Origin of the sequence: Pantoea sp. AG1095 (assembly GCF_003208415.1) — a bacterium.
Lineage (GTDB): Bacteria > Pseudomonadota > Gammaproteobacteria > Enterobacterales > Enterobacteriaceae > Pantoea > Pantoea leporis.
The window spans coordinates 1-115343 of record NZ_QKMJ01000011.1 but is presented as its reverse complement, the minus strand read 5'-3'; the positions used below and the strand labels follow the sequence as shown (position 1 = coordinate 115343).

Annotated in this window: 100 protein-coding genes, 3 tRNA genes and 2 pseudogenes (1 of these 105 running past the window's edge); 51 read left to right on the top strand and 54 right to left on the bottom strand. The window is 55.0% G+C overall.

All coding sequences use genetic code 11. The features are described 5' to 3' along the window. Positions 1-1748: the 5' portion of a sulfite reductase subunit alpha gene (locus tag DEU53_RS19285; protein WP_101762289.1), read on the bottom strand. The gene continues 7 nt to the left of window position 1, outside the view; 1748 of the gene's 1755 nt are visible here — the first part of the coding sequence; the start codon lies at positions 1746-1748; the stop codon falls past the left edge of the window. A gap of 129 nt (positions 1749-1877) precedes the next feature. Beyond that, positions 1878-7409, bottom strand: coding sequence for a glutamate synthase-related protein (locus tag DEU53_RS19280; RefSeq protein WP_110868086.1), 5532 nt, complete (start codon positions 7407-7409; stop codon positions 1878-1880). A gap of 902 nt (positions 7410-8311) precedes the next feature. Here DEU53_RS19280 and arcB point away from each other — a divergent pair. Next, positions 8312-10666 carry an aerobic respiration two-component sensor histidine kinase ArcB gene (gene arcB, locus DEU53_RS19275; RefSeq protein WP_110868085.1) on the top strand — a complete coding sequence of 785 codons (2355 nt, stop codon included), beginning with the start codon at positions 8312-8314 and terminating at the stop codon, positions 10664-10666. A gap of 876 nt (positions 10667-11542) precedes the next feature. Next, positions 11543-12265 carry a monofunctional biosynthetic peptidoglycan transglycosylase gene (mtgA, locus tag DEU53_RS19270; protein ID WP_110868084.1) on the top strand — a complete coding sequence of 241 codons (723 nt, stop codon included), beginning with the start codon at positions 11543-11545 and terminating at the stop codon, positions 12263-12265. 5 nt (positions 12266-12270) lie between these two features. Here mtgA and npr read toward each other — a convergent pair whose 3' ends face one another. The 11 genes from npr to DEU53_RS19215 form a co-directional block, all read right to left on the bottom strand. After that, a complete protein-coding gene (gene npr, locus DEU53_RS19265) occupies positions 12271-12543 on the bottom strand; it encodes a PTS phosphocarrier protein NPr (protein WP_008104379.1) in 273 nt (90 codons plus the stop codon). Continuing rightward, the gene (gene rapZ, locus DEU53_RS19260; RefSeq protein WP_101762285.1) at positions 12540-13394 is read right to left on the bottom strand and encodes an RNase adapter RapZ; all 855 of its coding nucleotides are present in this window, start codon (positions 13392-13394) and stop codon (positions 12540-12542) included. Before rapZ ends, npr begins: the two co-directional genes overlap by 4 nt. A gap of 52 nt (positions 13395-13446) precedes the next feature. Further along, on the bottom strand, positions 13447-13929 hold the full coding sequence (gene ptsN, locus DEU53_RS19255) for a PTS IIA-like nitrogen regulatory protein PtsN (RefSeq protein WP_176970221.1): 483 nt from the start codon (positions 13927-13929) through the stop codon (positions 13447-13449). A 160-nt stretch (positions 13930-14089) separates the two neighbouring features. Then, positions 14090-14377 (bottom strand): ribosome hibernation promoting factor, encoded by a 288-nt coding sequence (gene hpf / locus DEU53_RS19250; protein ID WP_101762283.1) that lies wholly within the window; start codon positions 14375-14377, stop codon positions 14090-14092. Between the two features lie 21 nt (positions 14378-14398). Then, positions 14399-15838: an RNA polymerase factor sigma-54 gene (gene rpoN / locus DEU53_RS19245; RefSeq protein ID WP_101762282.1), complete on the bottom strand. Its 1440-nt coding sequence runs from the start codon at positions 15836-15838 to the stop codon at positions 14399-14401. Positions 15839-15886: 48 nt separating this feature from the next. After that, positions 15887-16612: an LPS export ABC transporter ATP-binding protein gene (gene lptB / locus DEU53_RS19240; protein ID WP_008104371.1), complete on the bottom strand. Its 726-nt coding sequence runs from the start codon at positions 16610-16612 to the stop codon at positions 15887-15889. A 5-nt stretch (positions 16613-16617) separates the two neighbouring features. Next, positions 16618-17172 (bottom strand): lipopolysaccharide ABC transporter substrate-binding protein LptA, encoded by a 555-nt coding sequence (gene lptA, locus DEU53_RS19235; RefSeq protein ID WP_036648348.1) that lies wholly within the window; start codon positions 17170-17172, stop codon positions 16618-16620. Further along, on the bottom strand, positions 17147-17719 hold the full coding sequence (gene lptC, locus DEU53_RS19230) for an LPS export ABC transporter periplasmic protein LptC (RefSeq protein ID WP_101762281.1): 573 nt from the start codon (positions 17717-17719) through the stop codon (positions 17147-17149). Before lptC ends, lptA begins: the two co-directional genes overlap by 26 nt. After that, positions 17716-18282 (bottom strand): 3-deoxy-manno-octulosonate-8-phosphatase KdsC, encoded by a 567-nt coding sequence (gene kdsC, locus DEU53_RS19225; RefSeq protein ID WP_110868083.1) that lies wholly within the window; start codon positions 18280-18282, stop codon positions 17716-17718. Before kdsC ends, lptC begins: the two co-directional genes overlap by 4 nt. Before the next feature lie 13 nt (positions 18283-18295). Continuing rightward, on the bottom strand, positions 18296-19276 hold the full coding sequence (gene kdsD, locus DEU53_RS19220; protein WP_110868082.1) for an arabinose-5-phosphate isomerase KdsD: 981 nt from the start codon (positions 19274-19276) through the stop codon (positions 18296-18298). Positions 19277-19289: 13 nt separating this feature from the next. Continuing rightward, positions 19290-20273: a calcium/sodium antiporter gene (locus DEU53_RS19215; RefSeq protein ID WP_101762278.1), complete on the bottom strand. Its 984-nt coding sequence runs from the start codon at positions 20271-20273 to the stop codon at positions 19290-19292. Between the two features lie 227 nt (positions 20274-20500). On the opposite strand from DEU53_RS19215, the gene mlaF reads away from it, so the two are divergent. From mlaF to murA, 7 genes are all read left to right on the top strand, one after another. Continuing rightward, positions 20501-21316 carry a phospholipid ABC transporter ATP-binding protein MlaF gene (gene mlaF, locus DEU53_RS19210; RefSeq protein ID WP_008104360.1) on the top strand — a complete coding sequence of 272 codons (816 nt, stop codon included), beginning with the start codon at positions 20501-20503 and terminating at the stop codon, positions 21314-21316. Positions 21317-21320: 4 nt separating this feature from the next. After that, positions 21321-22103: a lipid asymmetry maintenance ABC transporter permease subunit MlaE gene (gene mlaE, locus DEU53_RS19205; RefSeq protein ID WP_007886633.1), complete on the top strand. Its 783-nt coding sequence runs from the start codon at positions 21321-21323 to the stop codon at positions 22101-22103. Between the two features lie 4 nt (positions 22104-22107). After that, positions 22108-22644, top strand: a complete 537-nt coding sequence (gene mlaD, locus DEU53_RS19200; protein WP_110868081.1) for an outer membrane lipid asymmetry maintenance protein MlaD — start codon at positions 22108-22110, stop codon at positions 22642-22644. A gap of 18 nt (positions 22645-22662) precedes the next feature. Continuing rightward, the gene (gene mlaC, locus DEU53_RS19195) at positions 22663-23298 is read left to right on the top strand and encodes a phospholipid-binding protein MlaC (RefSeq protein WP_101762276.1); all 636 of its coding nucleotides are present in this window, start codon (positions 22663-22665) and stop codon (positions 23296-23298) included. Beyond that, a complete protein-coding gene (mlaB, locus tag DEU53_RS19190) occupies positions 23298-23603 on the top strand; it encodes a lipid asymmetry maintenance protein MlaB (RefSeq protein ID WP_008104353.1) in 306 nt (101 codons plus the stop codon). The genes mlaC and mlaB overlap by 1 nt, the downstream gene beginning before the upstream one ends. Before the next feature lie 114 nt (positions 23604-23717). Continuing rightward, positions 23718-23975 carry a BolA family iron metabolism protein IbaG gene (gene ibaG, locus DEU53_RS19185; protein WP_008104351.1) on the top strand — a complete coding sequence of 86 codons (258 nt, stop codon included), beginning with the start codon at positions 23718-23720 and terminating at the stop codon, positions 23973-23975. A gap of 46 nt (positions 23976-24021) precedes the next feature. After that, a complete protein-coding gene (gene murA, locus DEU53_RS19180; RefSeq protein WP_110868080.1) occupies positions 24022-25281 on the top strand; it encodes a UDP-N-acetylglucosamine 1-carboxyvinyltransferase in 1260 nt (419 codons plus the stop codon). Positions 25282-25349: 68 nt separating this feature from the next. On the opposite strand, the gene DEU53_RS19175 is transcribed toward murA, so the two are convergent. Together DEU53_RS19175 and ispB are read right to left on the bottom strand one after the other, a co-directional pair. After that, positions 25350-25631 carry a helix-turn-helix domain-containing protein gene (locus tag DEU53_RS19175; protein ID WP_101762273.1) on the bottom strand — a complete coding sequence of 94 codons (282 nt, stop codon included), beginning with the start codon at positions 25629-25631 and terminating at the stop codon, positions 25350-25352. A gap of 236 nt (positions 25632-25867) precedes the next feature. Continuing rightward, positions 25868-26839: an octaprenyl diphosphate synthase gene (gene ispB / locus DEU53_RS19170; protein ID WP_101762272.1), complete on the bottom strand. Its 972-nt coding sequence runs from the start codon at positions 26837-26839 to the stop codon at positions 25868-25870. Positions 26840-27091: 252 nt separating this feature from the next. On the opposite strand from ispB, the gene rplU reads away from it, so the two are divergent. The 3 genes from rplU (at position 27092) to cgtA (ending at position 29101) form a co-directional block, all read left to right on the top strand. Beyond that, positions 27092-27403, top strand: coding sequence for a 50S ribosomal protein L21 (rplU, locus tag DEU53_RS19165; protein WP_007886644.1), 312 nt, complete (start codon positions 27092-27094; stop codon positions 27401-27403). 15 nt (positions 27404-27418) lie between these two features. Then, the gene (gene rpmA / locus DEU53_RS19160) at positions 27419-27676 is read left to right on the top strand and encodes a 50S ribosomal protein L27 (RefSeq protein ID WP_007886647.1); all 258 of its coding nucleotides are present in this window, start codon (positions 27419-27421) and stop codon (positions 27674-27676) included. A gap of 249 nt (positions 27677-27925) precedes the next feature. Further along, on the top strand, positions 27926-29101 hold the full coding sequence (gene cgtA, locus DEU53_RS19155; RefSeq protein WP_101762271.1) for an Obg family GTPase CgtA: 1176 nt from the start codon (positions 27926-27928) through the stop codon (positions 29099-29101). A 40-nt stretch (positions 29102-29141) separates the two neighbouring features. Here the strand turns inward: cgtA and DEU53_RS19150 are convergent, their stop codons facing one another. The 5 genes from DEU53_RS19150 to DEU53_RS19130 are packed head-to-tail and all read right to left on the bottom strand — an operon-like array spanning position 29142 to position 33998. Beyond that, on the bottom strand, positions 29142-29558 hold the full coding sequence (locus DEU53_RS19150) for a hotdog fold thioesterase (RefSeq protein ID WP_110868079.1): 417 nt from the start codon (positions 29556-29558) through the stop codon (positions 29142-29144). Between the two features lie 3 nt (positions 29559-29561). Beyond that, on the bottom strand, positions 29562-30320 hold the full coding sequence (gene dhbA / locus DEU53_RS19145; protein WP_101762269.1) for a 2,3-dihydro-2,3-dihydroxybenzoate dehydrogenase: 759 nt from the start codon (positions 30318-30320) through the stop codon (positions 29562-29564). Beyond that, positions 30317-31171 (bottom strand): isochorismatase, encoded by an 855-nt coding sequence (locus DEU53_RS19140; RefSeq protein ID WP_110868078.1) that lies wholly within the window; start codon positions 31169-31171, stop codon positions 30317-30319. Before DEU53_RS19140 ends, dhbA begins: the two co-directional genes overlap by 4 nt. 18 nt (positions 31172-31189) lie before the next feature. Further along, positions 31190-32806 carry a (2,3-dihydroxybenzoyl)adenylate synthase gene (locus tag DEU53_RS19135; protein ID WP_110868077.1) on the bottom strand — a complete coding sequence of 539 codons (1617 nt, stop codon included), beginning with the start codon at positions 32804-32806 and terminating at the stop codon, positions 31190-31192. Between the two features lie 10 nt (positions 32807-32816). After that, positions 32817-33998 carry an isochorismate synthase gene (locus tag DEU53_RS19130; RefSeq protein ID WP_110868076.1) on the bottom strand — a complete coding sequence of 394 codons (1182 nt, stop codon included), beginning with the start codon at positions 33996-33998 and terminating at the stop codon, positions 32817-32819. Between the two features lie 176 nt (positions 33999-34174). Here DEU53_RS19130 and fepB point away from each other — a divergent pair, with 176 nt between their 5' ends. After that, the gene (gene fepB, locus DEU53_RS19125; RefSeq protein ID WP_110868075.1) at positions 34175-35140 is read left to right on the top strand and encodes a Fe2+-enterobactin ABC transporter substrate-binding protein; all 966 of its coding nucleotides are present in this window, start codon (positions 34175-34177) and stop codon (positions 35138-35140) included. On the opposite strand, the gene entS is transcribed toward fepB, so the two are convergent. Further along, complete coding sequence (entS, locus tag DEU53_RS19120) at positions 35135-36385, bottom strand: enterobactin transporter EntS (RefSeq protein ID WP_110868074.1); 1251 nt, start codon at positions 36383-36385, stop codon at positions 35135-35137. The genes fepB and entS overlap by 6 nt on opposite strands. A 141-nt stretch (positions 36386-36526) precedes the next feature. On the opposite strand from entS, the gene fepD reads away from it, so the two are divergent. Genes fepD through DEU53_RS19105 form a run of 3 tightly spaced genes read left to right on the top strand, consistent with a single transcriptional unit; the run spans position 36527 to position 39290 of the window. Then, on the top strand, positions 36527-37516 hold the full coding sequence (gene fepD, locus DEU53_RS19115) for a Fe(3+)-siderophore ABC transporter permease (protein ID WP_101762264.1): 990 nt from the start codon (positions 36527-36529) through the stop codon (positions 37514-37516). Continuing rightward, positions 37513-38496 (top strand): iron-enterobactin ABC transporter permease, encoded by a 984-nt coding sequence (fepG, locus tag DEU53_RS19110; protein WP_101762263.1) that lies wholly within the window; start codon positions 37513-37515, stop codon positions 38494-38496. Before fepD ends, fepG begins: the two co-directional genes overlap by 4 nt. Next, on the top strand, positions 38493-39290 hold the full coding sequence (locus DEU53_RS19105; RefSeq protein WP_110868073.1) for an ATP-binding cassette domain-containing protein: 798 nt from the start codon (positions 38493-38495) through the stop codon (positions 39288-39290). Before fepG ends, DEU53_RS19105 begins: the two co-directional genes overlap by 4 nt. Before the next feature lie 202 nt (positions 39291-39492). On the opposite strand, the gene DEU53_RS19100 is transcribed toward DEU53_RS19105, so the two are convergent. After that, the gene (locus DEU53_RS19100; RefSeq protein WP_110868072.1) at positions 39493-43404 is read right to left on the bottom strand and encodes an enterobactin synthase subunit F; all 3912 of its coding nucleotides are present in this window, start codon (positions 43402-43404) and stop codon (positions 39493-39495) included. Further along, positions 43389-44618 (bottom strand): enterochelin esterase, encoded by a 1230-nt coding sequence (gene fes, locus DEU53_RS19095; RefSeq protein ID WP_110868071.1) that lies wholly within the window; start codon positions 44616-44618, stop codon positions 43389-43391. Before fes ends, DEU53_RS19100 begins: the two co-directional genes overlap by 16 nt. A 259-nt stretch (positions 44619-44877) precedes the next feature. Between fes and DEU53_RS19090 the strand changes: the two genes are divergently transcribed. Further along, complete coding sequence (locus tag DEU53_RS19090) at positions 44878-47148, top strand: TonB-dependent siderophore receptor (RefSeq protein ID WP_110868070.1); 2271 nt, start codon at positions 44878-44880, stop codon at positions 47146-47148. A gap of 6 nt (positions 47149-47154) precedes the next feature. Here the strand turns inward: DEU53_RS19090 and pmrB are convergent, their stop codons facing one another. From pmrB to dacB, 3 genes are read right to left on the bottom strand one after another with little or no spacing between them, the layout of a single operon-like run. Then, positions 47155-48216: a two-component system sensor histidine kinase PmrB gene (pmrB, locus tag DEU53_RS19085; protein ID WP_101762258.1), complete on the bottom strand. Its 1062-nt coding sequence runs from the start codon at positions 48214-48216 to the stop codon at positions 47155-47157. Further along, the gene (gene pmrA / locus DEU53_RS19080; RefSeq protein ID WP_101762257.1) at positions 48213-48875 is read right to left on the bottom strand and encodes a two-component system response regulator PmrA; all 663 of its coding nucleotides are present in this window, start codon (positions 48873-48875) and stop codon (positions 48213-48215) included. The genes pmrB and pmrA overlap by 4 nt, the downstream gene beginning before the upstream one ends. Beyond that, the gene (dacB, locus tag DEU53_RS19075; RefSeq protein WP_110868069.1) at positions 48875-50308 is read right to left on the bottom strand and encodes a serine-type D-Ala-D-Ala carboxypeptidase; all 1434 of its coding nucleotides are present in this window, start codon (positions 50306-50308) and stop codon (positions 48875-48877) included. The genes pmrA and dacB overlap by 1 nt, the downstream gene beginning before the upstream one ends. A gap of 246 nt (positions 50309-50554) precedes the next feature. Between dacB and greA the strand changes: the two genes are divergently transcribed. Continuing rightward, complete coding sequence (greA, locus tag DEU53_RS19070) at positions 50555-51031, top strand: transcription elongation factor GreA (RefSeq protein WP_110868068.1); 477 nt, start codon at positions 50555-50557, stop codon at positions 51029-51031. Positions 51032-51157: 126 nt separating this feature from the next. Here greA and yhbY read toward each other — a convergent pair whose 3' ends face one another. After that, positions 51158-51451: a ribosome assembly RNA-binding protein YhbY gene (gene yhbY / locus DEU53_RS19065; protein WP_007886683.1), complete on the bottom strand. Its 294-nt coding sequence runs from the start codon at positions 51449-51451 to the stop codon at positions 51158-51160. Between the two features lie 125 nt (positions 51452-51576). On the opposite strand from yhbY, the gene rlmE reads away from it, so the two are divergent. From rlmE to DEU53_RS18980, 17 genes are all read left to right on the top strand, one after another. Continuing rightward, complete coding sequence (rlmE, locus tag DEU53_RS19060; RefSeq protein WP_007886684.1) at positions 51577-52206, top strand: 23S rRNA (uridine(2552)-2'-O)-methyltransferase RlmE; 630 nt, start codon at positions 51577-51579, stop codon at positions 52204-52206. A 175-nt stretch (positions 52207-52381) separates the two neighbouring features. Further along, positions 52382-54289: an ATP-dependent zinc metalloprotease FtsH gene (gene ftsH, locus DEU53_RS19055; RefSeq protein ID WP_036620266.1), complete on the top strand. Its 1908-nt coding sequence runs from the start codon at positions 52382-52384 to the stop codon at positions 54287-54289. A gap of 130 nt (positions 54290-54419) precedes the next feature. After that, positions 54420-55253, top strand: a complete 834-nt coding sequence (gene folP, locus DEU53_RS19050) for a dihydropteroate synthase (protein ID WP_110868067.1) — start codon at positions 54420-54422, stop codon at positions 55251-55253. 3 nt (positions 55254-55256) lie between these two features. Beyond that, the gene (gene glmM, locus DEU53_RS19045; RefSeq protein WP_101762253.1) at positions 55257-56591 is read left to right on the top strand and encodes a phosphoglucosamine mutase; all 1335 of its coding nucleotides are present in this window, start codon (positions 55257-55259) and stop codon (positions 56589-56591) included. A gap of 216 nt (positions 56592-56807) precedes the next feature. Then, positions 56808-57143, top strand: coding sequence for a preprotein translocase subunit SecG (secG, locus tag DEU53_RS19040; RefSeq protein WP_007886689.1), 336 nt, complete (start codon positions 56808-56810; stop codon positions 57141-57143). 49 nt (positions 57144-57192) lie between these two features. Then, positions 57193-57279 (top strand) — tRNA-Leu (locus DEU53_RS19035). 59 nt (positions 57280-57338) lie between these two features. Next, positions 57339-57415 (top strand) — tRNA-Met (locus tag DEU53_RS19030). A gap of 212 nt (positions 57416-57627) precedes the next feature. Continuing rightward, entirely contained in the window at positions 57628-58080 is a 453-nt protein-coding gene (gene rimP, locus DEU53_RS19025) for a ribosome maturation factor RimP (protein ID WP_137386838.1), read from the top strand. Positions 58081-58104: 24 nt separating this feature from the next. Further along, positions 58105-59592 (top strand): transcription termination factor NusA, encoded by a 1488-nt coding sequence (gene nusA, locus DEU53_RS19020; RefSeq protein ID WP_101762251.1) that lies wholly within the window; start codon positions 58105-58107, stop codon positions 59590-59592. A 17-nt stretch (positions 59593-59609) separates the two neighbouring features. Beyond that, positions 59610-62300 (top strand): translation initiation factor IF-2, encoded by a 2691-nt coding sequence (gene infB / locus DEU53_RS19015; RefSeq protein WP_064737725.1) that lies wholly within the window; start codon positions 59610-59612, stop codon positions 62298-62300. Between the two features lie 65 nt (positions 62301-62365). Then, positions 62366-62773 (top strand): 30S ribosome-binding factor RbfA, encoded by a 408-nt coding sequence (gene rbfA / locus DEU53_RS19010; RefSeq protein ID WP_101762250.1) that lies wholly within the window; start codon positions 62366-62368, stop codon positions 62771-62773. Next, a complete protein-coding gene (gene truB / locus DEU53_RS19005) occupies positions 62773-63717 on the top strand; it encodes a tRNA pseudouridine(55) synthase TruB (protein ID WP_110868066.1) in 945 nt (314 codons plus the stop codon). The genes rbfA and truB overlap by 1 nt, the downstream gene beginning before the upstream one ends. Before the next feature lie 133 nt (positions 63718-63850). Next, positions 63851-64120 (top strand): 30S ribosomal protein S15, encoded by a 270-nt coding sequence (gene rpsO, locus DEU53_RS19000; protein WP_036620269.1) that lies wholly within the window; start codon positions 63851-63853, stop codon positions 64118-64120. 309 nt (positions 64121-64429) lie between these two features. Beyond that, entirely contained in the window at positions 64430-66568 is a 2139-nt protein-coding gene (pnp, locus tag DEU53_RS18995; protein WP_101762248.1) for a polyribonucleotide nucleotidyltransferase, read from the top strand. Positions 66569-66697: 129 nt separating this feature from the next. After that, positions 66698-67582, top strand: a complete 885-nt coding sequence (gene nlpI / locus DEU53_RS18990; protein WP_008104288.1) for a lipoprotein NlpI — start codon at positions 66698-66700, stop codon at positions 67580-67582. Positions 67583-67686: 104 nt separating this feature from the next. Continuing rightward, positions 67687-67743, top strand: coding sequence for a protein YrbN (gene yrbN / locus DEU53_RS23335; RefSeq protein ID WP_098053093.1), 57 nt, complete (start codon positions 67687-67689; stop codon positions 67741-67743). Between the two features lie 16 nt (positions 67744-67759). Continuing rightward, on the top strand, positions 67760-69670 hold the full coding sequence (locus tag DEU53_RS18980) for a DEAD/DEAH family ATP-dependent RNA helicase (protein WP_110868065.1): 1911 nt from the start codon (positions 67760-67762) through the stop codon (positions 69668-69670). Between the two features lie 68 nt (positions 69671-69738). Here DEU53_RS18980 and DEU53_RS18975 read toward each other — a convergent pair whose 3' ends face one another. After that, positions 69739-70485: an SDR family NAD(P)-dependent oxidoreductase gene (locus DEU53_RS18975; protein ID WP_110868064.1), complete on the bottom strand. Its 747-nt coding sequence runs from the start codon at positions 70483-70485 to the stop codon at positions 69739-69741. 183 nt (positions 70486-70668) lie between these two features. Between DEU53_RS18975 and DEU53_RS18970 the strand changes: the two genes are divergently transcribed. Continuing rightward, entirely contained in the window at positions 70669-71586 is a 918-nt protein-coding gene (locus tag DEU53_RS18970; RefSeq protein ID WP_110868063.1) for an AraC family transcriptional regulator, read from the top strand. Positions 71587-71589: 3 nt separating this feature from the next. Here the strand turns inward: DEU53_RS18970 and DEU53_RS18965 are convergent, their stop codons facing one another. The 3 genes from DEU53_RS18965 to DEU53_RS18955 form a co-directional block, all read right to left on the bottom strand. Beyond that, the gene (locus DEU53_RS18965; RefSeq protein ID WP_110868062.1) at positions 71590-72600 is read right to left on the bottom strand and encodes a luciferase-like monooxygenase; all 1011 of its coding nucleotides are present in this window, start codon (positions 72598-72600) and stop codon (positions 71590-71592) included. 117 nt (positions 72601-72717) lie between these two features. Next, on the bottom strand, positions 72718-73602 hold the full coding sequence (locus tag DEU53_RS18960; RefSeq protein ID WP_101762243.1) for a U32 family peptidase: 885 nt from the start codon (positions 73600-73602) through the stop codon (positions 72718-72720). Between the two features lie 9 nt (positions 73603-73611). Beyond that, positions 73612-74607, bottom strand: a complete 996-nt coding sequence (locus DEU53_RS18955) for a peptidase U32 family protein (protein WP_110868061.1) — start codon at positions 74605-74607, stop codon at positions 73612-73614. 203 nt (positions 74608-74810) lie between these two features. Here DEU53_RS18955 and DEU53_RS18950 point away from each other — a divergent pair, with 203 nt between their 5' ends. Together DEU53_RS18950 and DEU53_RS18945 are read left to right on the top strand one after the other, a co-directional pair. Next, the gene (locus tag DEU53_RS18950) at positions 74811-75335 is read left to right on the top strand and encodes an SCP2 domain-containing protein (protein WP_036648365.1); all 525 of its coding nucleotides are present in this window, start codon (positions 74811-74813) and stop codon (positions 75333-75335) included. After that, complete coding sequence (locus tag DEU53_RS18945) at positions 75329-75835, top strand: GNAT family N-acetyltransferase (protein ID WP_110868060.1); 507 nt, start codon at positions 75329-75331, stop codon at positions 75833-75835. Before DEU53_RS18950 ends, DEU53_RS18945 begins: the two co-directional genes overlap by 7 nt. Here DEU53_RS18945 and DEU53_RS18940 read toward each other — a convergent pair. Continuing rightward, positions 75819-76106 carry a GIY-YIG nuclease family protein gene (locus tag DEU53_RS18940; protein WP_101762240.1) on the bottom strand — a complete coding sequence of 96 codons (288 nt, stop codon included), beginning with the start codon at positions 76104-76106 and terminating at the stop codon, positions 75819-75821. The two genes, DEU53_RS18945 and DEU53_RS18940, sit on opposite strands and share 17 nt — an antisense overlap. 80 nt (positions 76107-76186) lie before the next feature. On the opposite strand from DEU53_RS18940, the gene DEU53_RS18935 reads away from it, so the two are divergent. Then, complete coding sequence (locus DEU53_RS18935) at positions 76187-76612, top strand: YhbP family protein (RefSeq protein ID WP_110868059.1); 426 nt, start codon at positions 76187-76189, stop codon at positions 76610-76612. Between the two features lie 38 nt (positions 76613-76650). On the opposite strand, the gene DEU53_RS18930 is transcribed toward DEU53_RS18935, so the two are convergent. Then, positions 76651-77172: a type 1 glutamine amidotransferase domain-containing protein gene (locus DEU53_RS18930; RefSeq protein WP_101762238.1), complete on the bottom strand. Its 522-nt coding sequence runs from the start codon at positions 77170-77172 to the stop codon at positions 76651-76653. 239 nt (positions 77173-77411) lie between these two features. Between DEU53_RS18930 and DEU53_RS18925 the strand changes: the two genes are divergently transcribed. After that, positions 77412-78446, top strand: coding sequence for a permease (locus DEU53_RS18925; protein ID WP_110868058.1), 1035 nt, complete (start codon positions 77412-77414; stop codon positions 78444-78446). Here DEU53_RS18925 and nrdG read toward each other — a convergent pair. Beyond that, positions 78339-78905, bottom strand: coding sequence for an anaerobic ribonucleoside-triphosphate reductase-activating protein (gene nrdG / locus DEU53_RS18920; protein ID WP_110868057.1), 567 nt, complete (start codon positions 78903-78905; stop codon positions 78339-78341). The genes DEU53_RS18925 and nrdG overlap by 108 nt on opposite strands. Beyond that, positions 78902-81040, bottom strand: coding sequence for an anaerobic ribonucleoside-triphosphate reductase (nrdD, locus tag DEU53_RS18915; protein WP_110868056.1), 2139 nt, complete (start codon positions 81038-81040; stop codon positions 78902-78904). The genes nrdG and nrdD overlap by 4 nt, the downstream gene beginning before the upstream one ends. A 268-nt stretch (positions 81041-81308) precedes the next feature. Between nrdD and DEU53_RS18910 the strand changes: the two genes are divergently transcribed. Beyond that, entirely contained in the window at positions 81309-83693 is a 2385-nt protein-coding gene (locus DEU53_RS18910) for a beta-N-acetylhexosaminidase (RefSeq protein WP_110868055.1), read from the top strand. A gap of 156 nt (positions 83694-83849) precedes the next feature. On the opposite strand, the gene ridA is transcribed toward DEU53_RS18910, so the two are convergent. The 4 genes from ridA to argF all read right to left on the bottom strand — a co-directional run bounded on the left by ridA (position 83850) and on the right by argF (position 86977). Beyond that, positions 83850-84236, bottom strand: a complete 387-nt coding sequence (ridA, locus tag DEU53_RS18900) for a 2-iminobutanoate/2-iminopropanoate deaminase (protein WP_061718232.1) — start codon at positions 84234-84236, stop codon at positions 83850-83852. A 78-nt stretch (positions 84237-84314) separates the two neighbouring features. After that, a complete protein-coding gene (gene pyrI, locus DEU53_RS18895; RefSeq protein WP_007886734.1) occupies positions 84315-84779 on the bottom strand; it encodes an aspartate carbamoyltransferase regulatory subunit in 465 nt (154 codons plus the stop codon). Between the two features lie 10 nt (positions 84780-84789). Then, positions 84790-85725: an aspartate carbamoyltransferase gene (pyrB, locus tag DEU53_RS18890; protein ID WP_101762233.1), complete on the bottom strand. Its 936-nt coding sequence runs from the start codon at positions 85723-85725 to the stop codon at positions 84790-84792. A 244-nt stretch (positions 85726-85969) separates the two neighbouring features. Continuing rightward, a complete protein-coding gene (gene argF / locus DEU53_RS18885) occupies positions 85970-86977 on the bottom strand; it encodes an ornithine carbamoyltransferase (protein ID WP_110868054.1) in 1008 nt (335 codons plus the stop codon). A 161-nt stretch (positions 86978-87138) separates the two neighbouring features. Here argF and rraB point away from each other — a divergent pair, with 161 nt between their 5' ends. Next, positions 87139-87561 (top strand): ribonuclease E inhibitor RraB, encoded by a 423-nt coding sequence (gene rraB / locus DEU53_RS18880; RefSeq protein WP_008104254.1) that lies wholly within the window; start codon positions 87139-87141, stop codon positions 87559-87561. Between the two features lie 60 nt (positions 87562-87621). Continuing rightward, positions 87622-88383, top strand: coding sequence for a tRNA-(ms[2]io[6]A)-hydroxylase (locus DEU53_RS18875; protein ID WP_101762230.1), 762 nt, complete (start codon positions 87622-87624; stop codon positions 88381-88383). 163 nt (positions 88384-88546) lie between these two features. Here DEU53_RS18875 and DEU53_RS18870 read toward each other — a convergent pair whose 3' ends face one another. From DEU53_RS18870 to pepA, 4 genes are all read right to left on the bottom strand, one after another. Continuing rightward, complete coding sequence (locus DEU53_RS18870) at positions 88547-89050, bottom strand: GNAT family N-acetyltransferase (protein WP_110868053.1); 504 nt, start codon at positions 89048-89050, stop codon at positions 88547-88549. A gap of 66 nt (positions 89051-89116) precedes the next feature. Further along, the gene (locus DEU53_RS18865) at positions 89117-91972 is read right to left on the bottom strand and encodes a valine--tRNA ligase (RefSeq protein WP_101762228.1); all 2856 of its coding nucleotides are present in this window, start codon (positions 91970-91972) and stop codon (positions 89117-89119) included. A 2-nt stretch (positions 91973-91974) separates the two neighbouring features. Then, positions 91975-92436, bottom strand: coding sequence for a DNA polymerase III subunit chi (locus DEU53_RS18860; RefSeq protein ID WP_110868052.1), 462 nt, complete (start codon positions 92434-92436; stop codon positions 91975-91977). Positions 92437-92608: 172 nt separating this feature from the next. After that, positions 92609-94120 (bottom strand): leucyl aminopeptidase, encoded by a 1512-nt coding sequence (gene pepA / locus DEU53_RS18850; RefSeq protein WP_101762227.1) that lies wholly within the window; start codon positions 94118-94120, stop codon positions 92609-92611. Positions 94121-94389: 269 nt separating this feature from the next. On the opposite strand from pepA, the gene lptF reads away from it, so the two are divergent. Both lptF and lptG read left to right on the top strand, forming a co-directional pair. Beyond that, positions 94390-95490, top strand: a complete 1101-nt coding sequence (lptF, locus tag DEU53_RS18845; RefSeq protein WP_110868051.1) for an LPS export ABC transporter permease LptF — start codon at positions 94390-94392, stop codon at positions 95488-95490. Beyond that, the gene (gene lptG, locus DEU53_RS18840; RefSeq protein WP_101762225.1) at positions 95490-96566 is read left to right on the top strand and encodes an LPS export ABC transporter permease LptG; all 1077 of its coding nucleotides are present in this window, start codon (positions 95490-95492) and stop codon (positions 96564-96566) included. The genes lptF and lptG overlap by 1 nt, the downstream gene beginning before the upstream one ends. Positions 96567-96598: 32 nt before the next feature. Here lptG and DEU53_RS18835 read toward each other — a convergent pair whose 3' ends face one another. The 3 genes from DEU53_RS18835 to DEU53_RS18825 form a co-directional block, all read right to left on the bottom strand. After that, complete coding sequence (locus DEU53_RS18835; RefSeq protein ID WP_110868050.1) at positions 96599-97876, bottom strand: DUF445 domain-containing protein; 1278 nt, start codon at positions 97874-97876, stop codon at positions 96599-96601. Between the two features lie 80 nt (positions 97877-97956). Beyond that, on the bottom strand, positions 97957-99459 hold the full coding sequence (locus tag DEU53_RS18830) for a helicase HerA-like C-terminal domain-containing protein (RefSeq protein WP_101762223.1): 1503 nt from the start codon (positions 99457-99459) through the stop codon (positions 97957-97959). Positions 99460-99700: 241 nt separating this feature from the next. After that, on the bottom strand, positions 99701-101269 hold the full coding sequence (locus tag DEU53_RS18825) for an ABC transporter substrate-binding protein (RefSeq protein WP_101762221.1): 1569 nt from the start codon (positions 101267-101269) through the stop codon (positions 99701-99703). Between the two features lie 532 nt (positions 101270-101801). Between DEU53_RS18825 and DEU53_RS18820 the strand changes: the two genes are divergently transcribed. Genes DEU53_RS18820 through DEU53_RS18810 form a run of 3 tightly spaced genes read left to right on the top strand, consistent with a single transcriptional unit; the run spans position 101802 to position 105601 of the window. Beyond that, entirely contained in the window at positions 101802-102533 is a 732-nt protein-coding gene (locus tag DEU53_RS18820; protein ID WP_110868049.1) for a gluconate 2-dehydrogenase subunit 3 family protein, read from the top strand. 37 nt (positions 102534-102570) lie between these two features. Further along, complete coding sequence (locus tag DEU53_RS18815) at positions 102571-104340, top strand: GMC family oxidoreductase (protein WP_110868048.1); 1770 nt, start codon at positions 102571-102573, stop codon at positions 104338-104340. Positions 104341-104344: 4 nt separating this feature from the next. Further along, positions 104345-105601, top strand: a complete 1257-nt coding sequence (locus DEU53_RS18810) for a cytochrome c (RefSeq protein ID WP_110868047.1) — start codon at positions 104345-104347, stop codon at positions 105599-105601. Between the two features lie 89 nt (positions 105602-105690). Here DEU53_RS18810 and DEU53_RS18805 read toward each other — a convergent pair whose 3' ends face one another. The 3 genes from DEU53_RS18805 to DEU53_RS18795 form a co-directional block, all read right to left on the bottom strand. Continuing rightward, the gene (locus DEU53_RS18805; protein ID WP_110868046.1) at positions 105691-106368 is read right to left on the bottom strand and encodes a MarC family NAAT transporter; all 678 of its coding nucleotides are present in this window, start codon (positions 106366-106368) and stop codon (positions 105691-105693) included. Positions 106369-106501: 133 nt separating this feature from the next. Further along, positions 106502-107137, bottom strand: coding sequence for a hypothetical protein (locus tag DEU53_RS18800; protein WP_101762216.1), 636 nt, complete (start codon positions 107135-107137; stop codon positions 106502-106504). A 95-nt stretch (positions 107138-107232) separates the two neighbouring features. Beyond that, positions 107233-107712, bottom strand: coding sequence for a carboxymuconolactone decarboxylase family protein (locus tag DEU53_RS18795; RefSeq protein WP_110868045.1), 480 nt, complete (start codon positions 107710-107712; stop codon positions 107233-107235). A gap of 110 nt (positions 107713-107822) precedes the next feature. Here DEU53_RS18795 and DEU53_RS18790 point away from each other — a divergent pair, with 110 nt between their 5' ends. Continuing rightward, a complete protein-coding gene (locus DEU53_RS18790) occupies positions 107823-109199 on the top strand; it encodes a PLP-dependent aminotransferase family protein (RefSeq protein ID WP_110868044.1) in 1377 nt (458 codons plus the stop codon). A gap of 45 nt (positions 109200-109244) precedes the next feature. Here DEU53_RS18790 and DEU53_RS18785 read toward each other — a convergent pair whose 3' ends face one another. Further along, entirely contained in the window at positions 109245-109754 is a 510-nt protein-coding gene (locus tag DEU53_RS18785) for a DUF2501 domain-containing protein (protein ID WP_101762213.1), read from the bottom strand. Positions 109755-110027: 273 nt separating this feature from the next. Here DEU53_RS18785 and DEU53_RS18780 point away from each other — a divergent pair. Next, a tRNA-Leu gene (locus DEU53_RS18780) sits at positions 110028-110112 on the top strand. A gap of 311 nt (positions 110113-110423) precedes the next feature. Here DEU53_RS18780 and DEU53_RS23330 read toward each other — a convergent pair. The 3 genes and pseudogenes from DEU53_RS23330 to DEU53_RS18765 form a co-directional block, all read right to left on the bottom strand. After that, a pseudogene (locus DEU53_RS23330) lies at positions 110424-110537 on the bottom strand (efflux RND transporter permease subunit); the annotation flags it as partial. A 1-nt stretch (position 110538) separates the two neighbouring features. Beyond that, a complete protein-coding gene (locus DEU53_RS18770; RefSeq protein ID WP_110868042.1) occupies positions 110539-111576 on the bottom strand; it encodes an efflux RND transporter periplasmic adaptor subunit in 1038 nt (345 codons plus the stop codon). A gap of 292 nt (positions 111577-111868) precedes the next feature. Further along, the gene (locus DEU53_RS18765; protein ID WP_110868041.1) at positions 111869-112759 is read right to left on the bottom strand and encodes a transcriptional regulator; all 891 of its coding nucleotides are present in this window, start codon (positions 112757-112759) and stop codon (positions 111869-111871) included. A 602-nt stretch (positions 112760-113361) separates the two neighbouring features. Here DEU53_RS18765 and DEU53_RS18760 point away from each other — a divergent pair. After that, positions 113362-113685, top strand: coding sequence for a hypothetical protein (locus DEU53_RS18760; RefSeq protein ID WP_233501814.1), 324 nt, complete (start codon positions 113362-113364; stop codon positions 113683-113685). Between the two features lie 681 nt (positions 113686-114366). On the opposite strand, the pseudogene DEU53_RS18750 reads toward DEU53_RS18760, so the two are convergent. Further along, positions 114367-115044 (bottom strand): annotated as a pseudogene (locus DEU53_RS18750) (SDR family oxidoreductase). Positions 115045-115343 lie beyond the last annotated feature (299 nt).

The window sequence follows — 115343 nt, the reverse complement described above, 5'->3', positions numbered from 1 at the left end:
ACGTCGCGCAGGTAGCGTTTATCTTTCTTCAGCTGATCAACGTAAGCCGCCGCGCGCTCGCTGGACAAGCCACCGAACTGACGAACCACTTCATACAGCGCCGCATCAACGTCTTTTGCCATGCGAGATGCGTCGCCACACACGTAGAAGTAAGCGCCATCCTGCAGCCAGGCGTAAAGCTCAGCGCCTTTCTCCAGCATGCGGTTCTGCACGTAAATCTTCTCTTCCTGATCGCGCGAGAAGGCCAGATCCAGATTAGTCAGCAGACCTTTCTCCTGCCATGCCTGCAACTCTTCTTCGTAGATGTAATCGTGTGCCTGATGCTGGTCACCGAAGAACAACCAGTTTTTACCTTCTGCGCCCGTTGCCTGACGTTCCTGCAGGAAGGCGCGGAACGGTGCGATACCGGTGCCTGGCCCAACCATGATCAGCGGCGCATTGCCGTTTGACGGTACACGGAACGCTTTGTTTGGTGAGATGAAGATCGCCGGCTTTTCGCCGCGACGTACACGTTCAGCCAGATAAGTTGAGCACACGCCTTTACGCTCGCGGCCGCTGCTGTGATAGCGCACGGAAGCAATGGTCAGATGTACCTGATTTGGGTGGGCTTTCGAGCTCGACGAGATGGAGTAAGCGCGATGCTGTAACGGACGCAGCATGGCAACGAATTCCGGCACCGACAGGCTGCGCGTCAGCTCGAGCTGCAGCAGATCCAGCGTGTCTTTGCCCCACAGCCAAACGGCAAGGGTATCTTTATCGTCGTGCTGCAGGACGTGGCGCAGTTCCTGGTTGGTGGTGTGCTGGCCAACCCACTCAATCAGTTTGCGTGATGGCTCGGAAATTTCGAACTGATAAGTCAGCAGATCGCCGAGGTTGCGATCAAAGCTGGGAACTGGCGTTTCGTAATCTGCTTTCAGCTGAGTCAGCAGCAGTGAAACCAGTGCTGCATCGTTCACCGGGATCACACCCAGCGCATCGCCCGCTTCATATTTCAAACCGCTGTCGGTGAGATCAAATTCGAAGTGACGAATATCTTTCGCCGACTCTTCTGCCGAAAGACGCTTGTTAGTCACCAACGCAGCCGCATAGGGGTTTTGCTTATTGCTGCCCGGAATGACCGGCGCTTCTGGCGCGCTTTCTAATGCTGTACCGCTGCTGCCTGCACTGGCGGCGAATTGCGGCATCGCCGTACCAATCCACGCGCTGGATGGCTCTTCGAAGTCGATATCGCAGTCGATACGATCGGCGACGCGTTTTGCACCGAGCTGCTCAAGACGCATATCGATGAATTTACCTGCCTGGCAGAAACCGTCGTAGCCGGTGTCGCCAATCGCCAATACCGCAAAGTGCATCTGCTCCAGACGCGGCGCGGTGCTGGCTGAAATCGCGTTCCAGAACAGCTGGGCGTTGTCCGGCATTTCGCCTTCGCCGTAGGTCGAGGTGACGATCAGCACGTGACGCATGGTAGCGAACACATCCAGATCCACTTCGCCCAGCGCTTGAACCACCGGCACCAAACCTTTGGCGCGTGCGGCTTTAGCGGCCGTTTGCGACAGCGCTTCAGCGTTGCCGGTCTGTGAACCGAACAGGATGTGCAACTGCGTATTGGTGCTGGCACCTGCAGCCGGTGCGCTCTGCTTGTCTTCTAATACCAGCAGGCGCGAATGGAGGCCGGCGAGGAAGCCCGCCAGCCAGTATTTCTGCTCACCGTTAAACGGTGCATCTTCAGGAATGTAAGGAATTTTCATCGGTAAGGCTCAATCCTGTTCAAAATTTTATCCCTGTCATACTTCAGGTTGCAGATGCGTTTGCCGCCTTTCTGCACCTTGAAGTTGTGAGGGAAAGGTCAAAATTACACTTGTTCATTGGCGCTGTAATCAGGAAAGTTTCCCGACCGCAGCAGCGATTTCTGGCAGTGCAGCACGCGCAAACAGCTCTTCAAAATCAGGTAGATGACCAAGCACTTCACGGTTACAGGCATCCTGATAGATGATCCAGCCGTAAGTCGCCAGGCTGTCCATCGAGCGAATGTTGCGCTGCGTTAATGCCGCTTTGTAATCTGACATTCGTTTCGCGGCGATCAGGCTTGCCAGCTCGTCATCGCTGTAACTCTCAATCGCCGAGCGTGCATGACGTTGCAGCTTGCTGATGAGCGTGAAATCTTCGGTCATCAGAAGATTACGTACCGCTTTTTCTACTGCTGGATCTTCCACCGCCGTGCCTTTCGGCAGCTTGCCCAGCGCCAGCTGCTGCGCGAGGCTGAGAACGGTGTAGTTGTTCAGCAGAACAAACATCTCTAGCGTATCGGTCGCGCCATAAGCCGGAACTGCGCCGTTGGCAATGGTTTTACCGTCACGCCACGCTGATTTGAACTTCGCAACCTGATGCGCAGCCAGCGAGGTTGACAGCTCTTCAAGCAGGTCTTTACGTGATTTGGCTTTCAGGATTTCGGTGCCATCCTGATACAGCAGCAGCGAACGCGGCATCACATAAACAAAGTGGTGGCACTCGGTTTCCCAGTTATCCAGCAGCCAGGCCGCGCGTGGCGATTGGGTTGCTTCCAGATGCCAGTTCAGCATGGTCAGCACCGCTTGTTTGTGCACCTGCGCCATTTCATCTTCATCGGCGATAGAACCAAACAGCACCGAATCACCTGCTGCGTGGGCTGCCAGCGATCCATACGGATCGTACTGGTAAGCGAAACCGCCGCTCATGCCGTTGCCAAAGCCTTTACCAAAGGTGCCAAGGTTGAGGATGGCGCCGTTGGTCATGTATTCGCAGCAGAAGTCACCAACGCCTTCCACTACCGCGGTTGCGCCGGAGTTACGCACGGCGAAGCGGTCACCCGCCTGGCCCTGAACGAACAGACGGCCGCCGGTGGCGCCAAACAGCGCGAAGTTACCGATCAACACGTTGCCATCGCTATCCTGTGCGCCGCCGCCTGGTGACATCACCACCAACTCGCCGCCGCACTGGCCTTTGCCGACACCGTCGTTACAGGTGCCGTAATGCTTCATCTGCATGCCGTCGTTGCAGAACGCGCCGAACGACTGGCCAGCAGAGCCGCTGGTGTTAATCAGCACGGTGGCTGGCGCCAGATAGTGACGACCGCGATCGTCTTTCAGAACCGCTGGCAATGCAGCCAGCTGCTCTGTCGAGAGTTCATGGTTCAGCATGCGTTCGATATCGATCGCCAGCTGACCACCGACGCTTTTGTTACGGTTGTTCAGCGTGATGCCCGCGCCCAGCGCGATTTCACGGCTTGCCGCGCCAACCAGCTGCGTTTTCAGCTCGCTGACCCAGCCATCATCCAGCTCAAAGTCTTTTTCCAGATACACCGGCTTGGCAATTTTCTGCTCTGGCACCACGGTCAACATCGCACGCAGATCCAGTTTGCCGACTTCCAGCGGGTGATCCATCAAGTGCAGCAGATCCGAACGGCCACGCGCTTCACGCAGAGAACGCAGACCGAGGCGGGCGAGGAACTCACGCACTTCCTGCGCCACGTTGATGAAGTACTGCGCCAGCTGACGCGGATCACCATCAAAGGCTTCGGCGTTGGTGGTTAAACCGGCCGGGCATTTGACGTTACAGTTTTTCGCCATCACGCATTTCAGCATCATCAGCGCGGTGGTGCCGAACTCGAAGCTATCGCCGCCGAGCAGGGCAGATTTGATCACATCGCTGCCGGTTTGCTGCGCGCCGGAGCAGCGCAGCTGCACTTTGTCGCGCAGGCCGTTGGCACACAGCGCCTGATGCACTTCAGCGATGCCGATTTCCGCGACGCGGCCGGTATATTTCAGGCTGGTAACGGACGCTGCGCCGGTGCCGCCGGTGTTACCCGCGACGTTAATGACATCCGCGCCGGCTTTCGCCACGCCGACGGCGATGGTGCCGATACCTTCAGATGAAACCAGTTTGACGATGACACGCGCGCGCGCGGCTTTACAGTCGTGGATCAGCTGCGCCAAATCCTCGATAGAGTAAGTGTCGTGGTGCGGCGGCGGTGAAACCAGCTCAACGCCCGGCGTACCGCCACGCGCTGCGGCAATCTCAACGGTCACTTTTGGTGCCGGCAGCTGGCCGCCTTCACCGGGCTTCGCGCCCTGACCGATTTTGATCTCCAGCTCTTCCAGCATTGGGTCAGCAAGATAAGCCGCCCACACGCCGAAACGCCCGGATGCCAACTGCTTGATACGTGACGCGCGGATGGTGCCGTGACGTGAATAGTGCTCGCCACCTTCACCACAGTTACTCATGCCGCCAACCATGTTAGTACCATGCGCGACAGCTTCGTGCGCCGGCGCAACCAACGCACCGTGGCTCATCGCACCGGAAGCAAAGGTACGGGTGATTTCGTGGGCTGGCTGAATCTCTTCCAGCGGCAGCGATGGCAGCGCGGTGAAGATCAGCGACAGATAATCGGCCGCTTTGCCGTAAGCGGTGATGTGCAGCACGCCATCCGCTACGTTGCTGCTTTCGATATCGTCGGTGAAACGGGTTTTCAGCGCCCGCGCCAGCGCTTCCAGACGCTCGCTTTCCGGTTTCAGGCCAGCAATGGCATCGATCAGACGCAGCTCGAACTGGTTCAGGCTGCCATTCACTGCTTCACATTTCAGGCCACGCGTAGCGAAGCCGTTGTTCACCAGCGAGTAGCGGCCCAGTTTGCGGCCGAATTCGGCTTCGCTGTCCACGTGGGTCAAATCGCATGGCAGCGCGAGGATGTCACGGAGCGCCGCAGGACGGCGTTTACGCTCGGCATGCATCAGGCTGGAGAACTGACGGTAATCTGGCGTGATGGCAAAGCTGTCGATCACATCATTCGGGATACGCTCGAAGCTGCTGTCTTTAAAGGCTTCGGCTTTGATGTTGAACGCGTTATCCAGTTTGGCCAGCGTCATCAAACGAATAAAGTTGTCCTCTTCGCGCTCTTTGTTAGCAAAGCGAATCGGTTGTTCCGTCATATCAATGAAGGTACGCACCGCGATGGTGCCGTATGAGTGGCCCGCGCCTTCAGCACGCTCTTTGAACAGGCCGAGCAACGGCACTTCCGCCTCGCCCTGAATTTTTAATGCGCTTTGATGCCAGTCTACTGCCATCTGGGCGATCGCCGGGAAGCCCGCGCCGCCAACCGGCGTTTTGATATTCGGGAAATACTTTTTCAATACCGGATCGTCGGTATTCAGGAAGTTCGGCTCGAAGAACTCGCCGCAGCTGTAGCTCTCAACGGTACACAGGCCGACTTTACCCATGGTTTTCATCAGCGCTTTTTCGGCTGCTTTGGCATAGCGTTTAAAGGCTTTATTGCCTTCTTCGCCTTCACCGAATTTCTCTTCCGCACGCATCTGCACGCCGAGTGGGTAAACGGCAGAAGCACCGAAGCCCAGCGTCGCCGCGATATGGTGTGAAGAGATGCTTTGACCACTTTCGACCACCAGCGAAACATCCAGACGCAGACCTTCCTGCACCAGACGTTGGTTGATCGCCGACACCATCAGCAGCATCGGGATCGCTGCGTGAGTTGAAGAGATATGACGATCGGTGATCACCGCGATGCCGCCTTGCTGGCGTGCGAAATCGACAACCTGCTGGGCTAAGTCATCAATGGCTTTTTCCAGCGCGTTGGCGTTGGCCGCACGGCTGACGATATCTTTGCCGACCACCGGCTCATACAGCATCTCGAAACGCGCATAAGGAGCGACGGTTTGCTCGCGCAGGCGCAGCATGTCGAGGTGCGTCAGGATTGGCGTCGGAACAATGATTTGCTGACCTTTGCTGCGGCCGAGATGCGGCTTCGCACCCAGCGCCACACGCAGCGTCATGCCGTCCGCTTCACGAATGGAGTCGAGCGGCGGGTTGGTAACCTGGGCAAATCGTTGTGAGAAGTAGTGCGCCATGCCGCCTTCGTGGTCAGACAGGCCGTTGATGGCGTTGCCGTAACCCATGGCTGAGATCTTCTCAGCGCCGGTTTGCAGCATCGGATCCATCATGAATTTGAAGCTTTCCTGGTTGTAGTAGTAGGCGACAAAACGTTGATAGGTTTTGAGGTCACCACGATAACGCAGCGGCGAGCCGAGCTGCTCTGCCTGAATTTCTGGCAGGTCGGCGAGATCGATACGCGCTTTGCTCAGCAGTGACAGATAATCTTTTTCAGCGGCCAGTTTTTCCAGCGCTTCAACCGTAGTGTAAGAGCGTTTCTCTTTGTGATCGTAATAGAGCATGCCGCCCGCTTCGATACGGCCACGACGCAGCACGCTTTCCGGTGGGAAGGCGATCTGGCCCGCTTCAGACATCGCACCGATGTACTCCGCGGTTTCAACGGAACGCAGCGGACGCAGACCGAGGCGGTCAAGTCGCGCGCCGATCACTTCACCGTTACCGAAGATCAGCGCAGCTGGGCCATCGTTCTTCTCTTCATATAAAGAGAAGTACTCGAGCATGGCGCGCACTTCGTTCGAGAGCGAGGTATCGTTCTCCCACGCTGGCGGCATCATCGAAACTACGGCGTTGATCAGGTCGAGGTTATCTTCCATCAAACGGCTATGGATGCTCTGGTCGAGACGCGAACTGTCGGACTGACCTTTTGGACGCACGATTTTTTTACCGCGCGCCAGCATCAGTGCCGCTTCGGCAATGCGGTTTTTACGATCGGTGTTCAGCTCGCCGTTGTGCGCCATTAAGCGGAATGGCTGCGCCATGGTGGTATGCGGATCGGTGTTGGTCGAGAAACGGGTGTGGAAGAACAGCCCGCGCACCTGATGATCGGCATCGGTCAAATCTTTGAAGTAAGGAATCACTTCGTTGGAGTTCAGACGCGCTTTAAATACCTGCGTGCGCGAAGAGAGCGACAGCGGATAGAGGCCGCCGAATTCGCTTTCGGTAAAGGCGCGCGCTTCGATATCCAGCAGCGCGCGATAAATCTGGCGCTCGAATTCGAGTTGTTCAGTCACTTCCTGCGGCGCGGCAAAAATCCACTGCACAATCGGCAGCTGGAATTGCAGGGCGGCCGGGCGCGTCACGCTGCCGTCCAGCGGCATATCGCGTTTCACTAATACCGGGAAGTTATGCGCCGCCAGCGTTTCTTCAACCAGACGCTCAGCGTTTGCACGCAGCTCTGCGTCTTTTGGCACAAAGAAGTTACCGACGCCAAAACGTCCGGCTTCCAGCGCCAGACCGGTGACCTTGCGGAAGAAGTTCAGGGAGAGATCGACGTTCACACCCGCGCCATCGCCCACGCCTTCGGCAGACATGCCGCCACGGTGCGGAACCGTGCACAGCGCGCTATGGGCCATCCGCAGAATCTCATGAGTCTGCTCGCCGTCCTTACGGGTAATGAAACCTACACCACAGCTGTCACTGCCAGCTGATGGGTCATACAAACCATAGGGATTCGGTTTTTGCGTGGACATTGAGAGTCTCCTTAAACTTCTTTTGACATTACCTACATTATTTCGTGTACCGCAGCGTGACAATGTAAGCCAGCGCGGCGGTATCAATTCTTATGCCGCTCAGTAAAGAGCAGGCGTCGCAGCACCGAGCAAGGGCTCTCAAGACACTGTTGTCACGTCCTTAATGAGCTGCTCTTTTTATTCCGGTCTCTTTCGGGAGATAGCTTGCATCCAGAGGGAGGCTTCTTGCTGCATAGATATGCCGAGACACAGGCCCACCAGGAAAGCTTCCAGTGGAATTCCAACTTATCGGGAAAGCGAACTCAGGTCAAATAGCCAGCTTTGATGCGGGTAATAGGCTTTCTTGTCACTTAATTAAATGATTAATAAGGCTTTGTTGCGTAAATTTATGTCAATATCCCGCTGCGCATTCCCCCAGTAAGTGTGAGCCGTCTCACTGTGACCCAGCCCTCTAATATCCAAACAATGCTGGAAGAAAGGGTTATAACAGCATTTAATGCTGTTAGGGGCAGTTGATACACATCATGTATCTGTTTTTCTTATGGCGTCATATTTGAATCAAAATGGCGCTGCCATTAGTAAAATTAATCACGCAAAGCATGCGTAGAAAGTCATTTAAGATGAATGGGTATGCAATAAGGAGGCGCAACCATCAGGATGAATGGCTGCCAGGGTGCTGATTAGCACCAGATGTTGAGGAAAGGTCCGCAAAAGTGCGGCCCTCCAGATTATTCAGTTGGCAGAATTAGTCAAGCGCTTTGCGCATATAGAAGGGAACGTCGGCGAAATCACGCTGCGATGCACCATTACAGGGCATAACCTGCGCGATATGGCCGGCTGAAGCGGGGCAGCGCAGCGATAATTACGCTATCATGAGCCAGATTTCGTTCAGGGAGCTCGTAATGAAACAGATTCGTCTTTTAGCGCAGTACTACGTTGATTTGATGGTCAAACTCGGCCTGGTACGCTTTTCGCTGCTGTTAGCCTCAGCGCTGGTGGTGCTGGCGATGGTGGTACAGATGGCCGTCACCATGGTATTGCGTGGGCATGTGGAGAGCATCGACGTCGTCCGCTCCATCTTCTTCGGTCTGTTGATTACGCCCTGGGCGGTCTATTTCCTCTCAGTGGTGGTCGATCAGTTGGAAGAGTCGCGCCAGCGCCTGTCGAAACTGGTGGATAAGCTGGAAGAGATGCGTACGCGCGATCTCGAGCTGAACCAGCAGATGAAAGAGACCATCACCCAGCTTAATCAGGAAATTAACGACCGTATTAAAGCCGAGCAGGCGCGCGAGCAGGTGATGGATAAGCTGCGCGAAGAGATGGCACGACGCGAGCAGGCGCAAATTGAGCTGGAACAGCAATCCTCCTTCCTGCGCTCCTTCCTTGATGCGTCACCGGATTTGGTGTTCTACCGCAACATTGATAAGCAGTTCTCCGGCTGTAATCGCGCCATGGAACTGCTAACCGGCATGAGTGAAAAGCAGCTGATTGGCCTGACACCACGCGATATCTACGATGACGAAGCCGCCACCAAAGTGCTGGAAACCGATGAGAAGGTGTTCCGCCACAATGTGTCGCTAACCTACGAACAGTGGCTGCAATATCCCGACGGGCGCAAAGCCTGTTTCGAAATCCGTAAAGTGCCCTATTACGACCGTGTCGGAAAACGCAGTGGCCTGATGGGCTTTGGCCGCGACATTACCGAGCGTAAGCGCTATCAGGACGCGCTGGAGAACGCCAGCCGTGAGAAGACTACCTTTATTTCGACTATCAGCCATGAGCTGCGTACGCCGCTGAATGGCATCGTCGGACTGAGCCGCATCCTGCTGGATACCGATCTCAATCAGGAGCAGCTGAAGTACCTCAAAACCATCCACGTGTCGGCCATCACGCTGGGCAACATCTTCAATGATGTAATTGAAGTGGACAAAATCGAACGCCGCAAAGTGCAGCTGGATAATCAGCCGCTGGATTTCACCGGTTTCCTCGCCGATCTGGAAAACCTCTCCGGTCTGCTGGCGCAGCCAAAAGGGCTGAAATTTGTCATGGCGCCGGAGCTGCCGCTGCCCCATAAAATTTCGGCGGATGGCACGCGTCTGCGTCAAATTCTGTGGAACCTGATCGGCAATGCCGTGAAATTTACTCAGCAGGGCGAGATTGTGGTGCGCGTTGCCTATCGTCAGGATGAAACGCTGCACTTTGAAGTACAGGATTCTGGCATGGGCATTCCGCAGGAAGAGCAGGATAAGATCTTCGCCATGTATTACCAGGTGAAAGATCAGCACGGCGGCAAGCCGGCGACGGGCACCGGCATCGGTTTAGCGGTCTCGCGTCGTTTAGCCCAGGCGATGGGCGGCGATATTAGCGTGAGTAGCGTCGCGGGGCAGGGTTCCTGCTTCACCGTGGAGATCAACGCGCCACGCGTCGCTGAGGAAGTGGAAGACGACAATCTGGATGACAGTATGCCGTTGCCGGCGCTGCACGTATTACTGGTGGAAGATATTGAACTCAACGTGATTGTTGCGCGTTCGGTACTGGAGAAGCTGGGTTGCAGCGTCGAAGTCGCGATGACCGGTACGGACGCGCTGGCGATGTTTGATCCGCAGGAGTTCGATCTGGTGCTGCTCGATATTCAGCTTCCGGATATGACGGGCCTCGACGTGTCACGTGCCATCCATCAGCGTTACGCAGATGTGGCGCTGCCGCCGCTGGTGGCATTGACCGCCAATGTGCTGAAAGACAAAAAAGAGTATCTCGATGCCGGCATGGATGATGTGTTGAGCAAACCGCTTGCTGTGCCAGCGCTTACGGCGGTGATCAAGAAGTTCTGGGATTATCAGCCGGAGCTGGAAGAGATCGCCACCGAATCATCAGACGCGCAGTCGCGCACGCTGCTAGATGTGGCGATGCTGGAGCAATACATTGAACTGGTTGGCCCTGGATTGATTACCCAAAGCCTGACCATGTTTGAGCAGATGATGCCGGACTACCTCGAGGTGCTGGATTCCAACATGATGGCGCGCGATCAAAAAGGCATTGCTGAAGAAGGGCACAAGATCAAAGGTGCGGCAGGTTCGGTTGGCTTACTGCATATACAGCAGTTGGCGAAGCAGATTCAGTCGCCGGAATTGCCAGCGTGGTGGGACAACGTGCAAGAGTGGGTCGATGAGTTAAAACAAGAGTGGCTGAAAGACGTGAACGTGTTACGTAAATGGGTAGCGGAGCGGGAAAAATTACAGGACGTTAGAAAAAAATGACCCCAGTCGAAACTGGGGTGCGCGAATACTGCGCCAACACCAGGGAAATGGGCACTGCTGCTATTATTAGAAATCGAATAAGAAAGCAGCAGTTCGGTATTGGTTAACGCTTCCAAATCACCTTAACAAATTCGCCAATGCTTGCGACAAGATTCATTAAATTGTGTGATGTTGAGCAGCGATTAAATACAGAAAACATTAATTTGCTGACACAGTCAAGCAAGGAATTAATTTCTTTGCCATATTGCACCTTTTTTGACCAATTGTTCTGCTTTTTGCCTGGTTTTGCTTCAGTCGTTAGCAGGAAAAGCCTGACACGAGCATGGAAAATGTGATTCTGACAAAAAATTGAAGTTAAGTTAGGTTAACATGCTGATATTGATGAATAAAGTAAGGTTTTCTGACGGCTTATCCAAAACGTTTTGGAAACCTTAAACGGAAAGTTCCAGTTTATAGTTTATTGAATGATGTAAACCAATTGTGCGGTAAATCGCTTTACCATCATTGAGGCCCAATGCAGGCAGGATCATACAGATTTGGTCGCATTTTTCAGATTGGTCTCTGTAATCAATGAACAAGTTCGAACATCATAAAAAATGATAGTTAAGCTTCATGAAAGCTTTTGCGTGAGCGATATCACATTCAGTTAAGTGTTCATGCACGCAGCGCCTGGTGCATTTAACATCATGGAACCGATTCCTTTTTGGCGGAAGTGCTTGATGTGATTGGCTCTAATAGAGGAACGTTGATTGCGCAGGCAACAATTTCACTGACGTTTTTGCCAATCAGAGGATAAAATTTAGTGGTTAATCGTTGGTGTTAGCTATTGTGACTTGGGTGATTGATTAATACAGGGAACAGGTAAGAGAAAATTGCATGAGCAAGAGTAAAGGGACGCTGGGAAAACGTATTAAAGTACTGATTGCTAAAGTGCTGCTGGCCTGGCTCGGCATCTGGTTAGCGGGCATTCTGCTGTTTGCTTTTTTACCGGTACCGTTTTCGGCGGTAATGGTGGAGCGGCAAATCGGTGCCTGGTTTACAGGGCGTTTTGATTATGTGGCGCACTCGGATTGGGTCGGCATGGACGAGATCTCGCCGTGGATGGCTTTAGCGGTTATCGCTTCTGAAGATCAAAAGTTTCCCGAGCATTGGGGCTTTGATGTTGATGCCATTCAATCAGTGCTGGATAACGATGGCAATGAACGCATGCGCGGAGCTTCAACCTTGTCTCAGCAGACGGCGAAAAACCTGTTTCTATGGGATGGCCGCAGCTGGGTGCGTAAAGGGCTGGAAGCAGGACTCACGGTGGGAATCGAAACCGTGTGGACCAAGCGGCGCATCCTGACGGTTTATCTCAATATTGCAGAATTTGGCGATGGCGTATTTGGCGTGGAAGAGGCCTCACAGCGCTATTTCCATAAACCCGCCAGCCGCCTGACGATGTCTGAAGCCGCGCTACTGGCGGCGGTTCTACCCAATCCGATCCGCTTCCGTGCCGATGCGCCTTCAGGCTACACGCGACAGCGCCAGCAGTGGATTATGCGGCAGATGCGCCAGTTAGGCGGCGAAGGTTTCCTGAATCGCTACAAGCTGCATTGAAAGGCTTAATCTTCGTCAAAGCCCGCTTCAAACAGTTCGATGACCGCTGCCAGCGCCTGCTCTTCCTGCGGGCCGCTGGCTTCGATTTCAATATGACCGCCTTTCGCTGAGTCGAGCATCAGCAACGCAATCACGCTGCTGGCTTCCGCTTCGGTGCCCGATTCGTTACGCAGCAACACTTCAGCATCAAAACTCTGCACCAGCTCGAACAGCTTCATCGCTGGGCGCGCATGCATGCCCAGCTTGTTACGAATCTCAACGGTTTGCTTCACGGTCATGATTTGCGTTTTTCCAGAGTGCGATGACGAGACTGCACGTTTTTACCGCGTGAACGGAAATAATCCGCCAGTTGTTCCGCGATATACACCGAACGATGCTTACCGCCGGTACAGCCAATGGCGACGGTGAGATAGCTGCGGTTATTGGTTTCCAGCATCGGCAGCCACAGTTCCAGATAGCTGCGCGTTTGATAGATAAAATTGTGCACTTCGGTGTGACGATCGAGGAAGGCGGCCACTGGACGATCCAGACCGGTCATCGGACGCAGCTTAGGATCCCAGTGCGGGTTTGGCAGGAAGCGCACATCGAAAACATAATCGGCGTCGATCGGAATGCCGTGTTTGAAGCCGAATGACTCAAACACCATGGTCAGTTCACGCTCACGCTTGCCTAACAGGCGGGTACGCAGCATCTCCGCCAGCTCATGAACCGACATCTCAGAGGTATCGATAATCAGATCGGCGCGTGAGCGCAGTGGCTCCAGCAGATCGTTCTCTTCATCGATAGCACTCTCCAGCGACAAGTTTTTGCTGGAGAGCGGATGCAGGCGACGCGTATCGCTGTAGCGGCGAATCAACGTGTTGCGATCGGTATCAAGAAACAGCAGCTGCGGCGAAAAGGCATCGGGCAGATTGTTGAGCGCCGCTTCAAAGACTTCCGGTGATTCCGGCATGTTACGCACGTCAATGCTGACCGCCGCAGAGATATTGCGTTCGGTTAAGGTATTCGCCAGCTCCGGTAGCAAGACCACCGGCAAGTTGTCGACACAGTAAAAGCCCATATCTTCGAGGGCACGCAGCGCGACTGATTTTCCTGAGCCTGACCGACCGCTAACGATCATCAGCACCATCACATTTCTCCCGTTTTAAACCGGCGAAAACGCCGGTAAAAGTGTTTCTCGCTTAAGAGTGTGCTTCCTGAGCTTCTGTGATAATGGCGTAGAGCTCTTGGTCGCTCTGTGCCGCGCGCAAACGACGACAGACGGTTTTATCTGCGAGGCGTTTGGCAACCAGCGAAAGCGTGTGTAAGTGGGTTTTACACTGGTCCGCGGGTACCAGCAGGGCAAACAGCAGGTCAACCGGCTGATTATCTACCGCATCAAAAGCGATAGGCTGATCGAGGCTAATAAACACGCCGACAGCGCGTAAGGTGTCCTCTTCCAGCTTGCCATGTGGAATGGCGATGCCGTTACCAATACCGGTACTGCCCATGCGTTCGCGGGTCAGGATGGCTTCGAAAAGCGTCTGGTGCGGCAGATTGAGCTGCTTCGCTGCCAGCTCGCTGATAATCTCCAGCGCGCGTTTTTTACTCTGGCAGTGTACGCCGCTACGGGTACAGTCCAGTGATAGGACCGAGCTCAATTCCAGTGTTAGATCGTTGTTCATCATCGTTTCACTTGCGAGTTCACATAGCCGCGAGTTTCAGGCAATTGATTTCATTACCGTTCACCCGCTGGCGCTTGCGCAGATGACAAAACGGGGCGGTAAGTTCCGCCCCATTTATGCTCTAAGTGCCGAATCAGTCAGCACTCTGCAAGCGTGAAGGTTAGTGTTTTTTCAGTTTGTCTTTGTGTTTGGTCAGCTGACGGGAAAGTTTATCGATTAACCCGTCGATGGCCGCGTACATGTCTTCCGCTTCCGATGTGGCATGCAGCTCTCCGCCGTTAACGTGCAGTGTTGCATCCGCAACCTGCGTCACCTTCTCTACCTTCAGAACAATATAAACCTGATTGATACGATCAAAATAGTGTTCCAGTTTGGCAAATTTGGTATTTACAAATTCACGCAGAGGTTCGGTAATTTCAACATTAAGTCCGGTAAGGTTTAGCTGCATAGGTCTTCCTTCTTCGTTCGGTCAAACCAATTGCTTGCGCTGGTTTGATGGCGGTATAGATAAAGACTCGCGATATTTAGCAACCGTACGTCGCGCAACCATGATGCCCTGTTCAGACAACATGGAGGTCAGTTTGCTGTCGCTCAAGGGTTTTGCGGGGTTTTCCGCCGAGATTAATTTTTTCACTAATGCACGAATCGCCGTGGAAGAGGCTTCGCCGCCGCCTTCGGTGTTGACGTGACTGGAGAAAAAATACTTCAGTTCAAAGATGCCACGCGGGCTGTGTAAATACTTTTGCGTGGTCACGCGGGAAATGGTGGATTCATGCATATCAACAGCTTGGGCGATATCCGCCAACACCATCGGACGCATGTACTCCTCACCCTGCTCAAAAAACGCCTGCTGCTGTTCAACGATACAGCGTGTCACTTTCAGCAGCGTGTCGTTGCGGCTCTCCAGGCTCTTAATCAGCCACTTGGCTTCCTGTAAGTTGCTGCGAATAAACTGGTTATCGCTTTCATTACGGCCAGCTCCGCCCATCGCCGCATACTGCTGATTGATTTTCAGGCGCGGCATGCTGTCCGAATTGAGTTCAACCGTCCAGCGCTTGCTGATTTTGCGCACCAGAACATCGGGAATGACATATTCCGGTTCGCTGGTGTTAATTGACTGGCCTGGGCGCGGATCGAGTGACTGAATCAGCAGCATCGCCTCTTTCAGCACTTCTTCCTTCAGGCGGGTTACGCGCATTAGGCTGCGGAAATCATGGTTGGCCAGCAGATCGAGATGTTCGCTAACAATCAGGCGTGCTTCCGCCAGCATGGGCGTGTCGGCAGCATATTGCGACAGCTGGACTAACAGGCAATCACGCAAATCACGTGCACCGACGCCGATTGGATCAAAACGCTGCACGCGCTTGAGCACGGCTTCGACTTCTTCCAGCGCCAGCTCTTCATCACCAATGCTGTCATAAATGTCTTGTAAGCTGACGGTGAGGTAGCCGGTGTCATCAATGGCATCAACAATTGACGTGGCAATCGCGCGATCGGTATCAGTGAACGGCGTTAACTCAACCTGCCACATCAGGTAATCCTGCAGCGATTGGGTGGTTTCGCCTTGGTAGATCGGCAGTTCGTCATCCTGGTAATCGGTGCCGGTGCCTGACGGTGTGCCTGCGGTGTAGATTTCGTCCCAGGTAGCGTCGAGCGGAAGCTCTTCAGGCATATCTTTCTGCTCAAGCGCTTCGCGCGTGTCTAACGAATCACTTTCCTGATCCTGAAATTCACGTGCGTCAACTTCTTCGTGCAGTTCGGTTTGTTCAAGCAGCGGATTGCTTTCCAGCGCCAGTTGCAGTTCTTGCTGGAGTTCAAGCGTAGAGAGTTGCAGCAAGCGAATGGCTTGCTGCAACTGTGGAGTCATCGCCAGCTGTTGGCTGAGCCTGAGTTGCAAACCTTGCTTCATAATTCGGTAAGAATTTCCTAAGCAAACGTAGGGTGTTACAACACCTTATCAGAGTCTGAACTCTTCGCCCAAATAAACACGCTTAACTTGCTCATCTACAAGAATTTCATCAGGCGTGCCATGGGCAATTAAATGTCCCTGGCTGACGATATAAGCGCGTTCACACACCGCGAGGGTTTCACGCACGTTGTGGTCGGTAATCAGCACGCCAAGGCCGCTGTCACGCAGATGCTCGATGATTTTCTTGATGTCGATAACCGAGATCGGGTCAACACCGGCAAAAGGCTCATCCAGCAGGATGAATTTCGGATTAGCCGCCAGCGCGCGGGCAATTTCCACACGACGGCGTTCACCACCCGACAGCGCCTGGCCCATGCTGTCGCGCAGATGGCCAATATGGAACTCTTCCATCAGCTCGTTGGCCCGATCCTGACGCTGTTCTTCGGTTAAATCATCACGGATCTGCAGCACAGCCATCAGGTTGTCGTACACGCTCAGGCGACGGAAGATCGAGGCTTCCTGCGGCAGATAGCCGATGCCGCGACGGGCGCGCGCATGCAGCGGCAGAATGCTGATGTCTTCATCATCAATCACGATGCGGCCGGCATCGCGCGGCACAATACCCACCACCATGTAAAAGGTGGTGGTTTTACCGGCACCGTTTGGGCCCAGCAGGCCGACAATCTCGCCGGATTTTACCTGCAGGCTAACATCTTCCACCACGCGGCGGCCTTTGTAGGCTTTCGCCAGGTTTTCAGCGATTAGTGTAGCCATAGCAATCAGTTACTCTTTTTAGGGCTCGCGGACGAACCGTTTTTGTCCTGCAGCTGCGACGGTACCAAAACGGTAGTCACGCGCTTGCTGTCGCCCTGGCTGAACGCCTGCATCTTCTGCTCTTTCACCAGGTAAGTGATGCGGTCGCCTTTGATGTTGCTGTCCTGCTGCTGAATGAAGGCATTGCCGGTCAGCTCAACAAAATCGTTCGCCAATTCATAGTGCAGTTTACTGGCGTGGCCTTGCACCGGCTTACCGTTATCCTGCATCTGATAGAAGGTGGCTGGCGTGCCGTAAGCATCAACAATGGTTTTTTTGCTATCGCCGCCCGGACGAGTGACCACCACTTTATCGGCGGTAATCTTGATGGAACCCTGCGTCACAATTACGTTGCCGGTAAAGGTCGCGACGTTGCCCTGCAGATCCAACGCCTGGTTAACGGAGTCGATATTTACCGGTTTGTCTGAGTCGCCGGTTAATGCCAGCGCAGGCAGGCTCGTTGCCAGCAGCGTACTCACCAGCAATAACTTAAGGCTATTTTTGTTCATTTTGAATTTCATAGGAAGTTTTGACCTTTTCAAGCAGCTCAGCATGTTTCGTCCGTAAATTGCCGCGCATTTTCATGCCAGTGGAATTAAAACTGCGGCCAAAAAGGGTGACTTGATCGTCAGATGTCACATCCTGGGTGACCAAATTAACCTGAGCGTTATCGGTAAGGATGCGCTCAAGCTGTGAATCCTGAGTCAAAGAATTGACTACAACGTTGCCGTAAAGATAAAGCATACGATCTTTGGTCAGCTTTGCCTTATCGGCGCGCACCGACCATGTCGCCACTTTATTAACGTCATAGGTGGTCATCACCGGATTATCGAACCAACTTATCTCATCGGCAGCAAAGTAGGTCACTTTATCGGAGACCAGCTTATAGCCCAGCGCGCCTGTGGGGTTATACACCACCGTGTTCGATTTCTCGCTGGTGTAGGTTGGCGCTTGATCGTTGGTTGCCACCGGCGTTCTGTCGTCATCCTGGTTGGTGAGATTCCAGCCGATCAGCACTAAGGCGATCAAGGCCAGGATCAGCGTCATCCAACGCCTGCTCTTACTCATATTGATTGCCCTTTGGCATCCTCAAATTTGTTCTGCGCCATCAAAATCAGATCGCACAACTCACGTACCGCACCGCGGCCACCAGCAATGCGGGTCACATAATGCGCGCGCGGCAGTAAAATCGGGTGAGCATCAGCAACGGCAACGCTCAAACCCGCCTGCGCCATTACCGGCCAGTCGATCAGGTCATCGCCAATGTAGGCGACCTGATCGGCCGTTAATGACAGTTTATCCAGGAGTTCCCGCCAGGCCAAAAGCTTATCCGATTGTCCCTGGTAAAGATGCGTAATGCCGAGCGTCTTACAGCGATCTTCCAGCAGTTTTGCTTTGCGGCCGGTAATAATAGCCACTTCGACGCCGGAGGTCAGCAGGCAACGCACGCCATAACCATCACGCACGTTAAAAGCTTTCAGCTCTTCACCGCTGTTGCCCAGATAAATGACGCCATCGGACATCACGCCATCGACGTCACAAATCAGCAGGCGAATCTTCGCAGCACGCGCCATGACGTCCGCGCTCACCGGACCGTAGCAAGTCTCGACCATCGCCGTTTCAGCACTCATTATTTCTTCCTGTTCAGACCACGCCAGCGCGCAGCATGTCATGCATATGTACCACACCGAGCAGGCGATCGTCATCGGCCACCAGCAGGGCGGTGATGTTTTTGTTTTGCATCAAATTAAGGGCGTCAACAGCCAGCATGTTGGGGCGCACGCGAATGCCGCCGCTGGTCATCACTTCCTGAATGGTGGCTTTCTGGAAATCGATGCCCATATCAAACACGCGACGCAAGTCACCATCGGTGAAGATGCCTTCGATTTTCATTAGGTCATCGACGATGACCGTCAAACCGAGATTCTTACGGGTAATTTCCAGCAGCGCATCCCGCATCGACGCATCACGGCTAACGTGAGGAATTTCATCGCCGCTGTGCATGATATCGCTGACGTGCAGCAGCAGTTTGCGGCCCAGCGCACCGCCGGGATGTGACAGAGCAAAATCTTCCTGGGTAAATCCGCGCGCTTCCAATAACGCCACGGCCAGCGCATCGCCCATCACTAAAGTCGCGGTGGTGCTGGTGGTAGGTGCCAGGCCGAGCGGACAAGCTTCCTGCGGCACTTTCACACACAGATGCACATCCGCAGCGCGGCCCATCGCGCTTTCCGGACGACCGGTGATACAAATCAGCTGCACTTTCTGGCGCTTTAACACCGGCACCAACGCAAGGATTTCGCCGGATTCACCGCTGTTAGAAATCGCGATCACCACATCATTGGTGCTGACCATGCCGAGATCGCCGTGGCTGGCTTCGCCGGGATGCACAAAGAACGAAGGTGTACCGGTGCTGGCAAAAGTCGCGGCCATTTTTTTACCGATATGCCCGGATTTGCCCATGCCCATCACCACCACTTTGCCGCGGCAGGCAAAGATCATCGCGCAGGCGCGATCGAAATCATCATTGATATATTGATCAAGCTGCTCCAGCCCTTCGCGTTCGATGCGCAGCACCGCTTTGCCTGCTTGCTGAAAATCGAAATCCGGTTGCTGATGTGACATGGTCAGTCCGTCCTTAATAGCTTGTGATAAGCATGGGGCTCAGCCATAGCCACAGCACCCACGCGATAAAACCACCTAATAATAGTGTGCCTGCGATACGACCAATACGGCGTTTGCGCAGCAGGCAGAGCAGGGCGAACAGTACGCTCACTGCCAGCATCACCCAGTAATCACGTGCGAAGGCATGCGCATCAACGCTACCGGGATGAATCAGCGCCGGCAGGCCGAGAACAATCGCCAGATTGAAAATATTGGCGCCGATCAGGTTACCGATCGCGATATCGTCCTCACCTTTCAGCGCGCCAGCCACCACGGTGGCCAGTTCGGGCAAACTGGTGCCGACGGCGATTAGCGTCAGGCCCATCACCAGTTCGCTCACACCAAAGTAGTCGGCAAAGACGGTAGCGTTGTCGATCACCATACGCGTCGACATCGGCAAAATAATCAGTGCAACCGCCAGCCACAGAAAGGCCACGGTGTTGCCTGCCTCATCGCGCGGCAGCTCCGCCAGCTGTTCGCGGGTTAGCGTGTCGTTGTTATCGCGTTCAGCACGACGAGCAATGCGAATCACCACCAGCAGATAACCCAATGCAATCAGCAGTAACGCGATGCCGTCGAGTCGACTTAAATAGTTATCAAACAGCATGATGCCGCTGAGCAGTGAGACTAGCAGCATTAATGGCAATTCGCGCCGAATCAGATTGGAGTGTACTGTCAATGGGTGGAGCAGTGCCGCGCCGCCCAGAATTAATAGAATATTGGTAATGTTCGAGCCCAGCGCGGTGCCAACCGCTAAATCCATCTGCCCATGCTGTGCGGCCGAAAACGAGACGATCAATTCCGGTAATGATGTGCCAATGCTTACCACCGTCATACCAATGATCAGCGGTGGGATGCCAAAGGATCGACAGAGGATCGCGGCGCTAAATACCAAACGGTCGGCACCGTAAACCAGTAAAATCAATCCGATAAACAGCAAGGCAGAGGCTACGAACATTAAAAATCCTTGATGGATGGAGGTGTCGGCGAACCTTGTCCGACGGGTAAAAACATTCTGCACGCACTAACAGGCGCTGATTTTGACTGTCTGAGAGGCAAAAGTAAATTTTAAGGCCGTTTTCGCCACACTAAGTGGGTAAGTTTCTGTAAAACTATCGTGCATTCGAGGCTACCAGGCTACCATCCACAGCTTTGATAGCGCCCGATCCGCATAAAGAGGTAAAGATGATCCAGCAGCAAACGAATCTGGTTGAGGTTCGTGGCGTCAGTTTCACGCGCGGAGATCGTACTATCTTCGACGACATCTCGTTAACGGTACCTGCCGGTAAAGTCACCGCGATTATGGGCCCGTCCGGAATTGGCAAAACCACATTATTGCGTCTGATCGGTGGGCAATTACAGCCCGATAAAGGCGAGATTTGGTTCCGCGATCAAAATATCCCGACGCTTTCCCGCACCAAATTGTACGAAGCGCGTAAAAAAATGAGCATGCTGTTTCAGTCCGGCGCGCTGTTTACCGATCTCAACGTGTATGAAAACGTTGCCTGGCCGTTGCGTGAACATACGCAGCTGCCGCCAGAGCTGTTGCACAGCACCGTATTGATGAAGCTGGAAGCGGTGGGTTTGCGTGGAGCCGCTAAACTAATGCCTGCTGAACTTTCTGGCGGTATGGCCCGCCGTGCGGCGCTGGCGCGTGCTATCGCGCTGGAACCCGAACTAATCATGTTCGATGAGCCTTTTGTCGGCCAGGATCCAATTACCATGGGCGTGCTGGTGAAGTTAATTGATGAACTGAATCATGCTCTGGGCCTGACCTGCATCGTGGTTTCACACGATGTGCCTGAGGTCTTGAGCATTGCCGATCATGCCTATATTGTTGCCGGACAAAAAATCATTGCTCAGGGTAGCGCGCCGGAACTGCGGGAAAATCCCGATCCGCGTGTGCGCCAGTTTATCGAGGGTCATGCGGATGGTCCGGTGCCTTTCCGCTTTGCCGCTGGCGATTATCTCAGCGACTTGACCCGCTCAGGGAGAACGTAAACTGATGTTGTTACAGGCGCTAGCGTCATTTGGACGTCAGGGAATCAATACCTGTGCCGCTTTTGGCCGCGCAGGCCTCATGTTATTTCATGCGTTAGTCGGTAAGCCGGCGTTTCGTCGCCATGCGCCGCTGCTGGTGAAACAGCTGTACAGCGTGGGCGTGTTATCGTTACTGATCATCGTGGTATCTGGCTTGTTTATTGGCATGGTGCTGGGGCTGCAAGGCTATCTGGTGCTCACCACTTACAATGCGGAAACCAGCCTTGGCATGCTGGTAGCGCTCTCGCTGCTGCGTGAGCTCGGTCCGGTCGTCACGGCGTTGCTGTTTGCTGGCCGTGCGGGTTCAGCGTTAACCGCTGAAATCGGGCTGATGAAAGCCACCGAACAGCTCTCCAGCATGGAGATGATGGCCGTCGATCCGCTACGTCGCGTGGTATCACCGCGCTTCTGGGCCGGATTTATCAGCATGCCGTTGCTGGCGTTGATCTTTACCGCCGTTGGTATTGCCGGTGGCGCGCTGGTTGGCGTGAGCTGGAAAGGGATCGATCCCGGTTTCTTCTGGTCGGCGATGCAGAACGCGGTAGATTTCCGCACTGATGTCGTTAACTGCATGATCAAAAGCGCAGTCTTTGCCGTCACGGTAACCTGGATTGCGCTGTTTAATGGTTATGATGCCATCCCGACCTCGGAAGGGATCAGTCGTGCGACAACGCGTACCGTGGTGCATGCTTCACTGGCGGTACTCGGTTTGGATTTTGTGCTGACAGCACTGATGTTTGGGAATTGATGCAATGCAAAGCAAGAAAAACGAAATCTGGGTTGGCGTCTTCATGCTGGCTGCGCTGCTGGCGCTGTTATTCCTCGGCCTGCGCGTTGCCGATCTCAAAACTATCGGCACCGAACCAACGTGGAAGATGTATGCCACCTTCGATAATATCGGCGGACTGAAAGTCAGTTCTCCGGTGAAAATTGGCGGCGTGTTGATTGGCCGGGTGTCAGATATTGCGCTGGATGAGAAAACCCTCTCACCGCGTGTGACCATGGATATTAGCGATAAATACGCTGATAAAATTCCCGACACCAGCTCATTAGCCATCCGCACTCAAGGCCTGCTCGGTGAGCAGTTCCTGGCGCTGAATTTAGGTTTTGACGATCCCGAGCTTGGCTCTTCTATGCTGAAAGATGGCGGCACGCTGCGTGACACCAAGTCGGCGCTGGTGCTGGAAGACCTGATCGGTCAATTCCTCTATAAAAGCGGCGATAACAAATCTGACGATAAATCACAGGGTGCGCAGAGTGCACCGGCAGCATCTGCAACAACGGAATAACCTACGAGGTAAAACATGATGTTTAAACGTTTACTGATGATTGCCCTGTTGGCAATCGCACCGCTGGCAGCCAACGCCGCAGCGGATCAAACCAATCCTTACAAGCTGATGAACGAAGCGGCGGAAAAGACCTTCACCCGCCTGAAAAACGAACAGCCGAAGATTAAGCAGGATCCGAACTATCTGCGCGAAGTGGTACGTCAGGAACTGATGCCGTACGTACAGATAAAATATGCCGGTGCGTTGGTTCTTGGTCGCTATTATCGCGATGCGACACCGGCGCAACGTGATGCCTACTTTGCCGCGTTCGGTGATTATCTGGCACAGGCTTACGGCCAGGCGCTGGCGCTGTACAACGGTCAAACCTACCAGATTCAGCCGGAGCAGCCGATTGGCGATGCCAATATCGTGGCGATTCGCGTCACCATCATCGATCCTAATGGGCGCCCGCCTGTGCGTCTCGATTTCCAGTGGCGTAAGAACAGCCAAACCGGCAACTGGCAGGCGTATGATATGGTGGCCGAAGGCATCAGCATGATCACCACGAAACAGAATGAGTGGGGCGATCTGCTGCGTACCAAAGGCATTGATGGCTTGACGGCTCAGCTGAAAACCTATGCCGCACAGCCGATCACCCTGGATAAAAAGCAATAATGAGTGAACCGTTACGCTGGCAGCGCACTGCCAGCACGCTGGCCTTAAGCGGCAAATTAGATCGTGATACTTTGCTGACCTTGTGGCAGGAACGTGACACTGCGGTGGCGGATATCACCACCATTGATGTCGCCGGGCTGGAAAGGGTGGATTCAGCGGGTTTAGCGCTATTGGTGCATCTGCGTGAAATTGCGCGTGCTCAAGGCAGCGCACCACTTTTCTCTGGGATCTCCGATAAACTCCAGTCACTGATCACGCTGTATAACCTGCAGCAGATTATTGTTTCTGCGGAAAAAATCGCCTGATCTAATGATGTCGATGCTAAGCCCCTGATTTTTTCAGGGGCTTTTGCGTATTTAAGAGTCAGGCGCTTTCCTCTAAGATGTCTGCCTTATTATTATTAAGCGAAGTAACGAGCGATGGAAAATAGTGAAGTTCAGGCCGTGCTGATGCAGGCGCTGGCATTAGAAGAAGTACACGTACTCAGCAACGATGGCAGCCATTTTCAGGTCATCGCGGTGGGCGAAATGTTCGGCGAACTGAGCCGCGTGAAGAAGCAGCAGGCTGTGTACGCGCCGCTGATGGAATATATTGCGGATAACCGTATTCATGCGGTTTCCATCAAAACTTATACCCCAGCCGAGTGGGCGCGCGACCGTAAACTCAACGGTTTCTAAGTGCCTCACCGGTTGTTTTATTGATAGATAATTGAGAGCGGTGTTAATGGACAAATTTCGTGTGCAAGGCCCCACCCGTTTAAGTGGTGAAGTGACCATTTCCGGGGCGAAGAATGCTGCGTTGCCGATTCTGTTTGCTGCGCTGCTGGCTGAAGAGCCGGTAGAGATTCAGAACGTACCGAAGCTGCGTGATATCGATACCACCATGAAGCTGCTGAATCTGCTGGGTGCGCGCGTTGAGCGCAATGGTTCGGTCCACGTTGATGCTCGCGAAGTTAATGTTTTCAGTGCGCCATACGATTTAGTGAAAACCATGCGTGCTTCAATTTGGGCGCTGGGTCCGCTGGTGGCGCGTTTTGGTCAGGGCCAGGTTTCACTGCCGGGCGGCTGCGCTATCGGTGCACGCCCGGTCGATCTGCACATTACTGGCCTGGAACAGCTGGGTGCGGAAATTAAGCTGGAAGAGGGCTACGTTAAAGCTTCTGTCAATGGCCGTCTGAAGGGCGCGCATATCGTGATGGATAAAGTGTCTGTCGGCGCTACCGTTACCATCATGAGCGCGGCCACGCTGGCCACCGGCATCACCATCATTGAGAACGCCGCGCGTGAGCCGGAGATTGTCGATACGGCAAACTTCCTCAACACGTTGGGTGCGAAAATCACCGGCGCGGGCACAGACAAAATCACCATTGAAGGTGTTGAGCGTCTGGGCGGCGGCGTTTATCGCGTGCTGCCAGATCGTATCGAAACCGGTACTTTCCTGGTCGCAGCAGCCATTTCACGGGGCAAAGTTGTTTGCCACAACACGAAGCCAGATACTCTGGATGCCGTGCTGTCTAAATTGCGTGAGGCTGGTGCAGAGATCGAAGTGGGCGAAGATTGGATCAGCCTGGATATGCACGGTAAGCGTCCAAAAGCGGTGAATATCCGTACCGCGCCGCATCCTGGCTTCCCTACTGACATGCAGGCGCAGTTCACACTGTTGAACCTGGTGGCAGAAGGAACCGGTGTGATTACCGAAACCATCTTCGAAAACCGCTTTATGCATATCCCTGAGCTGATTCGTATGGGCGCGCACGCGGAAATTGAGAGCAATACAGCGATTTGTCATGGCGTAGAAACCTTGTCGGGTGCGCAGGTGATGGCCACCGATTTGCGTGCATCAGCGAGTCTGGTGCTGGCGGGTTGTATCGCGGAAGGCACCACGATAGTGGATCGTATCTATCACATCGACCGTGGCTACGAACACATCGAAGATAAGTTGAAAGCGATGGGTGCAAATATCGAACGCGTAAGCGGCGAATAATTTCTGCTTCGTAGATCAAAAAAACCAGTCACGGCAACGCGGCTGGTTTTTTTTCATTGGTATTACAGTCAGATCTTTTTACGATCCTTCGGCGATCGTATGCACTTCTTGCGATCCAATAACTGGCCGGTAACAGGATCGTAATATCGGCTTGGCCAGATGTCTGCCGGATGAACCTTGATCGCATTGGCGATTAGCCACTCACCTTTGGGCCAGGGACGCGACAGCGCATTGGCCAGCGTTGAGGAGCTTAGCCCTGATTCGCGTGACAGCGCTGCCAGTGATGTGCCTTTCTTACGTAATGCAGCAATGATATCTGCCGGGTGCCAATCCGCTTTCCTTGTGTACATAACTCTCTTCTCCGTGTCCGTGTTATTACTTCATCTCCGCTGTAAAAAGGCGCTCCCGTGGCAGAGATATCTGGAAAAAACCCGCATTTTTATAGCAAATGTTTCCCGTAATTTTCCAGTAAATGTTTGGCCGGCGCACGAAACTGCGTCGCTTTTCGCAAAAGCGATGCAAGAGATGTAAGTAAAAAGGGAGAAGAGTGAGGAAGGAAACGGGGCCAGAGAAGGCCCCGTTGAAATCAGAAATCGCGCTGTACTGACATGTGCGCCAGCGCTTCGAGGGCGCTGCGCCACGGGCTTTCGGGTAATACCTGCAGTGCTGCGATGGCTTTATCTGCCTCTTCTTCAGCGCGTTTGCGCGTCCACTCCAGCGAGCCAGTCTGTTGCATCGCTGCCAGCACCGGTTCCAGCAGATGACGACCGTTACCTTCTTCAATGGCTTTACGGATCATCTGCGCCTGCTCAAGCGTTCCGTTGTGCATCGCGTGCAGCAATGGCAGCGTCGGTTTACCTTCGCTCAGGTCATCACCGGTATTTTTGCCCAGCGTTTCACCATCTGCGCTGTAATCCAGCAAATCATCAATTAACTGGAAAGCGGTGCCAAGGTAGCGACCATAATCCTGTAACGCCTTTTCCTGCGCGGGCGTCGCCTCAGCTAAAATCGCCGACGCTTGCGAAGCAGCTTCGAACAGGCGAGCGGTTTTGCTGTAGATCACCCGCATGTAGCTCTCTTCAGTGATATCGGGATCGTTGCAGTTCATTAACTGCAGCACTTCTCCTTCGGCGATCACGTTGACCGCTTCCGACATCAGCGCAAGGATCTTTAAGGATCCCATGCTGGTCATCATCTGGAATGAACGCGTATAGATAAAATCGCCCACCAGCACGCTTGCCGCATTACCGAACGCGGCGTTAGCGGTGGCTTTGCCACGGCGCATATCGGATTCATCCACCACATCATCGTGCAGCAGCGTCGCCGTATGGATAAATTCGATCAGCGCCGCATTAGTGATGTGCAACGATCCCTGATAATTCAGCGCGCGTGCCGACAGCACAGCGATCATCGGACGGATGCGTTTGCCCCCGCCGCTGATGATGTAATAGCCCAACTGGTTAATCAGTGAGACTTCTGAATTCAGCTGCTCGAGGATGGTCTGGTTGACGGCCGCCATGTCCTGCGCGGTTAATTCATTAATCTGTTCTAAGTTCATTCGTCTTTTCAGCTTTACTCGTTTTTTGCATGGTAAGCGCTTTACACAGCGTGAGTTCAGGTAATCTGTTACTGATTGTACTTGAAAAATCGGGTTGCGAAACGTTTGCATTCGCCTTGCGCTTTTTTTCTGCAAGAGAGTGCAAAGTGCTCTTGTCTTCTGCTGGAGTATTGCGTAGAATTCGCGCCCTATTGTGAATATTTATCGCGCCGCCTGATGAATAGAAAGGCACGCGCAGAAGCGGAGTTTTATATGTACGCGGTTTTCCAAAGTGGTGGTAAACAACACCGAGTAAGCGAAGGTCAGACCGTTCGCCTGGAAAAGCTGGACATCGCAACCGGTGAAACCATTGAGTTTGACCAGGTTCTGATGATCGCAAATGGCGAAGACGTGAAAATCGGCGCGCCACTGGTTTCAGGCGGTGTGATCAAGGCAGAAGTTGTTGCTCACGGTCGTGGCGAGAAAATTAAAATCGTTAAGTTTCGTCGTCGTAAACACTACCGTAAGCAAGCTGGTCACCGTCAGTGGTTCACAGATGTGAAAATCACTGTGATCGGCGCGTAAGAGGAGATCTGACAAATGGCACATAAGAAGGCTGGTGGCTCGACCCGTAACGGTCGCGACTCCAACGCAAAACGTCTGGGTGTAAAACGTTTCGGTGGCGAATCTGTTTTGGCAGGTAGCATCATCGTTCGTCAGCGTGGCACCAAATTCCACGCAGGTAGCAACGTAGGTTGTGGTCGTGACCACACCCTGTTTGCCACCGCAGACGGCAAAGTAAAATTCGAGATTAAAGGCCCGAACAACCGTAAATATATCAGCATCGTTGCTGAGTAAGGTTGTCGTGCTGCAGACGTCTAACGTCTGAATACACGAATGAAAGGCCCCGCAGCTTTGCGGGGCTTTTTACATTCTGCTACTGAGCTTGCTGGATAACAGTTACGCTTTAGCACAGTTGTTGTACAATTTATGTACTCCTGGCTTTGCCAGTCTTGTATTATCCGCCGTCGGTCAGCGCAGAAGACCCTGGCGGACCCGTTTGCGGCCTGCAAGCTGCCGTGAACGACAGCGTGACGGAGAAATAAAATGAAGTTTGTAGATGAAGCGACGATCCTTGCGGTCGCGGGTGATGGCGGCAATGGTTGCGTAAGCTTCCGCCGTGAAAAATATATTCCAAGAGGCGGCCCGGATGGCGGCGACGGCGGCGACGGCGGCGACGTGTATTTGTTGGCGGATGAAAACCTCAACACCCTGATCGATTATCGCTTTGAAAAGTCTTTCCGTGCCGAACGTGGCCAGAATGGCCAAAGCCGTGATTGCACCGGTAAACGTGGTAAAGACATTATCGTTAAAGTGCCCGTTGGTACCCGCGTAATTGACCAGGGTACCGGCGAAACGCTGGGCGACATGACGCGTCATGAGCAGAAGCTGATGGTGGCGAAAGGCGGCTGGCATGGCCTTGGTAACACGCGCTTTAAATCCTCAGTTAACCGTTCCCCGCGTCAAAAAACCATGGGAACACCGGGCGAGAAGCGTGATCTGCAACTGGAACTGATGCTGCTGGCTGACGTTGGTATGTTGGGTCTGCCGAATGCCGGTAAATCGACCTTTATTCGCTCGGTATCCGCAGCGAAACCCAAGGTCGCGGATTATCCGTTCACTACGCTGGTGCCAAGCCTTGGCGTGGTGCGTATGGACAATGAAAAGAGTTTTGTTGTCGCCGACATTCCGGGCCTGATTGAAGGTGCAGCGGATGGCGCAGGTCTGGGTATTCGCTTCCTGAAGCACCTTGAGCGTTGTCGCGTGCTGTTGCACCTGATCGATCTTGCCCCTATCGATGAATCTGATCCGGTAGAAAATGCCCGCATCATTCTCGGCGAACTGGAGAAATACAGCGATAAACTGTTCCAGAAGCCGCGCTGGTTAGTATTCAACAAATGTGACCTGCTGAGCCGCGAAGAAGCGGAAAGCCGTGCCAAAGCGGTAGTGGAAGCATTAGGCTGGGAAGAAAAATATTACCTAATCTCTGCGGCTAGCCATGATGGCGTGAAAGATCTTTGCTGGGATGTGATGAGCTTTATCATCGAAAATCCAAAAGAAGCCGAAGAAGAAACTAAAGAGCCAGAGAAAGTGGCCTTCATGTGGGATGATTATCACCGTGAAGCCATGGAAACGGCGCAGGAAGTGGAAGAAGACGACGATTGGGATGACGACTGGGACGAAGAAGACGACGAAGGCGTCGAAATCATTTACCAGCGTTAATCGTACAAAAAAGCGGCCCGAAGGCCGCTTTTTTTATGTCTTAACCCAGCACCGCCACCGTCAATCTCGAGGTGCAGCACAGTTGGTCGCGGGCGTTACGAATCTCAATCTGCCAGCTTTGATTACGCGCACCAAGGTGTAACGGGCGGCAAATACCGCGCACTTCACCGCTGCTTACTGCACGATGGTGGCTGGCGCTCACCTCAATCCCCACCACGCTTTTACCTTCTTCGATGCTGAGATAACCGGCAATCGATCCCATCGACTCCGCCAGCACCACAGAAGCGCCGCCGTGCAGCAGGCCAAACGGCTGATGCGTGCGGGCATCCACCGGCATGGTGGCTTCGAGATAATCTTCACCGATGTTGGTAAACACAATGCCAACGTGTGCCACCAGCGAGTTTTCACCCATCTTATTCAACGTTTCAACATCGACCGAACGTTTCCAGATTGCCATAACTTAGGATCCCAGCGTTGCGCCACCGTCGACCACAATATCCTGCAGCACCACGTGGCTGGCAAGATCCGACGCGAGGAACATCACGTTAGCAACGATCTCCTGCGGTTTAGCGATCTTACGCAGCGGGATCCCCAGCTTGTACTGATCCGGGAAACCATTGATCATCTCCTGCTCGGCTTCTGGCGTATGCCACAGGCTGCGTTGCATATCGGTATCGGTGGAACCCGGAGAAACGATATTGCAGCGCACGCCGTAAGGCGCCATCTCTAAACCCACGGTCAGACACAAGCTGCGCAACGCCGCTTTGGAAGCGCCATAAGCGGACATACCAAGGCGCGGCGCATGTGCCGCATTAGAGGCGATAGTCACAATCGCACCCGCACGCTGCTGGCGAAACACTGGCAAGGTTTGCTGGAACAGGTTGAACGCGCCGCCGGCATTCACCGCCAGACACGCCTGCCAATCGTCGAACGACAGTTCATCGGTGCTGCCAATACGCAGGATGCCGGCACCGTTCACTAGTACATCGAGACGCGGCTGATCTGCCAGCAAACGCTGACAAACCGCTTTCACCTCGGCGGCGTTCGCCACATCCAGCACCTGCGTGGTGAAAGGATAGTCGGCCTGTTCGAAACGCAGATCGAAGCCGATAACCTGCGCGCCCGCCTGATGGAAGCTCAGCGCGGTGTGGTAACCAATCCCTTTGCCTGCGCCGGTTACCCAGACGATTTTTCCACTGAAATCGAAAGTTGCACTCATTTAGCTGGCACCCGTGATAACAGCGCCCACCAGCCATCGATGGTCGGATTTTTTGCCAGACTGACGAAATCGATGTCGCTGTGCACCTGACGCCAGCGCGCCGCCAGCGCCATCACGCGTACTGAATCCAGACCGTAATCGATCAGGTTCTCGTCATCTGCAGGTACATCGTCATCTTCCAGCAGCGGCAGAATCAGCGCACGCAGATCGTCTTTGCTCAACGGCAGCGGCATCAGGTCGGCGGTCATCACTACTTTACCGCTGCGACCTGCGGTGTAAGTCAGCGCCATCATGTGCTCTTCGCGCGTGAAGTCGGCCAGCGCATCCGCCACCATAAACGGCTGGATATTACGCATAAAGGCGTCAGTCGCGGTGGTCAGGCAACCGATATGCGCGTACACGCCGGTGATGATCAACTGATCGCGGCCCATCTCCTGCAGGATCGATTCCAGCGGTGAGCGCACGAAGGCGCTGTATCGCCATTTGGTCAGTACCTGATCGTCCTGATCCGGCGCCAGCGCATCCACGATCTTCTGCTGATCCGGATGTTTGTTCAGGCCCGGTCCCCACATGTCGTTGAGGAGTGCGCGATCGGCATCGCTCTGTTCGTTCGGCTGAGCGGTATAGAACACCGGTATGCCCTGCGCTTTGCAGTAAGCACGCAGACGAGCGATGTTTTCCACCACCTGATTAACCAGCGGGCTGTTTTCGCCCCAGAAATTAAGGAAGTAAGCCTGCATATCGTGAATCAGCAGCGCGGCACGCTGAGGCTCAAGCGCCCACTTCACTTTGTTGGTAGGCAGTTCAGTCGCTGCGGGCAGCGCGTAAGCGTTCAGTTTTGGAATAGCCATTACAATCTCCGGAACAGGTCAGGCTTGCGCTTGTTGGTCGGCAAGCTGTTGGCGTAAACGTTTTTTATCCACCTTGCCGACAGGCGTCAGCGGCAGGGCATCGACGCAGGTAATACGGTCAGGTAATTTGAACTCGGCCACGCCCAGTTCTCGCAGGTGACGACGCAACGCCACCGCTTTGATCGGTTGGCTGGCAACGATAAAGGCGCAGCTCTTTTCACCCATCAATTCGTCGTTCATCGACACCAGCGCGGCGTGGATCACATCCGGATGGCGTTGCAGCAAGTTTTCGATCTCTTCCGCGGCGATCTTCTCGCCACCGCGATTGATCTGATCCTTTTCGCGCCCTTGCACGGTGATGTAGCCCTGCGCGTCGATCTCAATCAGATCGCCCGAACAGTAAAACCCGTTGGCGTCGAAGCTGGCGGCGTTATGTTCCGGGCTCTTGTAGTAGCCACGGAAGGTGTAGGGGCCGCGCGTCATCAGGCGACCGATGGTGCCGGTGGGCAGCGCGTTGCCGTGCTCGTCAGCGACCCACACTTCGTCATCTTCAGAGATCGGGCGGCCTTGCGTGGTGAGAATGATGTTCTCATCGTCGCCAAAGCGCGTGTAGTTCACCAGACCTTCGGCCATGCCGAAAACCTGCTGCAGCTGACAGCCAATTTCACGCTGAATACGTGCCGCGAGGGTTTCGCCCAGCTTGGCGCCGCCCACCTGAATGCGTTGCAGCGAAGCCAGCTGTTTATTACTGCCCCATTCCTGAATCGCCTGTAGCCACAAACTCACCGCCGGCGGCACCAAACCGGTATCGGTGACCTGATGCTTCTCAATCAGCGGGAAGCAGAGCGTGGCGCTGGGATCGGCAGCCAGAATCACCTGACCACCGGCATAAAACACACCGAGCGAACCCGGGGAGCTCATGGCAAAGTTATGCGGCGCGGGCAGGGCGATGAGATAACGCGTATCGGCGGTCACCTGACAAATCTCATCACTGGCGCGAATGCTGTAGTAATAGTCGTTGTGGGTGCGCGGAATCAGCTTCGGCGTGCCGGTGCTGCCGCCGGAGAGCTGGAAAAACGCCACTTCATCAGCGGCGGTTGGTGTGGCGAGGTAATCACCCGCAGCTTCCGCCATCAGCGCTTCCAGCGTATTTTCCGGCTGGTTGTCATTACGCAGAATCACCTGCTGCAGCGAAGGCTGCGCGGCGCACAGCGCGTTGATAAAGCTATCATCAGCAAACAGCGTGTGAGTGCGATCGGCAATCAGCAGTTTAGGTTCGATCTGCGCCGCATAGGCGCTTAGTTCGGTGCGCTGATGGCTGAACAGCGCAAATACTGACGCTACGCCGAGCTTAAACAGCGCAAATGCCGTGACATAAAAATCGGCCACGTTGCCAAGCTGCACCAGCGCAGTATCGCCATTTTGCAGGCCACGACGCTGCAGCGCGGCGGCCAGGTTGCTGCTCAGCACGTCCATTTCGCGATAGCTGATCTGGCGATCGCCATCAATCACCGCGATGGCATCATTATGCTGATGACGCGCCAGAATGTCGGTCATCGGCACATCCAGCCAGTAACCTTTTTCGCGATAGCGCGCAGCCAGGTCGTCCGGCCAGCGAGTATAGGGAATGCTCATGTTCTTTCCTTTATTGCAGTCCAAAGGCGCGCAACATGGTGTCCAGCTTCACGCCGGTTTCACGCCATTCTGATTCGGGTTGTGAGTCGGCCACGATGCCCGCACCGGCAAACAGGCGCACCCGCGTGCCATGCACGGTGCCGCAGCGGATGGTGACCACCCATTCGCCATTGCCCTGGCTATCGCACCAGCCGACGATGCCGCCAAATAGTTGGCGATCAAAAGGTTCCAGCTGCTGAATAAGCTGCTGCGCGCGCTGATGGGGGAAACCGCTCAACGCAGGCGTCGGGTGCAGCAGGCAGGCCAGCGACAGCGCATTTTCGCGCTCATCCTGCACTTCGCCGTCGATTTGCGTGGCGAGATGCCACAGCGTGGCGGTGGTAATCAGCGACGGAATGGTCGGCACCGACAGCAAACGGCTGCGCGGCTGCAAGGTGTCGCGCATCGCGTCGGTCACCAGTTTATGCTCATGACGATCTTTGCCGGAATCCATCAGCGTATCGCCAGCGGCACGATCCTGCTGGGCATCGTCGTGATTGCGCCGCGCTGAGCCCGCCAGCGGACAAGAGCTAAAATCGCGCCCCTGTTTGCGCAGCATCAGCTCCGGACTGGCACCAATCAGCGCACCGCCTTGCGGCAGCGGCAGATGGAAATGGTAGCTGTTGGGGTTCTGCGCAATCACGCGCTGCATCAGCGCTGCGGTATCAACCGGCTGTTCGGTAACGATATCCATCAGACGCGACAGCACCACTTTATCCAGATCGCCGCGCTGCGTGGCCGCCACCGCATCTGCCACCATCGTGGTAAACACATCGTGATCCGGCACTGCGGTGCGACGTCGCACCTGCGGCAGATCGCTGACGTTTACCGGCAACGCGTTTTGCAGGTCAGCGCGATTAAACGTCTGATAGGATTCAGGAATAAACAGCGCGGCGGGCTGGCTGACGTCAAACGGGATCGCCCCGACCAGAATCGGATTGTCGATGCCCTGTTTTTTCGCCGCGGCAAAATGCTGACGTAACTGTTGTTGGAAATCACCGTCCAGCGACGCGGCGTCATCTACCGGCGCGGTAACGGTGGTATAGCATCCTTGCGTTGCCAAACTACGCCACGGCGAGGTAAAGAGGAAACCACGGCTTAGCGCGGAATAATCCTTCAGCCAGGCATTTTCAAACGTGGAAGATTCCACCATAATTTTCACCTATAAATGATAAGATTATTAAGAATGATTATCATTTTTATTATGGGCCTGTAACCTACGTCGATTGGGCAAAAGTGTCAATCCATTCGCGGGATTTCAGCTGCGTTTAGCCGTAATCAGGCGCTGACGCTCAGCAGGGCAATATGCTAAAAAGTGGACCAAAACTTATGAATAAATGCGGTTTTTGGGGCATTGCAGCCCTTATAGGTGTTTTCCAGATTTTCACTAGCGTCGCTCATGCCGAACAGGGTTGGCCGCGCACCGTTCAGGGTGCCAACGGATCGATTACGCTCAATCACGCGCCGCAGCGCATTGTCTCGACCAGCGTCACGCTGACCGGATCGCTGCTGGCCATTGATGCGCCGGTGATTGCTTCCGGCGCGACTGCGCCGAACAGTCGCCTGGCCGACGATCAGGGCTTCTTCCGCCAGTGGAGCGACGTTGCTAAAAAGCAGCATCTTCAACGTCTGTACATTGGTGAGCCGAATGCCGAAGCGGTTGCCGCGCAAGCGCCGGATCTGATTATCGTCAGCGCCACCGGCAACGATTCTGCCATCAAGCTCGCCGAACAGTTTTCGGCTATTGCACCGACGCTGGTGGTCAATTACGACGACAAAAGCTGGCAGGATGTCGTCACGCAGTTAGGCCAGGCGACCGGGCATGAAGCGCAGGCAGCGCAGCGCATTAAAGCTTTCGACGATCGTGAAGCGGCGCTGAAAAAAGCCATCACGCTGCCACCGCAGCCGGTCTCCGCCATGGTGTGGAACGGCGGCGGACGCGCAGTCAATGTGTGGACCGCGGCTTCGGCGCAGGGCAAGCTGCTGGAACAACTTGGCTTCACCCTGGCAACGCCACCGGCGACGGTTGAGCAGGGACACAGCATGGGACAGCGCAAAGACATCATTCAGCTGTCAGGCGAAAACGTTGCCAGCGGCCTGACCGGTAAAACCTTCCTGCTGTTCGCCGCTGACGATAAAACCACGCAATCGGTGTTGAACAATCCGTTCCTTGCACAAAACGCGGCGGTGCAGGGCAAGCAGGTTTACGAGCTGGGCGTCGATTCCTTCCGTCTTGATTACTACAGCGCCAGCAATCTGCTGGCGCGCCTGGAGAAGCTGTTCGTTAAATCATGATGCCTGTTCCGTCAGCTCCGGTGCTGGCGGATGGTAACGACGTAAACGGCCCATCACCCACCACATCAGGATGCCGAGCAGCGCCGCCGTAAAGCCAAATACCGCGGCGGCCTGCGGTGGCAGCAACCATGAACCCATCGCACCAATCACCGCCGCACCAATCGCATCGCCTGTCACGTTCTGCGCGGTCCACAAGCCGTTGATGCGGCCTAACAGATGATCTGGCGTTAATGCCTGAATCATCGCGTACTGCACCAGGCTGTTGATGGCGCTGAAGTAACCGAAAGCGACTAAACAGGCTAACGCCAGCGGCAGGTTCGGCATCTGGCTAAACAAACCCAACGCGACAAACGCTGCAATCGCACTGCCGAGCACCAGCTGTCCGGGACGCGCGGCGTGTTTCAGTTTACCGCTGGTGAACGCGCCGATAGCTGCGCCGAGCGGCACGGCGGCATACATCAGGCCAAGCTGGTCAGCGCTTACAGACCAATGCGGCGCGAGCGACGGATAGAGCACGCGCACCGCGCTGGCCAGCGTGACTAATGCGCCAATCAGCGCCACCATGCCGACAATCGGGCTGGCGAAAAGAAACTGCACGCCAGCGGCGAGGGATTTCAGCGGATGTTCACGCGGTTGTGGCGGCGGCGGCAAAGTGGGCAATTTCAGCAGCGTTAACACGGTAAGTAAGGTGCCAAAGGCAGCGAGTGCGTAGTTCCACGTCACGCCGCCGTGAGCAATCACCAGACCAGCAATCGCCGGCGATAAAATGGAGCCGAAGCGCACCGTCAACATGGTGATAGCGCCCGCCTGCATAATGTTTTCCCTACCGACCAGCGCGGGCGTCGCCGCCAGCAGCGCGGTGACGCCAATCGCGCCGAAAAAACCATCCCAGAAACCCAGCAGATAAACCGCGATCAGAGAGGGTTCTGGCAGCGCGGCGTTAATGGCCAGCGCGATAAAACCTAAGCCGCAGGTGGATCGGGCAAACAAAATCAGCTTTTTGCGTTCATGGCGATCCGCCAAAACGCCGCCGGTGAGCAGGCCGATAAACATGCCCGCAGCGGCCAGTGTCACCGCTAATCCCACCAGCAGCGGTGAATGGGTCATGTGCTGAATCTGCACCGGCACCGCCACGGCGAGCATGCCGAGCGCGACAATCGAGATAAAACGCGCGATAAACACCGCGCGAAAAGCCGGATGGGTTTTCAGCAGCGAGAGATCGATAAAGTGGGAAGATTTGTTCATGTGTTCGCCTTATTGCACCAATTTTCCTCATCGTCCGCGAGGCGAGTCATGGTAACATAGCTAAACGCGAGTAATAACGATAACCATTATCAAGTTACATCGCGCATGCGACGACGTTGAACAGTGAAGGTTTAGAACGCTATGCGCCAGATTCGTGCATTAGCAGGCTCAGGGATTCTGCTCTTGCTCCTCATTGCGCTCAGCTTAATGCTGGGGGCAAAATCAATACCGCTTCCCGATGTTTATCATTCGCTTACCACCTCCTGTCACAGCGCGGAGTGCGTCATTGTGCGTGATGCGCGCCTGCCGCGTACGCTGGCCGGTTTGCTGGCGGGCGTGGCGCTCGGCCTCGCTGGTGCGTTGATGCAGAGCCTGACGCGCAATCCGCTGGCCGATCCCGGCATTCTTGGCGTCAACGCCGGAGCAGGTTTCGCGGTGGTAATTGGCATTGCGCTGTTCGGTGCTGACTCGCCGGTGGATTGGCTCGGCTTCGCCTTTGGCGGCGCGCTGCTGGCGTCCGTGCTGGTGGCGATGACCGGCGCGATTGGCGGCGGACGCGTCAATCCGGTGCGTCTGACGCTGGCCGGCGTGGCGCTGGGCGCGGTGCTGGAAGGATTAACCTCTGGCCTGTCGCTGCTCAATCCCGATATTTACGATCATCTGCGCTTCTGGCACAGCGGCTCGCTGGATATTCGCAATTTCACTACGCTGCGCACGCTGTTCCCGGCGGTGCTGCTCGGCAGTGTGGTCGCCATTGCGCTATCGCAGGCGCTGAACAGTTTAAGTATGGGCGGCGACATGGCGACCGCGCTCGGCACGCGGGTGGCGCGCACCCAACTGCTGGGCCTGCTGGCGATTGCGCTGCTGTGCGGCGCAGCCACCGCGGCGGTGGGCCCGATTGCCTTTGTCGGTTTAATGACGCCGCACTTTGCCCGCTGGCTGGTGGGCAACGATCACCGCTGGATGCTGCCTGCGACCGCGTTAATCACGCCGATTTTGCTGCTCGCCGCCGATATCCTTGGCCGCCTGCTGGTGGCGGGTGAGCTGCGGGTTTCCATCGTCACGGCGATGCTCGGTGCGCCGATGCTGATTGTGCTGGTGCGCCGTAAATTGGGCCGGGGTGCACTATGACGCGTCGTGTCGGGTTACATACGCTTTGGCTGCTGTGCGCCTGCGCTCTGCTGGCTTATCTGGCGATGACGCGCGGTGCATTGCAGATCAGCAGTGATCAAATCTGGCAAATTCTGCTCGGGCAGGGCGCCAGCAACGTCAAACTGATCGTGCTGGAATGGCGCTTGCCGCGCGTGCTAATGGCGCTGCTGATTGGTGCGGCGTTAGGCATCAGCGGCGCGATTTTCCAGTCGCTGCTGCGTAATCCGCTTGGCAGCCCGGACATTCTCGGTTTCAACACCGGCGCTTACAGCGGCGTGCTGGTGGCGCTGGTGCTATTTAATCAAAGCGTCACGGCGATGACCGGCGCAGCGTTGATTGGCGGCATCGCCACGGCGGCGCTGGTCTATCTGTTTGCCTGGCGCAACGGCGTAGAGACCTTCCGCCTGATTATCGTCGGCATCAGCGTGCGCGCGCTGCTGATGGCGTTGAATTCCTGGCTGATTATCAGCGCCTCGCTGGAGTCGGCGCTGAGTGCGGGCTTGTGGAGCGCCGGATCGCTCAACGGCATTACCTGGGCAAAAACGCCGCCAGTGATTGCGGTGCTGCTGCTGGCGTTACTGTTGATGGCGCTGCTGGCGCGGCGGATGCGTTTGCTAGAGATGGGCGACGATACCGCCTGCGCGCTTGGCGTGCCGGTGGAGCGCAGCCGCATGTGGCTGATGCTGATTGGCGTGGTGCTCACGGCGGCGTCAACCGCGCTGGTCGGGCCGATTTCGTTTGTCGCGCTGCTGGCGCCGCAGATTGCCCGTCGTCTTGGCGGCGGCGTTAAAGGTGCCTTGCCGCTGGCGGCGCTGTGCGGTGCGCTGTTATTGATTGCTGCAGACTTCGCCGCACAGCATCTGTTCCTGCCATATCAATTACCGGTTGGCGTGATAACCGTCATTCTCGGTGGACTTTATCTGATTGCTTTACTGGTGCGGGAGGCGCGACGCCAATGACCGATATCCCTTCACGTCTGCGCGGCGATAGCCTGACGCTGGGCTATGACAAAAAGGTGGTGGCAGAGAATCTGTCAGTGACGATTCCGCAAGGTGAGCTGACGGTGATTATCGGCCCTAACGCCTGCGGAAAATCGACGCTGCTGCGCACGTTGAGTCGCCTGCATACGCCGTTAAAAGGTGAGGTGTTGCTGGATGGCGCGGCCATTGCCAGCTATCCCACCAAAGAAGTGGCGCGGCGTTTGGGTTTGCTGCCGCAAAGTTCCAACGCGCCGGCGGGCATCAGCGTCACCGAGCTGGTGGCGCGCGGACGTTATCCGCATCAGGCGCTGTTTGGACGCTGGCGTGCGGAAGATGAAGCGGCGGTGCAGAACGCGATGCGCGCCACCGGCGTGGCCGATTTGGCCCAGCAGTCGGTGGATACGTTATCGGGCGGTCAGCGTCAGCGCGTGTGGATTGCCATGGTGCTGGCGCAGGAAACGCCGCTGCTGCTGCTGGACGAACCGACCACCTGGCTGGATATCACCCATCAAATTGAGCTGCTGGAATTGATGCAGGAGCTGAATCAACAGCATGGGCGAACGCTGGTGGTGGTGCTGCACGATCTTAATCACGCTTGTCGCTATGCCACGCATTTGATTGCGATGCGTGACGGCAGGATTGTTGCCGAAGGGAAGCCGTCGGAGATCGTGACGCCCGCGTTGATCGAGCAGGTGTATGGCTTGCGCTGCGTGATTGTGGACGATCCGGTGGCGCATACGCCAATGATTGTGCCGCTGGGGCGCGGGGGATAATTAAACACGGTGCGCGCGGGCCCTCATCCCAGCCTTCTCACGCTTGCGGGAGAAGGGGCCGACCCAGCTTGTATGTTACACCCGTTACCACCTAAACATTCCCTCTCCCGCCAGCGACTCCTGATTGTTCCCTCTCCCGCCAACGGCTCCTTATTGTTCCCTTTCCCGCTTGCGGGAGAGGGTTAGGGTGAGGGAAAGATCGCTATTGCAACAACCGCTGCAACAACGGCCCAATCTGCTCAAACATCTGCGGTGAAATGATCTCCACGTGGGCGCAATCCATCGGCCACACTTCCAGTTCACCAACATACGGTGCCCAGGCGCGGAGCGCATCTTGTCCTGGCTGCTGCGTCTGTTCGGCGAGGAACAGCGTGGCGCGACCGTTGAAACGCGCGCTGCGTGCGGTTGCCAGCAGGCGCACCGAACTGGCGTAGTTGGCCTCGATGGTATCGAACATCGCACGCATCTCTTCACCGGCCTGATGGCGCTGCGCGGCGATAAACTGCTCGCGCTCGCGGTTCACCTCTTCCAGCACCGCCGGATCCAGCACGTTCTCGCCGCGTTTCTCATCCCAGTTTTGCGTTTCTGGTGGCCAAGTATCCAGCAGGCCGAGGAACGCCACCTCTTCACCGGCCGCTTCCAGCCGGGCCGCAATGCCTTGCGCCAGGGTGCCGCCAAGCGAATAGCCGAGGAAATAGTAAGGTCCGTGCGGCTGCACGTCGCGCAGGGTTTGCAGATGGGCGTCGCACACGTCATCCAGATGCGCGCTTTGGTTCAGCGGGCTGCTGATATCCGGCGACTGAATGCCGACCAGCGACCAGCGCTCATCGAGATAACGCTGCAGGATGCTGAATTGCCAGGCAAACCCTGACGCCGGATGGAAGCAGAACAGCGTTGGTCCGTTGCCCTGACGCAGCGGCAGCACCGCTTCGAAACCGGCTTGCTGATGGGATTGCGTATCACTGAGCAGCGTTGCCAGCTTCTCCACCGTTGAGGCCACCATGATTTGTCCCACCGACACCGGCTGTTGCAGCTCACGGCGCAGCTGCGCCGCTAAGCGCATCGCCAGCAGCGAATGGCCGCCGAGGGCGAAAAAGTCATCCTGCGCGCTGATTTCCTCGCGCGCCAGCAGCTGACAGAAAGCGTTTGCCAGCGTGGTTTCCAGCCCAGCGTGCGGTGCCCGTCCCGTGTGGGCGCTGGCGGATGCGGGCAACGGCAGCGCTTTGCGATCCAGCTTGCCATTGCTGCTGAGCGGGAAGGCATCGAGCTGCACAATGGCTACCGGCACCATATGCGCGGGCAAGCGTTGCGCCAGCGCCTGACGCAGCGCGTCGCGATCAACCGGCTGCCCGGCAATCACGTAACCGACCAGCTGACGCGCATCACCTTGCGCTGCCGTGCCGCCAAGCACCACCGCGTGTGTGACCGCCTGCTCAATGCCGGGCTGCGCGCTGAGCACATGATCGATCTCATTCAGTTCGATACGCTGACCGCGAATCTTCAGCTGATCGTCGCTGCGACCGAGATATTCCACTGCGCCGTTATCCAGCCAGCGCGCTACGTCGCCGGTGAGATACATGCGCTCGCCGGGCATGAAAGGATCGGCGATAAAGCGGCTGGCAGTAAGATCGGGACGGCCGAGATAGCCATGCGCCAGCTGCACGCCGGTTAAGTAGAGATCGCCCGCCACGCCCGGCGGCACCGGCTGCATGCGGGCATCAAGGATGCGCAGGCCGGTATTCCACACCGGGAAACCAATCGGCACGCTGGCACCTTCGACGGCGGCCAGGGCAGCACCAAACGCCGGATACCAGCTGACATCCACCGCCGCTTCGGTTGGGCCATAAAGATTGTGCAGCGGCACGCGCGTCAGTTTTTCCCACTCGCGCGATAAATCCGTCGGCAGCGCTTCACCGCTGCAGAACACGTTACGCAGGCTGGCGCAGCGGGCAATTGCCGGTTGATCATCCAGCGCCGCGACAAAGGCCGCCAGCATTGAGGGGACGAAATGCGTGGTGGTGACTTGGTAGCGGGCAAACAGCTGCTGCAGCGCTTCCGGGTCGCGATGGGCTTCTGGCGGTGCCATCACCAACTGCGCACCGACCAGCAGCGGCCAGAAGAATTCCCACACCGAAACGTCGAAGCTGCTCGGGGTTTTTTGCAGCACCACGTCATCGGCTTGCAGCGGATAGCGATCCTGCATCCACAACAGGCGATTGACGATGGCTTCATGCCCCACCAGCACGCCTTTAGGGCGACCGGTCGAACCTGAGGTGTAAATAATGTAGGCGCCATCCTGCGGCGTCGGCGCGCTGGCCGGCTGCGGTGCATGGGCATTGTGATACAGCACATCAAAATGCAGCTGATTGACCGACGCGATGGCGCTGAAGCGCGCGCTGAGCGCTGCGCAGGTGATCAGCGTTTTTGGCGCGGCGTCTTCCAGCATCAGCTGTAAGCGGTCATCCGGATAACCGGTGTCGAGCGGCAAATAGGCAGCGCCGAGCGAAACAATCGCCTGCAGCGCCAGGGAGAGCTGCACCGAACGCGGCAGCGCCACGGCGACAATATCGCCACGCTGAACGCCGGCGGCGCTGAGATCGGCGGCCAGCGCAAACACCTGCTGTTGCATCGCGCGATAGCTAAGCTGATGCTGCGCATCGGCCAGCGCCGGTGCATCGGGGGTGCGTGCCGCCTGCTGCGCTAACAGGGAAGCCAGCGTTTCTGCTGGCAGCGGATAGGCGGTTTGGTTGATCGCGGCAATCTGCGCATGCTCTTCGGCAGTGAGCAGATCGAGTTCGCCGCACGGCCGCTGCGGCTGTTGCGCCAGCTGATCGAGCAGCAGGGCAAAGCGGCTGGCATGACGCTGCAAGGTTTGTTCGCTATAGCGTTCGGCATTGGCCAGCAGCTCCAGCGTCAGTTCACCGTGCTCGCTGATGTAAATGGCGATCTCCAGATCGCGCACCGGCCCGGACGCCAGTTGATGGGTGATGCCTTCCACGCCAGCGAAATCGAGCTGGTAGTCAAACATCTTCAGGTTGATCACCGGACCGTACAGCGGATCGCCATCGCCGAGGCGGCCGAGATCGCGCTGCACCTGTTCGGCGTCATAGCGTTGATGACGACGAATCTTTTTCACTTCGCCCGCCAGCTGCGCGGCGAGCGCGCCGATCGGCTGCGTCGGATCGTAATGGATTGCCATCGGCAATACGTTGATCACCGGACCGGTGGCGCACAAGGCGGCCGAGCCGATGCGGCGCATAAAGATGAAGCCAGCGGCAAAGTCGTTTTGCCCGCTGAGACGCGCCAGCCACAGCGCCACCAGCGCAAAGGCGAGATCGGCCGCGCTGGCGTGCGGATGCTGCTGCACCAGCCTCTGGAAGGTGCTGCGATCCAGCGTAACGCTATGGCGCAGCAGATCGGTGCTGGCGTGTTGACCGGCGAGCGGCAGTGGCGAGAGCGAAGCCGGTGAGGGCAGCGCCGCCCCTTTTTCGCGCCAGAACTGGCTGTCACGCGCAAAAGAGGAGGATTCGCGGTAGCGCTGATACTCGTCCACCACTTCGCTAAACGGAATAAACGGCGTCGGTTCAGCGGCTTGCTGACGTACGGCCGCGCTGTAGAGATTGGCGATGCGGCGCGTCAGCGCGGTAAAGCTGAAGCCATCCACCACCAAATGATGATAGCGCTGATACCAAAACCAATGCTGATCGTCGAGACGGAACAGGCGGTGATGCCACAGCTTTGCGCCGCTCAATACGCGCAGATCGCCATTCATGTCGTCACGCATCAGCGCGCGCGCTTTGGCGGGCGCATCGGCCTCCGCGCGCAAATCGACAATCTGCGGCAGGCTAAAGGCGTGTGGCTGCGGCCACTGCAACGCTTCGCCTTCCACCTCACCAAAGGCCATATTCAGCGTGTCGGCTTCCTGCATGCCCGCAACGATCGCCTTCGCCAACAGGGCGCTATCAATCTCACCGCGCAGTTCGACAAAGTGCGCCACCGCGTAAGCGTTGTGGTGAGGTGACAGCTGATCGGCAATCCAGATGCCGGGCTGTGCCGCGACTAACGGCAAGGTTTGTTGGTCGGTCATAGGCTTATTCATCAGGGATTCGGACATGGATGCTCCGGTTTGCTCCACAGCGCTTGCAGGCCATTCAGCAGGCCGCCGCGCCAACAGAGCGCGTCATGGCCGCCTTCCACCGGCAGGTAATTCACCTGATAGCCGGCAGCGCTAAGCTGCTGTTGAAGTTGTTGATTAGCTTGCAGAATCAAGCCTTCGCGTTTGCCCGCTTCGAGCCAGAAACGCAGCGGTTGACGCGGTGCAAGACCGTTATCCAGCGCCTGCAGCAGCCAGCCGTGCGGATTGCCGCGTTCCGGCCACCAGAAGGAGCCCGATAAGCTGAGCGCGTTGCCAAAGGTTTCCGGCCAGTGCAGCGCGGCAAACACCGACGCCAGGCCGCCAAAGCTTTGTCCGGCGACGATGGTACTGTCCGCCTGCTGGCGATAAGGCGTTGATTGTGCAACTTGCGGTAACAGTTCTTGCTGAATGGCTTGCCAAAACTGCGCGTTACACGGCAGCTCGCGGCTGCGGTGTTCGCGGTCAATGATGTCGATAAACAGATACACCGCTGGCGGCAAAGAACCGGCATCAGTGAGCTGCTGCAGCGGTCCGGCAATCGGCATGCTGTGCGCCCAGAATTGCCCGTCAAGCATGATGGCCAGCGGACGCTGTGCGGGATTGGCTGCGCCGGTGGCGTAAATCCACACCTTGCGGCTGTTGCCTAATAGCGCGCTATCCCATTGCTGCTGTTGCAGTTCAATGGTTGGCGCTGTGCCGTTATCCACCGCTTGCCACAGCTGTTGATCGGGCGCGTGAGGCAGATGCAGCGGCGAGACGCCCATGCCGCGACCACCGGACCAGCCACGTAAGCTGTTCAAAGGATCGGCCTGCGCCGTCGGAAATTTGTCGCGCCACCAGTTGCGCAGCGTGGACATGTCGGCAACGCCAGTGAAGTCCGTGGCCTGTTCATCGGGCATCAAACAGTAACTGCCGCGCCAGTTGGCGGGCAGCGAGGTCTGCCAATACCAGACGTTGGTGCCCGCCACACGCATTAACGACTGCGGCGGGCGGCGCTGATGGTGATCGGTCACGCCGGTAATGTTAATCCACACGCGCTGGGTCGACGATTGCGTCTCGTCGCCTTGCGTGTCACGCCAGAAGAAGGTGACCTGACATTGGCCATCGTCTGCTAACTCAATGCGGGGAATGCCTTGGGATTGTTGCGCCTGCCACCAGGCTGCACTGCCGGTTACATCATTTCGCCAGGTCATAGGGCTGCCAGTCGGTGTTTACGCGGAGATTTACATAAGCCTGATGAATAATACTATTGATAATAATTTGCATTTGCAATAGGGTGACAGCGCTCAAAAATGAGCACGCCTGTTCCGCCAGATGCTTACCGTTCGGTAAGGTTGCGCTACGGATGGTTTGAAGGGTCTGGAACTGGGCGCGATATGGACAGGGATCTTCTCACCGGCTCGCCAGTTAAGCATCCAACGGCTTTTTGCTGGCCATCCAGGAACGTATAAAATGAAAAATTACTCACGGTTATCGTTAGCCATTCTGATTGAACTGGGGCTCAGCGCCTCACTGCTTTCCAGCAGCGCCTGGGCAGCAGAGACTTCCTCCAGCAAAACCTCAGCCAGCACGACTGACGCACAATCAATGGACGGCGGCACCTTGATGGTCACCGCGCAGCAGCAGAACCTGCAAGCGCCGGGCGTCTCAACCATTACCGCCGACGAAATCAAAAAACATCCGCCCGCGCGTGATGTGTCCGAAATTATCCGTACCATGCCCGGCGTTAACCTGACCGGCAACTCCACCAGCGGCCAGCGCGGAAACAATCGCCAGATCGACATTCGCGGTATGGGCCCGGAAAACACCTTGATCATGGTGGACGGCATGCCGATCACCAGCCGCAACTCAGTGCGCCTTGGCTGGCGTGGCGAGCGTGATACGCGTGGCGACACCAACTGGGTGCCGCCGGAGATGATCGATCACATCGACGTGATTCGTGGACCGGCGGCGGTGCGTTACGGTAACGGCGCGGCGGGCGGTGTGGTGAATATCATCACCAAAAAACAGACCGATCAGCAGTGGCACGGTTCCTGGAATACCTATTACAACGTGCCGGAACATAAAGCGGAAGGCGCCACTAAGCGCACTAACTTCAGTCTGGAAGGGCCGCTGGGCGATGATTTCAACTTCCGTTTGTACGGTGGTTTAGCCAAAACCCAGGCCGATGCCTATGACATCAACGAAGGGCATGCGGCGGCGCGCACCGGCAGCTATGCGGGCAGCTATCCGGCCGGTCGTGAAGGTTCGGTTAATAAAGATATCAATGCCTTGCTGAGCTGGGCGTTTGCACCAATGCAGACGCTGGAGCTGCAGGCCGGTTACAGCCGTCAGGGCAACCTGTATGCGGGTGATACGCAGAACACCAACACCAGCGCGCTTGTGAAAAGCCTGTACGGTGATGAAACTAACCGCCTGTATCGCCAGAACGTCTCATTAAAATGGACCGGCGCATGGGATAACGGCGTCAGCACCAATACCTACGCGCGCTATGAGAAAACCCGCAACTCGCGTATCAATGAAGGTTTGGCCGGCGGCACCGAAGGCATCTTCTCTAACAGCGGTTTCAACACCATTCAGCTGGATGACGTGCTGCTGCATAGCGAAGTCAGCATTCCGTTTGAGCTGCTGTTTAACCAAACGGCGACGCTGGGTACCGAATGGAACCAGCAGCGCATGAAGGATGGCTCTTCCAACACGCAGGCGGCGAGCTACGGTGCGGTGCCGGGCATCGATAACACCGGTCGCAGCCCGTATTCCCAGGCAGAGATTTTCTCGCTGTTTGCGGAAGACAACATGGAGCTGACCGACAGCACCATGCTGACGCCAAGCCTGCGTTTTGATCATCACTCGATTGTTGGCAATAACTGGAGCCCGTCGCTCAACCTGTCACAAGGTTTGGGCGATGACTTCACGCTGAAGATGGGGATTGGTCGCGCCTATAAAGCGCCGAGCCTGTATCAGACCAACCCGAACTACTTGTTGTACAGCAACGGTCAGGGTTGTGCGGCCAGCACCGGCGCCTGTTATCTGCAGGGTAACAGCGACCTGAAAGCGGAAAACAGCATCAACAAAGAGATTGGTCTGGAGTGGAAACACGAAGGTTATCAGGCCGGTTTAACCTGGTTCCGCAACGATTATCGCAACAAGATCGAAGCCGGTTACTCGCCTGTGAGCAAAGCATCCAATGGCACCACGGATATTTATAAGTGGGAAAACGTACCGAAAGCGGTGGTGGAAGGGCTGGAAGGCACCGTCAACGTGCCGTTCTCCGACAGCGTGATGTGGAATAACAACTTCACCTATATGCTGCAGAGTAAGAACAAAGAGACCGGCGATCGTTTATCGGTGATTCCGGAATACACGCTGAATTCGACGCTGAGCTGGCAGGCGACGCAGGATCTGTCGCTGCAAACCACGCTGACCTGGTACGGCACGCAGACGCCGAAGAAGTATGATTACAAAGGGAATCTTTCGACCGGCAGCGCAACGGATAAAGTGAGTCCTTACTCAATTATCGGTATGAGCGGTACCTACGATATCAACAAGTACGCCAGCGTCACGGTGGGCATCGATAACCTGTTCGATAAACGTCACTATCGCGAAGGTAATGCGCAAACCACCGGTAACGCCAACACCAACTCTTATCTGTATGGAGCGGGTGCAAATACCTACAACGAATCTGGTCGTACTTACTTTATGAGCCTGAATACCCACTTCTAACGGCGCTTAGCCAATCAGTTGATGCGGTAAATAGCAGCGGGCAATCAGCCCGCTGCGATCTTCACGGTTCACCAGCTCCAGCCTGCCGCGATGCATCTGCACGATGCGCAGCACGATATTCAAACCCAAACCGCTGCCGCCATAACGCTGATCGCGACGACGAAACGCCTGCGTCAGCTCTTCCGCAGCGGCGGCTTCAATGCCGGGACCCTGATCCCACACTTCGATGATCACCTGCTGCTGGTCCTGCTGCATCTTCACCGCGACTTCGCTGCCTTCCGGGCTGTAGCGCGAGGCGTTTTCCAGCAGATTGCGCAGCATCAGGCGCAGCAGTACCGCTTCACCTTGCTGCGGCACATCGTCGTTCTGCGGCCAGTGCAGGATTTGCTGACGCTGTTGATACAGCTCGGTCATTTCTGGCTCCAGCGGCTGCATGATGTCCTGTTGCCACTGCAACTGCTGATAGTGACCGCCCGCCAGCGCTTGCCCGGCGCGCGATAACATCAACAACTGTTCCACGGTGTGCATCAACTGATCGATACGTTCAATTAGCATCTCGCTCTGCGGCACGTTCTGCTGGTGGAGCAGCTCGAGATGCAGGCGCAATCCGGCCAGCGGCGTGCGCAGCTCGTGCGCCGCATCGGCAGTGAACAGGCGTTCCTGCTGCAACGTGTGATCGAGGCGTGAAAACAGTTGGTTGATCGAGGTGGTTACCGCCACGATCTCATCCATTTCGGAGTAGATCGGCAACGGTGTCAGATTATCCGCTGAACGATGCGCAAGGCTGTCCTGCAGCGATTTCAGCGGACGAATAATCCAGTTAATCGCCCAAAACGACAGCAGCAAGGTGAGGGCGACCATGACTAAGGAAGGCAGCAACAATGAGGCAATGGCTTCACGGATCTCGTTTTCTACCCGATCGTTACGCGCCTGCGCGGAGAGCGTTTCGTTGACTAAAAAACTGATCTGCTCGCGGCTTTCATGCCACAGCCAGATGGCGCTCATCACCTGACAGGTGAGGAGAATCAGCGCCAGCATAATCAATAACCGCTGACGCATGCTGTTCATTCGCGGATTTCCAGACGGTAACCGACGCCGCGCACGGTTTTTATGCGATCTTTCCCGAGCTTGCGACGCAAATTGTGGATGTGAACTTCGAGAGTGTTGGAGCCGGGATCGTCATTCCAGCTGTAGAGATCCTGTTGCAGCGTTTCGCGGTGTACGTTTTGCCCCACGCGCATCAGTAAGCGGGTGAGCAGTGCGAACTCTTTGGGCGTGATCTCCAGCGGCTGATCTTCCAGCAGAACCTGTTGTGAACTGAGATTGAGTGTCAGATCGCCCTGTTGCAGCAGGTTATCGCTGTGGCCCTGATAACGGCGGATGAGCGCCCGCACGCGTGCCTGCAGTTCAACCAATGCAAACGGCTTCACCAGATAATCGTCAGCGCCGGCATCCAGACCATCAACGCGATCCTCCAGCGCATCGCGCGCCGTGAGGATCAGTACCGGCACCGCAATGCCGTCACGTCGCCATTGTCGCAGCAGTGATGCTCCATCGCGATCCGGCAAGCCGAGATCGAGCACGATCAGGCTGTACTGACCGCTACGCAGCAGCGCGTTGCTCTCTGCGGCGGTACTGGCGCAGTCGATGGCGTAGCCTTGCGAGCTTAACGCCTGCGCAAGGCCCGATTGCAACAGCGCATCATCTTCAACGATTAGCAGTTTCATCAGTTGTTCTTGTTGATATCCGTATAGAGGCGGCTCTCAAAACGTACCAGCGGAATGCGGCGCGTTTTCTGATTTTCCGGCGGTACCGCGTAACCGGACAGGAACTGGACAAAGGCTACGCGCGCGCCGCTGGAGGTGGTGATGAATCCTGCCAGATTATAGACGCCCTGCAGCGAACCGGTTTTCGCCGAGACTTTGCCATCCAGCCCTGCTTCATGCAGACCGCCGCGATATTGCAGCGTGCCGTCGTAACCGGCCAGCGGCAGCATCGAAATGTAATTCAGCGTCGAATCATTTTTCGCAATGTATTGCAGCACTTGCATCATGGTCTCTGGCGCGATCAGGTCATGACGCGACAGCCCGGAACCATCAACCTGAATGCTGTTGCCGAGATCGACCCCGGCTTTTTCGCGCAGAATACGACGTACCGCATCTGAACCCGCGCGGAAGGTGCCCGGCACGTTGAAGTAATGATGGCCGATGGTGCGGAACACGGTGTCGGCAATCATGTTGTCCGACTTCTTCAGCATAGTGTGCAGCAGCGTGTGCAGCGGCGCTGATTGCGTTGAAGCCAACACGGTACCCGGCGACGTCACTTGCGCCTGGCGAACCAGATGACCGCTGTAATCAATATCGGTGGCGCGCAGTTCGGCTTTAAGTATCTCACCGGCCCACGCAGCACCATCCTGCACGGCAAAGGCCAGCGGTAGCGGCTCTGAACGTTGACGCATGCAGCCGGTTAAGGTGTAACGATTGAGCTCGCCTGGTACCACATCCAGCTCGCAATATTGTCCGTCACCGCTGTTGCGGCCAATGGTGCGCACCTGACTGAACATGTGGGCCGGATAATAGGAGGCGATACGCACAAAGGCGTTTTCGCCCGGTGTATTGGCGCTATACAGCGACACGGAGAAACAGTTTTTATCGACGATGGCCGCTGCAGGTGGCGCACTGAAGCACTGCGTCAAATCGTTCCACGGCCAGCCTGGCGCCATATCGTGGCTGGCGAACACCGAGGTGTCGATCACCAGATTGCCCTTGATATGGGTGATGCCCTGCTTTTTCAGCGCAGTGACCATGTTGCGCAGATCCTGGCGGCTCAGCGTAGGATCGCCGCCAAATCGTGCCACTAAATCGCCATTCAGGGTGCCATCATTGACCGCTCCTTTGGTTTCCATGGTGGTCTGGAAACGAAAATCGGGCCCGAGCTCTAGTAAAGCCGCCAGCGCTGTCACCACTTTCATGGTGCTGGCCGGTAACGCCATCTGTTTGCCGTGATAATCGATTATCGGGGTGGATGCGCCCACTTTTTGTACCATCAGCGCCAGGTTTGCGCCGTCTGGCAAATACTGCATGTATTCTTCAACGGGAGCTGCTTGTGCCTGCAGCATAAACGCACAGGTTAATCCGGTAACAAGTCGTGAAAATCGCATAATCTCGCGGTAACTGACGGGTGAGGGCGTCAATACTACGTCCCCGGACGGTGCAAAGTAAACGATGACCCACAGTGAACTCTGGGGTAAAATACGTATCAAAATGCAAAACCGAACCTGACCCGGAAAGCTTTCCGGGTCAGGCTTCTTTTGCTTGTGAAAAGAGGTAACGCGCTGCAGAAGCTGTTTTCTGCTGTCACCGGTCAGGATGACGCCGTTAACCAGGATAGATGACGAGGAGCCAAAATGAATCAGATTCCGATGACGTTGAAAGGCGCTGAGAAGCTGCGCGAAGAGCTGAACGAACTGAAAACTGTGAAGCGTCCGCGCATCATCGCCTCCATCGCCACAGCCCGTGAGCACGGCGATTTGAAAGAGAATGCCGAATATCATGCGGCTCGCGAAGAACAGGGTTTCTGCGAGGGGCGTATTCAGGAGATTGAAGCCAAGCTTTCCAATGCGCAAGTCATTGATGTGACTGCCATGCCGAAAACCGGTCGCGTGATTTTTGGCGCTACCGTTACCATTCTTAATGTGGATACGGATGAAGAATTCACCTACCGCATCGTGGGTGACGATGAAGCTGACTTCAAGCAGAACCTGATTTCAGTGAATTCGCCGATGGCGCGTGGATTGGTTGGAAAATCAGCCGACGATGTCGCGATTGTGAAAACCCCAGGCGGGGATGTGGAATATGAAGTCCTGAAGGTGGAATACCTTTAAGACATTGCTACGCTTTGCAATATGTCGCTGCATTTTGTAAAGAAAGGAAAAAGGCCGCATTGCGGCCTTTTATCACATGCAGGAGCGTGGCACTTTCTTTGCCCGTCGCCGCCTTTAAAGGCATGATTAACGCGGAAGAGTAATTTTACGCTCTTTGGCAGGGCGATACAGCACCAGCGTGTTGCCGATTACCTGTACGTTGCCTGCTTTAGTTTCACGCACGATAGCGTCCACGATCAGCTGCTTAGTTTCACGATCTTCCGAGGCAATTTTTACCTTGATCAATTCGTGATGTTCGAGCGCCAGTTCGATTTCGGCAAGCACGCCTTCGGTAAGGCCATTTCCGCCCAGCATGACAACCGGCTTAAGCGGATGGGCAAGGCCTTTCAGGTGCTGTTTTTGTTTGGTACTCAGATTCATCGTATTTTTTGCTTACTCAGGGATTGAAAACGGTTCATTCTACCGCCATCTCGGGTATATCGCCAAATCAACGCAACCATTGCGTGCTGATTTATCGCTACGATGACGATTTAATTGGAAAAATTATGACGGGTAAAAAGCGTTCGGCCAGTTCCAGTCGCTGGCTACAGGAACACTTTAGCGATAAATATGTGCTGCAGGCACAGAAAAAAGGGTTACGTTCGCGTGCCTGGTTTAAACTTGAAGAAATTCAGCAGGGTGACAAGATTTTCAAACCCGGGATGACGGTTGTTGATCTCGGTGCGGCACCCGGCGGCTGGTCGCAATATGTGGTTCAGCTTATCGGATCAAGTGGTCGTATCATCGCCTGCGATCTGTTACCAATGGATCCGATTGTCGGCGTTGATTTTTTGCAGGGCGACTTTCGTGATGAGGCGGTACTTAACGCCTTACTGGAGCGCGTTGGCGACCAAAAGGTGCAGGTGGTGATGTCTGATATGGCACCCAACATGAGCGGTACACCTGCGGTTGATATTCCACGTTCGATGTATTTGGTAGAATTGGCGCTGGAAATGTGTCGGGATATCCTGGCCCCAGGCGGCAGTTTTGTCGTGAAAGTGTTTCAGGGAGATGGCTTCGATGAATACCTGCGGGAAATTCGCTCCCTGTTTACGAAAGTAAAAATTCGTAAGCCGGACGCTTCGCGATTACGTTCGCGCGAAGTGTACATTGTGGCGACGGGGCGCAAACTTTAGCCCGAATTGCCGGAATCAAAGCAAGACGACCAATGCGTTTACTCTGATGTGTAATTCTGAGTTTCAGGGTAAACAAGCAAAATCATCCGCACTGCGATTCCAGGTATGAAGGATCTATAGTACCCTACGCTGTCTGTTAACATCGTTGTAATATGAGGTTAATCCCTTGAGTGACATGGCGAAAAACCTGATTCTCTGGTTAGTCATCGCGGTCGTGCTGATGTCTGTATTCCAGAGCTTTGGGCCCAGCGAGTCGAATGGCCGTAGGGTTGATTATTCAACTTTCCTATCGGAAGTGAACCAAGATCAGGTCCGCGAGGCACGAATTAACGGGCGTGAGATTAACGTTGTCAAAAAAGACAGCAATAAATACACCACCTATATCCCCGTCAACGATCCTAAGTTACTCGATAACCTGTTGACCAAAAACGTCAAAGTCGTTGGCGAACCGCCTGAAGAACCAAGCCTGCTGGCTTCCATCTTCATCTCATGGTTCCCAATGCTGCTGCTAATTGGCGTGTGGATCTTCTTTATGCGGCAGATGCAGGGCGGCGGCGGCAAGGGCGCGATGTCCTTCGGCAAGAGCAAAGCCCGCATGCTGACCGAAGATCAGATCAAAACCACTTTTGCTGACGTGGCCGGTTGTGATGAGGCCAAAGAAGAAGTTGGTGAGCTGGTTGAGTATCTACGTGAGCCGAGCCGTTTCCAGAAGCTGGGCGGTAAAATTCCGAAAGGCGTCCTGATGGTCGGCCCTCCGGGTACCGGTAAAACGCTGCTGGCGAAAGCGATTGCTGGTGAAGCCAAAGTCCCGTTCTTTACCATTTCCGGTTCTGACTTCGTGGAAATGTTTGTCGGTGTCGGTGCATCTCGTGTGCGTGACATGTTCGAACAAGCGAAGAAAGCGGCACCGTGCATCATCTTTATCGATGAAATCGATGCGGTTGGCCGTCAGCGTGGCGCCGGTTTAGGCGGTGGTCACGATGAACGTGAACAAACGCTGAACCAGATGCTGGTTGAGATGGATGGCTTTGAAGGTAATGAAGGCATCATCGTTATCGCGGCAACTAACCGTCCAGACGTCCTTGACCCGGCGCTGCTGCGTCCAGGCCGCTTTGACCGTCAGGTTGTGGTGGGTCTGCCAGACGTGCGTGGTCGTGAGCAGATTCTGAAAGTCCATATGCGTCGTGTGCCGCTGGCAACCGATATGGATCCATCAGTTATCGCACGTGGTACGCCTGGTTTCTCCGGTGCGGATTTGGCTAACCTGGTCAACGAAGCTGCGCTGTTTGCTGCTCGCGGCAACAAGCGTGTTGTTTCGATGGTTGAGTTTGAAAAAGCCAAAGACAAAATCATGATGGGTGCGGAACGTCGCTCCATGGTGATGACCGAAGAGCAGAAAGAATCGACGGCTTATCATGAAGCGGGTCACGCGATCGTGGGTACGCTGGTTCCGGGTTACGATCCGGTGCACAAGGTCACCATCATTCCGCGTGGTCGTGCTCTGGGTGTGGCTTTCTTCTTGCCAGTAGGCGATGAGATCAGCGCCAACCGTCAGAAGCTGGAAAGCCGTATTTCTGTGGCTTACGGCGGACGTCTGGCGGAAGAGATCATTTATGGTCCGGACTATGTTTCTACCGGTGCTTCATCTGACATCAAAATGGCGACCAGCGTAGCACGCAACATGGTTACGCAGTGGGGCTTCTCTGAGAAGCTGGGTCCATTGCTTTACGCTGAAGAAGAGGGCGAAGTGTTCCTCGGTCGCTCAGTGGCGAAAGCAAAACACATGTCAGATGAAACGGCGCGCATTATCGATCAGGAAGTTAAACACCTTATCGATACCAACTACCAGCGTGCACGCCGTATTCTGAATGAAAACATGGACATCCTTCACGCGATGAAAGACGCGCTGATGAAGTATGAGACCATCGATGCACCGCAGATCAGCGATCTGATGGCACGCCGCGAAGTGCGTCCACCAGCAGGTTGGGAAGAGGCGAAAGTTGCTGTGGGTAACGGCGACTCTACGCAGGCTCCACGTCCTGTTGATGACCCGAAAACGCCGGGTTCAGACAAGATCATGTGATGGCATTCTGGCGGGATGCGTTGCTCACCGCCAGTTCTCCCTCCCGCAATACTTGTTACAATGCAAACCCCGGCCAGTCCGGGGTTTTTTACATTCCGTGATTCAGTGATTCCTCAAGGAGATTCTCGCCATGAAGTTGTTCGCCCGTGATTCCCATCTCGATCTCTCTTTTCCCCATGTGATGGGTATTTTGAATGTCACGCCGGACTCTTTCTCTGATGGTGGAAGTCACAACACGCTGGTCGATGCGCTGACGCACACCAATGAAATGGTGAATGCCGGTGCCACCATCATTGATGTGGGCGGTGAATCAACGCGTCCGGGCGCTGATGAAGTTAGCGTGGAAGAGGAGCTGGCACGCGTTATTCCGGTGGTGGAAGCCATCGCGCAGCGTTTTGAGGTGTGGATTTCGGTCGATACTTCCAAGCCAGAAGTGATCCGTGAAGCGGCGCGAGTGGGTGCTCACATTATCAATGACATTCGTTCTTTGTCCGAACCGGGCGCGCTGGCGGCGGCGGCAGAAACAGGCTTGCCGGTGTGTCTGATGCATATGCAAGGAGAACCGCGCACCATGCAGCAGGCACCGGAATATAGCCACATCGTGAGCGAAGTGGATGCTTACTTCACTGCACAGATTGCGCGATGTGAAGCAGCCGGCATCAAAAAAGATAATCTGATGCTCGATCCTGGCTTCGGTTTCGGTAAGAATCTCAGCCACAACTATGAACTGCTGGCCAACCTCAGCCATTTCCACCACTACGGCTTACCGCTGTTGGTAGGAATGTCACGCAAGTCGATGGTTGGGCAGTTGCTAAATGTCGGTCCGGCCCAGCGTCTGACCGGAAGCCTCAGCTGTGCGGTGATTGCCGCCATGCAAGGGGCGCAAATTATTCGCGTGCATGATGTGAAAGAGACTGTCGAAGCGATGCGCGTCGTCGAAGCGACACGGAGAGCAAAAGGATAAAGCATGAGTAATCGTAAATATTTCGGTACAGATGGGATTCGCGGCAAAGTCGGTGAAGCACCGATTACCCCTGATTTTGTCCTCAAGTTAGGCTGGGCGGCCGGTAAGGTGCTGGCGCGCCAGGGTTCACGCAAGGTATTGATTGGTAAAGATACGCGTATTTCAGGCTATATGCTGGAATCGGCACTGGAAGCGGGCCTGGCGGCGGCGGGATTGTCGGCGGCTTTCACCGGCCCGATGCCGACACCTGCAATTGCTTATCTGACCCGCACTTTCCGCGCGGAAGCGGGTATTGTCATTTCAGCTTCTCATAATCCCTTTGACGACAATGGCATCAAATTCTTCTCGGCTGAAGGTACCAAGCTGCCGGATGAAGTTGAAGAAGCCATCGAACTGGAGATGGAAAAGCCGATCACCTGCGTAGAGTCGGCTGAACTGGGCCGTGCCAGTCGCATTGTCGATGCTGCTGGTCGTTACATCGAATTCTGCAAAGGGACTTTCCCAAGCGAGCTGAGCCTGAATGGGCTAAAGATTGTGGTCGATTGTGCGAATGGCGCGACGTATCACATTGCGCCTAATGTGCTGCGTGAGCTGGGTGCGAATGTGATTGCTATCGGCGTGCAGCCGGATGGCATGAACATCAACAAAGATTGCGGTGCGACCGATCTGCGTTTGCTGCAGCATCGCGTGTTGGAAGAGAAGGCCGATCTCGGACTGGCGTACGACGGTGATGGCGACCGCATCATGATGGTTGACCATTTAGGTCACAAAGTCGATGGCGATCAAATTCTCTACATCATTGCGCGTGAAGGGCTACGTCAGGGCCAGCTGCGCGGTGGCGTGGTGGGCACGTTGATGAGCAACATGGGTCTGGAACTGGCGCTGAAACAGCTGGGTATCCCGTTTACCCGTGCGAAAGTGGGCGACCGCTATGTGCTGGAAAAAATGCAGGAGAAGGGCTGGCGTTTAGGAGCCGAAAACTCCGGTCACGTTATTCTGCTGGATAAAACCACCACCGGCGACGGCATCGTAGCAAGTTTGCAAGTGCTTACTGCAATCGTACGCAACCATATGACGCTACACGACCTGTGCAGTGGCATGAAAATGCTGCCGCAGATTCTGGTCAATGTGCGCTTCGCTGGCGAGCACGATCCGCTGGAAAGCGAAAGCGTGAAAGCTGTCACTGCGGAAGCTGAAAAAACGCTGGCGGGACGCGGTCGCGTGTTGCTGCGCAAATCCGGCACTGAACCCCTGATTCGTGTGATGGTGGAAGGTGAAGATGAGGCGCAGGTCAGCGCGTTGGCGCATAAAATCGCGGATGCAGTAAAAGCGGTGTAAGTTTTTCAGGCGGGGAGTTTTTAAACTTTCCGCCTGCAAAATCACCGGGATGGTGCTTTTTTCCGCAATCGATAGCGATGGTGAAAATTGCACTTGCAGAGGTATGTGCCTTTGGTTAGTATTCACACCCGCTTCTGATGGGTGATGACGAGACTCCCCATCGATATTGGTTGAAGCTTTAACTGTGCAGATAACGCGCAAGGAAACAGGTTGATTATGTACGAAGCTCTGTTAGTTGTTTTCCTTATTGTAGCGATTGGCCTCGTGGGTTTGATCATGCTGCAGCAAGGCAAAGGCGCTGATATGGGAGCCTCATTCGGTGCAGGCGCTTCTGGTACGCTGTTTGGTTCAAATGGGTCTGGCAACTTTATGACTCGTATGACCGCGGTACTGGCTACGCTGTTCTTCATCATCAGCCTGGTTCTGGGTAACCTGAACAGTAATAAAACAGCCAAAGGTAGCGAGTGGGATAACCTCACTGCGCCGGCGCAGTCTGAACAGCAGACTCAGCCAGCTAAACCGGCAACACCGGGCAATGATATCCCGCAGTAAGATCGTCAACGCTGTAGTGCGATAAAACAACGTCGCAGTCTAGTGATGTACCGAGGTGGTGAAATTGGTAGACACGCTACCTTGAGGTGGTAGTGCTCGAAAGGGCTTACGGGTTCAAGTCCCGTCCTCGGTACCAAATCTCAGTTTAACTTGCATTTTTTGCAAGGTCGGCGTATTATTCGCCACGTTTTCGGACGCGGGGTGGAGCAGCCTGGTAGCTCGTCGGGCTCATAACCCGAAGGTCGTCGGTTCAAATCCGGCCCCCGCAACCACTTTCCCTTAGAGTTCTTTTTCAAATATACTGTATGCATCGACGGACGCAATCTCAGTGATTTTTGAAAAAAATTCTTTTGGATTGTGCTCCGAAGCCGCTATGCGGCGTACAGGGTCCAGTCACAAAAAGCCCCGAATATTCGGGGTTTTTTGTTATCAGGAAATCGAAACACTGGGCTATAGGCCCTTTTTTTATGTCTTGGGGGTGGGCTTGTCCACATTAGAGCAAAAATTGACAGAGTTGATCTCTGCTCCAGTAGAAGCGCTTGGCTACGAATTAGTCGGTATTGAGTTTATTCGTGGTCGCACATCAACCCTGCGCATCTATATTGATAGTGAAGAGGGTATCAATGTTGATGATTGCGCCGATGTTAGCCACCAGGTTAGCGCAGTAATGGATGTGGAAGATCCAATTACCGTGGCTTACAACCTTGAAGTTTCCTCGCCGGGTCTCGAACGTCCTCTTTTCACTGCTGAACACTATGCACGTTTTGTCGGTGACGAGGTGAGCCTGGTACTACGCATGGCCGTACAAAACCGCCGTAAATGGCAGGGTATCATCAAGTCTGTTGAAGGCGAGATGATCACGGTGACCGTTGAGGGTAACGATGAAGTGTTCGCGCTGAGCAACATTCAGAAAGCGAACCTGGTCCCCCACTTTTAAAAGTCCGGATTGAGGCTAACCAGGATGAACAAAGAGATCTTAGCTGTAGTAGAAGCCGTTTCTAACGAAAAAGCCCTGCCGCGTGAGAAAATCTTCGAAGCGCTGGAGAGCGCTTTGGCCACTGCGACCAAAAAGAAGTATGAGCAAGAGATCGAAGTGCGTGTCAGCATCGATCGCCGCAGCGGCGATTTCGACACCTTCCGTCGCTGGCAGATTGTAGAAGAAGTCACGCAGCCGACTCGCGAGATCACGCTGGATGCAGCCCGTTATGAAGACGAAGCGTTCAATCTGGGCGAATTTGTCGAAGATCAGATTGAATCTGTCACCTTCGACCGTATCACCACCCAAACTGCTAAGCAGGTTATCGTACAAAAAGTACGTGAAGCTGAGCGCGCAATGGTGGTTGATCAGTTCCGTCAGCACGAAGGCGAAATCATCACTGGCGTGGTGAAGAAAGTGAACCGTGACAACATTTCACTGGACCTCGGCAGCAATGCTGAAGCGGTGATTTTGCGTGAAGACATGCTGCCGCGTGAAAACTTCCGTCCAGGTGACCGTATCCGCGGTGTGCTGTATGCCGTTCGCCCTGAAGCGCGTGGCGCGCAGCTGTTCGTCACCCGTTCTAAACCAGAAATGCTGATCGAGTTATTCCGCATTGAGGTGCCAGAAATTGGCGAAGAAGTTATCGAGATCAAAGCGGCAGCGCGCGATCCGGGTTCACGCGCCAAAATCGCGGTGAAGACCAACGATAAACGTATTGATCCAGTGGGCGCTTGCGTCGGTATGCGCGGTGCGCGTGTCCAGGCGGTTTCGAGCGAGCTGGGTGGCGAGCGTATCGACATTGTGCTGTGGGACGACAACCCGGCGCAGTTCGTTATCAACGCTATGGCGCCAGCCGATGTGGCGTCAATTGTGGTGGATGAAGACAATCACACCATGGATATCGCTGTTGAAGCCGGCAATCTGGCTCAGGCGATCGGCCGTAACGGCCAAAACGTGCGTCTGGCTTCCCAACTGAGCGGTTGGGAACTAAACGTGATGACCGTCGATGATCTGCAGGCTAAGCACCAAGCTGAAGCCCATGCAGCGATCGATATGTTCACCAAACATCTCGACATCGACGAAGAGTTCGCCACCATTCTGGTGGAAGAGGGCTTCTCTTCGCTGGAAGAATTGGCTTATGTGCCAATCAACGAGCTGCTGGAAATCGACGGCCTCGATGAAGAGACCATTGAAGCCCTGCGTGAACGAGCAAAAAATGCGTTAACCACCCTGGCATTAGCGAAAGAAGAGAGCCTTGGTAATCAGGAGCCCGCTGAGGATCTTCTGAATCTTGAGGGCTTGGATCGTGCGCTGGCGTATCGCCTGGCGTCGAAAGGCGTTTGCACGCTGGAAGATCTCGCTGAGCAAGGTGTTGACGATCTGACAGATATTGAAGGGCTGGATGACGAGAAAGCCGGTGCGCTGATTATGGCTGCACGTAATATCTGCTGGTTCGGCGATGACGCGTAATAACAGGAAGGAACAGCATGACAGATGTAACCGTAAAATCGCTGGCCGCCGAAATTCAGACCCCGGTCGATCGCCTGGTACAGCAATTTGCTGATGCAGGGATTCGTAAGTCTGAAAACGATGCGGTATCCCAGCAAGAGAAAGAAACCTTACTGTCTCACCTGAATCGTGAGCACGGTCAGACCGGTTCAAGCAAGCTGACTTTGCAGCGCAAGACGCGCAGCACCTTGAATATTCCCGTCACCGGGGGTAAAAGTAAGTCGGTACAAATCGAAGTCCGCAAAAAGCGCACATACGTGAAAGGCGATGCAGAGTCTGAGCAAGCTCAGGCAGAAGCGGAAGCCGAGGCGCAGCGTGAAGCGGAAGAGCAGGCGCGTCGCGAGGCGGAAGAACAAGCCCGTCGCGAAGCTGAACAGAAAGCGCAACGTGAAGCCGAAGACAAAGCCAAGCGCGAAGCCGCTGACAAGGCTAAACGTGAAGCAGCGGAAAAAGAGAAATTGACTAATCAACCTACCGATGTAGTAGCCAAGGCTGCGCAATCTGATAAAGCCCGTCGTGAAGCAGAAGCTGCCGAACTGAAACGTAAAGCAGAAGAAGAAGCACGCCGTAAGCTGGAAGAAGATGCGCGCCGCGTGGCTGAAGAAGCCCGCCGCCTGGCTGAAGAGAAAGGCGCTGAATGGGCAAAACCTGAAGAAGAGGATAAAGGCGACTATCACGTCACTACCTCTACTCACGCCCGTCAGGCAGAAGACGAGAACGATCGCCAGGTAGAAGCTGGCCGTGCACGTGCTCGCACCACCAAAGCGGCTCGTCCGGTTAAGAAAGGCAACAAGCATTCTGAAGCTAAAACCGATCGCGAAGAAGCGCGTGCTCAGGTGCGTGGCGGCAAAGGCGGTAAGCATCGTAAGCCAAGCACCCTGCAGCAGGGCTTTAACAAGCCGGCTCAGGCGGTTAACCGCGATGTTGTCATCGGTGAAACCATCACCGTTGCTGAACTGGCCAACAAAATGGCGATCAAAGGTTCTCTGGTCGTTAAAGCGATGATGAAGATGGGCGCCATGGCGACCATCAACCAGGTTATCGATCAAGAAACCGCTCAGATGGTTGCGGAAGAGATGGGTCACAAAGTGATCCTGCGCCGTGAGAATGAGCTGGAAGAAGCGGTAATGGACGATCGTGACACCGATGCTGCGCAGGAAAGCCGTGCGCCAGTCGTCACCATCATGGGTCATGTTGACCACGGTAAAACCTCGCTGCTTGACTACATTCGTTCAACGAAAGTGGCATCAGGCGAAGCGGGCGGTATTACCCAGCATATTGGTGCTTACCACGTTGAAACTGACAACGGTATGATCACCTTCCTCGATACCCCTGGACACGCCGCGTTTACCGCAATGCGTGCTCGTGGTGCGCAGGCCACGGATATCGTTATCCTGGTTGTGGCTGCTGACGATGGCGTGATGCCTCAGACCGTTGAAGCTATCCAGCATGCGAAAGCAGCCGGTGTGCCAGTGGTTGTTGCGGTTAACAAAATTGATAAGCCAGATGCTGATCCAGACCGCGTTAAGAACGAACTGACCCAGTACGGAATTCTTCCGGAAGAGTGGGGCGGTGAGAACATGTTCGTTAACGTCTCTGCGAAAGCCGGTACCGGTATCGACGACCTGCTGAATGCGATTCTGCTGCAAGCTGAAGTTCTGGAACTGTCTGCTATCCGTGAAGGTATGGCCAGCGGCGTGGTGATTGAATCGTTCCTCGACAAAGGTCGTGGCCCGGTTGCTACCGTGCTGGTACGTGAAGGTACGCTGAACAAAGGTGATATCGTGCTGTGCGGCTTCGAATATGGCCGTGTACGTGCGATGCGTGACGAACTGGGTCGTGAAGTACTGGAAGCAGGTCCATCCATTCCAGTCGAAATCCTCGGTCTGTCCGGTGTGCCGGCTGCGGGTGATGAAGCGACTGTAGTACGTGATGAGAAGAAAGCGCGTGAAGTTGCACTGTATCGTCAGGGCAAATTCCGTGAAGTTAAGCTGGCGCGTCAGCAGAAGTCTAAGTTGGAGAACATGTTCGCCAACATGACTGAAGGCGAAGTGTCTGAGCTGAACATCGTGCTGAAATCTGACGTACAGGGTTCTGTTGAAGCCATCTCTGATTCGCTGCTGAAACTGTCTACCGACGAAGTGAAAGTACGCATTATCGGTTCAGGCGTGGGTGGTATCACCGAAACCGACGCCACGCTGGCTGCAGCATCCAACGCCATCATTCTCGGCTTCAACGTGCGTGCTGATGCATCTGCTCGCCGCGTGATTGACGCTGAAAACGTTGACCTGCGTTACTACTCCGTCATCTATAATCTGATCGACGAAGTAAAAGCAGCAATGAGCGGTATGCTGGCTCCAGAGTTCAAACAGCAGATTATCGGTCTGGCTGCGGTACGTGACGTGTTCAAATCACCGAAGTTTGGTGCCATCGCGGGCTGTATGGTCACTGAAGGTATCATCAAACGTCACAACCCAATCCGTGTACTGCGTGACAACGTGGTTATCTATGAAGGCGAACTGGAATCACTGCGTCGCTTCAAAGATGACGTCAACGAAGTTCGTAACGGCATGGAATGTGGTATTGGCGTGAAGAACTATAACGACGTTCGCGTTGGCGATATGATCGAAGTGTTCGAAGTGATTGAAATTAAACGCACCATCGATTGATCATCATTTGATGTGTTGCAATTTGGGAGGCCTCTGGCCTCCCGAATTATTTGGGAGAAAGAATAATGGCAAAAGAATTTGGCCGCCAACAGCGCGTTTCTCAGGAGTTGCAGAAAGAGATCGCAATTATCCTGCAGCGCGAAATTAAAGATCCACGTCTCGGTATGATGGTGACGGTTTCGGGCGTCGAAGTGTCGCGCGATCTTGCCTATGCCAAGGTGTTTGTGACCTTTTTGAATGATAAAGATGAAGAAGCAGTGCAAAACGGCCTGAAGGCGCTGAAAGAAGCCTCTGGCTATATCCGTACGCTGGTAGGTAAAGCGATGCGCCTGCGCATCGTGCCGGAGCTAACCTTCTTCTACGACAACTCTCTGATCGAAGGTATGCGCATGTCGAACCTGGTCAGCAACGTTATTAAGAGCGATGTTGAGCGTCGTGGCGATAGCCCGGCGGAAGATGACAAGGAGGACTAATGAGTCGTCCTCGTCGTCGCGGTCGCGACGTCCACGGTGTGTTTCTGCTGGATAAGCACCAAGGCGCATCTTCCAATGATGTGCTGCAGAAAGTAAAACGTCTGTTCAACGCGAACAAAGCGGGCCACACCGGCGCCCTCGATCCCCTGGCGACCGGCATGCTGCCGATTTGCCTCGGCGAAGCCACCAAGTTTTCGCAGTATCTGCTCGATTCGGACAAGCGTTATCGCGTCATTGCTCGCCTGGGTGAACGCACCGATACGTCTGATGCCGACGGTAATATTGTTGAGACGCGTGCAATTACTTTTGATCAGGCGGCACTGAATGCAGCGCTGGACTATTTTCGTGGCGACACCATGCAGGTGCCGACCATGTTCTCCGCGCTGAAGTATCAGGGACGCAAGCTATACGAGTACGCACGTGAAGGCATAACTGTGCCGCGTGAAGCGCGCCCGATCAAAGTGTTTGAGCTGCAGTTTATTCGCTGGGAAGGTGATGAACTGGAGCTGGAGATTCACGTCTCTAAAGGCACTTACATCCGCACTATCATCGACGATCTCGGTGAACGGCTTGGCTGCGGTGCGCACGTTATCATGCTGCGTCGTCTGCAGGTGGCGCGTTATCCGATCGAAAGAATGGTGACGCTGGAGCAGCTGCAGGAAGTGGCGGCCACCGTCAACATGGCGGAAACGCCGGATTACAGTGCGCTCGATGCGTTATTGCTGCCGATGGATAGTCCGGCAGAAGAGTTCCCGATAGTGAATTTGCTGCCTACGGTGGCGGCTTATTTCAAACAAGGTATGCCGGTTCAGGTGGCGGATGCGCCGGAACAGGGATTGGTACGCGTGACGGAAGGTGATGAGCAAAAATTCATTGGTATGGCCGAAATCGCCGACGATGGACGCGTGGCGCCGCGTCGTCTGGTGGTAGAATTTCCTGTGTAATCAAGCCTCCCGCATTTGACCTAACGGCGCATTTGCGTTGCTATCAGGCGAAGAGTAGAATGGCGCGGCTTTAAAAGCGGGCTGCTGAATTAGAGATCGGCACCCATACATTCATTATCCAACGGAGTTTATTATGTCTCTAAGCGTAGAAGCTAAAGCAGAGATCGTTGCTAAATACGGTCGTGGTACCAACGACAGCGGTTCAACTGAAGTTCAGGTTGCTCTGCTGACTGCTCAGATTAACCACCTGCAGGGTCACTTCTCTGAGCACAAGAAAGATCACCACAGCCGTCGCGGTCTGCTGCGCATGGTATCTCAGCGTCGTAAGCTGCTGGACTACCTGAAGCGTAAAGACGTTGCTCGCTACACCGGTCTGATCGAAAGCCTGGGTCTGCGTCGCTAAGTCTGAAGAATCTGATCAAGGATGTAGCGCATGCACCATGCAAAAAAACGCATCTGACGATCAGATTTGTGCGAGTTTCGCGAAAAGGGGGCCTTTATGGCCCCTTTTTTCGAGCAATCCGCAGCAATCCGGACCAAACTCATGTATTGTTGCAGAGAGTGATCTTTGCTTGCAGAGGTTCGCGCGGCTAATGAGAGGCTTTACCGCATGGGCGGTTAAGGTTGTCATTAGTCGCGAGGATGCAACTGAAGATCGGTAATCCCCGGCGCGCCAGAATGGGCTGCGCCTCTGAATTTAAGGACTTAAATTTTGCTGAACCCGATCGTACGCAAATTCCAATATGGTCAGCATACCGTCACGCTGGAAACCGGCATGATGGCGCGCCAGGCTACCGCTGCAGTAATGGTGAGCATGGATGACACTGCTGTATTCGTTACCGTTGTTGGCCAGAAAAAAACTAAACCAGGTCAGGATTTCTTCCCGCTGACGGTTAACTATCAGGAGCGTACTTACGCTGCTGGTCGTATCCCGGGTAGCTTCTTCCGTCGTGAAGGCCGTCCAAGCGAAGGCGAAACCCTGATCTCACGCCTGATTGACCGTCCAGTTCGTCCGCTGTTCCCGGAAGGCTTCATTAACGAAGTCCAGGTTATTGCAACCGTTGTTTCTGTTAACCCACAGGTTAACCCTGACATCGTTGCGATGATCGGCGCATCTGCTGCGCTGGCTCTGTCAGGTCTGCCGTTCAATGGCCCAATCGGCGCAGCGCGCGTGGGTTATATTAACGATCAGTACGTACTGAACCCAACTGCTGATGAAATCAACGAATCACGTCTGAACCTGGTTGTTGCCGGTACCCAGAACGCGGTGCTGATGGTGGAATCAGAAGCTGACATCCTTACTGAAGAGCAGATGCTGGGCGCTGTGGTATACGGCCACGACCAACAGCAGATCGTTATCGAAAACATCAATGCGCTGGTTGCCGAAGCGGGTAAACCACGTTGGGATTGGCAGCCACTGCCAACTAACGATGCACTGATCGCACGCGTTACTGCACTGGCAGAAGCGGGCATCAGCGATGCCTATCGCATCACTGATAAGCAAGAGCGTTACACTCAGGTTGGCGCAGTGAAAGACGCGACCATTGCTGCACTGCAGGCTGAAGATGAAACGCTGGATGCTGGCGATATCGCTGACATCGTTCACGACCTTGAGAAGAGTGTTGTTCGAAGCCGCATCATCCGTGGCGAACCGCGTATCGATGGCCGTGAGAAAGATATGATTCGTGGCCTGGATGTGCGCACTGGCGTACTGCCACGCACGCACGGTTCTTCACTGTTTACCCGTGGTGAAACGCAGGCGCTGGTTACCGCAACATTGGGTACCGCACGTGATGCGCAGAATCTGGATGAGTTGATGGGCGAGCGTACTGATAGCTTCCTGTTCCACTACAACTTCCCTCCATACTGCGTGGGCGAAACCGGTATGGTTGGCTCACCGAAGCGTCGTGAAATTGGTCACGGTCGTCTGGCGAAGCGCGGCGTGCTGGCAGTAATGCCTAAGCAAGCTGATTTCCCCTACACCGTGCGTGTGGTTTCAGAGATCACTGAATCTAACGGTTCTTCTTCAATGGCTTCCGTGTGCGGTGCATCTCTGGCACTGATGGATGCTGGCGTACCGATCAAAGCTGCCGTAGCCGGTATTGCGATGGGTCTGGTTAAAGAAGCCGACAACTTTGTGGTTCTGTCTGACATCCTGGGTGACGAAGATCACCTCGGCGATATGGACTTTAAAGTAGCGGGTAGCCGCGATGGTATCACTGCGCTGCAGATGGATATCAAAATCGAAGGCATCACCCGCGAAATCATGCAGGTTGCTCTGAACCAAGCGAAGGGTGCGCGTCTGCACATTCTGAGCGTGATGGAACAGGCAATCAGCACGCCGCGTCAGGAAATTTCTGAGTTCGCGCCGCGCATTTACACCATCAAAATCAGTTCAGACAAGATCAAAGATGTCATCGGTAAAGGCGGCTCAGTGATCCGTGCGCTGACCGAAGAAACCGGCACCACCATCGAAATCGAAGATGACGGTACCGTGAAGATTGCTGCTACTGATGGCCTGAAAGCCAAAGAAGCCATTCGTCGTATCGAAGAGATCACTGCTGAGATCGAAGTTGGCCGCGTTTACTCTGGTAAAGTGACACGTATCGTTGATTTCGGTGCCTTCGTGGCAATCGGCGGCGGTAAAGAAGGTTTGGTGCACATCTCTCAGATCGCCGACAAGCGCGTAGAGAAAGTGACCGATTACCTGCAGATGGGCCAGGAAGTTCCAGTGAAAGTAATGGAAGTGGACCGTCAGGGACGTGTACGCCTGAGCATCAAAGAAGCGACAGAGCAGAAACCAGCGGAAGAAGTTGCTACCGCTGCATCTGATGCATCTGACGCCGAGTAAGCGTTTACCGATTTACCTCTCCCTGCTTTGCGGGGAGAGGTGTTTAGATCATCGCGAGGGCGGGAATCCTTGTGCACAGCAGGAGGATGACAGGATGGTTGTCCCAATGTTTGTATTCGGGAGTGGGAAATGAAGCCTTTTTTGCGCTGGTGTTTTGTTGCGACAGCTATCACGCTGGCAGGATGCAGCAACTCCAATTGGCGTAAGAACGAAGTTCTGGCAGTACCTTTGCAGCCCACACTGCAGCAAGAGGTGATCCTGGCGCGAATGGAACAAATTCTTGCCAGTCGTGCCCTGACCGATGATGAACGCGCACAGCTATTATATGAGCGCGGAGTGTTGTATGATAGTTTGGGTCTGAGGGCATTAGCGCGGAACGATTTTTCGCAAGCGCTGTCTATAAGACCAGATATGCCTGAGGTATTTAACTATCTCGGTATATACTTAACGCAGGCAGGCAACTTTGATGCTGCCTATGAAGCGTTTGATTCTGTACTTGAGCTTGATCCAACTTACAACTATGCGCATTTAAACCGTGGTATCGCCCTCTATTACGGCGGTCGATACAAGTTAGCGCAAGATGATCTGCTGGCGTTTTATCAAGACGATCCTAACGATCCATTCCGCAGCCTTTGGCTCTATCTCGTTGAAAGCGATATGGATGCCGACAAGGCAAAAGTTACGCTGAGACAGCGTCATGACAAAGCGGTTCGCGATCAATGGGGATGGAATATTGTCGAGTTCTACCTTGGCGACATCAGTGAAAAAACGCTGATGGAACGTCTCAAGGCGGACGCAACGGATAACACCTCGCTCGCTGAACATCTCAGTGAAACCAACTTCTATTTAGGTAAGTATTACCTAAGTCTGGGGGAGAAGGACGACGCGAAAGCGTTGTTCAAACTGGCGGTGGCCAACAACGTAAATAACTTTGTTGAGCACCGATACGCATTGTTGGAACTGGCGCAACTCGGCCAGACACAAGACGATTTATCAGAATCTGACCAGCAATAGCTGACGAACTTTTATTGCCTGAATACCTGTAAAGTCATCATCTTCAGAGATGAGGGCTTTTCTGTTCGTCAAAACTTCTAATTTGAGCCGGTTCACACTTTTTGATGAAAATGACTGAAAGTTTTCACGACGAGTTATGTAGACTGGCCGCCGCAATCTAAGAGGCACGTGTACTACATGACTGATATTCAAACCACTTTTGCTGACCTTGGCCTGAACGCCGACATCCTCGAATCACTGAACGGTATGGGCTACGTAAAGCCTTCTCCAATCCAGGCTGAGTGTATTCCTCATCTGCTGGCTGGCCGTGACGTGTTGGGTATGGCGCAGACCGGTAGTGGTAAAACTGCGGCATTCTCACTGCCGCTGCTAAACAACATTGATGCTACTGTTAAAGCACCGCAAATTTTGGTGCTGGCACCTACCCGCGAATTGGCGGTACAGGTTGCTGAAGCCGTCACAGAATTCTCTAAACACATGCGTGGCATTAACGTGGTAGCCCTGTACGGCGGCCAACGTTATGACGTACAGCTGCGCGCCCTGCGTCAGGGACCACAAGTTGTTGTGGGTACCCCTGGTCGTCTGCTGGATCACCTGAAGCGTGGCACGTTAGATCTGTCTAATCTGCGCGGTCTGGTGCTGGACGAAGCGGATGAAATGCTGCGTATGGGCTTCATCGAAGACGTTGAAACCATCATGGCGCAGATTCCAGACGGTCATCAGACCGCGCTGTTCTCAGCCACCATGCCAGAAGCGATTCGCCGTATTACCAAGCGTTTCATGAAAGATCCACAGGAAGTGCGCATTCAGTCAAGCCTGACTACGCGCCCGGACATTTCTCAGTCTTACTGGACCGCTTACGGCCGTAAAACTGATGCGCTGGTTCGTTTCCTGGAAGCGGAAGATTTCGATGCAGCCATCATCTTCGTGCGTACCAAAAATGCCACGCTGGAAGTGGCCGAAGCGCTGGAGCGCAGCGGTTACAACAGTGCAGCACTGAACGGTGACATGAACCAGGCACTGCGTGAGCAGACGCTGGAGCGTTTGAAAGATGGTCGTCTCGACATCCTGATCGCGACCGACGTTGCAGCACGTGGTCTGGACGTTGAGCGTATCAGTCTGGTTGTAAACTTTGATATCCCAATGGATGCAGAGTCTTACGTTCACCGTATCGGCCGTACCGGCCGTGCAGGTCGTGCAGGTCGTGCGTTGCTGTTCGTTGAGAACCGCGAGCGTCGTCTGCTGCGCAACATCGAACGTACCATGAAGCTGACCATTCCAGAAGTTGAGCTGCCGAACGCAGAACTGCTGGGTGAGCGTCGTCTGGCTAAGTTCGCGGCTAAAGTACAGCAGCAGCTGGAAAGCAGCGATCTGGACCAGTACCGCGCACTGCTGAGCAAAATGCAGCCGGGCGAAGATCTGGATATCGAAACGCTGGCCGCAGCACTGCTGAAAATGGCTCAGGGCGAACGTCCACTGATTCTGCCACCAGAAGCACCGCGTCCAGCGCGTCGCGAGTTCAGCGATCGTCCTGACCGTGGTGAGCGTCGCGATTCACGTGATTCTCGTGGTCCACGCGAAAGCCGTGACAGCCGCGATGGCGATCGTCCACGTCGTGAACGTCGTGACGTTGGCGAAATGCAGCTGTATCGCATTGAAGTGGGCCGTGATGATGGTGTTGAAGTTCGTCACATCGTTGGCGCGATCGCTAACGAAGGCGACATCAGCAGCCGTTACATCGGTAACATCAAGCTGTTTGGTACTCACTCAACCATCGAGCTGCCGAAAGGCATGCCGGGCGAAGTGCTGCAGCACTTTACTCGTACGCGTATTCTGAACAAACCGATGAATATGCAGCTGATGGGTGATGCGCCAGTGCACGAGCGCAGCGAACGTCGTCCATCTGCTGGTGGCGAACGTCGTGGCAATGGCGCACCGCGCGGTGATGGTGCTCCACGTGGCGAAGGCGCTCCACGTCGCTTCTCCGAACGTCGTGAAGGTGGCCGTGAAGGCGGACGCTTCAGCCGTGAAGGTGGTCGTGGCCCGCGTCCAGAAGGCGCTGCTGCATCACGTCGTCGTGACGCATAAGCGATAAACGCGAAAAGTAAAAAGGGACGCTAACGCGTCCCTTTTTTTATGCGCGTGGAAGGTAAATTTTACACGCCACCAGCAATCAGCACGCGTTCACCGCTAACGTAAGCTGACTCTTCTGACGCCATAAACAGCGCCACCTGCGCCACATCTTCCGGCAAGCCAAAGCGTCCGAGCGGCGTTGCCGCTATCAGCTGTGCTTTCAACTCCGGGTGCATCTTCTTCGCCGCCAGCAAACCTTCGGTTAAAATAATGCCGGGTGCTAACGCATTGACGCGAATATTACGTGGCCCAAGCTCGCGTGCGAGGCCCTGCGTTAAGGTATCGATCGCGCCTTTGGTTGCTGCCCAAAGCACCGAGCCGGGCGTGCAGCGTTGGCTATTTAAAGCGCTAAGGTTGATGATGGAACCGCCGCGTGCGGGGAAATGTTTTGCCGCCTGCTGACACACCAGTAAGGTACCCAGCAGATTCACATTCAGCTGCTGCTGCATCTCGCTGAGGCTAAGCTCGGCAAAGTCACCGTGGTGAAAAATCCCGGCGTTATTCACCACAATTTCGGGCGCGCCAAACTGCTCAATGCTGCTAGCGAACAAGCGCTGCACATCGGCCTCGCGTGAAATATCAGCCTGTACGGCGATGGCGTCGCTACCCAGCGCCTGAATGTCGGTCACCACATCCGCCGCACCCACTTCGTCCTGAAGATAATTCACCACCACCCGAGCACCGGCCGCCGCGAAAGTCATGGCGATGGCGGCACCAATGCCTTTCGAAGCGCCCGTCACCAGCGCAATTTTGCCTTCAAGTGTTTTCATCGTGTCTCTCCACCTGAGATTTCGGGGAAGATAAAGCATGCGCTGTCCATACATTCAGGTGGTAGCGCAATCCTGCAAGCTTCTTGCACGATCCTGCAAATCTGCTGTTCAAGGACTAGTCGCAGCGCCAACCACAAGCGAGAATATCAAATCAGTGATTTCTTACCGCGGAGCACCGAGCGCATGATTCATCAGGAACAATGGCAGCAGTTGGTGGCAATTATTGCCCGCCACGCACCGCAGGATGGTCGTCACTATTGCCCAATCGACTTTCTCTCTTTCGGCCGCAGTTCTCAGCCCACCAGTTTGGCGCACGTGGCGACCTGGGCGAGCTTTGCCCTGATCGCGCAGGGGCAAAAAGCGCTGCGCATGGGTGATGAAGTGATGCATTACGGGCCGGGCGATTTACTGTTGGTGACGCTTGATATGCCGGTGCAATCCTGCGTGGTCATGGCGACGCCAGAGAAACCGAATCTTGGTGTGGGCATCACCATCAACGAAACGCGTCTGATGCGTTATCTGGAACACTTTCCGCACCATCAACTCGGCAGCACGGCGGTGAGCGAGCGCGGTATCGCCGTGCATAAAGTCGCGCCACCGTTGGTGGATGCGGTGATGCGTTTAGTCGAGTTGCTGGATCATCCGCAGGACATAGCCGCGCTGGCACCGTTGATTGAGCAGGAGATTTTCTATCGTTTGCTGACTGGACCCGAAGGGCCGCGCATTCTCAACATGGCGTTGACGGAACGGCCAGGCAACAAAGTGGCGCGCGCCGCGCGTTGGCTACGCGAAAACTTTCATCAGCCGTTGAAAATGGATTTTCTGGCAAGCAGCGTAGGGATGAGTATTTCGTCGCTGCATCATCACTTTAAAGCGGTAACGGCGATGACGCCGATGCAGTATCAAAAGCAGCTGCGGCTCAACGAGGCGCGGCGTTTGATGTTGATTGAGAAGCTGGATGCCGGCACGGCGGGTTATCGGGTGGGTTATCAAAGTGCTTCGCAGTTCAGTCGTGAATACAGCCGTTTTCACGGTCAGTCACCGGCGCGAGACGTGCGAACCCTTGCGGTGGGCCCAGAGTGGTTAAACCCACCGCAATGAGGTTTACAGCGTGCGCGCTGCTTCCATTGCCAGCGCGAAGGAGCGCAGACGCGCCTGCGAATCGTAAATCTGGCCGTTAACCATAATCTCGTCCGCCTGGGTTTCACGCATCAGCGCGGCGAGGCCGCTGCGGACTTTATCGCTATCGCCGACAATCGACATGCTGAGTGCCTGCTGCACGCCATATTGCTCGGACGGCGACCACAGATGATCCATGTTCTCCACCGGCGCAGGTAGCGGACCCGGTTTGCCGCGACGCAGGTTAATAAACTGCTGCTGCATCGAGGTGAACAGGAAGCGGGCGTCACGTTCGCTATCGGCTGCGACGACGTTGACGCACACCATCGCATACGGCTTCGCCAGACGCGCGGAAGGTTTGAATTTCTCACGATAGAGATGCAGCGCCTGGAACAGCAGATCCGGCGCGAAATGCGAGGCAAATGCAAACGGCAAACCCAGCTGAGCAGCCAGTTGCGCGCTGTACAGGCTGGAACCGAGCAGCCACACCGGAATTTTCAATCCTAAACCTGGAACCGGTTGTACTGGCGGATGTTCTCCCTCTTCGGCGTCAAACCAGCGGATCAGTTCAGAGACATCTTCCGGAAAACTATCTGCCTGGCCGCTGGAAAGATGACGACGCAACGCCAGCATGGTGCGTTGGTCGGAACCCGGCGCGCGGCCCAGTCCCAAATCGATGCGCCCAGGATAGAGTGACTCGAGGGTACCAAACTGTTCGGCGATCACCAGCGGCGCGTGATTGGGCAGCATAATGCCGCCTGAACCGAGGCGCAGCGTTTCGGTATTAGCCGCTAAATAGCCAATCAGCACTGACGTCGCGGCGCTGGCAATCCCCGTCATATTATGGTGTTCCGCCAGCCAGTAGCGGTGAAAGCCCAGTGCTTCGGATTGACGGGCCAGTGCCAGCGAATTATGGAACGCGTCGCGTGCAGTGGAACCTTGTGGAATAGGGGCCAGATCCAACACGGACAGGCGAACAGTTTTTTTCTCAGACATGGGCACTCCAAATAGGGATGGCGCAGGTGTTTAGTCGGACCTGCGCTTGTGAGTATTACTCATCGTTACCTATATTAAAACTGCTAATAACAGCAGGAATATAGCCGGAATGTGCCTTTACCTGCCGCCTTCCAGTGCCATTCCCGCCAGGCGACGCCAATAACCATTACAATCACTGCCGCGCGCCATCATTAGCGGTGCCTGACCGGCTTCGTTGGCGCGGAAGCGATCCACTTCGGCGAGCGTACTTTCGCCCTGGGGCGACAAACGCACAATGTCGATCCAGTTATGCATGCCGCTCAGGTCATTGCCGAGGTTGTAGCAATAGCCGCTCATGGTCTGAATGCCGTTGAGCACAAACACCTGCTGGCCTTCCTGCGAGAGCACGCGACGGCCGGTTGGGTAATTGATGCAGCAGGTTTGGCAATCATCTTTGCCACGATTCTCGGCGCGTGCGGTAAAGCAGCGTGCTGACAGCGCCAGCGGCAGATGACCATAGCCAAGCACTTCCACCTCAAATTGTTCGCGCACACCCGCCGCATCGCACTGTTGCAGCAGTTGAATCAGCCAGTCGCGGGACATCTCCACCGGAATGCACCAGCGCGTCATGCCTTCTTTCAACAACAGTTGCAGCGTCTGCGCGTTATACACATTCAGCGTTGGGCCGGCGACAAACGGCAATTTGCGCTCCGCCGCCATGTTCACGGTGCCGATATCATTGGCTTCCAGCAGGAACTCACCGTTCTCGACATAGCGGCGCAGCTCTTTGACTTCCGATGGCGACTGCAGCAGTGCCAACGTACTCAGCACCACTTGCTTGCCCTGCAGCGCTAGCATGCGCGCGATGTCCATCCATTGATGGAACGAGGTGGCGCGTCTTTTACTGCAGACGGCTTCGCCGAGATAAATGATCTCCGCGCTGCTCTCGGCGGCGCGTTGATAAAAGGTTTCCAGCGTTGCAGTTGGCCAGTACCACAGCACCGGCCCGATGGCGTATTTCATGCGATCTCCTTATTGCCAGTCACGGTGATAAGCACCGAGCGTGGTTTGGCTGCCTTCTGATAACTCGCCCAGCGCCTGCATCCAGGGTTCCTGCACGGCATACTGTCCCGGCGATGCCATGCAGCGATCAATGGCCTGACGCCACACTTTCGCTACCTGCGCCACATAGGCCGGGCTGCGCTGGCGTCCTTCAATTTTCACCGAGGCAATGTTGGCGCGCAGCAGTTCAGGCAGCAGCGACAAGGTGTTCAGGCTGGTGGGCTCCTCCAGTACGTGATAGAGCTGGTTATCCACTTCGTAACGGCCTTTGCACAATGTAGGATAGCCAGCGCTCTCGTCGGGCGCGTAACGGTCAATCAGCACCTCATTCAGGCGCGATTCCATGCCTTTTGGCGTCTGCTGCCAACGCACAAATTTCGCCGGCGAGCAGGCTCCCGCGCTGTTAGGCGACTCGCCGGTCAGCCAGGAAGAGAGGTAGCAGCGGCCTTCAGCCATAATGCACAGGCTACCGAAAGCGAACACTTCCAGCGGTACCGGCGTTTCACGCGCCAGCTGTTTGACCTGATGCATCGACAGCACGCGCGGCAGCACCACGCGGCTGAGTTGAAAATGACGATGGTAAAAATGGATGGCCTGCAGATTGGTGGCGGAGGCCTGTACCGAAAGGTGACGCTCAACCTGCGGATAGTGTTTTGCCGCGTACTCCAGCGTGGCAATATCGGCCAGAATCAACGCATCCGCGCCGTTCTGAGCGGCAACATCAATCGCGCTTTGCCAGCGATTGATGCCATCAGGATGGGCGAAGGTGTTGATTGCCACATGCAGTTTGCGCCGATGCTGATGCAGATAGCGTGCGGCTTCAGCCAGTTTCTTATCGGTAAAATTGAGGCCAGCAAAGTGGCGGGCATTGGTATCGTCTTTCAGGCCGACATACACCGCGTCAGCACCATGCTCCACCGCCGATTTCAGCGCAGGCAAATTCCCCGCCGGACACAGCAGTTCCATACATTTTCCTCCCCGGATTCTGAAGCCGAAGAGTGTAAATAACTGACCCGACAGCAATGTTGATTTAAGGCAGTGAAAGCGGCATTGATGATCGGGAGTGAAGGTTTTTCGTCCAGCCAGGCGGCGATTTCCTTGATCTCAGTGGAGGCGAAGCCGGTCAGATGTGGCAAAATAGATGAAATTTTCTGAAGGGAATGACGATGATGTTTGCGCGCTTACGCGGTCTGATTGTTGAAAAAGGGCCAGAATTCCTTGCTTTACCTGTTTCCATTACCCCTTTCCCGCTAAAAAAAGCTATTCTGCAACAACTCCTAAACTGGCAATTTCGTCATGCTTTGTCTGAAGGTGAGTTAGACTTTCTGGAAGGGCGTTATCTGGGGATTGAGGTTGCCGATGTGAATCTGCGCTGGATCACCACCCTGCAAGCAGGGCGCCTGACCGTTTCGCGCGACACCGAGGCTGATGTCTGGTTTCGCGGTGAAGCCAACGATCTGTTGCTGGTGGCAGCACGCAAAGCGGATCCCGATATGTTGTTCTTTCAACGCCGTCTGGTGATTGAAGGTGACACTGAGCTAGGACTTGAGGTGAAAAACCTGATGGATGCCATTGAACTGGATGCCATGCCCACGCCATTACGCACGGGATTGCAGCAGCTCGCTGCTTTTATTGAGGCAGGAATGAAACAGGACGCGAAGGCCGCTGAGGCGCGCGCGGGGATCTCATGTTGATTCGTACTGAAATTGGCGTTGATGCAGTAGGCATCGATAGCCTGTTAAAGCGCAGTTTTGCTACCGCTGCCGAAGCGGAACTGATACAGCAACTGCGCGAAGATGGCTTGCTGACTCTCGGTGTAGTTGCCACGGATGATGAAGGTCAGGTGCTGGGTTATGCCGCTTTCAGTCCGGTGACCCTGCAGGGAGAAGACCGCAACTGGGTCGCTTTGGCGCCGCTCGCCGTGGATGAATCGGTGCGCAAACAGGGCCTTGCTAAACGGCTGGTGTATGAAGGATTGGATTCACTGAATGAGTTCAGCTACAGCGCCGTGGTGGTGCTGGGCGATCCTGAGTTCTACAATCCACTCGGATTTGAACCGGCGGCACGTCATGGTTTGCACTGTCGCTGGTTAGGCAGTGAAGCGGCCTTTCAGGTCTACAAACTGGCCGACGATGCGTTTGTCGGTGCAGAAGGGCTGATCGAATTCGCGCTGCCGTTTAACCGTTTCGACTAAACCAGGCCACTAAGCAGGGCGGCTGCTGTGCAACCAGCAGCAGCTTTTGCGCGCGGCTCAGCTGCTTCACCTGATATTCCAGGCGTGACGCCGCCGCCCGATCGCCCGCATCGCAGTGAAACACCAGCGTCAGCGGGCCCTTGCCACGCAGCGAACGCGCGCCGCGTCCCTGCTGATGCTGTTGCAGCCGACGATTAACATCGGTGGTGATGCCGGTATACAGCATGCCTGCGGCGGTTTGTAGCAGATAAAGCTGCCAGCCTTGTTCCATCATACTTATCCCGAAAATTAGCTGGCAGGCAGTGTAGCGCGCTTCAGGCTGCATCGCTATTCGCCGCACGGAGTCCAATTTTGTCCGACCATGCTCATCTGATTCGCTACTTAAAAAAACAGCACGTGCTGTCGTTATCTGCCAGCCACGGCGACGATCTGTGGTGTGCCAACTGCTTTTATGTATTTGATGCCGCGAACATGGCGTTCTGGCTGATGACTGAACCAGACACGCGCCATGGCGCATTAATCCAGTCAAATCCGCGCGTGGCGGGCACGGTGAATGGCCAGCCCAAAAGTGTGCTGCTGATTAAAGGCGTGCAGTATCGCGGCGTGATTAAGCTGCTAAGCGGAGACAGGGAAGTTATTGCGCGTCACGCCTATCAGAAGCGTTTTCCAGTGGCAAAGAAAGTCACCGCACCGCTATGGGAAATCGTGCTCGACGAAGTGAAGATGACCGACAATGCGCTGGGCTTTGGCAAAAAGATTATATGGACCCGGCCTTAGGGCCGCCATTCACGGCGACCCCAATGCAGGAAAAACTATCAGGCCGCGTTCAAAATCCGCAGCGACTCGCGATTAAACGCGGGCAGGTCTTCAGGCGTGCGGCTGGTAACTAACTTGTCATCATCCACCACCACTTCTTTATCGTAAAAATCCGCACCGGCATTACGCAGATCGATGGCGATGGCTTTTACGCTGGTCATTTTGCGGCCGCGCACGCCGTTCGCGCTGATCAGCAGCTGCGGGCCATGGCAAATGGCAAACACCGGCTTGCCGCTGGCGACAAACTCCCTGGTGAAGTTGACGAAGCGATCGTCACCGCGCAGGGCATCGGGAGAGTGTCCGCCGGGCAGCAGCAGCGCATCGAACTCGGCTGCATTCACATCATCAATAGCCTTGTCGATGTTGACCTCAGCTTTACCCTGTTTCCCTTTAACGATGTTGCCGGCCTTAAACTCGATGGTAACCACTTCATGGCCCGCCTGAGTGTAAGCCTCCGCCGGTGAGGTAAACTCTGAGTCTTCAAATTCATCGGTAATCAGTACCGCTATTTTCTTGCTCATCTTTTTTCCTCCTTGTTGATCACGAACCTTATGTTCGTTGCACTTCTAACCCAACAAGCCTGGTAGCCATGTCGCAAAAAGCAAGCCAGCCGGCAATTCTTCCGGGAGGTAAATTTCCGCGCCGGATCAAGTTTAGGCGATTTCCACATGGCGCAATGAAATGACCTGAATGACACTAAGGCCTTTCCGCCGCGTATCCTAACGCGGCATCGTTATTCAGTTGAATACGGAATTCCGTGATGACCCAACTCCCTTCTCATGCCCCGGCGACACGCTTCGCCTGGTGGAAACCGCTGCTGTTCCTCGCCGTGGTAGTAATCGGCCTGTGGTATGTCAAATGGCAGCCTTATTACGGCAAAGCCTTTACTGCTGCCGAAACGCATTCGATCGGTAAATCGATTCTGGCCAATGCGGCGGACTCACCGCGGCGCGCGGCGCTTGATTACGCCATGGTCTATTTCCTCGCCGTGTGGAAAGCGGCCGTGCTCGGGGTGATCCTCGGATCGTTGGTGCAGGTGCTGATTCCGCGCGCCTGGCTGCTGCGTCTGATGGGCAGCTCACGCTTTGGCTCGACGCTGATGGGCACTGGATTAGGTTTGCCGGGCATGATGTGCAGCTGCTGTGCGGCACCAGTGACCGCTGGCTTACGTCAGTCACAGGTTTCCAGCGGTGCGGCGATGGCGTTCTGGCTGGCGAATCCGCTGCTCAATCCTGCCACGCTGATTTTTATGGGCTTTGTGCTCGGCTGGCATTTTGCGGCGATTCGGCTGGTGGCAGGTTTGATGATGGTGTTGGGCATCGCGTGGCTGGTGCAGTGCAGCGTGCCGGATCAAGCCGTTACCGCGCCCGTTATCCCGGCCCGCGATGAACAGCCGTTTCTGTCACGCTGGCTGCGGGTGATGTGGCGACTGTTCTGCAACACCATTCCGCTGTATATCGTCGCGGTATTGTTGCTCGGCGCCGCGCGCGTGTGGCTGTTCCCGCACGCGGATGGCGCGGTGGGTAATACGCTGTTTTGGGTGATGTTGATGGCAATCGCCGGCTGCCTGTTTGTGATTCCTACCGCCGCGGAAATCCCGATTGTGCAGACCATGATGCTGGCGGGCATGGGCATTGCGCCCGCGCTGGCGTTATTAGTCACGCTGCCCGCCGTGAGTGTGCCGTCGTTATTGATGCTGCATCGCGCCTTTCCCGCACGGGCGCTGTGGATCGCGCTGATCGGCGTGGCAGGCAGCGGCATGCTGCTCGGCGTGCTCGCTTTGTGGCTGGCGTAACCACCAAATCTTCTGATTGCGGCTGCCGCGCCACAGCAGCCGCGCATCTTTCTCCGCTTCGATAAAGCGTCCATCAATCAGCACATCAATTTCCTCCACCACTTCGCGCTGCGCCGCGCTGAGTTCCGCCATTTCATATCCGGTCCACAGCCAGATATCCTTATCCGGACACTCACGCCGCACGCGTTTCACCAGACGACGTATATGCGGCACGTTGTGCGGATGCAGCGGATCGCCGCCGCTCAGCGACAAGCCCTGGCGCGCAATGCGCCGATCGTTAAGATCGGCGATCAGCTGCTCTTCCATCTCCAGCGTAAACGGCACGCCGGAATCCAGCCGCCACGTGCTTTGGTTGTAGCAGCCGCGACATTGATGTTCGCAGCCCGCGACAAACAGCGTGCAGCGCGTGCCGGGCCCGTTAACGATATCAACCGGATAATAGCCGTGGATGCGCATCATCCCAGTTTTCCTGTCTCCAGATGTTTAACGCGCCGCTGTACTTCTTGCTGCTTACCGGCGTTAAACGGACGCGCATCCGGGCTGCCGAGATAGCCACACACGCGGCGCGTCACCGACACGCGCGCCGGATCGTGATTACCACAGCATGGGCAGGTAAACCCTTTGCTGGTGCAGCTGAACTCGCCGCTAAAGCCGCATTCGTAGCACTCATCAATCGGCGTGTTGGTGCCGTAATAGGGCACGCGGTGATAGCTGTAATCCCAGACATCTTCGAGCGCCTTGAGGTTGTGCTGGATGTTGGGATATTCGCCGTAACAGATGAATCCGCCGTTAGCGATGGCGGGATAGGGCGCTTCAAAGTCGATCTTGTCGTACGGATTGACCTTCTTCTCAACGTCGAGATGGAAGCTGTTGGTGTAATACCCTTTGTCGGTAACGCCGGCCACCACGCCAAATTCTGCGGCATCGAGGCGACAGAAGCGGTCGCACAGATTCTCGCTCGGCGTGCTGTACAAGCTGAAGCCGTAGCCGGTTTCCGCTTTCCACGCATCCACCGCGCGGCGCAGGTGCGTGACAATCGCCACGCCTTTTTCCCGCAGGTAATCGGCGTCATACGGATGCACTTGGTTGCCGCTCAGCGCATTCAGCGTTTCATGCAAGCCGATGTAGCCAAGGGAAATTGAGGCGCGGCCGTTGCGGAAAATGGCGCCCACTTCGTCATCCGCTTTCAGGCGCACGCCGCAGGCACCTTCCATATAGAGAATCGGCGCTACGCGCGCTTTGGTTTTTTCCAACCGGGCGATACGCGTCATTAAGGCACGTTTCGCCAGCGCCAGACGTTCATCGAGCAAGCGCCAGAACTGCGCTTCATCGCCTTTAGCTTGCAGCGCGATACGCGGCAGATTGAGGCTAATGACGCCAATATTGTTGCGGCCTTCGTGAATCTGCTCGCCGTTCTCCTCGTAGACGCCAAGAAAGCTACGGCAGCCCATCGGGGTTTTAAACGAGCCGGTCACTTCCACCACTTTTTCGTAGTTGAGGATATCCGGATACATGCGCTTGCTGGCGCACTCTAACGCCAGTTGCTTGATATCGTAATTAACATCGGCAGGCCGACGATTCACGCCTTCGCGGATAGCAAACACCAGTTTCGGGAACACCGCGGTTTTGTGATTTTTGCCCAATCCGGCAATGCGGTTGCGCAGAATGGATTGCTGGATCAGGCGCGCGGCCCAGTCGGTGCCGAGGCCAAAGCCAAAGGTGACAAACGGCGTCTGGCCGTTGGCGGTGTGCAGCGTATTCACTTCATATTCCAGCGACTGAAACGCGTCGTAGCACTCTTTCTCGGTGCGAACGCGCGCATAGGCTTCGGCATCCGGAATCTGCCATTCCAGCGCCACCGCGCGGTGTTTTTCCAGACTGAGCGTAACGAACGGTGCCAGCACTTCATCAATGCGATTGATGGTGGTGCCGCCGTAAATGTGGCTGGCGACCTGCGCGATGATCTGTGCGGTCACCGCCGTGGCGGTGGCGATTGATTTGGGCGGCTCGATCTCGGCGTTGCCCATCTTAAAACCGTGGGTCAGCATGCCGTGCAGATCGATTAGCATGCAGTTAAACATCGGGAAGAACGGGGAATAGTCGAGATCGTGATAGTGGATGTCACCACGTTCATGCGCCAGCACCACATCGCGTGGCAAGAGTTGCTGCTGAGCGTAATGTTTGGCGACGATGCCAGCCAGCAAATCGCGCTGGGTGGGAATCACTTTACTGTCTTTATTCGCGTTTTCATTGAGCAGTGCGGCGTTGGTTTGCTCCACTAAACCGCGAATAGCGTGATGCAGTTTACCGCGCTGCTCGCGTGCTAAATCGCGGTCATGGCGATATTCGATGTAGGCACGCGCCAGCTGCGGCCAGCGTCCGCTCATTAGCGTCTCTTCCACCGCACACTGAATGTCGCGGATATCCACTTCAGCCTTGTCAGCCAGCTGTTGACTGACCTGCGCCGCCACTTGCGCGCACCACGCCGTATCATCGATTTGTACCGCAGCTGCAGCCGCGTTGACTGCCGCCTCGATCCGCTGCGCATCAAACGGCACTCTGCAGCCGTCACGCTTAATCACCACCGTCGCCATTTCTTCTCCATGAAACTATATGTAGATAATTTTAAGGAGTTTAATCGCTATATGTGGTGTTTGCGCTGAGATTAATCGCCGGCGGTTTGACCTACAACAAAGAAGCCACAACCAGGAATGAAAGCCGCGCAATGGTTAATCTGGCTAAAATACAAAAGTATTAACCCGCCTTGATTTCAGTTTGCGGCCACTTGCTTTGCAATGCGAAACAGGTTTAATGGGCCTTTTGCCCATTTTGGTCCGTTGTTTCATTTACAAGGATGCCCAGATGCCATTGCAAAGAACTCTGCTTGCCTGTTGTTTATCCATGACTTTTTCCGCCTTCGCCGCGCCGGCTGGAGATTTACCGCTGATGCCGTGGCCACAAAGCGTTGTCCAGCCAGGCGGCGGCGGGGCGTATGCGTTAACACCGCAGCTCACGTTGCATATCTCGGGCGATCATCTGGAAGGTGCTGAATCGCGCTGGCGCGCGCGCATTGCGCGGCAAACCGGCTGGCCGCTGCTGCCGGCCAGCGCATCCAGCGATCATCCCAGCATTCAGGTACAAATCGCGCAGGCGGTTGATCCGCTTCCCCAACCAGACAGCGACGAAAGTTATCATCTGCTGGTTAACAGCGATGGCGTCTTGCTGAAAGCCAACACGCGCTTTGGCGCGATGCGCGGCATGGAAACCGTACTGCAGCTGATTGAAAACACCGAAAACGGCACCGAAATTCCCTACGTCACCATTGATGACAAACCGCGCTTTCCGTGGCGCGGCGTGCTGATCGATTCGGCGCGCCACTTCCTGCCAATTGAAACCGTGAAACGACAAATCGACGGCATCGCCGCCGCGCGTATGAACGTGTTTCACTGGCACTTAACCGACGATCAAGGTTGGCGATTTGCCTCCAGCCACTATCCGCAGCTGCAGGAGAAAGCCAGTGACGGCTTGTACTACACGCAGCAGCAGATGCGCGATGTGGTGCGCTACGCCACGCAGCGCGGCGTACGCGTGGTACCGGAAATCGATCTGCCCGGTCATGCGTCGGCGATAGCAGTAGCGATGCCGGAGTTAATGAGCGCGCCGGGACCGTATCAGATGGAGCGCGGCTGGGGCGTGTTTAAGCCGCTGCTCGATCCCAGCAACGAAGCGGTATTTCGCTTTATCGACACCTTAATGGGCGAAGTGACGGCGATCTTCCCCGATCCCTACATCCACATTGGCGGTGATGAGGTTGATCCAACCCAGTGGAATGATTCCACACGCATTCAGCAGTTTATGCGCGACCACGGTTTAAAGGATACGCATGCGCTGCAAGCCTGGTTTAATCAGCGCGTTGAGAAAATCCTCGAAGCGCATCAGCGCCGCATGATCGGCTGGGATGAGGTTTACCATCCTGATCTGCCTAAAAGCATTCTGATTCAATCGTGGCAAGGACAGGATGCGTTGGGCACGGTGGCGAAAAACGACTTTCGCGGCATTCTCTCCACCGGTTTCTATCTCGATCAGCCGCAAACCGCCGCCTATCACTATCGCAATGAACCCTGGCCGCAGGGGCTTAACGGCGCGGATCAGGTGCAGGCAGGTGAGCAGGCGCAGAGCTGGCAATTCACCATGCCGCGTTTGAAAGGCAGCGCGCTGAAAGGCAGCTTTACCCTGATAGAAGGGAAAAAAGGCTGGCGCGGCTTTATCGATTTCAGCGGCAAAGCGCGTCGCATGATCAGTGATATCCGCTGGCTGTCGCCCACACAGCTGACGTTCAGCGTCGATACGTGGATGGGGCCATTCCAGCCGATGGTGACGCTAACGCAAGACAAGCTGACCGGTTATATGCTGGTGGGCAACGTGCGCTATCCCGCAGAAGGCAGCAAGTTGCCGCAGGTGCCAGCCGGCATTGCGCCATCGCTGCCGACGCCGCAACAGATGCAGAACAACCTGATTGGCGGCGAAGCGGCGCTGTGGGCGGAGAATGTTAACAGCCGGGTAATCGATACACGCCTGTGGCCGCGCGCCTTTGTGGTGGCGGAGCGGTTATGGTCGGCGCAGGATGTCACCGACAGCGATAACATGTATCAGCGCCTGAGCGCGGTGGATCGCTGGGGCACTGTTTCAGTCGGCTTGCAGCAGCATCAGCAGGCTGAAGTGCAGATGATGCGACTGGCGAACAGCAGCGACATCACGCCGCTGCGCATATTGGCCGAAGTGCTGGAGCCAGCGCAGTACTACACGCGCCAGCATCTGAAATTTCAGGCGGGACATTACGACTATTTTGAACCGCTCAATCGTTTGGCGGATGTGTTGCCTGCCGAGAGCAACGCGGTGCGTGTGCTGGATAAGCAGGTGGATCGCTTGATCGCCAATCGCGCCGATCATGCGGCGGCGCATGCCATCCGTCAGCAATTGCAGCGCTGGCAGAACAACAGCGATGCGGTGATGCCGCTAATTCTGGGCAGCTATCAGCTCAAGCCGCTGCAGCAGCAAGTACAGCAAGTAGCAGAGTTGAGCCGGATGGGACTGGATTTGGTCAATGCGCTGGAACGTAATCAGGCGTATGGCGCAGGTGAGGTGGCGCAGATGCATTCACAACTGGATGCGGCAGCGCAGGTGCAGGATGAAACAGTGCTGGCGCTGGTGCGGCCGCTGGAGAGGTTGTTGCGATCGTTTAAATAAATATTGTGCTGGCTGTCCCCCTCCTCGGTCCTCCCCCATAAATGGGGGAGGAAGAGGCTGCCATATGTCAGTGATGAAGCTGCATGTGGCAGCATCTCCTTCCCCCGCTTGCGGGGGAAGGCCGGGATGGGGGACAGCCAGCACCAACCAACCAAATCAACGACGTACCGCAATCGCCTCAATCTCAATCTTCACATCTTTCGGCAGGCGCGCCACTTCCACGCACGAACGCGCCGGGAAGCTGGCGTTGTGCTCGGTGAAGAACGCTTCATAGGTCGCGTTCACGGTGGCGAAGTCATTCAAATCCTTCACAAACACGGTGGTTTTCACGATATCGCCCACTTTCAGGCCGGCGGCTTCGACAATCGCCTTCACATTTTCCAGTGATTGACGTGCCTGCGCGGAAACATCGTCGGCAACGGCGCCAGTGGCCGGATCAACCGGGATCTGGCCTGAAGTGATGATCATGCTGCCGAGATCCACGCCCTGCACGTAAGGGCCAATCGCTGCGGGTGCGTTTGAAGTACTGATTTCGCGAGACATTGTTTCTCCTTGAAAGTGCGCGGCCGACCGATGTCCGCCGCGAAATGAATCGTCCCATTATAGGGACGACGCGGGCGATTACCAGTGACCGAGCACCACGTGGCGCGCGAACTCTTTCTCGCAATATTTGCACTTCAGATGCACATCATCTTCGCGCTTTTTCACCGCAAAACTGGTGAACACCGGCTCGTTACGGCTGATACAGTTGCTGTTCGGGCAGGTCAGCACGCGGTCAATACGATCCGGCAAGGTGGGGGCGATCTTCGCCACCACTTCGTATTCGTCAATGCGGTTTACCGTGGCGAGCGGCGCATAAACCGCCAACTGATTGATCTGATCGTCGGTCAGGAAGGTATTTTCGATCTTGATCAGATCTTTACGGCCCATCTCGCCCGACGGCAAGTTAAGGCCGATGGTGATGCGCTGATCGGTTTCGGTCAGACGAAACAGCGAAAGTAACTTAAAGCCGACCTGCGCCGGGATATGGTCAATCACCGTGCCGCGTTTGATGGCTTCAACCTGCAATTTATTATCGTGAGTCATCGCTTTCTCCTTACAGTGCCAGTTCGCGATTCAGTACCAGCGCCAGCAGCGCCTGGCGAGCGAAGATGCCATTTCCAGCCTGCTGAAAATACCAGGCGTGCGGCGTGCTATCCACGTCGGTGGTGATCTCGTCGATACGCGGCAGCGGATGCAGCACTTTCATGTTGTCGCGCGCACCGGCTAAATCAGCGGCGCGCAGGATGAACTGCGCTTTGACGTTGGCGTATTCCGACGGATCGAGGCGCTCTTTCTGCACGCGCGTCATATACAGAATATCGAGTTGTGGCATCACTTCTTCGATGGTGTCGTGGCGCGACCAGGCAATGTTCTGCTCATCCAGCATATCGGTGATGTACGCCGGCATCGCCAGCGCATCCGGCGCGATAAAGAAGAAGCGGTTGCCATCAAACTTCGCCAGCGCCTGCGTCAGTGAATGCACGGTGCGGCCATATTTCAGGTCGCCGACCATTGCCACATTCAGGTTATCCAGGCGATTTTGCGTTTCTCGGATGGTGAAGAGATCGAGCAGCGTTTGCGTTGGATGCTGGTTAGCGCCATCACCGGCGTTGAGAATCGGAATGCCGCCGGAGAATTCCGTCGCCAGACGCGCGGCGCCTTCCTGCGGATGACGCATCACGATGGCATCAACGTAAGTCCCAATCACCGAAATGGTATCGGCGAGGGTTTCGCCTTTCTTGCCGAGCGAGGTGTTGCTACCGTCGGCGAAGCCCACTACCGACGCGCCGAGACGATGCATCGCGGTTTCAAACGACAAACGCGTACGCGTTGAAGCCTCAAAGAAGCAGCTGGCGATCACATTGTGTTTCAGCAGCTCCGGCTGGGGATTGGCTTTCAGCTGGGCAGCGGTATGCAGCACCAGCTCCAGCTCGTCGCGGTTGAGATCGTTGATGGAAATGATGTGCTTGCGATATAGCGGGTTGGCCATAGCGTTCTCCTCTGCGCTGCCGGATTGCGGACAAAAAAAAAGCCCCTGCTTAAGGGGCTTTTTTTACGATCGATTGATGACGGAAAGAAACAGATGCGCCGCCCGCTGTCAGGCGTCGTTGAGCGTCAAATTGTGCGCTGCGCTGTTGCATGTTTCCTCCGGCAAATTGGGCCGCATTATACGCATTTACTGATTTGCATCAAGCAAATATCGCGCGCGAGGTAAACGTTTGCGGCGCCACCAATCATAGCTTGCCGAGCGTCGCGACCATCACCGCTTTAATGGTGTGCATGCGGTTTTCAGCCTGATCAAAAACGATGCTGTGCGCAGATTCAAACACCTCATTACTCACTTCCATGCCATCGTGCAAACCGTGCTGCTCGGCCATTTGACGGCCCAGCGTGGTTTTATCGTCATGGAAGGCCGGTAAGCAGTGCAGGAACTTCACCTGCGGATTGCCGGTCAGCGCCAGCATCGCGCTATTAACCTGATAAGGACGCAGCAGGGCGATGCGATCTTCCCACACCGATTTGGCTTCGCCCATCGACACCCACACATCCGTGTAGATGAAGTCGGCACCTTGCACGCCTTCGGCGATATCTTCGGTCAGGGTGATTTTGCCACCGGTTTGCTGTGCGGCCACGCGGCATTGCTCCACCAGTTCCGCTTCCGGCCAGCAGCCTTTTGGCGCCACCAGACGCAGATCCATGCCGACCAGCGCAGCGGCTTCCAGCATGCTGTTGCCCATGTTGTTGCGTGCATCGCCGACGTAAACCAGCGTCATTTCATTCAGCGATTTACCCGGCAGATGCTCCTGCATTGTCAGCATATCGGCCAGCAGTTGCGTGGGGTGGAATTCGGTGGTCAGGCCGTTCCACACCGGCACGCCAGCGAATTCCGCTAAGGTTTCCACCAGTTCCTGGCCGTAGCCGCGATACTGAATACCGTCATACATGCGTCCCAGCACGCGCGCGGTGTCTTTCATCGACTCTTTATGGCCGATTTGGCTGCCGCTTGGGCCGAGATAGGTGACGTTAGCGCCCTGATCGTAAGCGGCAACTTCGAAAGAGCATCGGGTACGAGTCGAGTCTTTTTCGAAGATGAGCGCGATGTTTTTGCCTTTCAGGTACTGCGTTTCGCTGGCATTTTTCTTTGCGTGTTTTAATTCACCTGCCAGACTCAGCAGAGAATCGATTTCGGCTGGGGTGAAATCCAGCAATCTCAGGAAATGTCTTTGATGTAGCTGACTCATACAGCGCTCCGGATGACTACATTAAATGAATTAAAATTCAATCTAACCGTATGAATATGCATTTTCAACCCCAGCGTTAAGAAACTTGTTGTTTTGTGTAGTGGCGCGCGAGGCAGTGTGGGAAAATAATTGAATTCAGCCGAATATTTGAGGACACACCCATGGCATATGAAGCATTGCTGGAAGAACAGCGCGAAGAGACGCGACTGATCATTGAAGAGTTGCTGGAAGACGGCAGCGATCCAGATGCGCTTTACACTATTGAGCATCATCTCTCCTGCAACAACTTCGACTCGCTGGAGAAGGTGGCGGTTGATGCCTTCAAGCTGGGCTACGAAGTGAGCGAGCCAGAAGAGCTGGAGCTGGAAGACGGCACCACCGTAATGTGTGTGGATATCCTGAGCGAAGGCGCGTTGAAGCCAGAGCTGATTGATGCGCAGGTTGAGCAGCTGGTGAATCTGGCGGGCAGCTACAACGTCGATTACGACGGTTGGGGCACCTACTTTGAAGATCCTGATGCCGAAGATGAAGACGACGATGGCGAGTTCATCGACGACGAAGAAGACAACGGTGTGCGTCACTAAGCATTAATGGGCGGCACTCGCCGCCCTGAACACGTTTCCCCGTAAGACAAAAGACTGCCCATGAATTACGCTCCGCTATTAGAACCGATCTATCAATTCCTGCATTGCCGCACGCCACAAGCGTGGATTGATGAAGCGCGCAAGCCGGAAAATCTGACGTTGCTGCTCACCGATCACATGGTTTGTGAATTGAAAGCCGCGCAAACCGCGGTGTTCATCATCCGTAAATACGTGGCGGATAAGCCAAGTGGTGATGCCATTCTGGCGTGGCTCAAGCCGTATGAAGATTTTATCTACCGCGACGAGCAGGACGGTAACTTTATCAATGCCCACAAGAATCTGACCAAAAGCATTATCGTGCGCAACGAGCTGCCGTGGGCCGATGATTTGGTGGAGATGATGGTGCTGCTGGTGAAAGAGGAGCTGCACCACTTCTATCAGGTGTGGGAAATCATGCAGTCGCGCGGTTTGCCGTATCGCAAAATCACTGCCAGCCGCTATGCCAAAGGTTTGATTCGCGAGATTCGCACATACGAGCCGGAAGCGCTGGTGGATAAGCTAATTTGCGGGGCGTACATCGAAGCGCGATCCTGCGAACGTTTCGCCAGCCTGGCGCCGTATCTGGATGAGCAACTGGAGAAGTTCTATATTTCGCTGCTGCGCTCGGAAGCGCGTCACTATCAGGATTACCTGAAGCTGGCGCAGCAGATTTCGCCGAAGGAGATTGCGCCTCGCGTGCAGGTGTTTGGCGAGGCAGAAGCGCGCTTAATCAGCGAGCCGGATGGCGAACTGCGGTTTCATAGTGGAGTGCCGGCGGTTTAGGTTTGTGCGCGCTGTCCCCCATCCCGGCCTTCCCCCGCTAGCGGGGGAAGGAGATGCTGCCACATGCAGCTTCAACGCTGACATGTGGCAGCATCTTCCTCCCCCATTTATGGGGGAGGACCGAGGAGGGGGACAGCGAGCACATCACAGCGAGCACATCAAATCACAACACCTTCAGCATCCGCACTTCACAATCCACATGCCCGGTACAACCCATCGCGCTCTCAATCAGCTCGAACCCCAACGACTCATACAACTTAATCGCACGCGTCAAACTGCCGGTGGTTTCCAGATAGCAGCGCTGAAAGCCCTGCTGACGGGCGAATTCCATGGCACGCAGCGCCAGATCGCGCGCCAGACCTAAGCCGCGCACCTGCGGCAGGAAATACATTTTCTGCAGCTCACAGATATCCGGCGCGCTACAGGCCAGCGGTGCAACGCCGCCGCCGCCCACCACCACACCATCATGTTCCACAATCCAGTAAGCGCTGTTGGCTTCGCTGTAGAGTTCGAACAGGCGATCGAGATGGGGATCGGACACGGTGTAGCCTTTATCCGCCGTCAGGCCAAATTCGGCTGACACATCACGGATCACCTGCGCAATCAGCGGGTTATCGGCGGCTGAAATGGGGCGCACCTTTAAATTGATGGGAGCGTCGCTGGTCATCATTATCTTCCGGTATAAAAAAGCCGGGCAGTGCCCGGCTTCGATTAAGCAGTTGGACTGAAGCGCTTACAATGCCGCAATCACGCCCTGCTGTTCAAACAGTTTTGCTTTTGATTGCTCAAGCTCAGCCACGCGCTCACGCTCTTTGGCGACAACCGCTTCCGGCGCACGTGAGACAAAGCCTTCGTTCGCCAGCTTGGTCTGGATCTTCTCAATTTCGACATCAAGTTTCACCAGCTCTTTCGCCAGACGCTCCAGCTCGGCTTCTTTGTTGACCAGATCCGCCATCGGAATCAGCAACTCAGCGCCTTCAACAATCTTGGTGACCGAAACCGGGCCTTTCTCGCCTGCAGGCAGAATGGTCAGGCTTTCCAGACGCGCCAGACGCGACAGGAAGGTGCGGTTCTCTTCGACGCGACGCTGCGCGGCGGCAGAGCAGTCACGCAGCAGCACGTCGAGCGGCTTGCTTGGTGCGATGTTCATCTCAGCACGGATATTACGTACCGCGACGATCGCCTGCTTCATCCACTCGATATCGGCTTGCGCTTCGGCATCCTCTTTCGCCGCGTCATACTGCGGGAACGGCTGCAGCATGATGGTATCGTGATCGATGTTTTTCAGGCCTTTCACACGCTGCCAGATGGTTTCGGTGATGTAAGGAATGATCGGGTGCGCCAGACGCAGCAGCGCTTCCAGCACGGTGACCAGCGTATTACGCGTACCGCGCAGTTCCGCTTCGCTACCGCTGGTCATCACCGGCTTGGTCAACTCCAGATACCAGTCACAGAACTGGTTCCAGGTGAAGTCGTACAGAATGTTGGCCGCGATATCAAAGCGATAGTTATCCAGCGCTTCACGGTAGGCTTTTACGCTGCGGTTGAATTCGCTCAGAATCCAGCGATCCGCCAGCGACAGCTTCATTTCGCCGCCGTTTTGTCCGCAATCCTGCTCTTCGGTATTCATCAGCACGAAGCGGCTGGCGTTCCACAACTTGTTGCAGAAGTTGCGGTAGCCTTCGAGGCGCTTCATATCCCAGTTGATGTCACGACCGGTAGAAGCCAGCGCGGCAAGGGTGAAGCGCAGCGCATCGGTACCTGAAGGCACGATGCCGTCCGGGAACTGCTTTTCGGTACGTTTGCGGATCTTCTCAGCCAGCTGCGGCTGCATCATGTTGCCGGTACGTTTCTCCAGCAGATCTTCCAGCGAAATGCCGTCAATCATATCCAGCGGATCGATGACGTTACCTTTCGACTTGGACATCTTCTGGCCTTCTTCATCGCGGATCAAACCGGTCATATAAACGGTTTTGAACGGCACCTGCGGCTTGCCGTTTTCATCTTTGATAAAGTGCATGGTCAGCATGATCATGCGCGCAATCCAGAAGAAGATGATGTCGAAGCCGCTCACCAGCACGCTGGTTGGATGGAAGGTACGCAGCGCTTCGGTGTTCTCCGGCCAGCCCAGCGTCGAGAAGGTCCACAGACCGGACGAGAACCAGGTATCCAGCACGTCGTCATCCTGGCGCAGCGCCACATCGGCAGCCAGATTGTTTTCCTGACGCACTTCGTCCTCGGTGCGGCCAACATAGACGTTGCCGTCGTTGTCGTACCATGCTGGGATGCGGTGTCCCCACCACAGCTGACGTGAAATACACCAATCCTGAATGTCACGCATCCATGAGAAGTACATGTTTTCGTACTGCTTCGGCACGAACTGGATATCGCCGTTTTCTACCGCTTCAACCGCGACTTTCGCCAGCGGTGCGGTGCGCACATACCATTGGTCGGTCAGCATTGGCTCGATGACCACGCCGCCGCGATCGCCGTAAGGCACGGTGAGGTCGTGCGGTTTGATCTCTTCCAGCAGGCCAATCTCATCAATGGCGGCAACCATCGCTTTACGCGCGGCGAAACGCTCCATTTTCTGGAACTGTGCCGGGATGTCGTCTGCGCACGCGTCGCTGACTTCGCCATTGGTGTCGAACACTTCCGCGCGCTCGCGGATGTCGCCATCAAAGGTCAGAATGTTGATCATCGGCAGCTTATGACGACGACCCACTTCGTAGTCGTTGAAGTCATGCGCAGGCGTGATCTTCACGCAGCCGGTGCCTTTTTCCATATCAGCGTGTTCATCGCCAACGATCGGAATACGACGGTTCACCAGCGGCAGGATCAGCTCTTTGCCGATCAGATCTTTATAACGCGGATCTTCCGGGTTAACCGCGACGCCGGTATCGCCCAGCAGGGTTTCCGGACGCGTAGTCGCCACCACCAGATAATCTTTGCCTTCAGCGGTTTTCACGCCGTCAGCCAGCGGATAGCGAATGTGCCACATCGAGCCTTTGCTCTCGCGATTTTCAACTTCCAGATCGGAGATTGCGGTACGCAGTTTTGGATCCCAGTTTACCAGGCGTTTGCCACGGTAAATCAGGTTCTCTTTGTACAGGCGGACAAACACTTCGCGCACTGCGTTGGACAGACCTTCGTCCATGGTGAAGCGCTCGCGCTCCCAGTCAACCGAGTTGCCGAGACGACGCATCTGGCGAGTAATGGTGCCGCCGGATTCCGCTTTCCACTGCCAGATTTTGTCGATGAATGCATCGCGGCCATAATCCTGGCGCGTTTTGCCCTCTTCAGCGGCAATTTTGCGTTCTACCACCATCTGCGTAGCGATACCGGCGTGATCGGTACCGGCCTGCCACAAGGTATTTTTACCCTGCATGCGCTGGTAGCGAATCATGGTATCCATGATGGTCTGCTGGAAAGCGTGACCCATATGCAAGCTGCCGGTGACGTTTGGCGGCGGGATCATGATGCAAAAGCTTTCCTGGCTGGTATCGCCATTCGGTTTAAAGTAGCCCTGCTGTTCCCAGTGCTCGTAGAGCGGCTGCTCGATATCTTGCGGGTTATATGTCTTTTCCATTTCTACACTGTCGTTTGCGGCGAGGGTGGCGTCGCCGTATTCAATTGGAAACCAACGCTGCGATAGGCTTTGTAGCGATCGCGCGCCAGTTGTTTTAGAGATTCTTCATAAGGAACGAAGTCTATCACTTCATGGAAACCAGTAGCAAAATCTGCGAACTGTGGCAGAAGGCTGATCAGCAGATCGCGCGGTGAACTACCGCGACGCTGTGGCCAGGCCAGCTCAACCGGAGCGCCGTAGCGCGGGCCTTCTCCAGCCAGGTTGTGCGGCACAAAGGCGTTAGCCGGAAGTTGCCAGAGCGCTTCATCCAGCCGATTGGCTTGTTCTTCGTTTTCACAGGCAATCAGGATGCGTTTGCCGTCACGCCAGCGTGTTTCGGCAAGAGAGCACACCAACGCTTCGATGGCGGTTAGACCATCGCCGGCGCTCTCAGACTCCATCACATAGAAAGTGGCGTTTTTCATTGGATCCTTTGGATGAGAGGGGGGGCTGGGTGCTTGCTGTCCCCTTCCTCGGTCCTCCCCCACAAGTGGGGGAGGAAGATGCTGCCCTATGTTAGTTGTGAATTCGCATGTAGCAGCGTCTCCTTCCCCCACTTGTGGGGGAAGGCCGGGATGGGGGACAGCCATCACCAAATCAATCGTCGCCGTTCAACCCTGCGCGATTCAGCAGGAACTGCGACAGCAGCGGTACCGGACGGCCGGTTGCGCCTTTGGCTTTACCGGAACGCCATGCGGTACCGGCGATATCCAGGTGCGCCCAGTTAAACTTACGCGCAAAGCGCGCGAGGAAGCAGGCGGCGGTAATCGCACCGCCAGGACGGCCGCCAATGTTCGCCATATCAGCAAAGTTGGATTCCAGCTGCTCCTGATACTCATCCGCCATCGGCAGACGCCAGGCGCGGTCGCCGGACTGCTCAGATGCGCTGATCAGCTCGTGCGCCAGCGGATTGTGGTTCGACATCAAACCGCTGACATGATGACCCAGCGCAATCACGCAGGCACCGGTCAGCGTGGCCACGTCAATCACCACTTCTGGCTCGAAGCGTTCAACGTAGGTCAGCGCATCGCACAGCACCAGACGGCCTTCGGCATCGGTATTCAGCACTTCAACGGTTTGACCTGACATAGTGGTCAGCACGTCGCCCGGACGCATCGATTTGCCATCAGGCATGTTTTCACAGCCCACCAGCACGCCCACCACGTTCAGCGGTAAATTCAGTTCCGCCACCATGCGCATCACGCCGTAAACGGACGCCGCACCGCACATGTCGTACTTCATCTCATCCATGGAATCGGCCGGTTTGATCGAGATACCGCCGGAATCAAAGGTTAAGCCTTTGCCAACCAGCACGATGGGGCGCGCTTCAGGATCGTGATTGCCTTTGTACTCAATCACCGACATCAGCGATTCATTGTGCGAACCTGCGCCAACCGCCAGATAGGCGTTCATCCCCAACTCTTTCATCTGCTGTTCGCCGATGACGCGGGTGGTGACATTTTTGCTGTACGCATCCGCCAGCTGACGCGCCTGCGACGCCAGATACGCGGCGTTACAAATATTTGGCGGCATATTGCTAAGATCTTTGGCGGCTTTCACACCGGCAGCTACGGCCAAACCATGCTGAATGGCACGCTCGCCGCTGGTAAGTTCACGGCGGGTCGGCACGTTGAACACCAGTTTACGCAGCGGACGGCGCGGCTCGACTTTGTTGCTTTTCAGCTGATCAAAGTTGTAGAGCGCTTCTTTAGAGGTTTCGACCGCCTGACGCACTTTCCAGTAAGTATTGCGACCTTTGACGTGCAGTTCAGTCAGGAAGCACACCGCTTCCATTGAGCCGGTGTCGTTCAAAGTATTGATTGTCTTCTGAATGACCTGCTTATACTGGCGCTCATCAAGCTCGCGCTCTTTACCGCAGCCGATCAGCAGGATGCGTTCGGAGAGGATATTCGGCACATGGTGCAGCAGCAGCGTTTGGCCCACTTTTCCTTCCAGTTCACCGCGGCGCAGCAGGGCGCTGATGTAGCCATCGCTGATTTTATCCAGCTGCTCAGCAATGGGTGACAAACGGCGCGGTTCGAAAACGCCAACAACAATGCAGGCGCTACGCTGTTTTTCCGGGCTACCGCTTTTTACACTGAACTCCATGCACTCTCCTGAATCTTAAAGACAACGGCCTTGGCTGTCGTTAGAATGTAGCGCGCTCGTAACTCATTAATTCGTTGCGACGCCATGACAATTCAACGCCGGTAGTCATAATGAGTGGTGGTGACAAGTATGTTGTTTTTTCACCACACTAACGCGTTCGTCATACTATTTTAGCTACGATGACGGCCATTGATGAAGAAAAATGGCTGATAAGCGTTGAAACTAGCGATTTTCCTGCAAAAAGACAAGTTATCACAGGCGTACTAAGCGTGATCATCATTAGATATCTGGTTCGGGAAACGCTCAAAAGCCAGCTGGCTATCCTCTTCATCCTGCTGCTGATCTTCTTTTGTCAGAAGTTAGTGCGGATTTTGGGAGCTGCGGTGGATGGCGAAATCCCAACAAACTTAGTTCTGACATTGTTAGGACTCGGCGTGCCTGAAATGGCACAACTTATCCTGCCCCTAAGCCTGTTTCTGGCGATTTTAATGACCCTTGGGCGGCTGTACACCGAAAGTGAAATCACGGTGATGCATGCCTGCGGCCTGGGCAAAAGTGTGCTGATTAAAGCCGCGATGATCCTGATGCTGTTCACCTCGCTTGTGGCGGCGGTCAACGTCATTTGGTTAGGGCCATGGTCATCACGTTATCAGCAGGAAGTGACGCAAAACGCCAAATCTAACCCAGGCGCGGCGGCGCTGGCGGCTGGGCAGTTCCAGACCTCCAGCGACGGCAATGCGGTGCTGTTTGTTGAAGATGTGAAGGGCAATACCTTCGGCAACGTGTTCCTGGCGCAGCTGCGTCCGAAAGGCAACGCGCGTCCCTCGGTGGTGCTGGCTGATAGCGGCCACATGGAGCAACACAAAGATGGCTCGCAGGTGGTGACGCTGGATAAAGGCACGCGTTTTGAAGGCACCGCCTTGCTGCGTGACTTCCGCATCACGGACTTCGTCAACTATCAGGCGGTAATAGGCTACAAAGAAGCCACGCTCGATCCGAACGATGCCGATCAGGCGGATATTAGCACGCTGCTCAAGACCAAAACCCCGCAGTTCCAGGCGGAGCTGCACTGGCGCTTGACGCTGATCTTTGCCGTCCTGGTTATGGCGTTGATGGTGGTGCCGCTTAGCGTGGTGAACCCGCGTCAGGGCCGCGTGCTGTCGATGCTGCCTGCCATGCTGCTGTATCTGATCTTCTTCTTACTGCAAAGTTCTCTGCGTTCCAACGCCGCGAAAGGCCGCTTCGATCCGGCCATCTGGATGTGGGTGGTGAACTTCTCCTATCTGGCGCTGGCGGTGCTGCTGAACATGTGGGATACCGTGCCGATGCGTCGCATCCGCGCGCGCTTTAGCCGTGGAGGATCGGTCTGATGTTTAAGGTTCTTGACCGCTATATCGGCAAAACCATCTTTAACACCATCATGCTGACGCTGTTCATGCTGGTGTCGCTGTCGGGCATTATTAAGTTCGTCGATCAGCTGCGGAAAACCGGGCAGGGCGCTTACACCGCACTCGACGCCGGTTACTACACGTTGCTCAGCGTACCGAAAGATATCGAAATCTTCTTCCCGATGGCGGCGCTGCTAGGCGCACTGCTCGGTTTGGGCACGCTGGCGCAGCGTAGTGAACTGGTGGTGATGCAGGCATCGGGCTTTACCCGTATGCAGGTGGCGCTGGCGGTGATGAAAACGGCGATTCCGCTGGTGCTGTTAACCATGGCGGTGGGCGAATTCGTTGCACCGCAGGGTGAACAGATGGCGCGTAACTACCGTGCGCAGCAGCTGTACGGTGGCTCGCTGGTTTCAACGCAAAACGGCCTGTGGGCGAAGGACGGCAACGACTTCATCTACATCGAGCGCATCAAAGGTGATAACGAGATTGATGGCGTCAGCATCTACAAGTTCAGCGATCAGCGCCGTTTACTCAGCGTACGCTATGCGGCGAGTGCCGCCTGGGATGCGGATAAAAAGGTCTGGGCGCTGTCGCAGGTCGATGAATCGGATCTGCAAGATGCCAAACAAATTACCGGCTCGCAAAGCCTGAGCGGCGAATGGAAAACCAACCTGACGCCTGACAAGCTCGGCGTAGTGGCGCTGGACCCGGACGCGCTCTCGATCACCGGCCTGTATAACTACAGCAAATACCTCAAGCAGAGCGGCCAGGTTGCCGGGCGCTACCAGCTGAATATGTGGAGCAAAATCTTCCAGCCGCTCTCTGTGGCGGTGATGATGCTGATGGCGCTGTCGTTTATCTTTGGTCCGCTGCGAAGCGTATCGATGGGCGTGCGCGTGGTGACGGGGATTAGCTTTGGCTTCCTGTTCTACGTGTTGGACCAGATTTTTGGCCCGCTAAGCCTGGTATACGGTTTGCCGCCGATTCTGGGTGCGATTCTGCCGAGCGGTGCATTCTTCGCCATCAGCTTGTTCCTGCTGATGAAACGCCGCTAAGCCTTGTAAGGTCGCCATTCATGGCGACCTTTTTACTGAATACGCTCGATCCAACCCGGCACCTGCGACAACACATACAAAATCAGCCCAATCGTTCCGCCAACCAGCGTGCCGTTAATGCGGATAAACTGCAGGTCGCGGCCGATATTCAGCTCAATTTGCTGCGACATATCGCGCGCATCCCAGCTTTTCACCGTATCGCTAATATGGCGCGTCAGGAAGGCAGCAAACTCAGGCGCTATGCTGCGTGCGGCATCTTCCAGATGCTGATTCATCGAGGCGCGCAGCGCTTCGTCAGCCGCCAGCGTCTCACCCAGCCACAGCGCGGCCAGTCTGACGCGCTCCTGCACCCGTGAATCCTCACTATTTAGATCGTCTTTCAGCCAGCCCCGTAAATCCTGCCACAGCTCGCCAATGTAGCGATTGAACGTCTCATCTTCCTTCAGCCAGCTCTTGATGTTTTCAGCACGTTCCGCCATTTCGGGATCGCTTTTCAGCCGCTCAATCAGCCGCTGCACCGCGCGGTCGAAGCCCAGGCGCAACTCATGCCCCTGATCGAGCGCGACCTGATCGAGTATCGAATCCACCGCATTCGCAACCAAATCGGCGCTGTGTTCGCCCAGCCATTCGGTTGGCAGCATTTTGGCTTTGATCGGATGTTCGCGCTTGAGCCAGCGCACAATCTGCGCGGCGATAAACTCGCGCGTACCGGGCTTGTGCAGCAAGCGCAGCAGCTGTTGTACCGCCGCATCCAGCAGCTCCTGATGGCGATTATTTTTCGTCAGGCTATCCAGCAGCAGCGCACTGGATTGGGTGAGATCGACCTTATCCAGCGCGCGATGCACCGCACGGCGCAGAAAGCGCTGAATGCGTTGATCATCGGTGAGATCGAGAAAACCGCGCATCACCTGTAACAGATGGCGACCAATGCGATCGGCGTTGCCCGGCGTGTTGAGCCACTGCGCCAGCATCTGCGACGGATCGTGGCGGCGAATCAGCGCCAGCAGCGAATCGGTATCGAGGAATTTCTCCTGCACGAAGCGACCCAGATTCTCGCCAATGCGATCTTTATTGCGCGGAATAATTGCTGTATGACGCGAGATAAACGGCACCGGCACGCGCCGGAACAGCGCCACCACGGCGAACCAGTCGGCTAATGCGCCGACCATCGCCGCTTCTGCGATTGCCTTCAGCCCAAGCACCCAAAAGTTGGCTGGCAGAAACAGCGTCACAATAAAGGTGGCTGCCGCAATCAGCAGCAGTGACAGCGCCAGACGTTTGCTGCGCTTAAGTTGTTGGAATTTATCCATAGTTCCTTAAATACCCTAAACAATTCGAGTTGCAGGAAGACATACAGCTAACGCACCTGCGGCTTGAAGTATGCCGGGTATTAGCGACGGCGGCCGCCAAGAAGGCTTCCTAATACACCTCGAATGATCTGATTGGTGACCTGGCGCGCGGCACTCTTCGCCACGCTCTGCACCACGCCGTCGCGCTTGCCGCCGCGTGGGCCAGTGGTGCCGAACAGAATGTCCTTCAGACCGCCGAGAATACCGTCATCAACGGCGACCTTGTTGCCTTTGGCTTCCGGCGCATTGGCTTGCTGCGTGGTGGCCTGCACGCCTTTTTGCAGCATTTCGAACGCCGACTCGCGATCGACTTCGCTATCGTATTTACCGTACAGCGGCGAATTGTTGATCAGGCCATTGCGTTCATCCTGCGTAACCGGCCCCATGCGCGAGCCGGGCGCAATCACCATCGCCCGCTGCACCATCGATGGACTGCCTTTTTCATCGAGAAAGGAGATAAGCGCTTCGCCGGTGCCGAGCGCCTGAATCGCCTCGACGGTATCAAACGCCGGATTGGCGCGCATGGTTTCGGCGGCACTTTTTACCGCTTTCTGATCTTTCGGGGTAAAGGCGCGCAGCGCATGCTGAACGCGGTTGCCGAGCTGGCCCAGCACGTTATCGGGAATATCGGCGGGATTCTGCGTAACGAAATAGACGCCAACGCCTTTCGAACGGATCAGGCGAATCACCTGCTCAACTTTCTCCAGCAGCACCGGCGGCGCGTCGGTAAACAGCAGATGCGCTTCGTCGAAGAAAAACACCATTTTCGGCTTATCGAGATCGCCAGCTTCGGGCAAGTGCTCATACAGCTCGGCCAGCAGCCACAGCAGGCTGGTGGCGTAGAGTTTTGGCATTTGATAAAGCTTTTCTGCCGAGAGGATGTTGATAAAGCCTTTGCCGTTGCTATCGCAGCGCATCCAGTCGCGAATATCCAGCATCGGCTCGCCAAAGAAGTGCTCGGCACCTTGCTGCTCCAGCGCCAGTAATCCGCGCTGAATCGCCCCAACGGACGCGCTGTTGATGTTGCCGTATTGCGTCTGGAAGGCTTTGGCGTTGTCGCCGATGTATTGCGTCATGGCGCGCAGATCTTTGAAATCCAGTAGCAACAAGCCCTGATCGTCGGCGATGCGGAAGATGATTTGCAGCACGCCCGATTGCACGTCGTTAAGGTTGAGCAGCCGCGCCAGCAGCAGCGGGCCGAGATCGGATACCGTGGCGCGCACCGGATGGCCTTGCTGACCAAAAATATCCCACACCATCACCGGATTTTTCTGCGCCTGCCAGTCGCTGACGCCAATCTTCGCCAGGCGCGCCAGCAGCTTCTCGGATCCTTCGCCTGCGGCGGAAATGCCGGTGAGATCGCCTTTCACATCGGCCATAAACACCGGCACGCCGATATCGGAGAAGGATTCCGCCAGCTTTTGCAGCGTAACGGTTTTGCCGGTGCCGGTAGCGCCGGTGATCAAACCGTGGCGGTTCGCCATGTTGGAGAGAAGATGCAGTTGAACGTCAGGCGTTTGGGCAATCAGTAACGGAGTGGTCATGATTTTTTCGCTCTCAGGCAATAGGTTATGCCAGAAGGATAGCAAGCGGCGCGCGAGGAGGGAGGAGGATTGTGCCGAAAAAGGCGTAATTATGTGCCTGCTGTCCCCCATCCCGGCCTTCCCCCGTAAACGGGGGAAGGAGATGCTGCCACATGCAGCCTCAGCACTGACATATGGCAGCATCTTCCTCCCCCATTTATGGGGGAGGACCGAGGAGGGGGAAAGCGAGCACAATCTAAAATTATTTCTGCACCGTATCAAAAAACAGCAAACTCACACCAATCCCTTGCTGCACATGATTCACGTTATTCCGCACCGCAACCTGCTGCGCGCCCTGCAGCGTCACCACGAACGGTGAGTTCTGCTGCACGGTTTTCTGCAAATCGGTATAGAGCGCACGGCGCTTAACCGCATCGCTTTCACCGGCCGCTGCGCGGGTTTTCGCACTCAGATCCGGAATATCCCAGCCGACGCGCCACGCCAGGGTTTTGGAACCGCCCGGCACGTTATAGGCAAAGGCGCTGGCGTTGGTGTTTGGATCGACATAGTCTGCGCCCCAGTAAATGAAGATCGACTGAAAATCGCGACCGCGCATTTTGCTCCACAGCTCCGATTCCGCCACCGGCTGCAACTCAATCTGCACATCCGCTTTGGCGAAGCTGGCCTGAAGCGCCTGCGCCACGTCAATGTAGGGCGGCTGATTGATCACCGTCAGCGCAAACTTCGTCCCCGGCTTGATGCCGCCTTTGGCTAAAATCTCTTTGGCTTTCGCCACATCGTAGTGGAACGGCTGATCGTCCAGCGCGCCGTCAAAACCCTGCGGCAGGAAGCTCTGATGAATGCGGTACTGACCTTTCAGCAAATCCTTCGAGAGGGTGTTGTAGTCCACCAACCAGCGCGCGGCTTGCCACAGCGCCGGATTGCCCAAGGCCGGTTGCGCTTTATCTTTGGTATTGAAACCGAGGTAGTAAACCAGGCTGGAAGGGAAGGCTTCAATGCGCAGATTCTTGTCGCTCTTCAGCGCATCAATCTGATCCGGGCCAAGCTGATACGCCACATCAACATCGCCTTGCTGAATCAGCAGACGACGCGCACTGGCATCCGCCACGCCTTTCAGCAGAATGCGTTTCAGCTTCGGCTGCGGATTCGCTTGTTGGTTGGCGCTCAGCACCAGCGCCTGCTGCGGCACATATTGCTGAAGGATAAATGCGCCGCTGCCGGCGGAATGGGTATGCAGCCAGCCGTTGCCGAGATCGTTATTAGCGACGTGTTGCTGCACGGTTTTGCTATCCACCACCGAGGCCACCGGAGCGGTCAGCAGGCGCAGCGCCAGATTCTGACCAATCTGCGCTGGCCACTGAATCTCCAGCTGATGGTCATTCAGCACTTTGAACTGGCTGGCGATGTTTTCATTGGTCCAGCCAAATTCGGCGAGGATGAAAGAGGGCGCTTTGTTCAGCTGCACCGCGCGCGTCAGTGAGAAGATCACATCCTGCGCCGTCACCGGATTGCCGCTGGAGAAGTGTGCGTTGGGTTTGATGTTGAACACTAAGCTGTGCGGCGTGCTGCCTTGTTGCCAGTGGGTGGCCAGCAGCGGTGCCAGCTTCTGCGGATCATGACGATCTGCCTCCACTAATGTTTGGTAGATGTTGCGCTGCACGCTGTTACTGACGGTTTCGAAGCTTTCAGCGGGATCGAAGCTAATAATGCCGTCGAGCGGGACGGCGACGACAAGGGTATCTTTCGGTGTGGCGGCGTGCAGTGCAAAACTGCTGCCCCATAAAGCGACGAGCAAAATCAGTGAGCGCATTATTATTGTCCTGAGTGATAGATAAATTCACTCTATCTCTGCCGTCGCTTTGGCAAAATGCCGGTTTGTTCTGAGCTGTGCCGGAATATAACAATTGATTACCTTGGGGAATTATTGCGTTTATTTTGTGCGCGACTTGTCATTTCCACGAAATAGATCGTTCATCTGCGGGTCAATAAAGTAAATAAGATGTTATAAATGAGAATAGTTCTCTGGTATGGAAGTATGATTTTTTTTCATTGATTCATTTCTGCGATTATTTCTTTGCGCGATAATTCCTGGTCAAATGCCCACTGATTCGTGCCACTTTCCCCTCAAATGTACGGTTAAACCTTGTTTTTTCGCCTCGAAAGCCTTTTACCAAGCCTTAACCTAAATTCAACATGATGACTGAATTTCATCAAAACACATCCATAATTGAATTTTTACATTCTGAAATACCTATATCCCTAAGATTGCCAGGTTATTTACCGATTTATAAAGCTATTAACAAAAATAATTATCTTTCTTAGCAAGTGAGAGTCGTCGCGCCATGCTTCTAAATAAACCGACCACCAGACGTAAGTTTTTACTTGGGTCGCTTTTGGCTTTGCCATTAAGTGACCTGGTATTTAAGGGATTAACTGCGGCGCAAGCTGCGGAAATGGCAGCACCCGAGCTCGCCGACTATAAACCGATCTTTTTCAGTGCCGATGAGTGGCAATTTATTCTGGCCGCAACCGATCGCCTGATTCCAGCCGGCGGCAAAGGTAAAGCGCCAGGTGCACTGGAAACCAACGTGCCGATCTTTATCGATCAGCAGCTGCACAGCCCGGAGTTCGGGGCAGAGATCTACATGCAGGGTCCGTTCAACGTGCATGCGCCTGCCACCATGGGTTATCAAATCCCGTTCACGCCACAGCAGATGTACCAAACCGGTATCAAGCTGGTGAATCAGTGGACGCAAAGCAACTTCCAGAAACCGTTCCATGAGCTGTCACTGGAAGAGAAAGATGCGGTGCTGACCAAAGTGAACAAAAACGACGGCATTGACTTCGCCGCCCTGGGCGAAGAGAACCTGAAGGCCTCGCAGTTCTTCGGCCAGCTGCTCTCAGATACCAAACACGGCTACCTCGCTGACCCGATGTACGGCGGCAACAAAGGCATGAAAGCCTGGATTGCCATCGGCTTCCCGGGCGCACGCGCCAGCTTTACCGAATGGGTGAAGCAGCACAACGTGCCGTACCCGCTGGGACCGGTCAGCCTCCTGGGTGAAAGCGCGTAAGCACACCCCCGTTTTTGGTATGTGAGACAGGATTAACATGGCACAGATTACAAAGAAAGAAGTCGACGTCGTCGTTTGCGGCCTCGGCTGGGCCGGCTCGTTGATGAGTATTGAACTGGCGATGGCGGGACTCGACGTGCGCGCATTGGAGCGTGGCGGCGAGCGTGATTACCCGGATTTCGCTTATCCGAAACCGGCTGATGAATACGCCTACAACGTGCGTAACAAAGTGTTTGCTACGCCAAAAGAAGTGGCGGTTACCGTGCGTTACAACAGCAGCCAGACGGCGTTGCCGACCCGTAAATGGGGCGCGTTTGCGCCGGGAACCGGCGTGGGCGGCGCGGGCATGCACTGGACGGCGGTGCTGATTCGTCCAACCCCAACCGACCTGAAGCTGAAAACCTACGTCGATGAGGCCTACAAGCCGGGCATCCTGCAGGAAGATATGCGCGTGATGGACTTCCCGTTCACCTGGGAAGAGATCGAGCCGTATTACTACAAGTTTGAGCTGATCTGCGGTCAATCCGGCACCACCGGCAACCTGCGCGGCCAGATTCTGCCGGGCGGCGATCCGTTTGAGGGTCCGCGCTCTGAACCTTATCCGTTGCCTGCGCTGGAAGACACGCTGAACAACGTGATGTTCAAAGAAGCGGCCACCAAACTCGGCTATCATCCGTTCCCGAACCCGTCTGCGTGCGTATCACGCGCGTGGAAAAACCCGTACGGCAACCAGATCGCGCCGTGTAACTACTGCGGCTACTGCTCGAAATATCCGTGCCTCAACTACTCTAAAGCCTCACCACAAACGGCGGTGATGGATGCGTTGAAACGTATGCCGAACTTCTCTTACGAAGTGCATGCGGAAGTGGTGAAAGTGGTACTGCATGACGACCAGAAAACCGCCAAGGGCGTGATTTACTACGATGTGGACGGCAACGAAGTGTTCCAGCCGGCGAAGATCGTGGTGCTCTCCAGCTTCCAGCTTTATAACGTACGCCTGATGCTGCTCTCCGGTATCGGCAAGCCGTATAACCCAATCACCGAAGAAGGTGTGGTGGGGCGTAACTACGCGTTCCTGTCAAACGGCGGCGCAACCCTGTTCTTCAAAGACAAAAACTTCAACTCTTACGCCACCGCCGGCGCCACCGGCCAGATGTTCAACGACATCTCGCCAGGCAACTTCGATGGTCCGGGCCTCGGTTTCCTCGGCGGCGCCAAGATCCACAGCTCGCAAGCCACCGGCACGCCAATGGCTGCTGCGCTGCCGAAAGGCACGCCATCGTGGGGCATGGGTTACAAAGAAGGTCTGGAGGAGTGGTACAACCACTCCATGAAGATCAGCATCACCACTACCTGCCAGTCGTATCGCGATATCTATCTGGATCTGGATCCGAATTACACCGACCATCGCGGTCAGCCGTTGCTGCGCATGACGTTCAACTGGAAAGAGAATGAACTGAAGCTGCAACAGCACCTGAAAGGCATCGTCGGCAACATCGCCAAAGAGCTGAACCCAGACAGTATGAGCATGAGCTTCCTGCCAATGGGCGCGGACTTTGACCTCACCAAATACGTTTCAACCCACAACGTGGGCGGCGCGGTGATGGGCGATAACCCGAAAACTTCTGCACTGAACAAGTACCTGCAGAGCTGGGATGTTCATAACGTGTTTGTACCGGGCGGCAACGCCTTCCCGCAAAACTTCCAGGCGAACCCGACCGATACCATCGGCGCGATCACCTTGATGGCGGCACAAGCCATTAAAGAACATTATCTGAAAAATCCCGGTCCACTGGTACAGGCATAAGCGCATGAAATTAAAATCATTGTTAATCGCCAACGCCGTGCTGCTGGGCAGCTTTGCACTGCAGGCACACGCGGAAGATGAAGCTCAATTGATCAAGCAGGGTGAATACCTGTCGCGTCTCGGCGATTGTATGGCGTGCCATACCGTTTCCGGTAAAGGGGATTACGCTGGTGGTTTGGCGATTGAGTCGAATCTCGGCACCATTTACTCCACCAACATCACGCCGGACAAAGAGCACGGCATCGGCAACTACAGCGAGCAGCAGTTCTCCGACGCGGTGCGCAAAGGCGTATTGCCGGATGGGTCGCGTCTCTATCCAGCGATGCCGTATCCGGATTACGCCAAAATCTCCGATGCCGATATGCACGCGCTTTACGTCTACTTCATGAAAGGCGTGAAGCCGAGCAGCGAGCAGCCGCCGGAAACCGATCTGAGCTTCCCGTTCAGCCAGCGCTGGGGCATGCGCTTCTGGAACTGGGCGTTCACCTCTGACAAGCCATTCCAGCCAATTGGCGGCGCGTCAGAAGAGGTTAATCGCGGTGCTTACATCGTGGAAAGCCTGGGTCACTGCGGCAGCTGCCATACGCCACGTGGCCTCGGCATGAACGAGAAAGCGCTGGATAGCGGCGACGATCAGTTCCTTGCCGGTGGCAGCCTGAACAGCTGGGATGTACCGTCACTGCGCGGTCTGCCGCGCTGGAGCGAGCAGGAGATTGTCGATTACCTGCAAACCGGTCGTAACGATAAGGCCGCAGTGGGCGGTGAGATGAAGTCAGTGATTGAGCACTCCAGCTCGCACATGACAGATGCCGACCTGAAAGCGATCGCGGCTTACCTGAAGTTCCTTGGTGGTAATCCGCCGCTGCAGGCGTACAACGTGCAGAAGCAGCAGGCAACCGAAGCGAAACTGACCGCTGCGAAAGGCTTGTCGGAAGGTGAGCGTCTGTATATCGACAACTGCGGCGCCTGCCACTTTGTCACCGGTAAAGGTGCGCCGGGGATCTTCCCGGAGCTGGATCAGGCGACCATCGTCAATGCCAGGGATCCAAGTGGTTTGATCCACACCATTCTGGCCGGTGCGCAGCAGCCATCGACCGAGAAGGCGCCATCAACGCTGGCAATGCCAGGTTTTGCTAAGCGTCTGGATGATGATCAAGTGGCTAAACTGGCGACCTTCATTCGTCAGGGTTGGAGCAACAGTGCGCCAGCGGTGACGAAAGATCAGGTAGCAGAAGTGCGTAAAACGTTGAAAGGTGAATAAATCGCTTAAAACTGCGCGATAAACCGCGCCGCTACGGATAGGCGCAAATACCGTAGCGGCGCAATTCATTGCGCGTCTTCAACGTGGTCTCAATGATAATTGTGAATCACTTCTAACACGCCATTAATCACGAACTGCACGCCCATACACACCAGCAAAAAGCCCATCAGACGTGAAATCGCTTCGATGCCACCTTTACCAACCAGCTTCATGATGGCGCCCGAACTGCGCAGCGAAATCCACAAAATCACCGACACGGCCAAAAACGTCAGCACCGGGGCGACGGCAACTACCCACGCCGGGAAATCTACGCCCGATTTAACCGTCGACGCGGAACTGATGATCATCGCGATGGTGCCCGGCCCTGCGGTGCTCGGCATCGCCAGCGGCACAAACGCGATGTTTACGGTTTCACGGTTGCTGTCGGTCGCGTCCAGTTCATCCTGTTTGTGCTCGGCTTCGACCGAATGCCCGACCGGTTTCGCCGGAAATAGCATGCGAAAACCGATAAACGCCACAATCAATCCGCCCGCCATGCGCAGGCCGGGAATGGAGATGCCAAAGGTGTGCAACACCGCGCTGCCGGCATACCACGCCACCATCATGATCAGGAACACGTAGATCGAGGCCTGCATCGCCTGGCGATTACGCTCCTGGAAATTCATCTCTCCGGCCAGGCCGAGAAACAGCGCCACCGTGGTCAGCGGATTGGCGAGCGGCAAAATCACCACCAATCCCAGCCCGATGGCTTTAAACAACTCCAGCATGAAATGTCCCATTTGAAAAATTATTCGATAATCGCACGGCTCGTAACGGCGCAATTTATTGCGCGTTAAGAGGATGGAGAGTCGGTCAAAACCGCGCGATAAATCGCGCCGCTACGGTGTGTGCGTTCATTGATTAGTGCTTCGGCGTATCCAGCGCCTCGATCAGCTCAGGGAAGAAATCCTGCAGCAGCTCAGGCGTCATCAGTTCGGGATAATTGATTAAATGCTCGCGAATGCGCTCATTCACATCCGGCAGCAGGCGTTGGGCGGCGTCTTGCGCACTGATCTTCTTCTGCTTCATCAGGCGCAGCACGTCATCCGGCAGATTGTCTTCATCTTCAACTTCATCCACACCTTCGAGATCGTCCAGCTCATCCAGCAGATCCATCAACGCTTCAATCTGCGGCGTGCGTGACTGGTATTCGGATGGCTGCTCGTTCTCCAGATAACGCAGCAGCGCGCGCACCGGTGAACCATCGGGTTCGGCAGGCGGTTCGTTGGCGAACCAGGTCAAGAGATCGTGCTGCGTCACCTGATGGACGTGATAACCGTTATCCACCAATTCATCGGCAAGGATATCGGCGGTATCGTGCTCAATCAGGCAAATGTGGGTGCGATTAGGCGTGAACTGCTCCAGCCACTGATAGATCTCTTCAATTACGCTGTCGTCGTAAATAAAGTGTTGGCTGAGATAGCTGTCATCCTGCTGGTGAACGCAGATGTGAATCTGGTCGGGATCGAAGTAAATCGCAATGTTGATGCCTTTCATGTGCGCTGTCCTGTGTGGTGCAAAATCTCACTATAGCCTCAGGCAGCGCAGATGAACATGGTGCCGCCAGCAGCATGAGCGACTGGCGGTAAAAATTAACGTAAATCAGCACGATCCAACCCATAAGCGCTGTCCAGTGCGCCCGGCGTCATCTGCGACAGCACCATCAGGCGATTCCAGGTGTTGATCACCGCGATACAGAACGTCAGCTCACTGGTCTCCACTTCGGAGAAGTGCGCGCGCACCTCGCTATACAGCGCTTCGTCGATGCCGTGATCGCCCAGACGCGTCAGCGCTTCGGTCAGCGCCAGCGCCGCTTTCTCTTTGGCGGTGAACAGCGGGGATTCGCGCCAGATCGCCACATGATGCAGACGCAGCTCGCGCTCGCCGTGCAGTTTGGCCTCTTTCACATGCATGTCGACGCAGAACGCGCATTGATTGAGCTGCGAGGCGCGCAGATCGACCAGATGCTTCAGTGAGGTTTCTAATGAAACATTACTGACGTTAATGGAGAGTTCGGACATGGCTTTGACCAGTGTCGGTACGGTTTTAAAGTGGTTAACGCGTGCAGTCATGTTTTTATCCTCAGGTCAGTCGTTTTTCAATGCGAAGGTGATGCGGGCATCTTAAACTTCCATGTCTGAGTGAAAAGGGTCAAAAAACGTGAAAACAGGTAGGGCATGGCGTGGGTTATAAAGAGATTTATGCGCGATATCGCCAGCAGATTCTTGCAGGGCAGCTGAAGCCGGGCGACCGCGTACCGGCGATCCGTACGCTGGCGAGTGAGTTGCAAGTGGCGCGAAAAACGGTGGAAGCCGCTTATGAAATCCTGATCGGCGAAGGCTATTTTGTCAGTCAGGGCGCGAAGGGCACGCGCGTTAATCCTGAACTGATTCTGCCGGAAAAAACCGGGAAAACGGCAGTGCCTGCGCCGCCAGTGAGCGCGTTAATCCAGCGCGAGAGCAAAGGCGAGCTGCGGCTTGGCATCCCGGCGCTGGATGCGTTTCCGCACAAAAAATGGCTGCTTATTTCCGGCAAAGCGGCGCGCAGCCTGCGCGCCGATGAGATGATTTTGCCGCCGGTCATGGGTTATCAGCCGCTGCGGGAAGCCATCGCCAGCTACCTGAATATTTCGCGTGGACTTAACTGCCAGCCGGAACAGATTTTCATCACCAGCGGCTATCGCGCCAACCTGCGACTGATTCTGGCGGTGCTGGCGCAGCCAAGCGACAAGGTGTTGTTTGAAGATCCCGGCTATTTCTTCGGGCAAAAACTGCTGAAGCGCATCGCGCCGAATCTGCATTACGTGCCGGTCGATCGGCAAGGCATGGATGTGGATTATCTGCTGCGCTATCACGCCGATGCGCGTTTCGCCATCGTCACGCCTACGCATCACAGCCCGCTGGCGGTAACCTTATCGCTGCCGCGCAAACATCAACTGCTGGAGTGGGCACAGTACAATGACAGCTGGATTATTGAAGATGATTACGACGGCGAGTTTCACTACACGCGCAAAGTGATTCCGGCGCTGAAAAGCCTGGATGTGCACGATCGGGTGATTTACACCGGCACCTTCAGCAAAACCATGATGCCGGCGATGCGCGTGGGTTATCTGGTGATGCCGAAAGAGACCATCGCGCGCTTCAGCGAGTGGGGGGAAATCCTTGAAACCGGTATGTCGCTGCTGCCGCAAAAGATTCTGGCGCAGTTCCTCAGCGAAGGGCATTTCTATCGCCACATCAAAAAGATGCGCACGCTTTATCAGCAGCGACGTCGCATGATGCTGGATGCCTTGCAGGCATGTTTCCCGGATGTGTTTGATTTTGAACTGACGGATGGCGGCATGCACATTGTCGCCTTCCTGCCGCATGGCACGCAGGACACAGCGCTGGCGGAGATTTGGCAGCGGCATCAGCTGCGCGTATTGCCGCTCTCCGGCTGGTATATGCAGACGCAGAAACGCTATGGCCTGGTGATTGGCTATACCAACATTCGGTCGCTGGACCAGGCGCGGGAGTTGTTGCAGAGAACGGTGCTGGAGACGCGAGCGTTACTGGACTAAAGAAAAGGCGCGAGGGACAGCTCGCGCCTTGATATCGGCGCGTCCTTACATGCCGATATATTTTTTGCCCTGCTTTAGAACCACATCGCAGGCTTTGGTTTTCAGCTTCTCACCCATCGGCGAGTTGCTCAGGCTTTGCAAATTCAGTTGCTGACCGTTGCCGGTGTTAAGCAAGCCTTGCAAACCCTGCTGGTAATCGGTTTTCTGCTCTTGCGCGGTGGTGCTGTTCAGGCCGAGTTTGCTCAGCACCTGATCTTTTACCGACTTCACGTTGTTATCCACCACGTTGTGCTGCACGCAGTAGGACATCACGCCTGCAGCGTTGGTCATGCTGTTGGAACTCACCGCTTTATCGCCGCCGTTCAGCAGGCCGGTAAGCGATGAGAGCGACATGCCGCCGTTCTGCGTGGTGCTGGTGTTGCTGGTGCTGTTGTTTTGCTGTGACAGCTGCGATGCCGCGCTGCTCAGCTGATCCTGCCAGCTTGCCGCCGATGCGCTCCCCGCAACCATGGCTGCCGCGATGCCCCATCCCCAAATCATGCGTTGTACTTTCATCTCAACCTCGTTGTCTTTTATGTTCTGACTGCGTCAGTTTTGGTTAAGAGAGGTTTGAATTCGGAAAGTTCCAGTTAACCGGGCTGATTGGGGAAAATTGGGAGCGTTCTGGGTTTTAATTTTTGAACGTCGGTTGGCGGGATCGACGGTATAACAAGCAGTTATCCGTGAAATGCTGTTTTTTTCAACGCTTAGCGCACATCCCTAACGATTCCGGTTGCGCACGCTGTTCGTAACGGTATAATCCCCAACGTTTTCCGCATCCTCTTCAGTGCCGAAGTGGCGAAATCGGTAGACGCAGTTGATTCAAAATCAACCGTAGAGATACGTGCCGGTTCGAGTCCGGCCTTCGGCACCATTCACTTTAATTTCTTATTAAACAGTGAGTTAGACGTAAAATTCTATCTCTTATGTATGCAAGAAATGATCTAAGCTTTCACCAGAAATTGCCGCTTAGTTAGTAGTGGCAGATCTTCGGGAATACTATCTCATAGCGGCGTGTAGTTCCAAGCTTCAAACACGTACAGTTTTCAACTTGAAAAGCTATGACGCAGCCCACGCCTCTAAATATCCCAAAACAGTTTGATCGCACGCATTCAAGCCCGATGTGTGGCGTTTTCCAGCCCCAAAACAAGTCTATGGTGGTTCAACGTACCTGCATACGAAATGCAGGCTCTGCCAGCGTCTCACCGGCAGTTTCGGGATCGCAATAATCCCGAAAAGAATAATGAACAATGCGACCACCCGAGCGAAAACCGGGCGCTTAATGAAAAACTGAGCCATTTTACTCTCCGGCCTTCATGGTCAGTGTTGCAGGGGAAGCGGTTGAAATCACTGCCGCGACGTTCATGCCGTTGCCAAGCTTATCCATGCCCTGAACGACCACACGGCTGCCGGCAGGTAAGCCTTCGGCAATGCGGTAGGCGCCATGGATTAGCTCCCCGACACGGACGTTGATCTGGCGGGCCTTTTGCTCATTGTCAACCACCCAGAGTACAGCGTGACCTTCCTGATGCGAGACAGCCTGCTGGGGAACCATCAGCGCATCCTCATAATGCTGACGGGGGATCTCAACCCGCACAAACATGCCGGGCAGGAGTTCGCGATTCGGATTACTCACCTCGATGCGGACTATAACGTCGCCTGTCGCGGTATCGACGCTAATGCCGGAGAAAAGGATTCTGCCCGGCTGGTGATAGACAGCGCCACCGGGTAACAAAACCTTAACCGGCACGCCCGTCGTAGTGGCCTTCTGACTTGCCGACTGCTGGCGCAGCTGGTGGTAAACCCCGGCGGGCTGGTGGATGTCCACATAAATGGGGTCTGTCTGGTAAATGCGGGCCAGAGGAGTGCTGTCGCTGGCTGTCACATAAGCCTCTTCGGAAACCAGAGCCTGATCTATACGTCCGGATATCGGGGCCCCGACGGTGGCAAAACTCAGGTCGAGTTCTTTGCGCCTGAGCGCGGCGCTGGCCTGCGCCACATCTGCCGCGGCCTGGCGGGCATTCGCGATGGCCTCATCGAAACTCTGACGGCTCACCGCGCCCGTTTTCATCAGTGGCCGCAGATGGGCAGCCTGCTGTTGGGCTTTGTCATTGGCGGCTTTAGCACGCAGTAAACCGGCCTGCGCACTGGAGACTTCCGCTTCAAAAGGTGCCGCATTGATCTGGAAAAGAGGCGTCCCTTTTTTAATTTCTGCGCCCTGTTCAAACAGGCGGCGCTTAATGATACCGCTCACCTGCGGGCGTATTTCTGCTGTTTGCAGCGCGTTAACGCGGCCCGGAAGCGTCTCGCTGACCGCTAACACCTGTGGCTGAATCACCTCAACGGCAACCTGAGGTGCAGTGCTTCAGCTTCCGTAACGGCTTTATCATCGCAGCCTGTCAGCGCGGCAATTATGGCAACCAGAAGTAAAGGCAGAGAAAACAGTTTGAGGGACAACATGGGTTTCTCGTATTAAAGAGTGATGACCCATGTTACCGGACACGCGTTTATTCACCGTTGAGAGTGTGTTGAGATTGTGTGTAGAAGCAAAATGTTTTTCTCTATATAGGTACGTGTATTACCTGTGTGAAATGCGGGAGGCAAATGCAAAAAAATCCATATTTCCAACTTCAGAACAGCGTACGACCCGAGGGCATAATATCGCACCACTGTTTTTTGTAATACCAGTCTGGGTTATAGGCACCCAGAGAAAATATAAATTGCTTATCCAATGACGCGGCTAACGCTCTGGCGTACTGGATGTTTTCCCAGAGCAAAACAGAGCCGACCCCCATAGATTTAAACTGCGGGTCGATACCGCCATTAAAGTCCTCGAAGTAATACCATGATGGGCACTCAACTTTATAGTTGAGATCAAAAGCGCAGGGTGAGTCATTGATGAATAATATTTTGCCAAAGATCATGTCTCTGAACATGGAGAACGTCTCAGTCAGGATCCCGGTGTCAGTGCACTTAAGACTGTTTTGCCACCGCAAATCGAACAGGTGCTGATAGATAGCCGAAAGTTCAGCAGGGGAAAAAGAAGTCACATCCTCAATTGTTCCGCCCGCTTTTGTAAATCGTCGCACCTCTCCGGTACGCTTCTTAGCGGTTTTCACGGAAAAATCGGACTTGATGTGAGCCATTTTTTTCTTAAACAGATTGTGACGGATGCTGTTAAATATGACACCCTGAGAATGAGGTGATAACCGCTTGGTTTTAAAAGGAAGTATGACTGTTACACCCGCTTTTATCGGCAGGATAAGATCATCAAAAACAAAGGGAAGCGTTGAATTTTTATATTCCAGAGAGCCATTGACAGAAAACACGCCAGCAATGGGTTGCCCGTCTTGCCTTTTCATATAGTACTGAATACGGACGCCTCCACGCTCGGAAAGATAAGCGAGAACGCGGGGATGGGTGCACACGCTCCCCCCGAATGCAGTGTAAATCTGAGCATACGCAGAAAGCGTGCATTCTTCCCAGCCGGTATTTTTAAGTTTTAAATATGTTGTAAACATGCCTGTTACCTAAAGTGAAATACAAGGGGCTGCTTAATGATTTGTGCGCAAATATTTCATGACAGGCAAGGGTATAATTGATGAGTATTAAACAAGGGGTAAACAAATGCAGGGGTTTATTCTATAAATTGTCTTTATTAGCTTCTACACATGTTCTACACACAGTCTGAACTGATCCTCAATAATTAAGCACATAAAAGGTTCACTCACTAAATTAATTATTAGTTCGCAAAAAAATACAAATAAAGCTTGATCCTAAATGGAAAGAATTGTTCAAATCAGATTGTGAAATCAACAGGGTGGTAATGATTTTTAAGAATTACTTCCTGCGCATGGAATATAAACATAAGCTAAATGAAAAAGTTCAATGAAGTATCTACACTGTTGTTGAGCCTGGCGATAGTTATTAGCTTTATACTGGTCTGGTTTACGACCTGATAAGTGATTAAATCGTCAGTGTGGGATCTAACGTCAATCCTTAATTTATCTTTAAATTCACCATAAATAATTAATTTATTTTTGTGTTTTTTTTGGTTTTTTTGTGTTCGGAAGGCGTTCTGTTAAAGCTTTCCTTTGATCAACCAGAATGGAATGGCACTATCATGAAAAATATCCTTATTACTGGTTCAACAGGTTTATTAGGGGGCAGGGCTCTGGGTATTGATTATCAAAAGGTTTCCTATAAACAGCTTTCTGAAAGCAGAAGAACATTTAAGGATCTGTTTGGCCCGAGCAACGAACGGATCATGCTGCGTGCGATGAACCTTTACGGCCATTTCTCAAATCTGAATGTGGTGTTTGATAATTCTAAACTGCTGCAGCTTGGTATGAGTAAGCCTTCCAGGTTCACCGATTATCTGGATCGCTGCGTGCTGACAACGCGTGACGCGACAATTGCCGAACTGATGCAGGTCGATTTTAAATAGTCAGGTATCGGAAAAGCAATAAATACTGAAGCGTAAGTGGGGGCAGGGATCGATTTGTGTCGCCCTGTTCATTATGAGCAGGGCGTCCCTGGAATATCACAGTTTGCGAACAACGTTAACGCGTAGAGGGCTAACCTCCAGCCAGATTGCCACACAGATCCCCGCAGCGCGGAGGTACTCTCTGTAGCGCTCAGGAATCCCTGCTGCTTAACAAATCTGCGCACCCATGTGGAGTGCTGCCATAGCGTGTCAGCCTGTGCCTGTGTGAGTTGACGGGCCTTGCGTGCCGTTATGATATCAGCCTGCAACACGTTGACCCTTGAGGAAATATTCGCATCAAGCAGATCTTCGATGATGCCTCCCGTTTCCGCTTTGACGTTACGCTGGGCCTGCAATGCCGCAGGAAGGGTAAGTCTGTGCAGATTTTATGCCTGCCATTGCCTGGCTGGATACCAGCATAATGAGTCCTGCTGTGAGATATTTCATGTATATGACCCTGTAGGTTTTTTTCGCATTGAATGTAACCTTCCTCCGGGGAAGAATGCGTGGGTACAGACCATGGTTGAGTGTCCTGTCTGATCTCACAGAGATAGGGCGTAATATTAAAACGTTTTGATTTCGGCTGTGAGCGAGATGCCGAAGTATGAATGTTTGTTTAACTCCACTGGCTTTTATCCGCTCTTATCCCAGTTCTTCGCGAGTTGGACCTTGAAAGTAGATGCTGCTTATATGACAACTACGTGGCTGAGTCAGCAAAAAACGAACTGTTTCCCAGACTGAGTGCCCATTCATCAGACGTTCCCCCATTCTGGATTCTGTATCAAAAGACGTATCTAACCCTGTAAGTTCGAAATCCGGTGGATACAACCCGGTCACACGTATGTTTTCTTCGGACAACTGCTGTGACAGTTTGGTGATAAACCCGCTAAACCCATGTTTGCTGGCGAAAAAAGCAGGGTGCGCAATTGAATCCGTAAAATTCGGGATCCCACATGAAGATATAATTGAGACGATATCAGCATTGTCTGAACGTCTTAACCCGGGCAGCAGAGCCTGAGTCAGTAGAATCGAACCTGTCAGACCTGAACTGACGGTGTTGATAATTTCTGTGTCAGGCTGATCGTCTAATCTCCCTGACAACCACTGAGCAGCATTCAGGATTAAAATGTCTATCGGCTTGTTTGAAATTAACAACTGTGAAGAAAACTGAGAAATGGATTCAGGCCGGGTTAAATCACAGATATACCCTTTTGCAATGCCGCTTTCAGCAGTGATGCTGCTGCAGGTTTTTTAAATATCTTCAGCCCGCCGTCCGCAAAAATCCACCTCTACCCCCTCTCGTGCCAGCCACACGCACAGCGCCTGACCAAATCACCCGCCGCCACCGGTAATAACAGCTCTTTTACCTCTCTGCATCTTCATTCATCCTTTTCCTGATGACTATGTGTGGATGTAGATATACATGAGGAAGTTAAGTGACATCTTTCAGTTAATGCCCTTTTTACATGAGGAACAGAAATAAGCTGCATTGCAAACTGTTTAGCGTGTGTCAGGGGATTAGCAATGTCCGCTTCTGGCTGTGAGTTCAACTGATGGATGCAACACATTGGTTAAAACGCTCTGCGGGTGATTCATAGTCTAACGTTTTTCTCGGTCTT

What these genes read in the sequence shown, in the direction of transcription:
- truB (WP_110868066.1), top strand. Translation starts at nt 62,773, where the DNA reads ATGAGTCGTCCTCGTCGTCGCGGTCGCGACGTCCACGGTGTGTTTCTG.
- ridA (WP_061718232.1), bottom strand. Translation starts at nt 84,236, where the DNA reads ATGTCTCGCGAAATCAGTACTTCAAACGCACCCGCAGCGATTGGCCCT.
- cgtA (WP_101762271.1), top strand. Translation starts at nt 27,926, where the DNA reads ATGAAGTTTGTAGATGAAGCGACGATCCTTGCGGTCGCGGGTGATGGC.
- DEU53_RS19175 (WP_101762273.1), bottom strand. Translation starts at nt 25,631, where the DNA reads ATGTACACAAGGAAAGCGGATTGGCACCCGGCAGATATCATTGCTGCA.
- rraB (WP_008104254.1), top strand. Translation starts at nt 87,139, where the DNA reads ATGGCATATGAAGCATTGCTGGAAGAACAGCGCGAAGAGACGCGACTG.
- DEU53_RS18925 (WP_110868058.1), top strand. Translation starts at nt 77,412, where the DNA reads ATGACCCAACTCCCTTCTCATGCCCCGGCGACACGCTTCGCCTGGTGG.
- DEU53_RS19140 (WP_110868078.1), bottom strand. Translation starts at nt 31,171, where the DNA reads ATGGCTATTCCAAAACTGAACGCTTACGCGCTGCCCGCAGCGACTGAA.
- lptB (WP_008104371.1), bottom strand. Translation starts at nt 16,612, where the DNA reads ATGGCTACACTAATCGCTGAAAACCTGGCGAAAGCCTACAAAGGCCGC.
- DEU53_RS18910 (WP_110868055.1), top strand. Translation starts at nt 81,309, where the DNA reads ATGCCATTGCAAAGAACTCTGCTTGCCTGTTGTTTATCCATGACTTTT.
- DEU53_RS19105 (WP_110868073.1), top strand. Translation starts at nt 38,493, where the DNA reads ATGACCGATATCCCTTCACGTCTGCGCGGCGATAGCCTGACGCTGGGC.
- lptG (WP_101762225.1), top strand. Translation starts at nt 95,490, where the DNA reads ATGTTTAAGGTTCTTGACCGCTATATCGGCAAAACCATCTTTAACACC.
- greA (WP_110868068.1), top strand. Translation starts at nt 50,555, where the DNA reads ATGAATCAGATTCCGATGACGTTGAAAGGCGCTGAGAAGCTGCGCGAA.
- DEU53_RS18980 (WP_110868065.1), top strand. Translation starts at nt 67,760, where the DNA reads ATGACTGATATTCAAACCACTTTTGCTGACCTTGGCCTGAACGCCGAC.
- DEU53_RS18965 (WP_110868062.1), bottom strand. Translation starts at nt 72,600, where the DNA reads ATGTCTGAGAAAAAAACTGTTCGCCTGTCCGTGTTGGATCTGGCCCCT.
- DEU53_RS19280 (WP_110868086.1), bottom strand. Translation starts at nt 7,409, where the DNA reads ATGTCCACGCAAAAACCGAATCCCTATGGTTTGTATGACCCATCAGCT.
- rbfA (WP_101762250.1), top strand. Translation starts at nt 62,366, where the DNA reads ATGGCAAAAGAATTTGGCCGCCAACAGCGCGTTTCTCAGGAGTTGCAG.
- hpf (WP_101762283.1), bottom strand. Translation starts at nt 14,377, where the DNA reads ATGCAGCTAAACCTTACCGGACTTAATGTTGAAATTACCGAACCTCTG.
- rplU (WP_007886644.1), top strand. Translation starts at nt 27,092, where the DNA reads ATGTACGCGGTTTTCCAAAGTGGTGGTAAACAACACCGAGTAAGCGAA.
- mlaD (WP_110868081.1), top strand. Translation starts at nt 22,108, where the DNA reads ATGCAAAGCAAGAAAAACGAAATCTGGGTTGGCGTCTTCATGCTGGCT.
- dacB (WP_110868069.1), bottom strand. Translation starts at nt 50,308, where the DNA reads ATGCGATTTTCACGACTTGTTACCGGATTAACCTGTGCGTTTATGCTG.
- DEU53_RS18930 (WP_101762238.1), bottom strand. Translation starts at nt 77,172, where the DNA reads ATGAGCAAGAAAATAGCGGTACTGATTACCGATGAATTTGAAGACTCA.
- DEU53_RS18875 (WP_101762230.1), top strand. Translation starts at nt 87,622, where the DNA reads ATGAATTACGCTCCGCTATTAGAACCGATCTATCAATTCCTGCATTGC.
- infB (WP_064737725.1), top strand. Translation starts at nt 59,610, where the DNA reads ATGACAGATGTAACCGTAAAATCGCTGGCCGCCGAAATTCAGACCCCG.
- DEU53_RS18940 (WP_101762240.1), bottom strand. Translation starts at nt 76,106, where the DNA reads ATGGAACAAGGCTGGCAGCTTTATCTGCTACAAACCGCCGCAGGCATG.
- DEU53_RS18785 (WP_101762213.1), bottom strand. Translation starts at nt 109,754, where the DNA reads ATGAAAGTACAACGCATGATTTGGGGATGGGGCATCGCGGCAGCCATG.
- glmM (WP_101762253.1), top strand. Translation starts at nt 55,257, where the DNA reads ATGAGTAATCGTAAATATTTCGGTACAGATGGGATTCGCGGCAAAGTC.
- nrdD (WP_110868056.1), bottom strand. Translation starts at nt 81,040, where the DNA reads ATGGCGACGGTGGTGATTAAGCGTGACGGCTGCAGAGTGCCGTTTGAT.
- npr (WP_008104379.1), bottom strand. Translation starts at nt 12,543, where the DNA reads ATGACCGTGAAGCAAACCGTTGAGATTCGTAACAAGCTGGGCATGCAT.
- pmrA (WP_101762257.1), bottom strand. Translation starts at nt 48,875, where the DNA reads ATGAAACTGCTAATCGTTGAAGATGATGCGCTGTTGCAATCGGGCCTT.
- murA (WP_110868080.1), top strand. Translation starts at nt 24,022, where the DNA reads ATGGACAAATTTCGTGTGCAAGGCCCCACCCGTTTAAGTGGTGAAGTG.
- rpmA (WP_007886647.1), top strand. Translation starts at nt 27,419, where the DNA reads ATGGCACATAAGAAGGCTGGTGGCTCGACCCGTAACGGTCGCGACTCC.
- nusA (WP_101762251.1), top strand. Translation starts at nt 58,105, where the DNA reads ATGAACAAAGAGATCTTAGCTGTAGTAGAAGCCGTTTCTAACGAAAAA.
- entS (WP_110868074.1), bottom strand. Translation starts at nt 36,385, where the DNA reads ATGAACAAATCTTCCCACTTTATCGATCTCTCGCTGCTGAAAACCCAT.
- DEU53_RS19135 (WP_110868077.1), bottom strand. Translation starts at nt 32,806, where the DNA reads ATGAGCATTCCCTATACTCGCTGGCCGGACGACCTGGCTGCGCGCTAT.
- fepG (WP_101762263.1), top strand. Translation starts at nt 37,513, where the DNA reads ATGACGCGTCGTGTCGGGTTACATACGCTTTGGCTGCTGTGCGCCTGC.
- DEU53_RS18765 (WP_110868041.1), bottom strand. Translation starts at nt 112,759, where the DNA reads ATGTTTACAACATATTTAAAACTTAAAAATACCGGCTGGGAAGAATGC.
- DEU53_RS18950 (WP_036648365.1), top strand. Translation starts at nt 74,811, where the DNA reads ATGTTTGCGCGCTTACGCGGTCTGATTGTTGAAAAAGGGCCAGAATTC.
- DEU53_RS18960 (WP_101762243.1), bottom strand. Translation starts at nt 73,602, where the DNA reads ATGAAATACGCCATCGGGCCGGTGCTGTGGTACTGGCCAACTGCAACG.
- folP (WP_110868067.1), top strand. Translation starts at nt 54,420, where the DNA reads ATGAAGTTGTTCGCCCGTGATTCCCATCTCGATCTCTCTTTTCCCCAT.
- ispB (WP_101762272.1), bottom strand. Translation starts at nt 26,839, where the DNA reads ATGAACTTAGAACAGATTAATGAATTAACCGCGCAGGACATGGCGGCC.
- DEU53_RS18975 (WP_110868064.1), bottom strand. Translation starts at nt 70,485, where the DNA reads ATGAAAACACTTGAAGGCAAAATTGCGCTGGTGACGGGCGCTTCGAAA.
- ptsN (WP_176970221.1), bottom strand. Translation starts at nt 13,929, where the DNA reads ATGAACAACGATCTAACACTGGAATTGAGCTCGGTCCTATCACTGGAC.
- mtgA (WP_110868084.1), top strand. Translation starts at nt 11,543, where the DNA reads ATGAGCAAGAGTAAAGGGACGCTGGGAAAACGTATTAAAGTACTGATT.
- lptA (WP_036648348.1), bottom strand. Translation starts at nt 17,172, where the DNA reads ATGAAATTCAAAATGAACAAAAATAGCCTTAAGTTATTGCTGGTGAGT.
- pepA (WP_101762227.1), bottom strand. Translation starts at nt 94,120, where the DNA reads ATGGAGTTCAGTGTAAAAAGCGGTAGCCCGGAAAAACAGCGTAGCGCC.
- DEU53_RS18970 (WP_110868063.1), top strand. Translation starts at nt 70,669, where the DNA reads ATGATTCATCAGGAACAATGGCAGCAGTTGGTGGCAATTATTGCCCGC.
- mlaC (WP_101762276.1), top strand. Translation starts at nt 22,663, where the DNA reads ATGTTTAAACGTTTACTGATGATTGCCCTGTTGGCAATCGCACCGCTG.
- DEU53_RS18810 (WP_110868047.1), top strand. Translation starts at nt 104,345, where the DNA reads ATGAAATTAAAATCATTGTTAATCGCCAACGCCGTGCTGCTGGGCAGC.
- fes (WP_110868071.1), bottom strand. Translation starts at nt 44,618, where the DNA reads ATGACCTGGCGAAATGATGTAACCGGCAGTGCAGCCTGGTGGCAGGCG.
- ibaG (WP_008104351.1), top strand. Translation starts at nt 23,718, where the DNA reads ATGGAAAATAGTGAAGTTCAGGCCGTGCTGATGCAGGCGCTGGCATTA.
- DEU53_RS18830 (WP_101762223.1), bottom strand. Translation starts at nt 99,459, where the DNA reads ATGACCACTCCGTTACTGATTGCCCAAACGCCTGACGTTCAACTGCAT.
- DEU53_RS19150 (WP_110868079.1), bottom strand. Translation starts at nt 29,558, where the DNA reads ATGGCAATCTGGAAACGTTCGGTCGATGTTGAAACGTTGAATAAGATG.
- DEU53_RS18760 (WP_233501814.1), top strand. Translation starts at nt 113,362, where the DNA reads ATGAAAAATATCCTTATTACTGGTTCAACAGGTTTATTAGGGGGCAGG.
- DEU53_RS19215 (WP_101762278.1), bottom strand. Translation starts at nt 20,273, where the DNA reads ATGTTCGTAGCCTCTGCCTTGCTGTTTATCGGATTGATTTTACTGGTT.
- DEU53_RS18870 (WP_110868053.1), bottom strand. Translation starts at nt 89,050, where the DNA reads ATGACCAGCGACGCTCCCATCAATTTAAAGGTGCGCCCCATTTCAGCC.
- DEU53_RS19090 (WP_110868070.1), top strand. Translation starts at nt 44,878, where the DNA reads ATGAAAAATTACTCACGGTTATCGTTAGCCATTCTGATTGAACTGGGG.
- DEU53_RS18800 (WP_101762216.1), bottom strand. Translation starts at nt 107,137, where the DNA reads ATGAAAGGCATCAACATTGCGATTTACTTCGATCCCGACCAGATTCAC.
- mlaE (WP_007886633.1), top strand. Translation starts at nt 21,321, where the DNA reads ATGTTGTTACAGGCGCTAGCGTCATTTGGACGTCAGGGAATCAATACC.
- DEU53_RS18860 (WP_110868052.1), bottom strand. Translation starts at nt 92,436, where the DNA reads ATGAAAAACGCCACTTTCTATGTGATGGAGTCTGAGAGCGCCGGCGAT.
- kdsD (WP_110868082.1), bottom strand. Translation starts at nt 19,276, where the DNA reads ATGTCACATCAGCAACCGGATTTCGATTTTCAGCAAGCAGGCAAAGCG.
- DEU53_RS18955 (WP_110868061.1), bottom strand. Translation starts at nt 74,607, where the DNA reads ATGGAACTGCTGTGTCCGGCGGGGAATTTGCCTGCGCTGAAATCGGCG.
- mlaF (WP_008104360.1), top strand. Translation starts at nt 20,501, where the DNA reads ATGATCCAGCAGCAAACGAATCTGGTTGAGGTTCGTGGCGTCAGTTTC.
- pyrB (WP_101762233.1), bottom strand. Translation starts at nt 85,725, where the DNA reads ATGGCCAACCCGCTATATCGCAAGCACATCATTTCCATCAACGATCTC.
- DEU53_RS18805 (WP_110868046.1), bottom strand. Translation starts at nt 106,368, where the DNA reads ATGCTGGAGTTGTTTAAAGCCATCGGGCTGGGATTGGTGGTGATTTTG.
- secG (WP_007886689.1), top strand. Translation starts at nt 56,808, where the DNA reads ATGTACGAAGCTCTGTTAGTTGTTTTCCTTATTGTAGCGATTGGCCTC.
- rapZ (WP_101762285.1), bottom strand. Translation starts at nt 13,394, where the DNA reads ATGGTGCTGATGATCGTTAGCGGTCGGTCAGGCTCAGGAAAATCAGTC.
- DEU53_RS18865 (WP_101762228.1), bottom strand. Translation starts at nt 91,972, where the DNA reads ATGGAAAAGACATATAACCCGCAAGATATCGAGCAGCCGCTCTACGAG.
- arcB (WP_110868085.1), top strand. Translation starts at nt 8,312, where the DNA reads ATGAAACAGATTCGTCTTTTAGCGCAGTACTACGTTGATTTGATGGTC.
- rlmE (WP_007886684.1), top strand. Translation starts at nt 51,577, where the DNA reads ATGACGGGTAAAAAGCGTTCGGCCAGTTCCAGTCGCTGGCTACAGGAA.
- DEU53_RS18945 (WP_110868060.1), top strand. Translation starts at nt 75,329, where the DNA reads ATGTTGATTCGTACTGAAATTGGCGTTGATGCAGTAGGCATCGATAGC.
- rpoN (WP_101762282.1), bottom strand. Translation starts at nt 15,838, where the DNA reads ATGAAGCAAGGTTTGCAACTCAGGCTCAGCCAACAGCTGGCGATGACT.
- DEU53_RS19130 (WP_110868076.1), bottom strand. Translation starts at nt 33,998, where the DNA reads ATGGTGGAATCTTCCACGTTTGAAAATGCCTGGCTGAAGGATTATTCC.
- DEU53_RS18815 (WP_110868048.1), top strand. Translation starts at nt 102,571, where the DNA reads ATGGCACAGATTACAAAGAAAGAAGTCGACGTCGTCGTTTGCGGCCTC.
- dhbA (WP_101762269.1), bottom strand. Translation starts at nt 30,320, where the DNA reads ATGAGTGCAACTTTCGATTTCAGTGGAAAAATCGTCTGGGTAACCGGC.
- pyrI (WP_007886734.1), bottom strand. Translation starts at nt 84,779, where the DNA reads ATGACTCACGATAATAAATTGCAGGTTGAAGCCATCAAACGCGGCACG.
- nrdG (WP_110868057.1), bottom strand. Translation starts at nt 78,905, where the DNA reads ATGATGCGCATCCACGGCTATTATCCGGTTGATATCGTTAACGGGCCC.
- rpsO (WP_036620269.1), top strand. Translation starts at nt 63,851, where the DNA reads ATGTCTCTAAGCGTAGAAGCTAAAGCAGAGATCGTTGCTAAATACGGT.
- DEU53_RS18835 (WP_110868050.1), bottom strand. Translation starts at nt 97,876, where the DNA reads ATGGATAAATTCCAACAACTTAAGCGCAGCAAACGTCTGGCGCTGTCA.
- fepD (WP_101762264.1), top strand. Translation starts at nt 36,527, where the DNA reads ATGCGCCAGATTCGTGCATTAGCAGGCTCAGGGATTCTGCTCTTGCTC.
- pmrB (WP_101762258.1), bottom strand. Translation starts at nt 48,216, where the DNA reads ATGAACAGCATGCGTCAGCGGTTATTGATTATGCTGGCGCTGATTCTC.
- lptC (WP_101762281.1), bottom strand. Translation starts at nt 17,719, where the DNA reads ATGAGTAAGAGCAGGCGTTGGATGACGCTGATCCTGGCCTTGATCGCC.
- DEU53_RS19100 (WP_110868072.1), bottom strand. Translation starts at nt 43,404, where the DNA reads ATGTCCGAATCCCTGATGAATAAGCCTATGACCGACCAACAAACCTTG.
- DEU53_RS18825 (WP_101762221.1), bottom strand. Translation starts at nt 101,269, where the DNA reads ATGCGCTCACTGATTTTGCTCGTCGCTTTATGGGGCAGCAGTTTTGCA.
- argF (WP_110868054.1), bottom strand. Translation starts at nt 86,977, where the DNA reads ATGAGTCAGCTACATCAAAGACATTTCCTGAGATTGCTGGATTTCACC.
- yhbY (WP_007886683.1), bottom strand. Translation starts at nt 51,451, where the DNA reads ATGAATCTGAGTACCAAACAAAAACAGCACCTGAAAGGCCTTGCCCAT.
- fepB (WP_110868075.1), top strand. Translation starts at nt 34,175, where the DNA reads ATGAATAAATGCGGTTTTTGGGGCATTGCAGCCCTTATAGGTGTTTTC.
- DEU53_RS18795 (WP_110868045.1), bottom strand. Translation starts at nt 107,712, where the DNA reads ATGACTGCACGCGTTAACCACTTTAAAACCGTACCGACACTGGTCAAA.
- ftsH (WP_036620266.1), top strand. Translation starts at nt 52,382, where the DNA reads ATGGCGAAAAACCTGATTCTCTGGTTAGTCATCGCGGTCGTGCTGATG.
- kdsC (WP_110868083.1), bottom strand. Translation starts at nt 18,282, where the DNA reads ATGAGTGCTGAAACGGCGATGGTCGAGACTTGCTACGGTCCGGTGAGC.
- DEU53_RS18820 (WP_110868049.1), top strand. Translation starts at nt 101,802, where the DNA reads ATGCTTCTAAATAAACCGACCACCAGACGTAAGTTTTTACTTGGGTCG.
- nlpI (WP_008104288.1), top strand. Translation starts at nt 66,698, where the DNA reads ATGAAGCCTTTTTTGCGCTGGTGTTTTGTTGCGACAGCTATCACGCTG.
- mlaB (WP_008104353.1), top strand. Translation starts at nt 23,298, where the DNA reads ATGAGTGAACCGTTACGCTGGCAGCGCACTGCCAGCACGCTGGCCTTA.